The organism is Curtobacterium sp. VKM Ac-2861, from assembly GCF_013204965.1.
In the GTDB taxonomy this organism is placed as follows: Bacteria; Actinomycetota; Actinomycetes; order Actinomycetales; family Microbacteriaceae; genus Curtobacterium.
Window position 1 is genome coordinate 168209 of sequence record NZ_JABMLA010000005.1, and the last position, 115343, is coordinate 283551.

Here is a 115343-nt window from a genome sequence, read left to right on the forward strand (position 1 = left end):
TGGGGCTGCAGCACTCCCATCTCCGCCACGACCGCCGGTGCCTGCAGCTCTTCGGCCTGCGCGAGCAGTTCGAGCACGAGCAGGTCGCCGACGCCCTGCCCGCGGGAGTCCGGTCGGACGAACAGCCGGCGGATCTCGAAGACCCCGTCCCCCGCGGCGCTGAGCGACCCGGTCCCGAGCGCCAGGCCCGAGGGGTCGCGGGCGATGACGTGCACGGCGGCGGTCGCCCCGGTGAGCGGCCGTCCGGTGTCGGCGGACCGCCCGTAGATCCGGTCGACCTCGATCCGCGCCGCGGCGCGCAGCCGGACGGCGTCCTCGAGGTCGAAGGACTCGGCCGCGACCGAGATCGTCAGGTGCTGCATGTGCTGTTCGTTCCTCGCCGGCACGGCGTCGTCGCGGTGCCACGTGGGTGATCGGTGTGCGTGCCGCCGCTCGAACCCGAATCGAGCGGCGGCACGGTGGGTGCGCTTCCGCTCGAACCCGAATCGAGCGGTCTCGCATGCAGACGGCTGGCGTCTGCCCTCGGACGCCCTAGCGTCCGTGGTCTGTGGTGGGTCTGGGTCAGCCCACGAGGCCTGGGTCAGCCCACGGGGGTCCGGGTCAGCTCACCAGGTCGAGGTCCCAGACGGGCGCGACGTAGGTCCGCGACCATCCTTCGCGCAGGCGGGTCACGGCCCGGTCGAAGGACTCCAGCAGGTCCATCTCCGGCCGCACCATCGACTGCAGCTGCAGCCCCTCGTAGGTCGCGAGCAGCTGCTCGGAACCACGTGCGGGCTCCATGGTCCGCGGCTCCCGGCCGAGCAGGATGTCCCGCTCGAGGGAGTGCTGCACGAAGGCGTGGAAGCGCCGCCAGCGGGAGTGCAGCATCGGCGCCAGCGGGTGCTCCGGCGAGGCGGCGATGTTCAGGCTGGCGGTGAGGAACCGCATGAGCGACGGGTCGGCGATGTTGGCGGTGACGATCGCACGCAGGAACGGCACGGTGCCGTGCTGTTCGGCGAGCGGCATGAGCGGCGTGGTGCGCTGGTCGTTCCAGCGGTCGATCGTCGCCAGGAGCAGGCCGTCCCAGCTCGGGAACGTCTGGTCGACGACGTCGACCGACTCTCCGGCCTCGGCCGCGACGACGGCCGGGGTCACCTCGTGCAGCGGGCGGGCCCGGAGCGCGCGGATCATCCCCTCGACGACCGTCGAGCGGAGCGACGCCGGATCCGGCGTTTCGATGTGCATGCATTCACCACACCAGGCACACGCGTCCCGCCAAAGCCCCCGAACGGGTCCTGTTCGCTTATCGGACCAGCACGATCCGGTCACGGTGCTCCCGACGGAGCAACCTGCGAGCGATACTCATCCCATGGGTTGGGGACGGATCGTGCCGGTCGTGGTGGTGGCCGTGCTCGCGAGCGGCGTGCTGACGGGGTGCGGCGACGACGGCCGGATCCAGGGGATCGGGCCGGGGACCTCCGTGAGCTCCTGCATCGACTACGTCCCCCTGACGGCGGCCGAGCGCCTGGACGCCGCCGACCTGGTCGTCGACGCCCGGGTCACCACGACCGACCGCACGGTCGAGATCGGCGGCGTCTACGACGTCCACGACGCCGAGGTCACGAAGGTCGCCAAGGGCGACGACCCCGGCACCACCATCGAGGTCGTCAGCACGTCGGACAAGTGCACGACGAGCGGCGAACCCGTCGAGTACCTCGACGGCGACGTCCTCGCGGACGAGGGCCGCTTCCGCCTCTACCTGACGAAGGACGACCCCGACGACGACGACAGCGTCTGGCGACTCGTCGTCCCCGGCGCCGCCGACCCGCTCACCACCGGCTGACGCCGCCGGTACACCCCGGGCGTCATGCCCACGAGCGGCGTGAACTGGTCGATGAACTGACTCGTCGTCGCCCATCCGCACGCCGCCGCGACGTCGGTCACCGAGGCCCCGCCGGCCAGCAGGACGAGCGCTCGGTGCACCCGCAGCTGTAACCGCCACTGCCGGTACCCCATCCCGGTCTCCTGCCGGAACAGGCGGCTGAGCGTCCGCTCGCCCACGCCGACCTCGCGCGCCAGCTCGCCGAGTCCGCGCGGCCGGGTCAGGTCCCGTTCGACCTCGCGCACCACCTGCCGCAGCCGCGGATCCCGCGGCTGCGGCAGGTGCAGCGGCTGCTCCGGCGCGGACGCGAGCTCGTCCACGACGACCGCCCGCAGGTGCTCGATCGCCGTCTCGGAACGGCGAGCGTCCGTCGTCAACGCGAGCAGTGCCTCCCGGGCCAGCGCCGAGACGGCGAGCACCGCCGGACCGGACGGGAGGCCCGTGGCTGCGTCCGCCGACAGGAACACGACCCGCATGTCGGTCGCCCCGTGGGCCCGGTGCCGGTGCTCGGCACCGGCCGGCACCCACGCGACGCGGTTGGGCGGCGCGATCCACGCGCCGTCGTCGGTGATGAGCGACAGCACGCCGGAGGCGGCGTGCACCAGGTGGCCGAGCGGGTGCGTGTGCGTCGGGACGGTCTCGGCGTGCGCGAAGGCGAAGGCGGCCTCGGTGCGCAGGTCGACGGTCCGCGCGTCGACCGGCACCTGGCTGGAATCCGACATCGTGCGGCAGTCTACGTGTTCCGGGCCGGTGGCGAGCAGTGGTGGGATCGACCCATGACCACCGCCTCGATCCCCGTCACGACCACCAGCCCGCGGCTCCTCGCCGGCTGGTACGTCGGCGCGGGCCTGCTGCTCATCGCGATCAACCTGCGGATGGGTGTGGCCTCGGTCGGGCCGGTGCTCGGGGCGATCGAGCGGTCGTTGGGGCTGTCCCCGTCGGCGGCGAGCCTGCTCACGACGATCCCGGTGTTCGCGTTCGGGGCGTTCGCGTTCCTGACCCCGGTGCTCAGTCGGCGCATCGGCCTGCACCGGCTGCTCGGCCTGACGATGGCGGTGTTGGCGATCGGCATCGCACTCCGGCTCGAGCCGCACGGCTGGGCCCTCTACGGCGGCACGGTGCTGGCCGGAGCGGCGATCGCGGTGGCGAACGTCTGCATGCCGGCCGCGATCAAGAGCGACTTCGCGCACCGGGTCGGGTTGATGATGGGCCTGTACTCGACGGCGCTGTTCCTCAGTGCGGCGATCGCCTCGGCGGCCGTCGTCCCGCTGATGGCCGCCTTCGCCGGGTCGTGGCGCCCTGCACTGGCCTTCTGGGCGATCCCGGCGGCGATCGCGTTCGTGGTGTGGCTGCCGCGAGCGCTGCAGCGCCCGGACACCCCGACCCGTGCCACCGGCGCGGGTGCCGCCGACGAACCGACCTTCGCGCGGCTGCTCCGCGACCCCGTGGCGATCGCGGTGACCGGCTTCATGGGGCTGCAGAGCCTGTCGTACTACGCGTTCCTGACGTGGGTGCCGACCGTGCTGCAGGACGCCGGCGTCTCGGCACACACTGCCGGCCTGATGCTGGCCTACTCGAGCCTGCCGGGGATCCTGACCGGCATCACCGGGCCGGCGATCGCCCGACGCCTGCGCCCGACCTGGCTGCCGGTGCTCGTCGTCGTGGTGCTCTGCGCCGCGGGGTTCGCCGGACTCCTCGTCGCGCCGGCCGCGGGCGCCTGGGCGTGGATGACGCTGCTCGGCCTCGGGCAGGGCGGCGCGATCAGCCTGTCGCTGAGCTACATCGTGTGGCGCTCCCCCGATGCCCGGCACACCGCCCACGTGTCGACGATGGCGCAGGGCATCGGGTACCTGCTGGCGGGGCTCGGGCCGCTCGGACTCGGCCTGCTGCACACCGCGACCGGCGGCTGGACCGTGCCGATCGTGGTGCTGCTCGTCCTGCTCGTGCTGCAGTTCGTGGCCGGTGCCGCTGCGAGCCGCGACCGCCACGTGCTCCGCCGGTAGCGCAGCGCCCTACGGTTCGGGGACCGCCACGATCCGGTTCTGGTACGCCCACACCACGGCCTGCAACCGCGACCGCACACCGAGCTTCGGCAGCATCCGCGCCAGGTGCGACTTCACGGTCGAGACCTCGAGCACGAGTGCGACCGCGATCTCCTCGTTCGACATCCCCTGCGCGAGCAGCAGCAGGACCTCGCGTTCGCGGGCGGTGAGCACCCCGTCGGCCCGGTCCCCCGACACCGGCTGCAGGCTCCGCCGCGACACGAACTCGCGCAGCACCCGCCGGGTCAGGGCCTGGTCGAGCGTCCCGTTCCCCGCGGCGACCTGCCGCACGGCGTCGACGATGGTGTCCGGCTCGGCGTCCTTCAGCAGGAACCCGGAGGCACCGGCCTCGAGCGCACCGAACACGTAGTCGTCCAGGTCGAACGTCGTGAGCATCAGCACCGGGATCGCCGGGTCGGCGTCGGGAGCGCAGAACAGCCGCGCGAGCTCGATGCCGTTCATCACGGGCATCCGGATGTCCAGGCAAGCCACGTCGGGTCGCAACGAGCGTGCCAGCGCGAGCGCCTCGCCGCCGTCGGCGGCCACGCCGACCACCTCGATGTCGGCCTCCGCGCCGAGGAGCGCGGACACCCCCGCACGGACCAGCGGCTGGTCGTCCGCCACCAGCACGCGGATCACGCGACCACCCCGTCACCGTCGGCGGTCTGCGCGGGTGCGGCAGGTGCCTCCCGTCCGAGCGCCAGCTCCACCAGCCATCCGCCGGTGGCGGTGGGACCGGTCTGGAGGCTCGCCCCCACCAGGTCCGCCCGCTCGCGCATCCCCCGCAGGCCGTTGCCGCCCGACGGTGAGGTCAGCGCTGCCGGAGCGGCGGCCCGTGCGTTCTCCACCCGGATCACCACCCGGGTCGGGTCGCGGTCGTCGACGGTGACCGTGCACGGGGCGGACGGGGCGTGCAGGGCGGCGTTGGCCAACGCCTCCTGCACCGTCCGGTAGGCGGCGAGCTGCGCGAGCGGGCCGACGCCGTCGGCCAGCGCCTGCGCTCCGCGCTGGTGGTCGCCAGCGAGCACCTCGAGGCGCACGTCGCTGCGGAACCGGGCACGCTCGACCAGGTCGACGATGCCGGCGACCGTCTCGACCGCGCGTTCGGCGGGGACGTCCTCGCGCAGCAGCCCGACCAGGCGGCGCAGGTCGTCGAGGACGGCGGTGCTCTGCTCCCGCACCTGACGGGCACCCTCGTGCGCGCGCTCCGGGTCGCTGTCGATCTGCCGGTCGATCACGGCGGCCATCAGGGCGATGCCGGACAGGTGGTGGGCGGCGATGTCGTGGAGTTCGCGGGCCATGGCGGCCCGTTCACGGGAGACCGCGGCGTCGACCAGGGCGTCCTGTTCACGGAAGACCGCGCTCGCCTCGGCGGTGCGGGCGGCGCGGACCTCGCGGCGGGACCGCACCAGCAGGGTGACCAGGAGCGGGAGCCCGACGGCGCCGACGGCCTGGAGGACGCCCTGGCCGAGTGCGCCGGACAGGACCGCGCTGCCGGCTGCCACCAGCGCGCCGGCGACCAGCAGGGTCGGCCACAGGCGTGCGAGCGGGACACGGAGGGCGGCGAGGACCACGGCGACGACCACCGGCAGGACGGTGAGACCGAACAGGTCGAGCGACTGCGGAGCGAGCGCGGCGACCAGCACCGGCAGCGCGGACACCGCGACGAGCACGGTCCGTGGTGCACGACGGGCGGCGAGCAGGGCGGCGGACTGGGCCAGCAGGCCGAGCGCCAGGACGGTCCACGCGGCGGTGAACGGAGCCGGCACCCGCAGGGCCAGGGCGGGGCCGTCCGGCTCGAGGGCGTCGAGCGGCGGCAGGCCGAACAGCAGGCCGAGGGCCACGACGGCCGTGCCGAGCGCGACGAGCACGTCGACGCGGCGGTCGCGGGCGCGCGGGTCGCCGTCGCGCGGCGGACGGGTGCGCGGGTCGCCGTCGCGCGGCGTGCGCGTGCGCGGGTCAGCGGAGGCCATCGTGCGATCCTACGAGGCGGGTGCGGGCGGGGACCGGGGCGTCGATCGGCAGCGCACGGCGGACGGGGTCGTAGCCCAGGCGGCCGCGGGTCACGACGAGGAGCACCGCGGCGGCGACGGTCGAGGTGATGGTCAGGCCGATCATCAGCGTGCCGGCGGTCATGCTCGGGTACATCTCCGGGAAGAGCGTCGAGATCGTGTTGTTCACGCCGACGTGCAGCAGCAGGGCCAGGGGCAGGCTCTCGCCGGTCTTGTTGAACACCTGGATCATCACGACGTTGAACGTGATCGTGAACAGGGCGAAGACCACGGGCTCGCTCCAGTGTGCGTTCGGCCACCCGCCCCAGTCGCTCAGGTAGAGCGGCATGTGCCAGAGCGCCCAGATCGGACCGAGGATCGCAGCGGCTCCGAGCCCGCCGAAGCGGTGCTGCAGCCGGGGCAGGGCGAAGTCGCGCCAGCCGGGCTCCTCGCTCAGGCCGGTCGAGAACAGCTGGATGAGCAGGCCGGGCACCAGGGCCGCGAACGCCAGCGCCGAGGGGGCCCGCACGTCACCGCCGGCGAAGGGCAGCGCGGACGCGACGATCACGGCCGGCACGACGACGAGCGCCAGGGCGTACCAGTACCAGGCGACCCGCCAGCGGAACAGCCGCCCGACCCATCGACGCAGGCCAGGACGGCCGTCGGCGACCGCGGTGACGATGAACGCGCCGCCCAACGGGCCGAGCAGCGCTCCGGGCAGCACGCCGGTGAACTGCGCCGTGCCGAGGACCTCGGGGAAGTGCAGGTCCCACACGCCCAGGCCGTGCGGCGACAGGATGTAGGGCACCCACGCGAGCCAGCTCAGGCCGAGTGCCAGGGTGAAGAAGGACACGAGCGGGTGCCGGGCGATGACGCCGCTGGCTCCCCCACGCTCCTGCGGAGTGGTGCCGGCGGAGGGCCGGACTTCGGTGGTGTTCGTCATGCACACGACGCTAGGAACTGCGCCGTCGCGGGACGACCGGCGCAGGGATGCACCTGCCGGACTTGCATCGAAGGATGCAGGCGGTGGCGGCTGCGGCGGTGGCGCGGCTGCGGCGCACGGTGCGGTGTCCGCCGGCCCGTGCGAGGTTGACCGCTCCGTGCGCCGCTACAACCCCGCACCGAGCCACCAACCTCGCACCGGACGACAGAGCTCGCACCGTGCGAGTTCGGTCCGGCGGCGTCAGCGCAGCGCGGCCCGGAGGGCGTCGGCGATCAGCGCGAGCGCGGCGTCGATCTCGTCGGCGACCCGAGCGTGGGTCGCCTCGGACCGGCGGTAGGGGTCGTCGACGTCGTCGTCCGCGGGGTCGATCGGCGGCGGGACGGTGCCGCGCAGGCGTGCGACCCGTTCGACCAGGGCCTCGGGCGAGTGCACGTCGGCCAGGTCACCGGGCTCGAGCCCCGCGAGCACCCGCGCGAACTGCTTGATCGTGAACGCCCGCTTGGTGGCCCGGGGTGCGAGCGACACCACGGCCGCGCGGTGCGACCGTTCGGCCGTCAGCACCAGGTCGGCCTCCTCGACGATCGCGGCCGTCAGGTACCGCGAGCCGTGCCCCGACGGGTAACCGCCGAGCCGGACGGACTGTGCCGCGGCGGCGCCGTCCATCGCGGCACCGTCGTCGGCGATGGTGCCGGCGGACTCGACCACGAACGCCGCAGCGTCCGGGCCGAGTCGCGCCGTCAGGACCTGCGCGCCGAGCGGCGAACGACAGATGTTGCCGCTGCAGACGAACAGGACCCGCATCGTCAGGCGCCGGCGCCGAGCAGGTCGTGCCGGACGACGATGGCGTCGCGGCCCGGACCGACACCGATCGCGGAGATCCGCGCGCCGGACATCGCCTCGACCGCGAGCACGTAGTCCTGCGCGTTCTTCGGCAGGTCGTCGAACGAGCGGGCACCGGTGATGTCCTCGGTCCAGCCGGGGAACTCCTCGTAGACGGGCTTCGCGTGGTGGAAGTCCGACTGGTTCACGGGGACCTCGTCCACGCGGACGCCGTCCACCTCGTACGCGACGCAGACGGGGATCGTCTCGAGCCCGGTCAGCACGTCGAGCTTGGTGAGCACGAAGTCGGTCACGCCGTTGATGCGCGCGGTGTACCGGGCGATCGGGGCGTCGTACCAACCACAGCGGCGCGGACGGCCCGTCGTGGTGCCGAACTCGAAGCCGTTGGCGCGCAGGAACTCGCCGGACTCGTCGAACAGCTCGGTCGGGAACGGACCGGCACCGACGCGGGTCGTGTACGCCTTGACGATGCCGATGATGCGCTCGAGCTTGCCCGGGCCGATGCCGGAACCGGTCGCTGCGCCACCGGCGGTCGCCGACGACGACGTCACGAACGGGTAGGTGCCGTGGTCGACGTCGAGCATGGTCGCCTGACCGGCCTCGAACAGGACGGTGTCGCCGCGCTCCAGTGCCCGGTGGATCTCGAGGGCGGTGTCCGCGACCATCGGGCGCAGTCGCTCGGCGTAGGACAGCAGCGACTCGACCACTTCTTCGGCGTCGATCGCGCGGCGGTTGAAGACCTTGACGAGCAGGTGGTTCTTCTGGTCGAGGGCCGCTTCGACCTTCTGGCGCAGGATGTTCTCGTCGAAGATGTCCTGGACGCGGATGCCGACGCGGTTGATCTTGTCGGCGTAGGACGGACCGATGCCGCGACCGGTGGTGCCGATCTGGCGCTTGCCGAGGAACCGCTCCGTCACCTTGTCGATGGTGCGGTGGTAGTGCGTGATGAGGTGGGCGTTCGCCGACACGAGCAGCTTCGAGGTGTCGACGCCGCGGGCCTTCAGCGCGTCGAGCTCCTGGAACAGCACCTCGAGGTCGACGACGACGCCGTTGCCGATGATCGGCGTGACGCCGGGCGTGAGGATGCCGGAGGGCAGCAGGTGCAGCGCGTACTTCTCGCCGCCGACGACGACGGTGTGGCCGGCGTTGTTGCCGCCGTTGAACTTCACGACGTAGTCGATGCGGGAGCCGAGGAGGTCGGTGGCCTTCCCCTTGCCCTCGTCGCCCCACTGGGCTCCGATGATGACTGCTGCGGGCATCTGGTTCTCCTCACGTTGGCGGAGGACCTCACGCGACCAGGCGGGCCGGTGGTCCACCCGAGTCTATCGGCTGGTCACTCGCGCGCCACCCATCGGACACGGTCGCCCGCACCGTCGCCGCGTCGGTGAATTGTCCTCATTACGCGTCGGTGCGCACCGAACGTCCCCACAAGGGGGGACAAATAGTTCCAGGCCGGAACATCTCGGGAAGCGCGACGTATCGTGCACCGCGACGTCGGTTTCCCTGTCGGCGTCACGTCGGAGTCCAACCCACTCCGTTCAGCCAGCGCGAGATTCGCGTGAGCACCACCGGACGCTGCAGCGCGCCCGGATGCATCAGAACAGTCGTGCCCTCATGCAGCACGGAAAGAAGAGTTCAACGATGAACAAGGCTCTCTGGAGCAAGAAGGCGCTCGCTCTCCCGGCGTGCGCCGCGATCGTCGTCGGTGGCGTCACCTTCGCCGCCTCCCCTGCGATGGCCGACCCCGCCGACCTGTCCATCACCAGCCAGTCGGTCTCCGGCCGCGTGCTGACGGTGACCGGCACCGGCACCCCTGGTGAGAACATCCAGCTCGACGAGGACTTCCGCAACACCCGCCAGGAGATCCCGGCGAGCGGCACCTGGACGATCTCGTACACGATCCCCGGTACGGACACGACGACGCAGACCTACACGTTCGAGCAGCTCAAGGGCCTGAACCAGGACGGTTCGGTGACGGTCACCGCCGCCCCCGAGGCCACGGACAAGCCCTTCGCCGTCACGTCGCAGTCGGTCTCCGGCCGAACGCTGACCGTCTCGGGCACCGGCGCCGTCGGCAACACCGTCAACTTCGACGTGGGCTTCCCGGTGCAGCGCACCGCCATCAAGGACGACGGCACCTGGACGATCTCGTACGAGATCCCGGGCACCGACACCGACGAGCACACCTACACGATCAACGAGCAGCGCGCGAACCTGTCGACGGTCGACTCCGTCACCGTCACGGCTCGCGCCGAAGTAGCCGTCCTGCCCTTCGCCGTCACGTCGCAGTCGGTCTCCGGCCGCACGCTGACGGTCTCCGGTACCGGCGCCGTCGGCAACACGGTGAACTTCGACGTGGGCTACCCCGTCCGCCGCACCCCGATCGCCGACGACGGCACCTGGACGATCTCGTACGAGATCCCGGGCACCGACACCGACGAGCACACCTACACGATCAACGAGCAGCGCGCGAACCTGTCGACGGTCGACTCCGTCACCGTCACGGCTCGCGCCGAAGCCGCGGTTGCGGACTTCAACTTCTCGCTGACCAGCCCGACCGACGGCGACACCGTCGACTCGCGCACCGTGACCTTCACCGGGACCGGCGCCGTGGGCGACACCGTGAACGTGCTGGACGCCGATGGCAACCGCGCTGCTCCGCAGACGATCGTGGACGCCGACGGCAACTGGTCCACCACGGGCACCTTCTCGGACTCGGCTGCTGTCGAGCAGGACCTGAGCGTCAACCAGGTCGGTGGCGGCCAGGGCCAGGGCAACATCGAGTTCTCGATCACGCTGCCCGCCGTGGCAGCGGCCCCCGGTGACGGTGGCGACGAGGGCACAACCCCCGGCGACGGCGGCGACGAGGGCACCACCCCCGTCGACGGCGGCGACCAGGGCGCGACCCCCGGCACCGGCACCGGCACGGGTACCGAGACCGGCGCTGGCGCCGCTCCGACCGCCGGCCGCACCCCGGCCGTGGGTGCACTCCCGGTCGTCAGCGGCTGACACCGGAACCATCCACCGAGCGGGGGCGCGACGGATCGTCGCGTCCCCGTTCGCCGTCCCGACCCGGAATCCGCACATGCACGCAACTCGCTCAGCTCGCCTCGTCCTCGCCGTCGCCGCCGGAGTGCTGCTCTCGCTCGGCCTGGCGTCCTGCCACGCTGATCCCGCCCCGACCGCTGCGAGCAGCACGGGTACCGCCACGGCGGCCCCGACGGCGTCCGCCGAGCCCTACCGCGCACCGTCGACGAAGACGGTCGCAGCACTCCCCGAGGCCCAGTACGACGCGGTCATCGGCGGGCTCCTGCCCTCGTACGACCCTGACGTCCCGGAGGCCGCAGGACACGCGTACACGATCCAGCGCGACGCGCCGCTCTACGGCGACGACCGCACCGAGCCGGTCGCGAGACTCACAGCCGAGAACTTCCTCGGCGACCCCACCGTCGTCGTCCCGCTGCGGTTCCAGGGCGACTGGGCCCTCGTCATGACCCCGAGCCGACAGGCACTGCCGTCAGCTGCACCGGGCGGCGCTCCAGCCCAGACCGCCGGCTGGATGCGCCGCGGCCTGCTGCACCAGGGCGGCGCGCTCGACGACCACGTCGTCATCTCCGTCGGCGACCAGACCGTGTCGATCGTCGCTGCGAGCGGCAAGGTCGTGCACGAGTTCCCGGCCGGCGTCGGTGCCGGGGACACTCCGACCCCGACCGGTGTCGTCGGCTACATCCAGGCGAGGTACCTGGATCCCGCCCAGGACCAGACGGTGCACCAGATCAACCTGACGACGCTGCACTCCGCAGCGGCGGACGAGCCGTTCGGCGGTGACGACGGCGGGCTCATCGGCGTGCACTACGAATCCGTCGCCCGCGGAGCGGTGTCCCACGGGTGCGTCCGCCTCGACGGTGATGCCGTCGATGCGATCAACGCACTCCCGCTCGGCACCGTCGTGCAGATGGTCGCGTAGTCACCGGTACCGCGACCTCTCGTCCGGACCACACAGGCTGCGTGGACGCTCGGTGAGTCCGGAGCACCGTCGGACCCGTCAGATCCACCATCGGAAGGAGCACGACATGAGTGACCTCGGTGACAAGGCCAAGGACTTCGCGAACAGCGACAAGGGCGAGCAGGCGTCCGACGCCGACCTCGACAAGGCAGGCGACGCGGCCGACAAGGCGACCGGCGGCGGCCACGGCGACCAGATCGACAAGGCCCAGCAGGCGGCTGACGACAAGGTCGGCGAGTAACGCCCGGTACGCACCCTGGTGACGGACGGAAGGCCCGGTGCCAGCTGGCACCGGGCCTCCCGTCCGCATGTGACGTGCGTTCCGCGATCAGGCGCGGAAGAAGTCCTGGTACGACGGGTCGCCGACGGGCTGCGAGTAGCCGGGCTCGGCGAGACGCTGCTCGATCATCGCCTGGACGACGTCGGGCGGGGTGAGGCCCCGGCGGCGCCACTCGGTCGGGTTGGCCCGGAGCTGGCTCAGCGTGTTCTGCATGCTGCAACCCTGGCACCCAATAACTAGTTTGTCTAACTACCTGTCCCGATTCCGCGTTCACGGGGTCCCCGCCCCCGGCCCCGATCCGCTTCGTGAGCAGAAGATGTCGGGTCCGAACGCGGGACCCGACATCTTCTGCTCACCATGTGCGTCGCGCGGACGCGCTCGCGGCGACTACTTGCGCGACACCTTCGCGGTCGACTTGGACGTCGCGGTGCCGTCCTTGTAGCCCGAGGCGTGCGCGGTCACCTTGACGGAGAACTTGTGTCCCGCGTCCGAGGTGCCGAGCTTGTACGTCGCAGCGGTGGCCTTCTTCACGACCTTGCCGTCGCGGAGCCACTGGTACTTGTACGTCGCCTTCGTCGTGCTCCACTTGCCGTGGTTCGCCGACAGCTTCGAGCCGACCTTCGCCGTCCCGCTGACCGTCACCTTGCTGCCCGCGGCGAGCGCGAGCTTGGGCGCGGTCACCGAGATGGTCGACGTGCCGGCCTGCTTGCCCGACGCGTTGCCGAGGTGCAGGAGCAGCACGGTGGCCTTCGTGACACCCGAGGCCCGGGTGACCCGGAGGGCGCCGGAGTCGGCGAACAGGACGCCGGTGCTGCGGCCCTGCGCGAAGGACAGTGCCGGCTTCGACGGGTCGAACGAGGCGCTCTTCGTCTCGTCCACCACGGAGGAACCCGTGGTCGCGGCACCCGGGGCGTACGCCGACTCGGTCAGGACCGAGTAGGTGAACTTGCCCTTCGCGCCGATCAGCGCACCCGTGGTCGTGAGCACCTTCACCGAGCTGTCGAAGGTGTTGACGTCCTGGCCGGGTGCCCCGCCGTTCAGCGGCTGGACGTCGACGACCGGGTCGACGTCCGGGTCGTCCGACGCGGCCTTGGCCAGGTCGATCGTCGTCGCGAACGTCGCGTCCACCGCGGCGGACTTGGCGTTGTAGACCAGGTAGTCGGGCTCGCCGTCACGGTTCGTGTCGATGAGCACCTCGACGTTGGTCACGGCGCCGGGGTTGGCGTCGGGACCGGCCGTCTGGATGCCGAACGCGATCGTGTCCGAGGCCTTGTCGTAGCTCGCGCCGTAGGAGCGGATGTCCGCTGCCTGCAGCGAGCGCTTCGCCGAGCCCGCCGGGAACGACTCGACCGGGTCGGTCCCGCCGAGTACGAACGGTGCGACGGCGGCGTGGTAGCCGGTCGTCAGGCCGCCCTGGTCGACCGTGCGCCCCTTGAGCGTCAGGTCGGCCGACTTGCCCGGGCCGGTGAAGGCGACGGTGGAGCGACCCTGCACGGAGCTGACGGGCTTCGGTGCGAGGTACGCACCGACGCGCAGCGGCACCGCGGTCGTGTCGGTCGGCGTGAACGCCACGATGCCCGAGGCGGCGGTGACGAACTCGCGCTGGTAGCCCTGCTGCACCGACTCCTGGGTGGGGTCGATGACGCGGCGGAGCTTCGTCGGGTCGGCGATCGTGAAGGTGAGCTTCACCGTCGCGGTGCGGTTCGCCGGAACGGTGACACGCTTCGTGTTGAGCGCGAACGTCACGCCGGGCTGCGACACCTGCGGCTGGTAGGCCACGTCGTAGGTGTGCGCGACGCCGTCGGTGTTCGCGATCTGGAGGGTGCGGCTCTCGGTCGTCGCGCTCGAGACCTCGACGACACCGAACGAGGCGGTGACGAGCAGGTCGTTCTCCACGCTCCGCACGGTGGTGCCGGCGGTCACGGCCTGCAGGGCGTCGACGCGGCCGGTGCCCTGCCGGAGCAGAGTCGCCGATCGGGAGCCGTCCTTGACGTCGTGCGTCGCCGTGTTCATGAGCGCCGCCTTGACCTGCGGTGCGCTCCACTCCGGGTGCGCCTGGAAGGTCAGCGCCGCGATGCCCGCGACGTCCGGCGTGGCCATCGAGGTGCCGCTCATCGACATGCGGCCGTCACCGGTGCCGTTGGCCGCCGAGATCACGTTGACCCCGGGGCCGGCGATGTCCGGCTTGACGATGTCGTTGAACGACCCGTGCACGCCCCGGCTGGTGAACGCGGCGAGCGTGTTCACGGCCTCCGGGTCGGTGGCGAGTTCGAAGCCCTTGAGCTCGTCCGCGAGGCGCACGTGCAGGGTCCCCGCCTTGGCAGCTGCCTGGAGGCTCGTGGCGGCGTCCAGCGTCAGCTCGGCTCCGGGGATGGTCGCGTTTCCGGCGATGCCCGAGTCGAAGGTGTTGATCGTGCCCGCGAGCAGGACGCCGATGCCGCCGGCGGCCTGGACGTTGTTGAAGCGCACGCCGGAGCCGCACTCGAGCGCGCCGTCCGTCCACTTCAGCCAGACGACCTTGCCCGCGATCTTCGCGGCGTCGGCGGCGCTGAACGCGGCGCAGCCGTCGATGTTGCTGGTCGGGACGACGACGTCACCCTCGACCGGCAGCGTGCCCGTGAAGTTCTGCGAGTACTGCGACCGGTAGGTCTTCGCGACGTTCGCGGGGGCCGTGGCCTGCACGCCGTCGTACAGCGACTGACCGGTGGCGCTCGCGGCGACGGTGAGCGCACCCTCGGCGTTGCCCGGCGAGCCACCGATGTCGGTGAAGTCGTCGGCGTTGCCCGAGGCGATCACGGGCAGGACGCCGCGTGCGGTCAGTGCGTCGATCTTGGCGTTGTCGGGGTCGTCCGGTGCGCCGTAGTCGGAGCCGAGCGACAGGTTCAGGACGTTGATGTCCTTGCCCTCGGTGAGCGCCTGGCCCACCCAGTCGAGCGCGGCGCCCGTGACGTCGGTCGAACCGCCGCCGTCACCGAACACCTTCAGGGCGTAGAGGCCGGCCTCGGGCGCGGTGCCCGGACCGATCCACATGTCCTGCACCTGCTGCGTGGTGAGCTTGGTGTAGTCGCCGTCGAACTGCTGCTTGTCGGCGGTCAGGCCGTAGCCCGCGATCGAGCCGGACACGTGCGTGCCGTGGTCGCCGCCCTTGCCGTCGATGGGGTTGTCGTCCGGAGCCGGCACCGGGTCGTAGGCCGGGTCGGTCGGGTCGGCGTTGTAGGTCGCGCCGGCGAAGTCGTACCCGCCGAGGAACTTCGACGCGTCGTACAGGCCGGGGTCCGGGGCGCCGGAGCTCGCGTTCGCCAGGGCCTGCTGGTAGGCCGCGGTGGTGCCGGGGCCGCCGAAGTCCGCCTGTGTGTAGTCGAGGCCGGTGTCGAGGACGGCGACGTTGACGCCCTTGCCGGTGTGCCCGGTCTGCTGCCAGGCGTTGAGCGAGCGCGTGTAGACGTCGCTCGCGGCGTTCTTCGGCGAGACGCCGTCGGCGCCCGGCTTCACGAGGCTCGGGTCCACGCCGGACGGTGCGGCGCTCGCGTCGACGTTGACCGTCGGCTCGACGATCTTCTTCGGCGTGAGCGGGATGATGCTCTCGACGTCGGAGCGCTTCGCGATGTCCTGCAGCGCGGAGACGTCGGCGACGACCGCGACACCGGGGACGGTGTACTCGGTCGAGTAGAGCTCGGTCGAGTCGGCATCGGCGCGCTTCACGGCGGCGCGGACGGCCGCGGTCGTCGACTCGATCGCCTTGACGCGGCTCTTCGCAGCCGAGGACTGGGTCCGCGACTTGGTGAGGTCACCGCCCTTCGCGGCGGCGTCCACCTCGAGGGCACCCTGGCCGGTCGTGCGCACGAAGGCGGCGACGGTCTTGGTGGGCTTGGCGTCACGCAGCGGTGCGGAGAGCTTCAGGTCGGCCACCGACACCCCGGCCGGAGCTGCGGAGGCCGCGCCCCCGACTGCGAGGCCGCCGCACGTCAGGGCCACGGCGGCGATGCCGGCGGTCAGGACGCGTGCGATGCGATGGGAGTTCGGGGTCGGGTTCGGGTCGTGGTTCGGTGTTGCACGGTTCAAAGAGGGCACTCCAGGCTCAGTCCGTGGTTCGCATGAGATTGCTGTGAAGTTATGCGCTTACATTCAGAAAGGGCAGTCCGCACTTTGGGGGACACCCCCGTTCGAGGGCCGGTCTTCCTGTTAAGTTGCACACACGTGTGCACGTTATTACGATGGGGTTCGTGACCACTGCTCCCCACCCCGCACGCGCACCCCGCCGCGACGCGACCGAGAACCGGGCAGCCCTCCTCGACGCAGCACGGACCTGCTTGCAGCGCGATCCGGACGCCTCCATCGAGACGATCGCCGCGGCCGCCGGGCTCTCGCGCCGCGCGGTGTACGGACATTTCCCGTCACGTGACGACCTCGTGCGCGAGGTCGTGACCTCCGGCGCCGCTCGCATCGCCGCGGCCATGCCGACCACCTCGGACCTGCAGGAGCTGCCGCCGGCCGCCCGGCTCGCCGCGATCGCCGTGACCCTCTGGACCGAGGTCTCGCACGTCCGGTCCATGGCCCGGGTCGCCGTGCGCAGCCCGTTCGCCGAGCCCGTCGCCGAGGTGTTCGCACCCCTGCGCGCCCAGGTCCGCCAGGCGTGCGCCCTCGGGATCGCCGAGGGCGCCATGCGCGACGACGTCGACCCCGCCACCCTCGGGCGTCTGGTCGAGGGTGCGTGCATCGCCGTCCTCGACGAGGCGACCCGGTCCGGCACCCCGGACGAGGCCGGACGGCGCATGGTGGTGCTGTCGGCGCTCGGCATGGCCGGCATCGACTGGCGCACCGCACTGCTGTCCGAACCCGCGGCCCCGGCCACCGGCTCCGCTGTCTCCCCCGTGAAGGACCCCGCATGACGCTCGAACTCGACCACGTCGGCATCGGCGAAGAGCCCGGCGCGGCACTGCCCGTCGTCTCCGCCGTCGCCGCGCCCGGACACCCCGGGGTCGTCGCCGTCGAGACCGAGCAGGCCCCCGTGCTCGCCTCGCTCGTCGCCGGCGGCCGGATGCAGCCCGACACCGGGCGGCTGCTGCTCGACGGGCACGAGGACGCCGCCGCCGTGCGCCGCGCCTTCGCCCTCGTCGACACCCCGGGCGTCGCCGAGCCCTTCCCCGTGATGACCGTCAAGCAGATCGTGCGCGAGGAGCTCGCGTTCGCCGCCCAGCGCCCCTCGCGCGACCACGTCGACACCGTGCTCGAGGAACTCGGCCTGCGCCACTACGCCGACACCCCGGTCCAGCGGGTGCCGACCGCCGTGCGCGTCCGACTGCTCGTCGAGCTCGCCCTGCTCCGCGACGGCGTCACCGGCCTCGTCGTCACCGCGCCCGAGCGGCACGGCGGCGCCGTCGAGGAGTGGTTCGCGGTCCTCCGCGACGTCGCCCGACGCGGCGTGACCGTCGTGCTCGTCACCTCGAAGGCCGCAGCCGCGACCGTCGAGGCCCTGCTCGACACCGTCGACACGACCGAAACCATCCGGGCGACCGAAACCGTCCAGACGCACGACGGCGCCGCGGCGCAGGACGCGCCCCAGACCGAGGGTCCCGACGACGCGGCCCTGTCCGACGGAACCGAGCCGGGCCTCCCGTCCGGCCCTTCCGTCACCGCAGAATCCGCAACCGTCCCGACGGAGGCAACCCCGTGACCACCACCTCGCTCGTCCGCGCCGAACTGGCGCGACTCACCGCGACCCCGCTCGCACGACTGGCGTTCATCGCCCTGATGATCGTGCCGCTGCTGTACGGCGGCGCGTACCTGTGGGCGAACCGCGACCCGTACGCCAAGCTCGACCAGATCCCCGCGGCGATCGTGAACCTCGACGCCGGGGCCACCCTCGACGGCGACCAGGTCGACTACGGCACCGACGTCACGAAGGAGGCGATCGACGGCGCCGACTTCAAGTGGACGAAGACCAGCGCCGCCGACGCGCGCTCCGGCGTGCGGAACGGCACCTACGACTTCGTCGTCACGATCCCGCACGACTTCTCCGAGCACCTGGTGTCCGCGCAGTCCGACGACCCGACGCAGGCGAAGCTCGTCATGACGACGGCCGACACGAACTCGTACCTGGCCTCGACGATCGCGGAGCAGGCCGGCAAGACCATGCGCACCGCCGTCGCCGAGCGCGTCGGCAAGCAGGCGGCGAAGACCCTGCTCGTCGGGCTCGCCGACGTCCGCGACAGCCTCGGCGACGCCGTCGACGGGGCCGATGAGCTCGCGTCCGGCACCGCGAAGGCGGACTCGGGGGCCCGCAAGCTGGCGGACGGCACCGGCAAGCTGTCGTCCGGCGCAGCAGAACTCGCCTCCGGCACGGCGTCGTTGCCGTCCCAGACCAAGCAGCTGGACAGCGGGGCGCAGCAGGTGGCGTCGGGTGTTTCCACGCTCGCCTCAGGGCTGACGAGTGCGCAGCAGCAGACGGCGGCGCTGCCGTCGCAGACGCAGCAGTTGGACAGTGGGGCGCAGCAGCTGCAGACCGGACTGCACCAGCTCCGCGACCAGACGTCGACCCTGCCTACGGACTCGGCGACGCTCGCGTCCGGTGCGTCGCAGGTCGCCAGCGGCAACGCCGAGCTGGCCGACAAGGCCGCACCGTTCATCGCGGGCGTCCAGCAGCTCTCCGCGCAGTCGCCGGAACTCGTCGCATCGCTGAAGCCCGTCGTGCAGGCGTCGACGGTGCTCACCGCGGAGCAGAAGACCCAGCTGCTCGCCGGGCTCGACGACCTGCAGACCGGCAGTGCCGATCTCGGCACCGGTGCCGGAGCGCTGTCCGGCAACCTGCAGAAGCTCAAGACCGGCAGCGCGCAGGTGTCCGCCGGAGCGTCGCAGCTCGCCGAGAAGGCTCCGTCGCTGACGAGTGGCATCCAGCAGCTCTCGGACGGCTCCGACACGCTCGCCGCCGGGACGTCGAAGCTGGCCGCAGCGGCGCCGACGTTGACCTCGGGCATCTCGTCGGCGGCGGACGGTGCGTCGACGCTCGCAACGGGTGCCTCGAAGGTCGCAGACGGCACGTCTGCGCTCGCGTCCGCCGCACCCACGCTGTCGTCGGGTGCTTCGTCGCTCGCGACTGGCGCAGCGTCCGCCGACGAGGGTGCTTCGTCGCTCGTCTCCGGCTTGGACAAGCTCAAGACCGGGTCATCGAAGCTCGCCGCGTCGCTCGACGAGGGCCGCACGAAGATCCCCGCGTCGAACGCCTCGGAGCGCGAGTCGCAGGCCTCGGTCATCTCCGACCCGGTGAAGGTCGGGGACGACAACGTCGCCGCCGCGTCGAACTACGGCGCCGGCCTCGCGCCGTTCTTCATCTCGCTCGCGGCCTGGATCGGCATGTACGCGCTGTTCCTCATCCTCAAGCCGATCTCGAAGCGGGCGATCACCGCGGTGCGGAAGCCCCTCGCGGTGGTGTTCGGCGGCTGGCTGACCCCGGCGCTGCTCGGCCTGGTGCAGATGGTCGCGCTGTTCTTCATCGTGCGCTTCGCCCTCGACCTCAACGTGGTGCACGTCGGCGGCACGATCGGGATCATGGTGCTGGCCTCGGCGACGTTCGCGGCGGTCATCATGGCGCTCAACGTGCTGCTCGGGTCGGTGGGACAGTTCCTCGGCCTGGTGCTCATGCTCGTGCAGCTCGTCACCGCCGGCGGCACGTTCCCGTGGCAGACGCTGCCCGGACCGTTGGCGGCGCTGCACTTCGCGCTGCCGATGACGTACTCGGTCGACGCGATCCGGCAGACGATGTACGGCGGGAACCTCGGCGCCGCGTGGTCCGACGCGGGCGTGCTGCTCTGCTGGCTGCTCGGGGCGCTGCTCGTGTCCTTCGTGGTCACGGCGCGGCAGACCCGCTCCCGCACGCTGCGCGACCTGCGCCCGAGCCTGATCGGGTAGCGGGGGCGCGCGGCGCGGCAGCGTCGCGCGCCCCGCGTTCGCCGAGTGAGCAGAAGACGACGAGTGGCCCGAGGCGACCCGTCGTCTTCTGCTCACTCGGTGCGACCGGAGCGAGGAGCGAGACGAGTCCGATGCGCAAGCAGCTCCCTCAGGTGGTCGACGGCGCCGGACACGTGCACGCCCAGGTCCGACTTCGTCCACCGCACGACCGCCCAGCCGAGCCGCTCCATCTCGCGGTAGCGCCGCAGATCACGACCCCACTGCTCGGCGTCGGTCCGGTGCTGGTCCCCCTCGTACTCGATGACGATGCGCTGCTCCGGGTACGCCATGTCGACGCGCCCCACGAACCGCCCTGCCTCGTCGAGCACGTCGACCTGCAGCTCCGGCTCGGGCAATCCGGCGCGCACGATCGTCAGTCGCGCCCGGGTCTCCTGCGGTGAGCCAGCACCGACCCGCACGAGTTCGAGTGCCGTCCGCAGCTTGCGGACGCCACGGCGGGTGCCGGCTGCGGCGAGCGCGACGGCGAGGTCGCCCGGAGTCGTCGCACAGCGGCGCTCGGTGACGATCGCGTCGCCGAGCACGACCAGCTCGTCGGCGTCGAGCATCGCGCCGCACTCGACCCAGACCGCGTCAGGCGCGCTCGCCGGCATGCCGCGACGAAGTCGGACCGACGCGCGCTCTGCCGCGATGCGGTGCCCGACCACCCCGCTCCGACGGGCTTGGGTCTGCGGCAGCACGCTCGTGATGTGGACCGGATCGTCGTCAGAGCACATGATCGGGAGCCCCCACAGGACTGCGGCCGACAGGTGGCTGATGAACTGGCCAGGCAACAGGACCGGTCGCAGTGCCTGGATTCGCTGGACTTGGTCCGGCTGACGGTCACGCGCCCAGCGGATGGACCGCGTCGGGCAGACGAGGTCTCGGCGCTGGAGCCGTTCACGCGGAACACCCGCACGGTCAGCGGCTCCGACGTCGAACGCTCGCCCGCGGAGCGATGGCGGAAGTGCGCGTGGTTGCATGCGCACCACGCTCGCGCCCCGCGCCCCGCCTCCGCAGGCCGAACGTTTGTTCTGTGCACAACGCACACCGCGCCTCCCGTGTGGAGGACTCGCACCGCGCACCGAGTGAGCAGAAGAAGACGGGTGAGCATCCAGCACCCGTCGTCTTCTGCTCACTCGACGCACCGAACGGAACCCCGCCGCCCGCTACGATCGACGGACGAACCAACGGAGGTCGAAGCGCATCATGGGAGACGGCAAACCCGCGACCATCTACGACGTCGCCGCGCGCGCCGGGGTCTCGAAGTCCCTCGTCTCCCTGGTGCTGCAGCGCTCCCCCCGGGTCAGTGACCAGCGCCGGGCCGCCGTGCTCACGGCGATCCAGGAGCTCGACTACCGGCCCTCCACCGCCGCGGTGTCCCTCGCCGGCACCCGCAGCCGCACCGTCGGCGTGGTCCTCGACGACTTCCGGAACCAGTGGTTCGTCGACCTGCTCACAGGGCTGCGCGAGGCCCTGCAGGACCAGGGTCACCGTCTCGTCGTCGCGGACCGGTTCCTGAACACGGGGCTCGACGCCTCGCCGGTCGAGGGCTTCCTGTCCATGCGCGTCGAGGGCATCGTCATCGCCGGCGAACCCGACACCGACCTGGCGATCCCGGCCTCGATGCCGGTCGTCATCGCCGGCGGGCGCGTGTCGATCCCCCGCGCGGACACCGTGGCGAACGACGACCGGGCCGGCGGCGGGATGGCGGCGGAGCACCTGCTCGCGCTGGGCCACACGCGGCTCGGCTTCGTGGGGGCGAGCTCGGCGGCGTCGAAGGAACGCCGCGCAGGGTTCGAGGCAACCGTCGCGGCCAGTGCGGGTGCAAGTCCCGCCGTCGTGGTCCTGCCCGGCGAACCCACCGAAGAGGCCGGCTCCCGCGCCCTCGGCGCCCTGCTCGACGAGCACCCCGACGTCACCGCGGTGTTCGCCGCCAACGACGTGATGGCCCTCGGAGCACTGTCCGAACTCGCCGAACGCGGACTCCGGGTCCCCGAGGACGTCTCCGTCATCGGCTACGACGACACCCCCGTCGCCGCCACGCGCTACGTCGGCCTGACGAGCATCGACGACCGCAGCGTCGAGATCGGCCGCGGCGCCGGCGAGCGCCTGCTCGCCCGCATCGCCGACCCGGGGCTGGCCGCCACCGAGTCCCTGGTCGAGCCCCGCCTGGTCGCTCGCCGCACGACCGCCCCGCGCTGACGCGGCTGACGGGAGGCCCGTCCCGCGTCCGTCACGCCCGCCTCGTGAGCAGAAATGGTCGGGTCCAGGGCCCGTACCCGACCATTTCTGCTCACGAAGTCGCGTCGGCAGGCGCCGCGTGCTGCACGATCCAGCTGTGCATGACGATCGCAGCCGCCGCCGAGGCATTGATGCTCCGCGTCGACCCGAACTGCGTGATCTCCAGGTGCCCGGACGCACCGGCCACCGCGGCGTCGGTGAGCCCGGGGCCCTCCTGGCCGAACAGGAACACGCACCGCTCCGGGATCGCCGCGGTCTCGATGCGATCGGCGCCGGGGGTGTTGTCGATCGCGATCACCGGGCGCTGCTCCTCGGCCATCGCGGCCAGGAACGCCTGCACGTCGGGGTGGTACCGGACGTGCTGGTACCGGTCGGTCACCATCGCGCCGCGCTTGTTCCAGCGCCGCCGCCCGATGATGTGCACGGTGCCGGCCATGAACGCGTTGGCGCTCCGCACGATCGACCCGATGTTCAGGTCGTGCTGCCAGTTCTCGATCGCCACGTCGAACGCGTGCCGGCGGGTGTCGAGCTCGGCGACGATGGCGTCCATCGACCAGTACCGGAAGTGGTCGAGCACGTTCCGCGAGTCCCCCGCCGCCAGCAGCTCCGGGTCGAGCCGTGGGTCGTCCGGCCAGGGCTCCGGGTGCGGGCCGACGCCGTTCGTCGTCAGTTCGTGCGTCGGGGCGGGCTCGTCGGTCACGCCTCCAGGGTAGAGCCGCGGCGAACCGGGCCGGTCGGCGCGAGTCCGACGAACGTGGTCCAGCCGAACGCCCGCCGCGTCACGGTGTCACTGCGTACCCGGGCGGAGGAAGTCCTCCGGCACGGCACCGGCGTTCGTCGCCGCGAAGATGCGCTTCCGATCACTCGGACGGGTCGGGTCGAACACGACGACGACGGTCGCTCCGAGCACCGGGCCGGTTCCGTCGCCGAACCCCTCGGTCCGGTCGACCCAGCGCTGTTGTCCCTGGAGGTCCGTGAACGTGAAGGTCCAGCGCAGCAGCGTGAAGGAGGCGTCGTGGGCGGTCGAGCCGCTGACCGCGGTGACGATCCCGTCGACCCGGCGCCCCGCACGCAGCAGCTGTTCGAGCCGACCGCGTCGGCCGCCCTGCCCGCGGCGTGCAACCGTCCCGCCGATCAGGGCGACCAGCGCCAGCGCGGTGACCAGTGCGGGGATCCACCACGCAGCGGCGTACCAGATCCAGCCGCCGATGCCCCAGACTTCGTCGCGGCCGAACGCCGGGTCGACGGTGGTCCCGACGCGGTCGACGGGCGCCCACTGCGTCGCGGTCGTCCACCAGAGCCCGGCTGCGGCGCCGACGAGCCAGATGCTCACCGGTCCCACCCCGACGAACTCCGACGCCCGGCCTGCGAAGCGGTGGTTCCACTTCGAGTACATGCCCAGCGTGACGACCGACCCCGTGACCGCGACGGGCATCGCCCACCACGGGTACTCCGGGTCCGGCGTGTCCGAGAACACGCTGTTGACGGTCATGTCCCGGATGGTGCCGAGGACGGACCCGAGCGCGTACCCGACGACGACGCCGACGGCGAGCAGGAGCGCCGCCCACACGATCGTCATGACCAGTGCACGGGCGCTGCCCTGCTGCGCGGCGGCCTTCGCACGGAGGGCGGCGGCCGGATCGGTGGTGCTCATGATCGACGTGCGTGGTCGGTCAGTACGAGTACGTCGGATCGGGGGCGTTCGCCGCGAGGACCGCGATCGTCACGAACAGCCCGATGTACAGCAGCGTGACCACCCCACCGACGATGACCGCGGCGAGCGCGAGGCCGCGGCCCCCCTCGGATCGTCTGCGCGCCTGCGACATCGCGACGAGACCGAGGATGAACCCGATCAGCGGTGCGACGAACGCCGCGACGAGCGAGATGATCGCGAGGGTGTTCGTGCGGTGCGGGACGGAACCGTAGGGCTGCGGAACGGAAGACTGTGGGGATTGGTACTGAGTGGACATCGTGAAAGACGGTATCTCACATCTTTTTTTGTTGGGAAGCGTACCGAAATTCAGCGGACGCGCGATTCGATCCCGGCGATGAGGACGTCGAGCCCGAGCGCGAAGCGTGCGTCGTACGAGTGCTCCCCCAGGAGCTCCCCGACGAGCGCGTGCCGCTCGGGACGCCCGGCCTCGGCATCGCCCCGCCCGATCTCCACCGAGGTGTGCCCGACCACGAAGTCGTACACGACGAAGAACGCGTACATCGCCTCGGCATCGGGCAGCCCGGCAGAACGGAGCGCCCCGACGACCTTCGCCACGACGGCGTCGGACTCGGTGGACACCAGGGCCCCGCGCCGGCTGTGCGACTCGAGCACCAGGGGGTGGGTGCGCATCAGGTCGCGGAACGTCGTGGCGAAGGTGCGCACCACGGCGTGCCACTCGTCCGGCCAGACGAAGGTGGCGGTGAACTCGTCGACGGTGCGACGGACGAGTTCACCGTGCAGGTCGTCGAGGCCGCCGATGGTCCGGTGCACGGTCATCGGCGCGACGCCGAGCCGCACCCCGAGCGCACGGAACGACAGGCGGTCGAGGCCGTCCTCGTTCGCGATCGCCGTCGCGGCGTCGATCACCTGCTCGCGGCTCAGGACGTTGGGCCGGCCCCGTCGTCGTCGCGGTGTCGCCTCGACCAGATCGGGAGCCGCTTCCAGGTCCGGCACCGCAGCGGGGCGGGGCGTGGCGGTCGGGGATCCGGGTTCGACGAGCACGGCGGGTTCTCCTTGATTCGGTACGTGTCCCGAAAAGCCTAGGGCAAAGCCGAGTGGCGTTCGGTGACTCGACCATCTCGGGTCCGGAGGCGACGCGCAAGAGCCGATCCGCGCCTCCCGGCCCCTTCGAAGGAACCCGTCTGACGGGCCGGCCCGTCGGCCGTGCGCAGTAGGGTGAAGCCATGGCGACCCGCGACGACGTCGAGTGCTGGCTGACCGACATGGACGGCGTGCTCGTCCACGAGAACCAGGCCCTCCCCGGTGCCCCCGAGCTCATCCAGCAGTGGCTCGACGAGGGCACCGAGTTCCTCGTCCTGACGAACAACTCGATCTTCACGCCGCGTGACCTCAGCGCCCGGCTCCGGAGCTCGGGCCTGCACGTCCCCGAGGAGCGCATCTGGACGAGCGCCCTCGCCACGGCCGACTTCTGCAAGTCCCAGATGCCCGGCGGCTCCGCGTTCGTCATCGGCGAGGCCGGCATGACCACCGCCCTGCACGAAGCCGGGTTCATCATGACCGAGACCGCCCCCGACTACGTCGTCGTCGGCGAGACCCGCAACTACTCGTTCGAGGCGATCACCAAGGCCGTCCGCCTGATCCGCGACGGCGCCCGCTTCATCGTCACCAACCCCGACGCCACCGGCCCGTCAGCCGAGGGCGTCCTGCCCGCCACGGGCGCGATCGCCGCGATGATCGAGAAGGCGACCGGCAAGCAGCCGTACGTGGTCGGCAAGCCGAACCCGATGATGTTCCGCTCGGCGATGAACCGCATCGGCGCGCACTCCGAGAACACCGGCATGATCGGCGACCGGATGGACACCGACGTGCAGGCCGGCATCGAGGCGGGGCTGCACACCGTCCTCGTGATGACGGGCATCAGCGACCAGGCCGAGATCGACCGCTACCCGTTCCGTCCGAGCGAGGTCATCTCCGGCGTGCACGAACTCGTGCGCACCGCCCCCTTCGAGGTCGAGCTGTAGCGATGCGCTGGGACCCGTCGCGGTACGCCGCGTTCGCGGACGACCGCGGGCGTCCGTTCCACGACCTGGTCGCGCAGGTCGCGTGGCCAGCGGACGATGGACGGGAGGCCCCGCGTCGCGTCGTCGACCTGGGCTGCGGTCCCGGGTCCCTCACCGCCACGCTGGCAGCGCGGTGGCCTTCGTCGCCGGTGGTCGGGATCGACAGCTCGGCGGAGATGCTCGCGTCGGCTGCGGCCGACCCCGCTCTGGCGGGCCTGCCGAACCTGTCGTTCGAGCTCGGTGCGATCGAGGACTGGACGCCCGGGCCGACCGACGACGTGGTCGTGACGAACGCGGCGCTGCAGTGGGTGCCGTCGCACGTGGAGCTGCTGCCGCGGTGGCTCGACGCGATGCCGTCCGGATCGTGGTTCGCGATGCAGGTGCCGGGCAACTTCGGGTCCCCGTCGCACGCCTTGATGCGGTCTATCGGGGCCTCCGGTCCCTGGGCGTCAGCGCTCGACGGTGTCCTGCGCGAGGACCCGGTGCTCGACCCCGCCGGCTACCTCGGCATCATGCTCGACGCCGGGTTCGCGGCGCGCGCGTGGGAGACGACCTACGCGCAGCTGCTGCCGGGCGAGGACCCGGTGCTCGACTGGGTCCGCGGTACCGGGCTGCGACCGGCACTGGCTGCCCTCGACGCCGCCGACCCCTCCGGTGCGCTGACGGCGGAGTACGTCGAGCAGTACCGGGCGGCGCTGCGCGAGGCGTACCCGGCGAGCACCCACGGCACCGTGTACCCGTTCCGTCGGGTCTTCGCCGTCGGTCGCAAGCCCTGACGGACGGCTCCCCACCGGGCGCGGAAGCGCGCCGGGCGCCGCGCACAACCAAAGTGCATCCGCGCCGCGTTTCCGCGCGGTTCGGACGCACTTTGGTTGTGCCGCGCGGAAGCGCGCCGGGCTCTGCGCTGCGCGCGCCGGCGCGCGCCGGGCTCTGGAGCCGGGCGGCTACCGGGCCGGGGCCGGCGCTGCCAGGTCGCCACGGGCCTCCAGGGCGAAGGCCGCCATCGGCGGCACCGAACGCCACCGCTTCGCCAGGCGACGCGGCCGGTCGTCACGCCACGCGACCATGCCGCCCGCGACGATCCCGAACGCCAGGACGGCGAACGAGAACAGCCCGATCAGGCCGAGCACCACGACGCGACCCGTGTCCGATGGGTCAGCGGTCGCGGAGTACCCGATCGACCCGAAGTCCCAGAACGCGTGCAGCAGCACCGGGACGAGCAGCGAACCGGTCACTCGGCGAGCGACGTACAGCGTGGAACCGAACGACGCCGCGAACACGACCTGGATCATCGTCGGTCCGATCCCGGCCCCGGCGAGCGCGTTGAGCAGGTGCAGCAGCCCGAACAGCACGCACGACAGCGCCCACACCCCGAACTCGGGCACCCGGCGACGGAGGCCGACCAGGAGCATGCCCCGGGCCATCAGCTCCTCGAACACCCCGACGAACAGCACTCCGACGGTGAGCAGCAGGAAGTAGTGCGCGGGCAGCGCCGTCCAGTCGATCAGGGGCAGCCGCACCAGGCAGACCACGAGCACCAGCGCCGGTGCGAGCGCGGACCAGCGCAGCGGCGTCCGGGTGCGGTCGACGGTCGCGATCCGCCACCACCCGAGCCCGGTGACGACCACGGCGAGCGCGACGGCGGCGATGCCCTCGGGGATCACCAGGGCGCGGACGACGCTGTCGACCGTCTGGCCGAGCGTCGGGTAGTCGTCGCTCGGCCGTGACCGCCACGCGCTGATCGCCGCGAAGACCACGAGGGGCGCGAGGCCGATGAGCAGCGAGGGCGGGACCGGCCAGCGGCGACGACGGGGTTGGTGCACGTCCCGGTTGTACCAGTGCAGCCGTACGATTGGCGGTATGCGCCTGCCCTCGTTGTCGACCATGGCCGAGGACTACGTCAAGCTCATCTGGAAGGCCGGGGAGCGCGGCGGCGCCGGACTGGCCACGCGGGACATCGCGGCGACGCTGAAGGTGTCGGCCTCGACGGTGTCCGGCAACCTCAAGAAGCTCGACCGCGACGGCCTCATCGAGCACACCCCGTACTACGGCGTCGTGCTCACCCCGCTCGGGCAGCAGGTCGCGGTCGCGATGGTCCGGCGGCACCGGCTGATCGAGTCGTTCCTGGTGTCCCGCCTCGGCTACACGTGGGACGAGGTCCACACCGAGGCCGAGGCGCTCGAGCACGCGGTGTCGGAGCGGTTCCTCGACCGGGTCGACGCCGACCTCGGGCACCCGACCCACGACCCGCACGGCGACCCGATCCCTGCCGCGGACGGCACCGTGCCCGCCACGCTCGGCACGCTGCTCGGTGCGATCGAGCCCGGCGCGTGCGGCACCGTCGACCGGGTGTCCGACGACGACCCCTCGCTGCTGCGGTACTTCGACGAGCTCGGGGTCGGCCTCGGCACCCACCTGCGGGTCGAGCGGGTGCGGGACTACGCCGGCGTCATCGCGGTCTCCCGACGTGGGGCGGACGGCGCCGAGGCGCTCGTCGACCTGCCCGCCGCCGCCGCGACCGCGATCTGGCTCGCTCCCGACGCCGACTGAGCGGGCCCGCCCGCGCCACCCCGCTCACGTCCGCCGAGCGGTCACCATCTGTCGCCCGGCAGCCCCGCAACCGACGGTTCACGACCACTCGGCGCCCAGGGCACGGGGCGTCGCGACCGCACCGCGGCCCGCGAACGCGCGTGGTGTCGGACGGGAGGCCCGGTGCGCGGCCGCCACGCGCCTCCCGTCCGTCGCCCCCACTGGTCACGACACCCCGCTCACGTCCGCCGAGCGGCCAGGGACCGCCGCCCGACAGCCCCGCGACCGACGGTTCACGACCACTCGGCGCCCAGGGCACGGGGTTTCGTGACCGCGCGACGCGCCCGCCCCACCACCGCAACGCCGACGGTTCTCGACCACTCGACCCGCCCAGCCGGGCGCGCCCACCGGCCCTAGCCCTTGGCGGACCGGGTGCGGCCGAGCGCCACCTCGCGCCGAGCCCGTTCGAGGGCGAGCGCGGACGCAGCGTCCGGGTCGTGCAACAGCCGCTCCGTGTCGGCGACGTGGTCCCGCACGGCGTCGGAGCCCCGGGCTGCAGCCGCTGCGAGCACCGGCGCCACCGTCTCCTCGCCCAACCCGACCAGTGCCCGCGACAGGCTGAGCCGCCGTTCGCGCGGACCGACCCCGAGCTGCACCGCCAACGTCCGGGCCAGGTCGCCCCGCTCGTCGTCGGGCACGAGCGCGACGGCGGTCCGCCAGGCGGCGCGGAGCACGTCGTCGTCGTGGTCCGCCAGCAACGGGCGCACGGACGGCCAAGCCGACGGGTCGCCGACCTTCGACAGGGTGTGCAACGCCTGACTGCGGGCCTGCGGCTCGGAACGGGTGAGCGACGGGACCACCCGCGCGACGACGTCGGCCGACGGGTGCCGGGTCAGCGCCCAGGTGAGCATGTCGCGGACGAAGAAGTCCGGCTCGACGGCGCACTGCTCGACGAGCACGTCGAGGTCGGCCGCATCCGGGGTGGTCCCGGCGGCCATCACGGCCTGCAGCCGCACCGAGGAACGGGGGTCGGCGAGGGCATCGGTGAGTGCGGTCATGGGTCCATGCAACCCGCTGCCACCGGGGCCGTGTCAAGCCTCGGGGCATAGCGTCGGCCGAGGAGCGGTTCGCATCGAGGACCGCTCGCCCGACCACGAAAGGACCCCCGTATGCCCCGCATCGGCACCAGCGACCTCCACGTGTTCCCCCTCGCCCTCGGCGGCAACGTCTTCGGGTGGACGGCGGACGAGTCGACCTCCCACCAGGTCCTCGACGCCTACACCGCGGCGGGCGGCGACTTCATCGACACCGCCGACGTGTACTCCGCGTGGGCCCCCGGCAACGAGGGCGGCGAGTCCGAGCGGGTCATCGGTTCGTGGCTCGCGGCCTCGGGCAAGCGTGACGACGTCGTCATCGCCACGAAGGGCTCGCAGCACCCGCAGTTCCAGGGCCTCGGCGCGGACACCGTCGCCGCTGCCGCCCGTGCCAGCCTGCAGCGCCTCGGCACCGACCGGATCGACCTGTACTACGCGCACTTCGACGACCAGTCGACCCCGCTCGAGGAGACCGTCCGCGCCTTCGACCAGCTCGTCACGGACGGCATCGTCCGCTACACCGCGATCTCGAACTACTCGAAGGACCGCGCCGAGGAGTGGATCCGCATCGCGACCGAGAACGGCCTCGCGCAGCCGGTCGCGATCCAGCCGCACCACAACCTCGTCACCCGCGAGCCGTACGAGTCCGACATCGCACCGCTCGCCCACGCGCACGGCCTCGGCGTCGTGCCGTACTTCGCTCTCGCCGCCGGGTTCCTGACCGGCAAGTACCGCTCGAAGGAGGACTTCGCCGGTAAGGACCGCGAGGGCCAGGTCTCGGGCTACTTCAACGACGAGGGACTCGCCGTGGTCGACGCCCTGTCCACCATCGCCGAGGCCCGCGACACGGAGCTCGCGACCGTCGCCCTGGCGTGGCTGCAGGCGCAGCCGGACGTCGTCGCGCCGATCGCCAGCGCCCGCAACACCGAGCAGCTGCCGGCGCTGTTGGCCTCGGCGGAGCTCGAGCTCAGCGCCGACGAGCTGCAGACCCTGTCCGACGTGTCGGCGAAGGTCCCCGCGGCCGCCTGACCCGCGCCCGCCTCGACCCCGAACGACATCCTCGACGTCGCACGACGTCGGGGATGTCGTTCGTTGCACACGCGGGCATCACCGGCGGGCAACGGGCGACGACATCGATGTCGTACGACGTCGACGGTGTCGTTCCACGTCGACCGCCGCAGCCGCCGCCGCCGCCGCAGCAGCCGCCCTACGCCCCCGGCGCCAACGACGCCGTGAGCTCCTGCCCCGACGACCGGGTCACGAAGCACGAGATGAACCGGTCGCCCTGGTCCCACGTCGCCTGGTCCGGCGCGTACGACCCCTGCACCTGCACGTCCCCGACGGCCGCAGCCGCCGAGGCGTTCAGGGCCGCGTCCGACTGGCACTGGTCGGCCGCCTGCGTCGCGAGGGCCTCGGCCCCCGGGTAGGCGTCCCCGTCGACGGCGATCCGTGCGGTGAGCTGCCCGATGTGCGGCGTCGCGCAGTCGACGACCGTGAAGCTCTGCGCCCAGGCGTTGGTGAACGGCGACAGGCACTCCCCGCCGGCCAGGTCGGTCCAGGCGTGCTCGCCCGGCAGCGCGGGCGTGGTGGCGAACTGGAGCGTCGCAGCCGGAGCAGCGGCCTCGTCCGAGGGAGCGGCAGACGCCGCAGTCGAAGGAGTCGCCGGAGCCGATGACGCTGCCGCCGGGGACTTCGTCGGCGCGATCTCCTGGTCGGAGATGTTGTTCCCGAGGATCCACTTCGACAGCAGGAACACCAGGACGATGAGCACGACGATCAGGGCGATCGAGCCGTAGACGAGCAGCTGCTTGCCGCGCTTGCCCTCGCTCCGCAGGCGCGCCGCACCCTGGTTGATGAAGTTGTCGCGCTCGACCGGCGGGCTGGATGACACGGGCGCAGGCGACGACGCCCCGGCACCGGCACCGGCAGCAGCCGACGGCACCGCGGCCGCCGGCATCATCCGCGTCCCGGTGTCCTCCGGGTCGTACCCCGTGCCACCGAGCTGCCCGACGGCCTCGGTGCCGAACAAGTCCTTGATCGCACTCGTGTCGCTGGTCTCGCGGCCGTCCCACTCGGACTGGTCCAGCTCGTCCGGCGCCGCGGCCGGCAACGCCGTGGGCTGCGCCCCCGTGTCGTCCCGGCGCAGGCCGAGGACGGCGTCCAGGTCCTGGCCCACCGCGGGCGGCAGGTGCGCCGGGTACGCGGGCGACGCAGCGGGCTCGACGAGGGGCGGCGCAGCGGTCGGCGGCACGGTCGCGTCGGGTTCGGACCACCAGGGCGTCCCGGCGACCGGCAGTGCGGTGGTCGCGGCGTCCGGGAGGCCCGTGGCCGCGTCCGCCCCGTCACCCTCGGCAGCGGAGCGGGTCGCGTCCGGGGCCTCGGTCGGCTCCGCGGGAGCCAGCGGCCCGTCACCGGGAACCGCCGGCGGCACAGCAGCTGGCGGCACGGCAGCAGCCGGTGGCACAGCAGCAGGTGACACCGCAGCCGCCGCAGCAGCATTCGGCACGGCCGGGGGCACCGGGAACGTCCGAAGCGCCTGCGGCACCCCGTCGACCGGGGTGTCGACCTCGCCGGAGACGACCTCGGCATCGGCATCGGTCTCGTCCGCCAACGACCACGAACCGCCGCCACCGAACGCCGTCGTGTCGAACGAGTCGCCGGTCAGGGCCGTCGGGACCTCGCCGGTCTCGTCGTCGCGGATGGCCCAGTCGAACGGCCGGTCCGGTCCGGCGCCCTGCGTGGGCACGGACCCCGTGCCGGCGATCCGGAGCAGGTCGGTGAAGCTCGGCGGCTCCTCGGACGGGGGCAGCACGTTCTCGACGCCGAGCGGCTGGTGCACGACGGGCCCGGTGGGCGGGACGGGTGCGCCGGAACCAGTCGCACGGCCGAGCCAGTCGACGTCGGCACGGCCCTCGCCGAACGGGTCGACGCGGCGACGTTCGTCCTCGATGGCCTGCGACGCCGCGGCGCGCTCGTCGCGGTGGGTCTGCGCGGTCGGCAGCACGATCGACGAGGGGTGCGGCGCGGTGGGGTTCGGCGGCACGACGGCGGCCGGCGGGATGCGGTCGTGCAGGGTGGAGCGCTCGTGCTCGGCGGCGGCGTCCGGGCTCTCGGACGGCGCCGACAGCTGCTCGGGCATCGAGATGGCCTGCGTCGCGCCGTCGTCCAGCACCGGAGCAGCAGGTGCGGTGGGTGCCTCGGGGGCCGAGGCCTCAGGGGTCGCAGCCTCGAACGGCTCCGGCAACGGTGCGCCCGTCTCGCGCGCGGTGCGCTCGGCCTCGCGGCGCTCCCGTCGCGAGGGCCAGTCCTCCTCGCCCCGCGGGGCGCCGAAGATGTCCGCGGCGCTGCGGAGACCGTGGAACGGAGCGTCCGGGTCGGACGCGCGCCGGGCCTCCTGGCCGTCCACCCCGTCGGCACCGTCGGCCGCCGCTGCGGGGCCGGCCGTGTCCTCGGGGTCGCGCGCGTCGTCCGGACGCTCCCCGCTCACGCGGTCAGCCCCAGATCAGCCAACCCGATGGCTGCGAAGTAGGGGTACCCGGCTGCCTCGATGGTCTCCTTGGCGCCGGTGTCGCGGTCGACGACGACCGCGACGGCGGCGATGATCGCGCCCTCACGCTCGAGCGCTTCGGCCGCCTTGAGCGGCGAGCCGCCCGTGGTGGAGGTGTCCTCGAGCACGACGACGCGCTTGCCCTTCAGGTCCGGGCCCTCGACCTGCTTGCCGCGGCCGTGGTCCTTGGGCTCCTTGCGGACGACGAAGGCGTCGTAGGTCAGGCCCTGTGCGGCAGCCTGGTGCAGCACGGCGCTGGCGATGGGGTCGGCGCCCATGGTGAGTCCGCCGACGGCCGAGACGTCCGGCACCTGCTGCACGAGCTCGGTCATGACCTGACCGATCAGCGGCGCGACCCGGTGGTCCAGGCTGACCTTCCGCAGGTCGATGTAGTACGTCGCCTTCTTCCCGCTGGTCAGGGTGAAGTCGCCGTGGAACACCGCTTCGGAGGAGATGTACTGGATCAACTGTTCGCGCGCGTCGGTCACAGCGCACAAGGGTAGCCGGTCGGGCTCGCAGCGCGCTCCCCCGTCCTGTGGGGTCGTCCCGAGCAGCCCTCGGTACGCTCCGGGACATGCCCCGAGCACCGCGTCGCACCGCCGTGGCGCCGGCTCCGTCCGGCGGCCGTCGGTCCGGCGGCGTGGCCGGGGCGATCGGACGGGAGGCCCTGGGCGCCCTGGTCGCGCTGGCCCTGTCCGTCATCGCCCTCCGCCACGTCGTCGCCACGGAACGGGTCGCCCTGCTCTGGTACGACGGCGACTCGGTGCTGCTGCCCCTGGTGCACCGGTCGATGCAGCTCGGGCAACCGTTCGAGTGGGCGATGTCCCCGGCGCTGTTCTTCTTCCCCGAGTTGCCGGTCTACCTGCTCTGCGCCCTCGTCACGGGCACCCCGCAGCAGGCGCTGGCGCTGAACGGGGTGCTCGTCCTGCTGGCCGTGTACGCGCTGGTGCGGGCTGCCGCGAACGAGCTCATGCCGTCGGCCGGACGAGCGGCCCGCATCACGGTGTCGGCGGCGAGCGTGGCGTTCGTGACCCTGCTGGTGCTGACGGAGTCGTCGGGCACCGCGACGTCGCTCGAGCTGGCGTCCCTGCTGCTGACGACGACGTACTACTACGGCGTGGTGCTGGCGATGCTCGGCACCGCGGTGCTCGTGCTCCGCGCCGTGCGGGTCGGGCGGGCGTCGGTCGTCGTGCTCGTGGTGCTCGGGCTGGTGGCGTTGTGCACGACGGCGTCGAACCCGCTGTACGTGCCGTGGTCGGCTGCACCCGTGGTGGTCACGCTCGTGCTGCTGGCGGCGGTGCGCCGGGTGCCGTGGCGTCCCGCGCTGCTGCTGTCCGGCACCGTGACGGTCGGGTCGCTGCTCGGGTACCTGGTGCGGATCCCGCTGCAGCCCTTCGTGTCACTCGACCCGTCCACCTACGTCCGGCCGTCGCGCGCGGTGGAGACCCTGCAGTTCTTCGCGGCGCTGACCGACGTGCGAGCCGGCACGGCGGCGGGCGACGCCGGGCTGTTCCTGATGTTCGTCGGGGTGCTCGTCACCGTCGGCGGCACGGTGTGGGCCTGGCGGGTCCGGACCGCGCGCACCGTGCTCGTCGCGACCGCGTTGCCCCTGGTGACCGTCGTCGCGGCGTCGATCGGGGTCGTCCTCGTCGGGTCGGAGACGCCGCGGTACCTCGAGCCCGTCGTCACCGCACCGCTGCTGGCCCTCGTCGCGGTGGCCGAGCTCACGCGCACCGCGGTCCGCCGCACCCGCGTGCACCGGCCGTTCCGCGGGGTCCGCGCCACCGTCGCGATCGCCGCCGTCGCCGTCCTCGCCGCCGGGGTCGCCACCGCCCCGAGCACCGCGCACGCCGTCGCCACCGCCCGGTACACGCCGTCGTCCTGCCTGGACCGCTGGGCCGACGGACGATCGGTCACCGGGGTCGGCCAGTTCTGGACGGTGCGGCCGCTCGCCACGTACTCCGCGACGAACGTGCAGCTGCTGCAGGTCCGCGACACCTTCGCCACGTACCCGTGGCTCGTCGACCTCGGGGCCTACCGGGACGCCGACCCGACCTTCGTGGTGGTCGGGTCGCACGACCTGTGGACCACCGCGGTCGAGGACTCCCTCGGTGCCCCGGCGACGATCACGCACTGCACGGGGTTCGACGTCTACGACTACGCGGGGACCTCCGGCGCGGACGTCCTCCGACGCGACGTGGTCGGCAGTGCGGACGAGATCCGTCAGGAGCGCGGGTTCTAGGAGTTGTCCACAGCGGCGCGTCGGCGTCCGATCTTCTCTGTACGGATGTATAGGCTCGTGGTCGATGTCTCGCCCCACCAGCCACCGCACCCCTCGTGCCTCCGTGCGCCTCCGCCTCGCCGTCACCGGACTGGCACTCGCGGGCCTCGTCGGCACGGTCGTCGTCGATGCACCCACTGCCCAGGCGGTGACCTACCCCACGTGGGACGAGGTCAAGAACGCCCGCGGCAAGGAATCCGCGAAGCAGGGGCAGATCACCGAGATCAAGGGCATCATCAGCGACCTCGACGCCAAGGTCGAGGCCGCCCAGGCGAAGGCGAAGGAACTCGGCGACGTCTTCTACGAGGCCCAGAACGTCTCGCAGAAAAAGGCGGAAGAAGAGCAGAAGCTTCGCGCGAAGGCGGACGAACACGCGAAGGTCGCCGAGCAGAGCGCCGCGCAGGCCGGCCAGTTCGCCGCGCAGATGGCCCGCTCGGGCGGTGCCGACGTCACGACCTCGGTGCTCACCAAGGGTGACGACGCACGCGACCTGCTCTACGACCTCGGCGCGCTGAGCAAGCTGTCCGAACAGGCCGAACGTGTGCAGGCCGCCGCGGCCGTCGACGCCGGTGTCACCCGGTCGCTCGAGGCCCAAGCCGACCGCGCTGCAGGGGAGCTCGAGCGGCTCGCCGCGAAGGCCGAGGCCCGCATGCAAGAGGCACAGGCCGCCTCCGACGCCGTGCAGACCGCGTACGACGAACAGCAGTCGAACAAGGCCCGGCTCGACGCCCAGCTCGCAACCCTGGTCTCCGGCCGTGTCCGGACCGAGGCCGAGTTCGCCAAGGGTGAGCGCGTCCGCAAGGCAGCTGAGGCGAAGGCCGCGCGCGAGGCCGAAGCCCGTGCCGCCCGAGAACTGGCCGCGGCGGCAGCGGCAGCAGCGAACGCCGGCGGCGGATCGTCCGGCGGCGGTGGCGGCTCCGGCAGCAGCGGCTCGGGCAGTGGCGGCTCCGCCGGCTCGGGTGGCGGTCAGGGCTGGGTCCGCCCGGCCAGCGGCTACGTCATCAGCCCGTACGGCTACCGCGTGCACCCGATCTACGGCACCGTCATCAAGCACGACGGCACCGACCTGGCCAGCGGCTGCTCGACGCCCATCGTCGCCGCGTCGGCCGGCACCGTCGACTACGTCGGCTGGTACGGCGGCTACGGCAACTACGTCCGCATCAACCACGGCAACGGGGTCCAGACGGCCTACGGCCACATCGTCAACGGCGGCTTCCGGGTCGGCATCGGCCAGCAGGTCTCCGCGGGGCAGCTCATCGCGCTCGTCGGCTCGACCGGCCAGTCCACCGGGTGCCACAGCCACATCGAGGTACACATCAACGGCGCCACGACCGACCCGGTGCCGTTCATGTCCGCGCGGGGCGTCGCCTTCTAGCTCACTCGATCGCACACCGACCGCCGTCCGCTTCACGCGGGCGGCGGTTCGTCGTTCCCCACAGTCGCGTCGCTACAATTTCACACTGCACCGCTGAAATGCTACGTTTCCCCCATCGGCCAGTTCGAATGTGGGGGGACGATGGGGATCGAGTTCGACGACGCAGCGGCGTCGCGGTTGGTCGGCTGCGCGGTCGAGGTGGCACTGACGCTGCGGGCCAGCGCCGGACCGCGTCGGAGCACCGCAGAGGCCGCGCTGCTCGACTTCGACGGGGCGTACTCGCGACTGTTCGAGGCGGCCCGTGTGACGGAGTCCACCGACCGCGTCCGGCTGGCGAAGGAGCTCGAGGACTTGGCCGATCAGCTCCGCATCGTGCAACGGCAGGCGGACGAGGAACGGCAGCGATCGGCGGACCTGGCCGCGTGGCAGCGACGCGAAGCCGACCGTGAGCTCGTGCGCATCGCCGGTGGCGTGCCGATGCAACCTGTGCTCGACTGGGGCAGCGCGGTCTTCGACCCGAAGCCGTCCAGCACACCGAAGCGCCCGTCACCGGTGTCCGCCACCTTCAGCGCCCAGTCCCGCCAGCGCACCGGCAGTGGTCGCTCCGGCGGACGCAGCAGTGCTGATCCGACCAGGCTGCGGCAGTTCAGCGCGACCGTCCGAGCACAGGATTCCTCGACGGAACAGGACCTGGTCCGGGTGCGCAACGCCTGGACCGCGTTCACGAGCCGCTGCAGCTGGGTCCCCATCGACGGTGCCACGCTGCCGAGCGGGTTCGGCGACTACCTCGCCGAGAACGCTGAGGACGCGTCCTGGGTCGACCGGATCGCGGACGCCTTCAGTGCTGCCGGCGGGGGCTCCCTGGCGAACACCGCGCTCGACGCTGCCGCGGCCTCGACGCTCCCACCCGGGCTGCAGCGGCTGCTCGATCCCTCCCTGACACCGGCGGAGGTCGCAGCGATCTGGGCTGCACTCGGATTCACCGACGCCGACGTCCGCGCGCTGCCGCTCACCACGCAGCTGCAGTTCGCGGGGCTCGACGGGGTCCCGGCCGCGCAGCGCGACATCGCGTCCCGTGCGGTCCTCTCCGCAGCCGTGCGGGATCCGGAGCGGCTGTACCGGCTGATGGGGTTGGCGTACACGTACGGGGCGGTCAGCCTCGATGAGTTCACGGAGCAGGTCATCGCGCTCCGCGACGGACTCAACCGTGCTGATCAGCTCGCGGGTCGCCTGAAGGCACACTCGGCAGCGGTCGCACAGCTGGTCGGGTTCGGCGTCTCGAACGGGGCCCTCGTCGCTGCAGTCGTCCTCGGCGATCTGGACACGGCGTCCAACGTGACCGTGAACGTGCCGGGTGCGATGACCACGCTCGACAGCATGGGTGAGAAGGTCCGCGCCGCCAACGAGCTCCTCTTCGCGGCTGGGCAGAGAGGATCCGCGGAAGACTCCTTCGCGGTCGTGTCCTGGCTCGGGTACCGCGCCCCGGGTGTCATCGAGGTCCCGCGGCAGGACCGCGCGCACGCGGGCGGGGCGAACCTCGCGTCCTTCCTCGACGGCATCCACGACAGCCGCGGCACAGCACCGCGGTCCGTCACGGTCCTCGGGCACTCGTACGGCTCCACCACCGCGGCCGAGGCGCTCGCGCAGACCCGGCACCGCGTGGACTCGTTCGTCACGTACGGCTCAGTCGGGTTCACCGACACCACGCTGCCCGAGCACCTCAACGTGGGCCGTGTCTACGCCACCGAAGGCGCCAACGACCACACCGCGATCCTCGGCCGGATCGGGCGCAGCGATCCCCGCGATCTGCCCGACGTGGACACGTTCAGTGCGGAATCCGCCCGGGACACGAAAGCGGTCACCGGCCACGACATGTACCCGGAAGCCGGCGGTGTCGGCTACTTGTCCCCCGATGCGACTTCACAGCGGACGATCGCGAAGATCATCGCCACCGGGAAGCCATGATGAACACCATGCAATCGATGCTCCGCACCATCGCGACGGCAGCCCTGACCCTCGGGCTGTTGTCAGGGTGCGCAGCAGGAGGAGACCAGATGCCCACCGACGCAGCCGACCTGACACAGGACGACGTCGCGGAGATGTCGCTCCACCAAGAGTTCGACGCCTTCGGGGACCACTACGAACACATGCAACGGCTCCTCAAGGATGCCCAGCTCCAGGTCCACGACGGCGAGTGGGAGTGGGGCGGCGGCGACGACCTGCCGCTGATCGGAGGGGACGGCGTCGCCCCGCTGCCGGGCGCGGACACGAAGAACAGCTACTACATGCGCAGCGGACGGCTCTGGTCACCCCCCGGCGCCGCAGGCGAGCAACGCGACCTGAAACCAATGCTCGACTACTTCACCGATCAGGGGTGGACCATCGAGCAACGCGACATCACGGGCGACCACGAGCTCCGGGGGTACACCGGCGATGGCTGGCAACTCATCTACACCGCTCAAGAGAACGGCCGCTACACCCTCGAGGTCTACAGCGAACTGTTCTGGACCAACGACGGCAACGCGCTTTCGGATGCCATCTACGGACGCTCGACCGTCACGTTTCCCGACCGGTCCCGCCCGGGTGTGTACCCAGATTTCCCGGAGTGGGACGACCCCATCGTCAACAAGCCCAAGATCTGAGATGCTCCGCACCATCGCGACGGCAGTCCTGGCCCTGGGACTGCTGACCGAGTGCGCGGCAGGAGGAGACCAGAAGCCCACCGACGCAGCCGGACTGACCCAGGACGACGTCGCGGAGATGTCGCTCCACCAAGAGTTCGACGCCTTGCGCGACCACTACGACCACATGCAACGGCTCCTCAAGGATGCGCAGCTCCAGGTCCACGACGGCGAATGGGAGTGGGGCGGCGGCGACGATCTGCCCGGGATAGGGGGTGATGGTGTCGCGCCCTTGCCGGGCTCGGACACCAGGAACAGCTACGACATGAGCAGCACCCGGCTCTGGTCCCCACCCGGCGCGATCGACCAGGAACGCGACCTGCAACCGATGATCGACTCCTTCACCGAACAGGGCTGGACCATCGAACGCCGCACCATCACCGGCGACGAAGAAGTCTGGGCCACCACCACCGGCGACGGCTGGCAGATCCAGTACACCGCCCAGGAGAACGGCGACAACCCCATCACCGTCTACAGCGAGCCGTTCTGGACCAACGACGGCAACGCCCTTTCGGATGCCATCTACGGACGCTCGACCGTCACGTTCCCCGACCGGTCCCGCCCCGGCGTTTTCCCGGACTTCCCCGACTGGGGCGACCCCATCGTCAACAAGCCCAAGATCTGACCCCGCCGACACAGCACGCCCCTGGGCACTCAGACGTCATCAACATCGACGTTCCACAACGCCCGGTACCACGCCGTCCGCTCCGGATCGTCGGGAAGCCCGTACGCCTCGTGGAACAGCGGCTCCCACCCGGGCCCGTAGTTCCACCCGAGCGCCATCGTCGCCACCGCCAGGTCCGCCCAGCGGTCCGCGACACCCGTGGCGTCCAGGTCGACGTGCCCGCTCCACCGACCGTCGGCACCGATGAGCGTGTTCGGCGTGCACGGGTCTCCGTGACACACCACGACGCGGTCACCGGGCGGCTCCGGGCCCAGGCGATCCGTGTCGGCACCCGCCGCACGAGCACGGTCGAGCCGCGCCGCCGTCGACCACGCGAAGGGGCAGTCGTCCACCGGCAGGGTGTCGTGGAACGCGCGGAGCCCCTCGCCGACCGCGACCACCGCGGTCCGGGGTTCGTCGTGCCACCGCGGGTCGACGGCACTCCACCCGGGGACGGCACGGGTGTGCAGCCACACGCCGTCGTCGTCCGCACCGTGGTCGAGCACCTCGGGCACCCGCACGTACCGTGACGCCCACTCCAGTCGCGCGGCCTCGTTGCCGATCCACCGGCCGTAGGCGTGCGGCAGGACCTTGACGAACTCGTCGGCGTGCTCGTCCGGTCCGATCCGGAAGGTCGTGCCGCCGATCTCGTTGTGCCAGACCAGGGCGACCTCGCGGCCCCGGGCGGCCTCCACGACCACCCGCGGCACGGGGACGACGGAGTCCGACCCCGGCAGCCCGCCGATCGACCGCACCACGACGGCCCTAGTGCACGCGGTCCGGGCGCGAGGACCCGGCCCCACCGCGTGCGATCTCGAGCAGGACGGGCAGCCGTTCGCCGAGCAGGGCGTCCAGGTCGGCCACGACGGCCTCCACTCGTTCGGTGACCTCGCGCGGTGACGCGCCTCGGCGTGGACGCACCCGGACCCGGATCGCCCGGCCGCCGCGGACGCGGTAGACGTCGACCGCGAGCGAGGCCACCTGTGGCAGCTCCCCGATCGCCGAGGACAGCGCGTGCTGCACGGCCGTGGACTCGACGCGCACCGAACCGGCGACGCCGTCAGCTGATCCGTCGCTCTCGACGACGGTGCCCGCACGGCCACCGCCGAGCGTGGTCAGCACCACGATCGCCAGGATGCCGACGACGACCCCGCCGCCGAGCACCCACGTCCACGACAGCAGGGAGTCATCGCGCGACGTGTCCGTGCCGAGGCCCGCGAGTGCGTCGCCGGCCGTGCGCCACCAGGACGCCACGAGCGGCAGGCCCTGGGCCGTCTGCACCAGGATCGCACCGACCCCGGCGACGAACAGGACGAGCCCGACGACGACGAGAGCCGTCCGGCCGAGCCCACGGTTGGTCGCGTTCATCCGTCCACCCGTCCGGTCGGCTGGACGCGCACCCGCGCAGCGAGGGCGGGCAGCGCGTCGATCCCCGCGAACTCGTGCTCGACGGCCTCGGTCGCGGCCACGGCGGGCACGTCGACGCCGGCGGCAGGACGCAGCACCACCTCGACGGTCCGGCGGCCCACGGTGCCGACGGCGGCGTCCGGCCCGAGCCGCGTGACGGAACGGGCGGCGCGTGCCGCGGCGGAGGCGAGCACCTCGTCGTCGACCACGACGGCGAGCCGGTCGGATGCCATCGCGTGGCGCGGACGCCGCTGCGGCAGGAGCCCCTGCAGCAGGAACACCAGGCCGACGAGGGCGACGATCGCGGCGATCCCGACGACGAGCGTGGTGTCGAGGCCGTCCGGCGCGGCGAGGGCGGCGTCCACCACGGCGCGCGGGTCGACGCCGAGGACGTTCTGGTCGAGCAGCACGAGGGCACCGGCGAAGACGGCAGCGGCTGCGAGCACGACGGTGATGAGCATCGCGATGACGACGGCACCCGACCGGGACACGTGGGTCTCGCGGCGGAGCAGACGGCGGTACGTGGCGGCGTGCTCGGTGGACGGTGCAGGGCCGGCGTCGGGAACCGGTACAGTCCGGCCGTCCACGGCGGTCACCGGACCCTCCGCGGGACGTCGACGACCGACGACGCGAACGTCACGGTCACCCGGGACACCTGTCGGCCGGTGATGGTCCGGAGCCGCTCGGCGATCGTGCCGCGGGCCCGGTGCGCGCTCGTGACGACGGGTTCGTCGGGGACCGCGTGGCTCCCCAGCACGGGCAGGGTGAGCGGGGCGGTGATCTCGACCGCCAGCGCGCCGCGGCCGTCGTCGGAGACCCGGGCACGGACCTCCCGGAAGGCCACGCGCAGCGCTTCGGCGGCGACCGCCTGGGCGGTGTGCACGAGCGCCGACGTGCCGATGCGGTCGGAGCCGCGGAGCCGGACGCCGCTGTCGCCGACCGTGGCGACGGCGGCGTCGGTCACGACGAGCTCCGGCGTCCGCGCAGCACGTCGACCAGGCGACGCACGTCGACGTCACCGGCGACGATGCGGGCGACCAGCCCGCCGACGGCCATGCAGACGGCGACGACCACGAACGCCCAGAACCCGAGGGTCACCGCGACGATCGCGAGGAGGGCGCCGACGCCCATCCCGACGACGGTGGCGTTCACCGGACCCGGCCCTCGCGGACGTCGCCGTCGAGGTCGTCGGCGGTGCCGTTCAGTGCCGGGATGTTCACGTCGTTGATCGCGATGTTAACCTCGGTGACCTCGAGCCCGACGAGCTCGGTGACGGCGCTCGTGACGGCGGCGCGCACCGCGGTGGCGACGTCCATCATGGGCGTCGGGTAGTCCACGACGATCGTCAGGTCGACGGCGACCTGGGTCTCGCCGACCTCGACACGGACGCCCTGGCCGAGCGCGCTCGAGCCGATCGCGTCGCGGATGGCGCCGAAGGCCCGCGAGGCGTTCCCGCCGAGGGCGTAGACGCCGGGGACGTCGCGCGCGGCGATGCCCGCGACCTTGGCGACGACGGTGTCGTCGATGATCGTCTTGCCCTTGGCCGTGACCTGCGTGGTGGTGGTACCGGTCGTGGTGCCGGTCGTCACGGTCCCGTCGACGCGGTTCGTCGTCGATGCCATCAGTGCCTCCTGCGCTCGCTTGCTGGACTTCCAGCGAACACCATCGTGCCGCGCTGCGCCCGAGAGCGGCAGGCGGCGCGCTGCACGGCGGGGTCGGTCGTCCCCGGTAGGTTCGATGCCATGCGCGTGGCGACCTGGAACGTGAACTCCGTCCGCACCCGAGTGGGGCGGGTCGTCGACTGGCTGGTGCGCGAGGACGTCGACGTCCTCGGCATGCAGGAGATCAAGTGCAAGCCGGAGCAGTTCCCGGTGCAGGCGTTCGAGGACGCCGGCTACCACGTCGAGGCGCACGGCCTGAACCAGTGGAACGGCGTCGCGTTCGCCAGCCGGCTGCCGATGGAGGACGTGACCCGCGACTTCCCCGGCCAGCCGGGCTTCCTCAAGGGGCACGAGGGGCCGGACCTGCCCGTCGAGGCCCGGGCCATCGGCGTCACTGTCGACGGCGTGCGGCTCTGGAGCCTCTACGTGCCGAACGGGCGCGAGGTCGGCGACCCGCACTACACGTACAAGCTCGACTGGCTCGCGCAGCTGGCCGACCGCACCGCCGAGTGGATCGCCGCGTCGCCGGAGACCCCGCTCGCGCTGATGGGCGACTGGAACGTCGCACCGCTCGACACGGACGTGTGGGACGTCCGCGTGTTCGAGGGCCACACCCACGTCAGCGAACCCGAGCGCGCCGCGTTCCGGGCGTTCGAGGCGGCGGGGCTGCAGGACGTCGTCCGGCCGATCGTCCCCGACGGCTACACCTACTGGGACTACAAGCAGCTGCGGTTCCCGCGCAACGAGGGCATGCGCATCGACTTCGTGATGGGCTCGCAGGCCTTCGCCGACGTCGTCACCGATGCCTCCATCCACCGCAACGAGCGGAAGGGCGACGCCCCGAGCGACCACGTCCCCGTGGTGGTCGACCTCGACCTGGACACGTCGCTCGACGACGACCGCCCGATGATCTTCTGAGCGGTCACGCGGTCGTGACCCGTTCTGTTACGCCCGGCGTCCGCCCTCGTTGAGCAGGTGACGGCGCCGACGTAGATTTCCTGCACCGAACCCCTTCGAGAGCAGGTGAAGCCATGTCCCGCACGACGATCCTTCCCATCCAGCGCGTCATGGCGAACGCGGCCCCCGGCGCCTGGCGCGACGGCATCGTCGTCGAGACCCGTCCCGCCGACGCCGTCGTGGTGTTCCTGGACGGCGGCGTGACCCAGCTCCGGGTGGCGGACGCCGACGGCTTCCTGTCGGTCGGCGATCCGGTCGCCCACCACCCGGTGGCGGAGATCCTCAGCGCCGGCGGTCGTCAGACCACGGCACGCATCGCGTAGCGCAGACGGTCGGCCTGGTTCAGGCTGACATCGAGGCGAGCATGGCCTCGCACTTCGCGACCATCTCGTCGCAGGCCATGGCGCAGTAGCGGCACGACTCGTCCATGTCCATGTGCTTCCGGCACTCGGCGGCGCACATCGTGCCCATCGTCATCACGGCCATGAGCATCGCCTGCATGCTCGGCAGGTCCATGCCGGCCGGACGCATCATCATCCGCATGCCGGTGTCGGCCATCATCGCCGTGTTGGAGCACATCGCGGCGCACGTGGCCATCTCGCCGCCCATGCGCATGTCGCTCGCGGAGCACATCGTGGCGGCCATCGACGCGGCGTTCATCGCCATCATCGTGTCCTGCATCACGTCCATGTCCATCGCTGCGGGCATGTCCGTCATCGACATGTTCTTCATCATCGCCATCGTGTCCATCGGAGGTCTCCGTCCGTCGTGGTCCCGAGGCGGGTCCGCCCCGTGGGTGTCAGCGTACGCGCGCCCCCGATGCGCTTCGTGAGCAGCAATGGTCGGGTCCGTGACCGCGACCCGACCATTCCTGCTCACCATCCGCGGTGCACGCGACCCCACGGCGGACGGGAGGCACGGCGCGGCCCCGCCATGGGCCTCCCGTCCGCCTCGCGGTGCGCCCAGGGCGCGCTACGGGTGCAGCAGGGCCGCGATCGCGACCAGGACGGGGACCGAGCCGATCGTCGAGATGAGCACCACGTCGCGGGCGACCGGGACCGCCGCATCGTAGCGCTGCGCGTAGTTGAACACGTTCTGTGCCGCCGGCAACGCCGCCAGGGTGGTGAGCACGAACACGTCCTGGTCGCCGAGCCCGAACACGAACCGTGCGAACACGTACGCGACCGCCGGCATCACCACGAGCTTGATCGACGACGCTACGATCACGTCCGTCCGGATCGCCGGGTCCCGCAGCGGCGCTGCACCGTGCAGGCTCATCCCGAACGACAGCAGGACGACGGGCACGGCTGCCGCGCCGACCAGCGAGAACGGCTCGAGCACCGGGTCGGGCAGCGTGATGCCGGTCGCCGAGAACACCAGGCCGACCAGCGAGGCGATGATGATCGGGTTCCGGAACGGCCCGGAGATCCGGCGTCCCCAGCCGCCGGCGCCCGAGGTCGCGGCGTCGAGGATCGTCAACGCGACCGGCGCGATGACGATGAGCTGCAGCAGGATCACCGGCACGACCGCGGTCGCCTGCCCGAGCACGTACACGGCGACCGGCAGGCCGATGTTGTTCGCGTTGACGTAGCTCGCGGCCAGAGCCCCGACCGTCGTGGTGGTGACCGGACGCCGCAGCACGAACCGGAAGACGGCCGCCGCTCCGAGTGCGACCACGGCCGCGCTCAGCAGCGAGACCCAGAGCATCGGGGACAACAGCGACTCGATGTCGGCCGAGGCGATGGTGTGGAAGAGCAGGCAGGGCATGAGCACGAAGAACGCGAGGCGACTCATCACGAACTGTGCGTGCGGGCCGAGCAGTCCGATGCGCCCGACGACGTACCCACCGGCGATGATCGCGCCGATGATCGCGAAGCCGGTCAACACGCCACCCATCGCGTCCATCCTTGCACCATGTGACGTCGCTCAGGTCGGAAATGCGTTCGCATCGAATACCGTTGCAGGCACCATGACCTCGACGAACGCCGACACCCTCACCCGGTCCACCGACTCCAGCCAGCCCCTCGTACCCCTGCTCGAAGAGCGCTGGAGCCCCCGTTCCTACGACGAGACCGCGACGATCTCGGACGAGCAGTTCGACGCCGTCCTCGAGGCCGCCCGCTGGGCCGCGTCGGCCATGAACTTCCAGCCCCGCCGCTTCATCGCGGGCCGTCGTGGCACCGAGACGTTCCGGAAGATCAACGAGAACCTGCTCGGCTTCAACGCCGCCTGGGCGTTCCGCGCCAGCGGCCTCGTCGTCGGCGTGCTCGAGACCGTGACCGAGGACGGCGACGAGCGTCCCTTCGCGCAGTACGACCTCGGCCAGTCGCTTGCCGCACTCACCGTCCAGGCGCACGCCGAGGGCCTGCACGTGCACCAGATGGCGGGCATCGACGCCGCGGGCCTGCGCGCCGCGTTCGACCTGCCGGAGCGCTTCCTGCCCTTCACCGTGACCGCCATCGGCACCGTCGCGCACCCGTCGCAGCTCGACGAGAAGGCGGCCGAACGCGAGGTCGCACCGCGCACCCGCCTGCCCCTCGACGAGGTCGTGCTCGTCAAGGAGTAGTCATCGGTACCAGCACGCGGCCGCGTCCCCGCCGGGGCGCGGCCGCTGCTGTACCCGCCGCCGCGTAGTATGTCGTGACATGCAGCCCGAGATGAACTTCTACACCCGCAAGTGGGTCCGCCCCGAGGACCTCAACGCCAACGGCACCCTGTTCGGCGGCAGCCTGCTCCGCTGGATCGACGAAGAGGCCGCGGTCTACGCGATCATCCAGCTCGGCAACGGCAAGGTCGTCACCAAGTACATGTCGGAGATCGAGTTCGTGTCCTCGGCGAAGGAGGGCGACATCGTCGAGATCGGCCTCGTCGCCACCCGCTTCGGCCGCAGCTCGCTCACGATGCGGGCCGAGGCACGCAACCTCTTCACGCACCGCAGCATCCTCACCATCGACGAGGTCGTGTTCGTGAACCTCGACGACGACGGCAACCCGGCGCCGCACGGCTACACGGACATCACGTACGACCGCGACCGGGTCCCCGCGACGCACCGCGCCTGACCCGTGTGACCGCGCGTGACCCCGCAGACATCGCGCACGTGCCGGGCGCTGTGAGCACGGCACCCGGCACGTGATCGGTGGCCTCTGGCAGGATCGGGGCATGACCACGCCCCGCCTCGTCGCCTTCGACCTGGACGACACCCTCGCCCCGTCGAAGTCCTCCCTCGACCCCCGCATGCTCGAGACCTTCGCGTCCCTGCTCGAGGTCGTGCCGGTCGCGGTCATCTCCGGCGGCAACTTCACGCAGTTCGAGCAGCAGCTCGTCACCCCGCTCCGCCACCGCGACGGCCTGACCCTCGACGACCTGCACCTCCTGCCGACGTGCGGCACGCGGTACTACCGCTGGGCCGACGACGACTGGGCCCTGCAGTACGCCGAGGACCTCACCGACGACCAGAAGGCACGCGCCCTCGCAGCGGTCGAGTCCGTCGCGAAGGACGCCGGCTACTGGGAGTCCGAGACCTGGGGTGACATCCTCGAGGACCGCGGGTCGCAGATCACGTTCTCCGCGCTCGGCCAGGCCGCTCCGGTCGACGTCAAGAAGCAGTGGGACCCGACCGGCGCGAAGAAGGACGACCTCCGTCGACGCGTGCAGGCGGAGCTCCCCGACCTCGAGGTGCGATCCGGCGGCTCGACCAGCGTCGACATCACCCGCAAGGGCATCGACAAGGCGTACGGCATGCAGCGTCTCGCCGAGATCACCGGCATCGCGCTCGACGACATGCTCTTCGTCGGCGACCGGCTCGACCCCGAGGGCAACGACTACCCGGTGAAGGCCCTCGGTGTGCCGTGCCACGCGGTCGAGGGCTGGGAGGACACCGACGCCTTCCTGACCGAGCTCATCCCGACCCTGCGCTGACCGCGCGTCAGCCCAGGCTGCGGACGGCCTCGACGAAGGCGCGGATCTTGGCCGGGTCCTTCACGCCGCGCTCCGACTCGACGCCGCTCGACACGTCGACGCCATCGGGGTCGAGCGCCTCGACCGCGGCGACGACGTTCGCGGGGGTCAGGCCGCCCGCGAGGATCCAGGCCTCGTCGATCCCGCCCTCGATCACGGCGGGGTCGATCAGCCGACCGCTGCCCGGCACGGCGGCGTCGAGCAGCAGCAGGTCGTGGTCGTACGAGGCGCGCTGCTCGGCGGTCTCGCGCAGGTAGTCCTCGGCCGCGAGGGCCCGGATGGTGAAGAAGCCGGCGTCGCGGGCTCGGGCGAAGTCGGTCGCGGACTCACCACCGTGCAGCTGCAGGGTGGTGAGCCCGACCTCGGACGCGATGCCGACGATCTCGTCGATCTTCTGGTCGCGGAAGACCCCCACGGCGTCGATGCCGTCCGGCAGCCGTTCGACGAGTTCCTTCGCCAGGTCGGCCGTCACGGTGCGGGGGCTGTTCGCGGCGAAGACGAACCCGACCGCGTCGGCGCCCGCGTCGACGGCGGCGTCCACGGTGTCGGGCGTCGACAGGCCGCAGATCTTGATCCAGCGCTGGTCGGTCATGCTGTCCATCCTGCCAGGGACCACGGACGAACGGGACGAGCTCGCGACGTCAGTGCAGCATGCCGGCGACGTAGGCGGAGCCGCACGCGACCAGCACGCCGAACGCCGCGAACGAGCCGACGAGCACGTTCCGCCGACGCCAGCGGCGGACGGCCGAGAAGGTCCCGCGCTTCGCGTGCCGGTGGGCCGCCCGGTGCATCCGGTGATCGCGCTGGTGCTTGACCCGCTCGGGTCCGAGCGGCACCGGGCCGGTGACCTGCGTGGAGCCGCCCCGCAGGGCGTTCGCGATCGCGACCGCGGTCGGACGACGCTCCGGGTCGCGGGCGGTCATCCGGCTGAGCAGTTCGCGCCACTCCGAGGCGACGTCGTCGGGGATCTCGGGGTCGTGCCGCAGGCGGGCCAGTGCCGCCTCGATCAGGGTGCCGGAGTACTCCTGCTTGCCGGTCAAGGACTCGAGTAGCACCAGTCCGAGCGAGTACACGTCGGTGGCGAAGCTGATCGGCTCACCGGCGACCTGCTCGGGGCTCAGGTACGCCGCCGTGCCGATGATCGTGCCGTCGTTCGTCAGGCGCGAGCCGTCGACGAAGTGCGCGACGCCGAAGTCGGTGAGCTTCACGGTCCGGGCGAAGCCGGACGAGCCCTCGTCGCTGATCAGGATGTTGGCGGGCTTGACGTCCCGGTGCACGATGCCGCGCGAGTGCACGTAGGCCAGGGCGTCGGCGAGCTGGGCGCCGAGGTCGGCCACCTCGTAGTTGTGCAGGGCCCCCTCGGACAGTCGGCGGAGCAGCGTCGTGTCGGCGATGAGCTCCATCACGATGAACCGGTGCGGGCCGTCGGGGAAGTCGTGCGTGCCGGCGTCGTAGAGCGGGATGAGCCCGGGGTGGGACAGCATGCTGAGGAGCCGGATCTCGCGCTCCTGCCGGACGCGGTCGGCCGTCGTCATCTTGTCCGGCGTCGCGAAGAGCTTCACGGCGACGGCGCGGTAGGTGTGCTCGTCGCGGGCTTCGTAGACGGTCCCCATGCCACCCGTGCCGATGAGCTTCACCAGTCGGTACCGGCCCGACAGGACCGTCTCCGTCCGCAAGCCGTCGAGCAGGGTCATGGTGTCCGTCGTTCCGTCGGGAGCCGCAGGTTCCGCGGCTGCTGCCGGCGTGTTGGCTCACGAGAAACGGTACGCGTCCGACTCCCGTTTTGGGCGGGTGTTATGACATCGTGATCGGCGTACTTCCCTGTGTTCATGCGGATGCATCAGGGTACCGTTCGACCTCCGACCAGGGTGAGCGATCACGCAAGGAGGACAGCGATGGCACTGACGAAGGGTGACGAGGTGCACTGGAACACCTCGCAAGGGAAGACGACCGGGAAACTCGTGCGGAAGCGCACGAGCGACTTCGAGTTCGACGGTCAGACGTTCAAGCCGACCGACGACGATCCGTACTGGATCGTCGAGTCGGAGAAGAGCGGCAAGCAGGCCGCGCACAAGGAGTCGGCGCTGACCAAGGCCTGACGACCGGCGGCTCAGTCGCGGGCGGGCTCGGCGCGACGACGACCTCGTGCGCCCCCGCTCGCGGCACCGTCACCGTTGCCGCCTCCGTCCGCACGACGGTCTGCCCGCCACCGTCGCACCCGCCGGACCACGAACGTCACCACGACGACCGCGATCGCGACGTAGAGCACCCGGTCGACCCACTCGGTGTACTGCTCGACGCGGTCGTACTGCGAGCCGAACGCGGCACCGAGCAGCACGAGGGCGCTGTTCCAGATGCCGCTCGCGATGATCGTGAACACCGAGAACGTGCCGAGGTGCATGCGGTCAGCGCCCGCGGGCAGGGAGATGAGGCTGCGCACGATCGGGACGAAACGGCCGAAGAACACGGCGCTCTTGCCGTGCCGGTGGAACCACGCGGCGGCCTTGCGGAAGTCGTCCTCGTCGACCAGGGGGAGCTTGCCGAACCACCGCGTGGTGCGCTCGAACCCGATCTTCGCGCCGAGCCAGTAGAGCACCAGCGCACCGAGGTAGGACCCGAGCGTCGCCAGCACGAGGACGAGCACGAGGTTCATCTGCCCGGCGCCCGCCAGGAACCCGGCCAGCGGCAGGATGAGCTCGGACGGGATCGGCGGGAACACCGTCTCGATGAAGAGCATGAGCGCGACGCCCCACTCCCCCAGGGCGTCGATGATCTGGAGCACGAGGCCGGAGAGTCCGCCGAGGTCCGAGGGAGCGGTGGAGTCGCCGGTGGCGACGGTCATGGCACGGGCGGTCACGGCAGTCGTCATGCCCCCAGCATCCCTGAGCGCCCTGTCAGGACCCGGCGCGGTACCTGAACGTCAGCCGAGTCCCATGTGCGAGGTCCGCACGTGCGTCAACGACCGCGCGAGGGCACCGCGGGCGACGGCGTCACGACCGACCGTCGACGGGACGATCTCGACGGGGTGCCGGAGCTGGGGTGTGACGACCGCGGCGAGCGCCTCGGCGAACACCGGTGCCGCCGGCAGGACCTCGCCCCCGACGACCACGACCTCGGGGTCGATCGTCGTGACGAGCTGCACGACGCCCGGTGCCACGTCGTCCGCGAAGGCGCGGACGACGTGGACCGCCGCCGGATCCGGAACGCCATCGCCGACGTGACCCGGCACTGCGCCCCCGCGCCCGGCCGCGGCGAAGACCGACTCGAGGTCCGTGTCGGACGCGATCCGGGCCTCCAGGCGGGCCGGCGCACCGGGCCACCCGGTCGAGGCCAGGCCGCCCATCTCGCCAGCCGCACCGCGCGCCCCGCGCGCCAACGCCCCGTCGATGACGTAGGCCGCACCGATCTGCCGACCCATCACCAGGTACAGGCCGTCCTGGACGCCTCGGAAGCGCCCCCACATCGCCTCGGCGGTGGCGGCGAGCTTGGCGTCGTTGTCGAAGAACGTCGCGATGCCGGGGAAGAGGTCCTGGATCCGGCCGGGCACGCGGCGCTCGACCCACTCGGGCACCGCGACCGTGTAGTCGATCTCGCCGGCGCGGTCGACGACGGCGGGGACGCCGAACGTGGCGGCGAGGACCGGGGACGCCTCCGAGTCGGCCGTCAGGCGGCGGACGACGTCCTGCACGCTCGTCCAGGCCTGCTCCGCGTCGGCGAGGTCGGCGTAGCGCTCCTCGACCCGGGTGAGGGTGTTCCCGCGCAGGTCGGCGCGGATGCCGACGATGCCGTGCAGTCCGAGGTCGACGCCGAGCACGGAACCGGCGGTGGCGTCCGCGGCGAAGCGCTTGGCCCGGCGGCCGGCCTTGTTCGGGGTGGCGATCGCCTCGGCCTCGGTCACCCAGCCCTCGTCGACCAGGTCCGCCAGCGCCGCCTCGACCGTGGGGCGGGAGAGCCCGACGGTGCGGCTGAGCTCGGTCACGGTGCGCGACGCGTCGTCGCGCAGGAGCTCGTCGAGGATGGCCCGGGAGTTCATGAGTCGGAGCACACCCGGCGTCGTCCCCACGACACTCGGGATCGTTGACACGGTCTCGTCCACGGCCATAGCCTCCACATTACGAAAGATCATTGAGGAATGGTGGACTCCGACATGCTCATCCCACGACCGCGCCGCGCCGTCCCCGGTACCGGCGCCTTCGAGATCACCCCGTCGACCCGCATCGCAGCGGACGCAGCGAGCGGATCGGTCCGACTGTACCTGCAGCAGACCCTCCGGGCGTCGACCGGCCAGCCGGTCCGCGACGCAGCGGAGGACGCGGCGGTCGACGGGGCGGCCTCCGCCGACGGGTCGGTCCGGACGGGCGTCATCTCGCTGCGCGTCACCGACGATCCCTCCCTGCCCACCGGGCCGCCGTCGCCCGAGGGCGAGCGCGCCGAGTCCTTCCGCCTGACCGTCACACCCGACGGTGTGGACGTCGCGGGCGGCTCGGCCGCCGGCGTGTTCTACGGCGTCCAGGCGCTCCTCCAGCTGCTGCCCGCCGACGTGTACCGCAGCGGCCGCGTCGGCACCGGGCCGTGGTCCGTCCCGTCGACCATCGTCGAGGACGCGCCCGCCTTCGCCTGGCGCGGCGTCATGCTCGACGTCGCCCGGCACTTCCGCACCAAGCACGAGGTCATGCGCGTCGTCGACCAGCTCGCGGCGCACCGGATCAACCGGCTGCACTTCCACCTGACGGAGGACCAGGGCTGGCGCATCGAGATCCGGAAGCACCCACGCCTGACCGAGATCGGGTCCTGGCGTCGCGAGTCCCAGGTGGGCGCGCACGTCCCCGACGCCGACGGCGTGCTGCACCCCGCAGCGTTCGACGGCCGCCCGCACGGCGGCTACTACACGCAGGACGACATCCGCGAGATCGTCGCTTACGCGGCGGACCGGTTCGTCACCGTCGTCCCCGAGATCGAGACGCCCGGACACGTCCGTGCCGCCTTGGCCGCCTACCCGTCGCTCGGCGTGCACCCCGAGACGCCGGTGGAGGTCTGGACCGAGTGGGGCATCGCCGACGACGTCCTGAACGCCGACGACAGCACCGTCGACTTCTTCAAGGACGTCCTCGACGAGGTCATCGCGCTCTTCCCCTCGCGCTACATCGGCATCGGCGGCGACGAGTGCCCGAAGGTGCAGTGGGTCGAGGACCCCCGCACGCAGGAGCGCATGCGTTCACTCGGGCTCGAGGATGAAGAGCAGCTGCAGGCCTGGATCATCGGGCAGCTCGCGGCGCACGTCGCCTCGCACGGGCGGCAGGCGTTCGGCTGGGACGAGATCCTCGAGGGCGGCACGCTCGACCCCTCGGCGACCATCGTGTCGTGGCGTGGTCTGACCGGCGCCCGGACGGCGGCGAAGCGCGGGCACGACGTCATCTCGTCGCCCGACGACCAGGCCTACCTCGACTACCGCCAGAGCGACCTGGCGACCGAGCCGATCCCGGTGTCCATCGTGCTGACGGTCGACGACGTCTTCGGCTTCGACCCGGTGCCGTCCGGCCTGACCGAGTCCGAGCGCGCCCACGTCATCGGCGGCCAGGGCAACATGTGGACGGAGCACGTCGACACCGCCCGGAAGCTCGACTACCAGCTGTTCCCGCGGGTGGCCGCCCTGGCCGAGGCGCTCTGGTCGGCGGACGTCACCGGTCCGCGCGACGTCGCCGAGTTCCGCGGGCGGCTGGCCGAGCACACCGCGCGGCTCGAGGCGATGGGGATCGAGTACCGGCACGAGGCCGGGCCGTTCCCGTGGGAGCAGCGTCCGGGTGTCCCGGGGCGGCCGCACTCGCGCGAGGACCGCGCCGCCTACATCGACGCGATCACCGCGAACATCGCGGAATGACGTATTGACATTTCACATGCTCAGGGTTCACACTGTGGGGAGAATTCCCGGAGGAGACCCCCATGCCAACGCGCCACATCCCCGGCCTCGAAGGCCTCGACATCGCCGAACTCATCGGGGGTCGCCAGCCGGCGGCTGAACTCGAGGTCGCCGTCGACTTCATCCGCGGGCGGTCCGTGTTGATCACGGGCGCCGGCGGTTCGATCGGCAGTGAGCTCTGCCGGCAGCTCGTCCGGTTCGAGCCGGTGGAGATCATCATGCTCGACCGCGACGAGACCGCGTTGCAGCAGGTGCAGGTCTCGGTGGACGGGCACGGTCTGCTCGACACGAAGAACGTCGTCCTCGCCGACATCCGCGACGCCGACGCCATCCGGGACATCATGATGGACCGCCGTCCCGACGTCGTCTTCCACGCAGCGGCGCTGAAGCACCTGCCGATGCTCGAGCAGTACCCGGACGAAGGCTGGAAGACGAACGTCCTCGGCACGCTGAACGTCCTGCGCGCCGCCGCGGCAGCCGGGGTGCAAACGCTCGTGAACATCTCGACGGACAAGGCTGCGAACCCGACGAGCGTGCTCGGCTCCACCAAGCGGATCGCCGAGCGGTTGACCGCCTGGACCGCTGCCGACACCGGCCGCGACTACGTGTCCGTCCGGTTCGGCAACGTCCTCGGCAGCCGTGGTTCGATGCTCCCGCTCTTCGCGGAGTTGATCCGCGCCGGACGGCCCCTGACCGTCACCCACCCGGACGCCACCCGGTACTTCATGTCCATCCCGGAAGCGTGCCACCTCGTGATCCAGTCCGCGGCGATCGCCCATCCCGGCGAGGTCCTGGTCCTCGACATGGGTGCCCCGGTACGGATCCTCGACATCGCACGCCGCATGCTCGCCGCGACGGGGAGTCCGTCCGACATCGTGTTCACGGGCCTGCGATCGGGCGAGAAGCTGCACGAGGACCTCATCGGACGGGGTGAGACCGAACGTCGCCCGGTGCACCCGAAGATCACCCACACCTCGGTTGCGCCGATCGCGCCGTGCGACGTCGACGACCGTGTCGCCGGCACCGTCGACCCGTCGGCGCTCGCGATGGCCGCCTGACGCTGCTGCCTGCCTGCCTTGCTGGCTGGCTGGCTGGCTGCCTGCTGTCTGTCTGCCTGGCGCGCCGAGGTTCCACGACTCGCCGCTCACTTCCGCCGAGGTTCCACGCACGGCCCCGCACGCCCCCGAGGTTCCGAGATCTCGGAACCCCGCGGGGTGGGCGCGACCACGGACGGACGGGAGGCCCGGTGCCAGCTGGCACCCCTCCCTCGCAAGCTCGGTCGGCGCGCCCCGCGCAACGCTTCGCGTTGCCGCTGAGCGGGGCGCGCCCGTCCGTCACGCGGTGACGTCGACTACACGGCGACGGCCACGCGGTCGTCTGCCGTCTCGGACACGGCGGCGTCCGCCGCCGGGGCCCGACGCACGAACTTCTTCAGCCCGACGAGCACCAGCGCGGACACCACGGTGCCGGCCAGGATCGCGAGCACCCAGACCACGAACGAGTCGATCGCGAAGAACACGAACACCCCGCCGTGCGGCGCCCGCGAGGTCACACCGGCCGCCATCGAGATCGCACCCGTGACCGCAGCACCGACCATCGACGCCGGGATGACGCGCAGCGGGTCGGCTGCGGCGAACGGGATCGCGCCCTCGGAGATGAAGGACGCCCCGAGCAGCCAGGCGGCCTTGCCGTTCTCGCGCTCGGGCTTCGTGAAGCCCTTGCGGTACAGGACGGTGGAGGCGAGCGCGAGGGCGAGCGGGGGCACCATGCCGGCGCCCATGACCGCGGCCATGATCTCGAACGGCACGACGTTCGTGGCGGTGCCGGCGCCGAGGCCCGCGACGGCGAACGCGTACGCCACCTTGTTCACCGGGCCGCCGAGGTCGAACGCCATCATCAGGCCGAGGATGATGCCGAGCAGGATCACCGAGGTGCCGTTGAGCGAGTTGAGCCAGTTCGTGAGCTGCGTCATCAGCCAGGCGATCGGGCCGCCGAGCACGAGCAACATGAGGCCGGAGGCGATGATCGAGGCGAGCAGCGGGATGATCACGACCGGCATCAGGCCGCGCAGCCAGCGCCAGGTCGGGATGCGACCGATCCAGTACGCCGCGGCACCGGCGATGAGGCCACCGATCAGGCCGCCGAGGAACCCGGCGTTCATGAAGACGGCGATGGAACCGGCGACGAAGCCGGGCGCAATGCCGGGTCGGTCGGCCATGGCGTAGGCGATGTACCCGGCGAGCGCTGCGACGAGGAAGCCGAGCGACACGGAGCCGATCTGGAACGCGGCGGCACCGAGGTAGTAGCGCAGCCCCTCCGGCGGCAGGTCGACCAGGTTGTAGTGCTGGAGCGCGAATACCGCGTTGTTCACGCCGTCGTCACCGTGGGTGAGCGCGATGCCGTACCCGGCGAGCAGGAAGCCGAGCGCGATGAGCAGCCCGCCGCCCGCGACGAACGGGATCATGTAGCTGACGCCGGTGAGCAGCCAGCGCTTGAGCGCCTGGCCGAAGTGCTCGTTCTTGGCGGTGGACGCACCGTCGACGGCTGCACCGCCCTGGACGCGTGCGGCGTTCGGGTCGTCCGAGGCACGGATGGCCTCGGCGATCATCTTGTCGGGCTCGTCGACGCCGCGCTTGACGGGTCCGGAGACGAGCGGCTTGCCGGCGAAGCGACCGCGGTCGCGGACGTCGACGTCGACCGCGAACACGACGGCGTCGGCACGGGCGATGAGGGCGGGGTCGAGGGGCTCGACCTGCGAGGACCCCTGGGTCTCGACGTGCATCTCGGCACCGGCGCGCTGCGCCGCGGCGACGAGGGCGTCGGCCGCCATGTAGGTGTGCGCGATGCCGGTCGGGCAGGCGGTGACGCCGACGAAGACCTTGCGGCCCGGCGCGGGTGCGGCGGTCGGACTGGAGGCGCTGCTCGCCTTCCCGACGCCGGCTTCGGACACCTCGCCGCTCACCTCGCGGTCGACGAGCTGGACGATCTCGTCCGGGGTGGCTGCGGCGCGCAGGGCGGCGGTGAAGTCGTCACGGATGAGCGCGCGGGCCAGGGTCGAGAGGACCGTCAGGTGGTCCTTGTCGGCCCCTTCGGGCACGGCGATCATGAACACGATGTCGGCGTCGCCGTCCGGGGCGCCGAACGACACCTTCCGGGCGAGACGCGCGAACGCCAGGGTCGGCTCGGACACCGACGCCGAACGGGCGTGCGGGATCGCGATGCCGCCGGGCACGCCGGTGCCGACGCTGGCCTCGCGCTTGATGGCGTCCTCGGCCAGGACCCGGCCGTCGGCGGCGCGGCCGGTCGCGGCGACGCGGTCGGCGAGGACGCGGATGACGTCGGCCGAGGTGGCACCGAGGTCCTCGTCGAGGCCGACGAGCTGGGCGCTGATGAGGCGCGGACTCGAGTCTGCGGACATGTGCTTGCTCCTTCGCAATGGCGCTGATCGCGCGGGTCGTGCAGGTGTTCGGGGAGTGGGGTGTTCGTGGAGTGGGGGTGTTCGGGGGGGGTCAGGCGGGCTCGGGTGCCGGGTGCGTCGTGAGCACCCGGACCGAGATCGCCGTCGGGTCGGTGTGGTCGAGAGCGGGCACGTCGCTGCCGGGCAGGGCTGCTGCGGCGGCTCCGGTCGCGACGGCCTGGGCGAGGCGCTGCTCGGGCGACGCTCCGGCCACCTCGGCGAGCAGGTAGCCCGCGAGCGAGGAGTCCCCCGCGCCGACGGTGGAGCGGGCGACGATCCGCGGTGCTGCGGCGGCGAAGGCGCCCTCGTCCGACACCAGTACGGCGCCGGCGCTGCCGAGGGTCAGCAGGACCGAGCCGACGTTCCGGTCGCGTAACCGCTCGGCAGCGGCCACGGCGGCGTCGAGGTCCTGCTCGTAGGTGTCGGGGTCGCCGCCGACGACCTCGGCGAGCTCCTCGGCGTTCGGCTTGACCAGGTCGATCCGCTCACCGGACTGCAGCAGTGCGGTGAACGGGACGCCGGACGAGTCGACCGCGATCCGGACGTCCTCACCATGGCGTGCACGGACGGCGCGGACGAGCACGGCGAGCGCGTCGTCGGGGAGTCCGGGCGGGAGCGATCCGGCGAAGACCACCCAGCGGGCGACGGGTCCGGTGGCGGTCGCCGCGGCCGTGTCGGCGACCAGGTCGGCCAGGTCGTCCAGCCGGCCGGCGAGCGAGGGACCGGGCTCGTTGAGCTTCGTGGTGGTGCCGGTCGGCTCGGTCACGGTGACGTTCGAGCGGAGCGGCGCACCGATCGGCAGGGCGGCGGTCGGGATGCCGCGCGTGGCGAGCCCGAGCAGCACAGGGTCGAGCTCGTCGCCGGGCAGCACGGCGATGGTGTCCCCACCGCTCGCGACGACGACGCGGGACACGTTGACGCCCTTGCCGCCGGGCTCCGCGGTGGAGCGGATGGCGCGCTGGACGGCGCCGCGCTGCAGTTCGCCGGAGAGCTCGATGGTGCGGTCGAGGCTCGGGTTCGGCGTGACGGTGACGATGCGGCGGCTCATGCGACGACGACCTCGACGTCGGCGTCGGTCAGGGCGCCGGCGAGGTCGGCCGGCGGCTCCTGGTCGGTGACCACGGTGTCGATCTCGTCGAGCCGGGCGAAGCGCATCAGGGCCTCGACCCCGTGCTTCGCGGCGTCGGCGAGCACGACGGCTCGGCGGGCGGCGAGGACGTAGGCGCCCTTGACCGCGGCCTCGTACTCGTCCGGGGTACTCAGCCCGAAGCCGGCGGACAGGCCGTTCGTGCCGACGAAGGCGATGTCGGGCCGCAGGGCGCTGATCTGCTCGACGGTGGCGGTCCCGACGGCGGCGCTCGTGACCCCGCGCACCCGGCCACCGAGCAGGTGCAGCTCGACGTGCTCGCTGTGTTGCAGGGTCGCGGCGATCGGGACGGAGTTCGTGATGACGGTGAGGGTCGCGCCAGCGGTGGCGGGTTCCCACCGTGCGAGTTCGGCGGCGACGGCGGCGCAGGTGGTGCCGGCGTCGATCGCGATCGAGCCCGTGAACGTCGAGGGCACCAGGCGCATCGCGGCGCGGGCGATGTCGGACTTCGCGGAACCGTGCTGCCCTTCGCGCTCGGCGACGGAGAGTTCGACGACGCTCGAGCGACCGATCGGCACCGCTCCCCCGTGCACGCGGCGTAGGACCCCGGCGGACTCGAGGGTGTCGAGGTCACGGCGCACGGTCTCGGTGGTGACGTCGAAGTGCTCGGCCAGATCGGCGACGGAGACCCGGCCGGCGTCCTGCAGCGCTGCTGCGATCGCGTCGTGCCGCTCGGTTGCGTACATGCCCGAACTCCTTCGTTCCCGTGGGTTTCAGGAACCATAAGCCACAAACCCACACAAACACAACCACCCGCACTCGTCCCGCTCCCCGCTCCGTCCCCGCCCCCTCCCCCGAGGTTCCGAAATCTCGGCATCTCGCGCGAACCACAGCCTTTCCGTGGAACCTCGGCGTCCAGCACGCGGCATGTCGTGGAACCTCGACGGACGGCACACGCACGAACACCCCACACGCACGAACACCCCGCCGCGTGTGCGACGGGGTGTTCGGTCGAGCGCGTCAGCCCTTGACGGCTCCCGCGGTCATACCGCTGACCAGCCGACGCTGCACGATGAGGAAGAAGACCACGACGGGGATCGAGAACAGCACACTCGCCGCCATCAGCCCGCCGAAGTCCGTGCCCTTGTTCGTCGAGAAGCCCGCGAGCCAGACCGGCAGCGTGTACATCCCCTGGTCCTTGAGCATCACGTACGCGATCAGGTAGTCGTTCCACGCCGCGATGAACGCGAACACGCTCGTGGCGATGACTCCCGGCATCACGAGCGGGAACAGCACGCTCCACAGGATCCGGAAGGTGCCAGCCCCGTCGACCTTCGCGGCCTCCTCGATCTCGACGGGTACAGCTACGAAGAACCCGCGCATCACCCAGATCGAGAACGGCAGCACGCTCGCGACGTACGCCAGGATCAGCCCGACGTAGCTGTTGAGCAGACCGAGCGTCTGGAACGACAGGAACAGCGGGATGAGCAGCGCGCCCGACGGGATCATCTGCACGAACAGGATGCCGACCAGGATCGCCCGCCGCCCGCGGAACCGGAACCGCGACAGCGCCGCCGACGCCAGGAACCCGACCACGATCGACAGCAGCACGGCGGCCACCACGACGATGGTCGAGTTCCGCAGGTAGGCCAGGAAGCCCTCTTGCGTGAGCGCGCGGGTGAAGTTGTCGAGCGTGGGGTGCAGTGGTGCCCAGATCGGGGTCATGGTGGTGACCTCGTCCGCTGGCTTGAAGGCGGTGTTCACCATCCAGTAGATCGGGAACACCCACACCAGGCAGAACACCACCGCGATGGTGTTCGCCACCACGCGCGGCTTCCGCTTCCGCTTCCGCACGGGCGCGGAAGCGGGCGCGGGCGCCGGCGCAGGCGCGGAACCAGCAACTGGTGCGACACCCGCGCCAGGTGCTGCGTTCGAGACGGTCACAGGTCCTCCTCCCCGCTGCGGACGAGCCGGCGGATGTAGTAGCTGGTGAGCGCGCCGAGGATCACGGTCGAGATGACGGCGATCGCGGCGCCCTGGCCGTACGCGTTGGAGACGAACGACTTCACGAACGTCCAGATGCCGAGCGTCAGGGTGGCCTCTTCCGGACCACCCCTCGTGAGCAACCAGATCTGGTTGAAGACGTTGAAGTCCCAGATCACCGACAAGATCGACACGAGCAGCAGCGTCGGGGCGAGTGCCGGCAGCGTGATCGCGCGGTACATCGTCCACGTCGAGGCACCGTCGAGCGCCCCGGCCTCGTAGTACTCCGGCGCGATCTGGGACTGTGCGGCGTAGAGCGTCAGGGCGACGAACGGCACGGCCTGCCAGATCACGAGCGTGAGCACGATCGTGTACGCCTGCCCGGGGTGCGACGCCCAGTTGTCCTGCGTGTGGTCGCCGAACACCCGCAGCTGCGTGATGAGCCAGTTGAGGACCCCGTAGAAGGGCTGGAACAGCCACTGCCACACCAGGCTCGAGGCGACGTTCGGCATCGCCCAGGCCAGCACGAGCACGACGCTGACCACGGTGCGCATCGCGACGCCCAACCGGGTGAGCAGCTGCGCGACGCCCATCCCGATGACGATCGTGCCGAGCACCATCGCCCCGGTGACCAGGACGGTGCGCAGGATGACCGGCCAGAACGACGCGTCGGTCAGGACGTTCGTGTAGTTCGAGACCCCCGCGAACCCGGCTTCCCCGGTGAAGATCGCCCGGAGCCCGTAGTCCTGGAACGAGATGACGACGAGCCGGACGAGCGGGTAGACGACGAGCGCGAGCAGCAGGATCGCCGCGGGCGCCAGCAGGACGAGCGGTGCGCGCGACGCGACCGCCGACCGACGACGCGCGCCGCGGCCGGGACGAACCGGCCGCCCCGACCCGGCACCGCCGCTGCCCCCGGTGCCCGCGCCCCCGGTCCCCCCGCCGCCGGCGACCGGCTCGGACTGCTCCGAACCGGTCGCCTGCTCTGCAGTGGAGGTCATCGACTACTGCTGCGCGTTCAGCGCGGTCGTGAGGTGCTTCGAGAAGCCCTCGGCGGCCTGCTCCGGCGACTTCCGCCCGGTGGCGATGTCCGCGAACATCGACTGGAACGACGCGTCGCCCTCGATGGTCGCCCAGCCCGGCGTCGCCGGGGTCGGACGACTCGTGCCCGCTGCCGCGAAGTACGGCTTGTGCAGGGTGTCGACGTCGTCGGCCACGGCGTCGAGCAGCTCGGTCGAGTTCGGCTCCCAGCCGTCCACACCGAACACCTGGTCCTGCTGGAACTCCTTCGAGGTCAGGATCTTCACGTAGTACAGCGCGAGGTCCTGGTTGGCGGCCTTCGCCGGGATCCCGAGGTCGGAGCCGCCGAGGAACACCGGCTGCGTCTTGCCGTCCGTCTGCGAGGGCATCGGGAACGTGCCGATCTGGTCGGCGAGCGCCGGCTTCGCGGTGGTGATCGAACCGATCTCCCACGCCGAGCCGAGGAACGCCGAGGTGTTGCCCTGCGCGAAGACGTCGCTCTGCGAGGGCTTGTCGGTGTTGATGTCCTGCGTCGACTTCGCGGAGTAGTCGTTCTGGAACTCCTTCCACGCCGTCAGGCCCTTGACCGCATCGGCCGAGTCGAGCTTCCCGGTCCACTTGCCGTCCTTGTCGGAGGCGATCTCGCCGCCGGCGTCCCAGACCCACTGCAGCCCGCCGTACCAGTACTGGCCGGGCATGTGGAAGGCGGAGAAGTCGCTCGCCGTGTTGGCGGCCTTGACCTTGTCCAGGTCGGCGGTGAGCTCGTCGTAGGTGGTCGGCACGTCGGTGACGCCGGCGTCCTTCCAGACCTTCTTGTTGTAGACGACGGCACGGTTGCCGGCGAACAACGGAGCACCGTAGAGCTTGTCGTCCACCGTGGCCGGCCCCTCGAGCCCGGTGAGCCACGTCTGGCCGTCCTTGAGTTCGTCGCGGTACGGCGTGAGGTCGATGAGACCGCCGGCCGCTGCGTAGACCGGCACCTGGGTGTTGCCGAGGTCGACCACGTCCGGGGCGTCGTCCTGGGCGAGCGCCGTGGTGAGCTTCGTGGTGATCCCGTCCCACTGCTGGGTCTGGATCTTCACCTTCGCCCCGGTGTCCTTCGTGAACTGCTCCTGGGCTGCGTCGAGGACCTTGTCGCTCAGGTCGCCGTTCATCATCCAGACGGTGATGGTCTTGCCCTTGCCATCGGGTGTGCCGATGGCCTTCGTGCCACCGTCGGAAGCTCCGTTGCTTCCGGCGGAGCACCCGGTGAGGGCGAGCGCGGCCGCCAGGCCGAGCGCACCGAGTGCGGCGAAACGCGTGCGTGTCACGTTGACTCCCTTGGTCCGGCCTTTATGAAAGGTCGTTGCGTATTCGCAATAGAAGACCTTCCGAGAGCCCTTGTCAACCGTTGGATCGGTCCCTGTGAGCGGGTTCGATCCGCGTGTTTCCGGGGGATCACGGATGGCGAACAGATCGTCGCCAATGCTTGACACGACTGGTCATGACCAGCCATGATCTGCGCCTCGCGTCGACGGGGTGGACGGAACGACCGGGAGGCCCGGTGCCGGTCCCGCAGACCGGCACCGGGCCTCCCGGATCACCACCACGGCCTCAGACGGCCGCCAGGGCGGACGTCGGTGGGATGCGCGCTGCGCGCGCTGCCGGGTACCACCCGGACACACCGCCGATGACGACGGTCGCGCCGAGTCCGCCGCCGACGGCCCACAGCGGGATCGCCACCGGCCACCCCTGCGCCAGGGCGAAGGCGACCGTCACCCCGACCCCGATCACCACACCGGCCACCCCGCCCAGGAACGACAGCAGCAGCGACTCGACGAGAACTGGTCGCGGATGTTCCGCCGCCGCGCTCCGAGGGCTCGCCGCACCCCGACCTCGGCACGACGTTCCAGCACGGTGATCACCATCGTGTTCGCGACGCCGATGCCGCCGACGAGCAGGGCCACGCCGCCGATGCCGACGAGCAACCCGGTGAACGAGTCGTCGGTGGCGTCCTTCGCGGCGAGCGCGTCGGACGGTCGGGTCACGCCGACGTCCTGCGGCGCTCCGGGGCGGATCGCGTTCGCCAGGACGTCGCGAGCCGGTGCCACGCGCGTCGGGTCGACCCGGGTGTAGACGGCGGTCGGCGCCCCGTCGGAGCCGAGCTGCCGGCCGAGCTCCTCGGGGACGAAGACCTGGCTGTCCAGGTCGTCGGCGAGCGCGATCGGCTCCAGGATCCCGACCACCTGCACCCACTGCCCGCCGATCCAGACGCGGCTGTCGGCACGGACCCGGTCGATGCCGAGTGCCGCTGCGGCGTCCGCTCCCAGCACCATCTGGGGTGGTGCGTCCGCGGCGGGGTCCAGCCAGCGGCCGTCGGCGAGTCCGGCACCGAGCACCTCCGGCACGTCGCCCCACGCGGTCATCACCCCGATGCCCTTGCTCTCCGCGGCCGGGATGTACGGGCTGCGGTACACGGCGGCCTCGGGGACCGCGCCCACGGCAGCCGCCGCCTCGACGTCGTCCTGACGACGCGCGGAGTCGAGCGCCGTCGACGGGAGCGGCGGCACGTCGCCGATGCCGTCGGCCTGCGTGATCGTCAGGACGTTGGTGCCGAGCGCGTCGAGCACCCGGTCGAGCTCCGCCTTGCTCGACGACGAGATCCCGACGACGGCGATCATCGCGGCGATGCCGATCGCGATGCCGAGCGCCGACAGGACCACGCGCGTCGGCCGGGTCCGGAGCCCGAAGAGCCCGAGCCGCAGCAGCTCGCCCGTGGTGACCGCGGACCGGAGGCGCCGCCGGGCGTTCACGCAGCGCCCCGCATCGCGGAGGCGAGCGCGGCGGCGGGGACGGTGCCGCCGTCCGTCCCGGAGTCGTGCTGCACCTGGCCGTCGCGCATCCGCACCCGGCGGGGCAGCGACGCGGCGAGCTCGAGGTCGTGGGTGATGACGACCACCGTCGTCCCGCCGGCGTTGAGTTCACGCAGCAGCGCGAGGATCGCCGCCCCGGACGCCGTGTCGAGGGCACCGGTCGGCTCGTCCGCGAGCAGGATCGTCGGCTCCCCGACCAGTGCCCGGGCGATCGCCACCCGTTGCTTCTCGCCGCCCGACAGCTGGTTCGGCCGGTGGTCCAGACGATGGCCCAGCCCGACACGACGGAGGGCGTCGACCGCGCGTCGGTGCCGCTCCCGTCGGCTCGTCCCCGCGTAGAGCAGGCCGTCCGCGACGTTCTCGGTGGCGGTCGCCCCGTCCTGCAGGTGGAAGTGCTGGAACACGAACCCGATGTGGTCGGCCCGGAGCAGGGACAGTTCGTCGTCGGTCATGGTGTCCACGTCGTTGCCGGCGATCGTCACGGTGCCGGACGTGGGGCGGTCCAGGGTGCCGATGACGTTGAGCATCGTCGACTTGCCGGAACCCGACGGCCCGACGACCGCGACGAGTTCGCCCGCTCCGATGTCGAGCGAGACCCCGCGGAGGGCGCCGACGTCGCCGTAGGCCTTCACGACGTCCCGGAGGGCGAGCACCCGGCCGTCGGTGGGCTGCGCGCTCATCCCGGCACCACCACACGGTCGCCCTCGGTCACGTTGCCCGTGACGGCGACCCGGCCGGCCGCGGTGAAGCCGGGCGTGACGGGTACGCGCTTCGTCGTGCCGTCCTTCCGGACCACCTCGACGGCGTACTTCCCACCGGCCCCGGCGACCAGGGCAGCCACCGGCACCGACAGCACACCCCGTTCGGTCGCTCCCTTCGCGTCGACCTGTGCCGAGGCGGCGGCGGGGAGCTTCCGGTCGCCCGACTCGAACGCGACGGACACGTCGACCTTCGTGCTGCCCTCGTCGCTCGTGTCCGGTGCGACGTCGGTGACCTCACCCGCCATCGGGGCGCCGGCGCCGTTCACCCGCACCGCGACCTCCGTCCCGACCGCGAGCCGTTCGGCGTCGGCCTGCGACACCGTGGCGACCACGATGCGCTTCGTGCTCGTCACGTGCAGGACGTCGCCGCCCTCCCCGGCCGCCGGCTGCCCGAGCTGGCCGTCGACGGACGCCACCCGGACGTCACCGTCGACGAACACGACGTCGTCGGCCGTCAGCACCCCGGTCACCCGGTGGCCCCGGTCGCGCTGCCACTGTTCGACCCCACGCTGGGTCCTCGGTCCGAAGGTGTCGTCCTGGGCGACGTCGTACCCGAGCGCCGCCAGGTTGTCGTTGAGCTGCTGCACGTCGGTGCCGCGCAGCCCGCGTGCGAGCGACCGCCAGAGTGGCACCGTGCCGTGCATCGAGCGGACCCCGCGCTCGTCGACCGCGTACACGAAGTCGTCTCGGCGCAGGACCTGCCCGGGCTTCGGCAGCCAGGTCAGCGTCCCCTCCGCCGCCCCGGGCACGCCGGTGGCCGACCCGTAGCCGAGGGTGCCCGCGAACACCTTCGAGTCGGTCAGGTCGCCGCGTTCGACGGTGACGGTCGTCCGGGCCTTCGTCGGAGCGTCGGCGGCGGATGCACTGGTCGCACCGGACGTCACGTCCACGATCGCCCAGGTGCCGATGCCCGCGGCGAGGACGGCCACGAGGACGACGCCGACGATCACCGCCCGCCGTGGTCGGGACCGGGTCACTTGCCGGCCTCGGCGCCCAGCCCGTCGAACGCCGTGCGCTCGCACTCCTGCGCCACCTCGGCGAACGCGTCGGGATCCGACGGCTCGTACGCCGACTGGTCGTCGTCGGGGTAGTCCGCGAACCCGTGCTCGCGGATGCACTTCGCCGCCTTCCGCGCGGCTTCGGCGCCGCCGGGGATCGACTCGGCCGACCCGACAGCGTCGCCCGCCGTGCCGGAACCCTTCGCGCAGGCCGCCAGGTCGCTCTGCCACTGGTCGGGGTCCACGCCCTCGGGGACGCCGACCGAGCTCGTCGTGTCGGCTCCGGCGGGATCGGGCATGTCGTAGCCCTTCTCGCGCATGCACGCGGCCAGCGAGACCGCCTTGTCCTTGCCGCCGGCCGCCGTCGTGGCGTCGTCCTTCGGCGTCCCCGAGCACGCGGTGAGCAGTGCGGGCAGCAGCAGGGCCGCTGCGGCGACGGCGATGAACGCGCGCGGGCGGCGGACCGAGGTGGTGGTGGTCGTCATGGTGGTCTCCTTCGTGGCGTGGACGGAGCGAGACCGGTGGTCCGCTCCGTGTTCGTGCCACCAGGACACCAAGCGCGGTGTTTCGCGCCGGGTACGCCGACGGTTACGTCGGCGAAACGTCGACCCGCACCCGCAGCCCACCGCCGTCGCGCGCCGCGATCGAGAGCCGCCATCCGTGCGCCTGCGCGACGGCTGCGACGATCGACAGCCCGAGGCCGCTGTGCCGGTACGCGGCGGCGCTGTCCGGGCACCGTCGGAACGGCTCGACCAGACCCGGCGCGACGCTGTCGGGGACCACCGGCCCGGAGTTCTCGACGGTGAACCCGCCCACGTCGGTGGTCACGCGCACGAACCCACCGGGCACGTTGTACTCGACGGCGTTCCCGACCAGGTTGACGAGGAGCTGGCGGACGAGCGTCGGCTCGCCGCGCACCCCGACGGGAGGCCCGTGGCGGCGTGCACGGGTGAGGGTCACGCCCGCCTCGTGGACGGCGTCCGCCACCCCGCTCACCACGTCGTCGACCGTGCCGTCCAGGTCGACGGGCTCGGTCGCGCCCGCCAGGCCACGGTCGGCCTCGGCGAGCAGGAGCAACGACCCCACCAATCGCTCGGTCCGGCGGTTCTGCTCGAGCAGCTCGTCGCGGGTACGGCGGACGTCGTCGGGGCCGGCGTCGTCGGGCAGCCCGATCTGCATCGCGGCACGTTGGACGGCCAGCGGGGTCCGGAGTTCGTGCGAGGCGTGGGCCACGAAGCGTCGCTGGCTCTCGAACGCGGTCTCCAGGCGGCCGAGCAGGTCGTCGACGGTCCGGGACAGGCGTCGGAGTTCGTCGTCGGGGCCGCCCAACCCGATGCGTTCGTGCAGGTTCGACGCCGAGATCCGCTGCGTCGTCGCGGTGATCCGGTCGATCGGCCGGAGCATGCGCCGGCTGACGAACCACCCGACACCGCCGGCGAGCACACCGGCGCCCGCGATGCCGACCGCCGACCACTGCCACTGCTGCGTCGCCACGACGGCGACGAGCATCGTGCTCTGCGCCTGCGCGGTGGACGACGGATCCGGCTCGCTCGGGCTGTGCGGGGACACCGGTGCCGGCAGCGCCTGTCCGGTCGAAGTGTCCGACCCCGGCATCCGTGTCGAGATGGAGCTGATCGACGTCACGTTGACGAACACGAGCACCGCAGCGGTCAGTGCCATCGACGCGAGCGCGAACACCAGGGCGGTGCGCGCCCGGATGCTCCAGGTCCGCCGGAGCCGTCTCACAGCGCGTAGCCCTCGCCCGGGACCGTCCGGATCGGGTCGGGGCGGCCGAGCTTCTTGCGGAGCTTCGACATCGTCACCCGTACGGCAGCGGTGAACGGGTCGATGTTCATGTCCCAGACCTTCTCGAGCAGTTCCTCGGCGGAGACGATGCGACCATCGGCTCGCAGGAGCGCCTCGAGCACCCCGAGTTCCTTCGAGGTCAGGTCGAGCGGTCGGCCGTCACGGGTGGCCATCCGGCGGTTCGTGTCGAGGACGATCCCGGCGCGTTCGAGCACGGGCGCGACCGGGGCGACGCTGCGGCGGCCGAGCGCCCGGACGCGGGCGACGAGCTCGGGGTACTCGAACGGCTTGGCCAGGTAGTCGTCGGCGCCGAGCTCGAGGCCGTGCACGCGGTCCGTCAGGGTCGTCGCCGCGGTGAGCATGAGGATGCGGGTCAGGCTGCCGCGCGACGCCAGCCGACGTGCGACCTCGTCGCCGTGCACCCCCGGGACGTCACGGTCGAGCACCACGACGTCGTAGTCGTTCACCGCCAGCAGTTCGTCGGCGTGGTCGCCGCGGTAGGCGACGTCGACGGCCATGTCCTGCCGCGACAGGCCCTTCGCGACGAGGTCGGCGAGGGCTGCTTCGTCATCCACCACGAGTACACGCATCCGGACATTACATGCGATATACCTCGGCATCCGCTGGGTCGAGGTGGACGACCCCGGTCTGCTCGTCGATGCGGACCCGGAACCCGCCCGTCGGGGCGCCGGGAACGGCGGTGAGCGGCAGGCTGTCGGTGGTGAGGTGCTCCATGCCCCCAGCCTGTGACGTCGTCTGTTTCGTCGCCGTAACGCGCGTGCCAGCCGTGACCGTCAGTGCGACGCGTCGAACGGCACCTCGCCGTGGTCGCTCACACCGGCGCGCTGCCGGTAGGCCAGGTGTCCGCCGAGGTACCCGCCCACCCCCACGACACCGAGCGCGGCGAACCCGAGCAGCTTGCCGGCGCCGTGGTTGCCGTTCTTGCGCTGCCACCACGACAAGCCGTACAGCGAGATGCCGACCCAGTTGACGGCTTGGTGCACCCACCCCGTGCGCAGCTGTTCGCGGTCGAGTTCGGACCAGTCCACGTACCCGGCGAGGCTCGCACTGCCAGACGACACCAGGCCGACGCCGACGAGGGTCTTCGCGGCCCTCGCGTTGCCCTTCCCGCCGAACACGTCGAGCACGGCGGCCGAGATCCAGGCCCCGAGCGGCACCTGCACCATGAGTGGGTGCAGCGGGTGCCCGAACGGCACACCGTGCAGCAACTGCCGCAGGGCCTTCGGCCGGGCGAGGGCGTTCACGACCGAACGGTCGATGTCGACGGCCTTGTCGAGCACGCTCGCGTGCTCGACGGTGTCGGTGAGGCGACGGATCGCGCGGATCTCAGGCATGCCCTGCAGCCAACCCGGGAGGCCCGTGCCGGGTCCCAGGAACCGGCCCGGGCCTCCCGTCGGTCACCCCACCCACCCCGGAACCAGGTTCCGGACACAGCACCACGCCGTTCCGCGGTGTCGTGTCCGGAACCTGGTTCCGCGCGGCTGTCGCCTACTCCTCGACGACCTCCGCCAACTGGAACGGCTCGACGGTCAGGCCGTCGCCGTCCTCGGCGACGTCCACCCGGACGGTGTCGCCGTCGCGGACGTCACCGGACAGGATCGCCCGCGCCAGCTTGTCGTCGATCTGCCGCTGCATGAGGCGGCGGAGCGGCCGCGCACCGTAGAGCGGGTCGTACCCGCGTTCGGCGAGCCAGCCGCGCGCCTCGGGCGTGACCGCGAGCTCGAGTCGGCGGTCGGTCAGGCGACGGGCGAGCCGGTCGACGTAGAGCGACACGATCTGGCCGAGGTCGTCGGCCGTCAGGGCCTGGAACACCACGATGTCGTCGAGCCGGTTGATGAACTCCGGCCGGAACGCCTGCTGCACGAGCTCGCGCACGGCGTCCTCGCGCTGCTCGTCCGTCAGCGTCAGGTCGGTCATGAACTGCGAGCCGAGGTTCGACGTCAGTACGAGGATCGTGTTCCGGAAGTCGACCGTGCGACCCTGCCCGTCCGTCAGCCGGCCGTCGTCGAGCACCTGGAGCAGCACGTCGAACACCTCGGGGTGCGCCTTCTCGATCTCGTCGAGCAGGATGACGGAGTACGGGCGACGCCGGACGGCCTCGGTGAGCTGCCCGCCGGACTCGTAGCCGACGTACCCGGGCGGGGCGCCGATCAGCCGCGAGACCGAGTGCTTCTCGCCGTACTCGCTCATGTCGATGCGGACGAGGGCCTTCTCGTCGTCGAACAGGAACTCCGCGAGCGCCTTGGCCAGCTCGGTCTTGCCGACGCCGGTCGGTCCGAGGAACAGGAACGATCCGGTCGGACGGTCCGGGTCGGAGATGCCGGCGCGGGTGCGGCGGACGGCCTCGGACACGGTGTTCACGGCGGTGCGCTGTCCGATGATCCGGCGGCCGAGCTCGTTCTCCAGGTGCAGGAGCTTCTCGGTCTCGCCCTGCAGCAACCGGCCGAGCGGGATGCCCGTCCACTGCGCGATGACGGCGGCGATGTCCTCGTCGGTGACGCTGTCGTTCACCATGCGGTCGGCGGACTCGGCCTGCTCAGCAGCGGCGAGCTCCGCTTCGATCCGGGGCTTCTCGGCGTACTCCAGGCGCGACACCGTCGCGTAGTCGGCTTCGCGCTGGGCACGCTGGCTGCGCATGTTCAGGTCGTCGAGCTGCTGCTTCAGCTCACCGATCCGGTTCAGGCTCGCCCGCTCGGCCTGCCAGCGCTGCTCGAGCTCGCCCAGTCGTTCCTCGCGCGTGCGCAGCTCGTTCCGCAGGGTCTCGAGCCGCGCCTTCGAGGCGTCGTCCTTCTCCTGCTTGAGCGCGAACTCCTCGACACGCAGCCGGTCGACGTTCCGCTTCAGTTCGTCGATCTCGACCGGGCTGGAGTCGATCTCCATGCGGAGCCGACTGGCGGCCTCGTCGATCAGGTCGATCGCCTTGTCGGGCAGCTGCCGACCGGAGATGTACCGGTTCGACAGGCTGGCCGCTGCGACGAGTGCGGAGTCGTTGATCGTGACCTTGTGGTGTGCCTCGTAGCGCTCCTTGAGCCCGCGGAGGATCGCCACGGCGTCCTCGACGCTGGGCTCCCCCACGTAGACCTGCTGGAAGCGTCGCTCGAGGGCGGCGTCCTTCTCGATGTACTCGCGGTACTCGTCGAGCGTCGTCGCCCCGATGAGCCGCAGTTCGCCGCGCGCGAGCATCGGCTTGAGCATGTTCGAGGCCGCGACGGACCCTTCGCCGCCACCGGCGCCCATCAGGGTGTGCAACTCGTCGATGAACGTGATGACCTGGCCGTCGGAGTCGTTGATCTCCTTGAGCACGGCCTTGAGGCGCTCCTCGAACTCGCCGCGGTACTTCGCACCGGCGATGAGCGAGGAGATGTCGAGCGAGACGAGCCGCTTGTCCTTCAGTGAGTCGGCGACGTCACCGGCGACGATGCGCTGCGCGAGCCCCTCGACGACGGCGGTCTTGCCGACGCCGGGCTCGCCGATGAGCACGGGGTTGTTCTTGGTGCGGCGGGTGAGCACCTGGCTGACGCGTCGGATCTCGGAGTCGCGTCCGATGACCGGGTCGAGCTTGCCGCTGCGAGCGATCGCCGTCAGGTCGACGCCGTACTGCTCGAGGGCGGTCTTCTGTCGCTCTTGCGAGTCAGGAGCACCCTGGAGGTTCGCCATGCGTTCCGTCCTTTCGTTGCGGTGGTGTTGTACTTGAGTCTACTGCACTCAACTTACGTCGGCGCGGGAAGATTCCGGATGCCGACGGCGCTGACGACCGCGCCGGCCAGCAGGAGGACCGCCATGACGACGACCGCCCGGTGCAGGCCGGCGACGCTCATCTCGCCGCCGAGGACCACGCCCGCGAGCGCCACCATCACCAGGCCGGCGATCCGCGCGATCGCGTTGTTCACGGCCGACCCGACGCCCGCCTCGGACTGCGGAACGGATCCGAGCACGGCGCTGGTCAGCGGTGTCACCATGAGCGCGATCCCGAGCCCGATGAGCACGAGCCCGGGGAACACCGCGATCCAGTACCCGTTCGGCTGCGCACCGACCAGCAGCATCAGGAGCGCACCGACCGCCGCCACCGCCGGGCCCGCGGCCATGAACCAGCGCGGCCCGAACCGTCCCGCCAGCCCGCCCACGGCCGAGGACACCAACAGCAGGACCACCGTCGGGGGCAGCGTGGCCAGACCGGCGAGCCAGGCGGGGAACCCCCAGACCTCCTGCAGGAACAGGGTGACCACGAAGAAGACCATGCTCAGGGCGCCGTAGATCGACAGGGTGGCGAGGTTGCCCACCGCGAAGTTGCGTGCACGGAACAACGCGAGCGGCACGAGCGGCGAACCGGTCGTCCGGGTCACGTGGAGTTCCCACGGCACGAACGCCCCGAGTGCCAGGGCACCGAGCACGAGCGCGGTGACCACCACCGGGGCACCCCACCCGAGCCGCTCCTGCTCGATGAGCCCGAGCACCGCCCCACCGACCCCGACGACCGCCAACACGGCGCCGACCACGTCGATGCGCGGTCGGACCGCTGGGTGCACGTCACCGGTGATCCGCAGCACGAGCGGGATCGTCACCGCGATCGGGACAGCGGTCAGCACGAAGATCCACCGCCAGCCGATGCTGTCGACCACCAGCCCGCCGACCACGGGTCCGAGGATCGTCGACGCGCTCGACCAGGCCGTCCACGTGCCGATCGCCTTCGACTGCGCGGCCCCACGGAACGCCGCCACGATGAGGGCGAGCGCGCTCGGGGTCACCAGGGCGCCGCCGACACCCTGGAACGCCCGCGAGACGATCAGGAACTCCCCCGTCGGGGCGATCGCACACGCGACCGAGGCGATCCCGAACACGACGAGCCCCCACGTGATGATCCGCACCCGGCCGAACACGTCCGACAGCGATCCGGCGACGAGGATGAGCGAGCCGAGCGTCACCAGGTACGCGTCCACGGTCCACTGTTGCACGACGAGTCCGCCGCCGAGCTCCTGCCGGATCGCGGGGAGCGCCACGTTCACCACGCTCGAGTCCAGCCCGACGACGAACGACGACAGGATCGCCACCACGAGCACGGTGCGCCGGTCGTCCCGGAGCGGCGCGGTCGCGCGGGGTGCAGCAGTGGTCATGTGCTCATCCTGCGCCCCCTCGGACCGCTGCGCGCCCCGCACGACGAAGCCCCCGCGACCGGAGTGGTCGCGGGGGCTGCCGACAGGACGGGGCTGGGTGTCCTGAGCTGGTGTTCTAGCGCCGGGAGTCGGTGTTCGGCTGCGCGCTCGGGCCGGGGTTCAGGATCGGACCGGCAGCGGGCTCGGCGGGAGCGTTCGGCACGGTGCTGGTCGGAGCCGCGGTGTTCTGCACCGTGGTGTCGCCTGCCTGAGCCTTCTTCTCGTCGTCGGTCATCTCCTTCTTGAAGATGTTGATCGACTGCCCGAGGCCCTTGGCGAGCGCCGGGAGCTTCGTCGCGCCGAACAGCAGGATGACGATCCCGAGGATGATCAGCAGGTGTACGCCGCCGAGGTTTCCGAGCATCATGACTCCTTGATCTGGAACTGGTCGCCGTCCGCAGGTCTTCTTCGACCCACGCGGCGGAAGTCCGTGTTCCCCCCATCGTAACTCTCCCGATCCCCGATGCCCAGGCCGGGGACCGGAACGGACACCGTTCGCACAGGGAAGCGCACCCGCTCGAGCGGGCTGATCGCCGCTAGTCGGTCGCCAGCGCCCGGTCCAGGCTCCACAGGACGGGTTCGGCACGGAGCGCCGGGATGTCGGCCTCGGTCACCCCGGTGAGCCGGAAGGTCACCCGCTCCCCGGGCAGCAGGGTCATGAACCCGCGGTCCACCACACCGGCCGCGGTCACCCGGTCGGGCTGCACGAGCAGGTCGCGGACGAGCGTCTCGGCCTCGACGGTCAGGTCGAGCCCACCGTCGACGGGCGTGAACGAGGTGCGGTACCGCGCGGGTTCCCACCGCACGTCGACGTCGGGGCCCGGTGTCCAGACCGCCCGACGCCAGTCCATGTCCGCCACGATGAGCTCCCGCGCGGGGTCGTCGACCACGCCGACGGACTCGGGCAGGGCGACGACGGCGACCCCGGCGGACGACAACCGGACGGGCAACGACGCCTCGGCCAGGATCGTGCCGGCCGTGGTGACCCGTCGCACGCGCACCACGCTGTCGTGGCCGCCCCTCGTGGACCGGACGGCGACCTCGACGGGCGAGGACCCGAACGCGCCGGGCGAGACGCCGAGCGAGAGCGTGTCCGCGACGTCGCCCAGATCAGCCGTCTCGCCGGCGGAGGCCGAGTGACCGGGGTGGTCCGGGCCTCCCGTCCGATCCGCACCGGACGCGACGGGCGAGGCGGGCGCGACCGCTCCGGAGACCGGTGAGACGGGCGACGACGCCGGCGACGCAGCCGGCCCGGAGACGGCGGACGGCGCGACCGCCACCCGCGACACCGGGCGGATCGTCAGCAGGACGTCGTCGTACAACCGACGCAGCTCGTGCGCGAGCGGCTTCAGCCGCCCCGCCGAGTCGATCGCCGACCACGACGACACCGGCCACAGGTCGTTGAGCTGCCACATCACCACGCCCGTGTTGCGCGGCCAGTGGGTGCGCCAGTGCTCGACGCCCGTCGCGATCGCCCGCGCCTGCTGCAGCTGCGTCAGGTAGTGCCACGCATCGAACGAGAAGGGGCCCGTGCCGAACCGGGGCTCGATGCCGCGGGCCAGCTTGCCCATCCCGTCGGCAGCCTTCTGGTGGTGCACGACCCCGGGTGCGTCCTGCGACAGCACCTCGTCGGCGACCCCGTCCCGCAGCGTCCGCCACGCGGGCGGCGCCTGCCAGCCGAACTCGGACACGAACCGTGGCACGGATCCGCGGTAGGCGGTGTCGGGCAGGCGGTTCCAGGCGTCCCACGAGTGGTGGGTCTCGTGGTCGACGTCGTTCGCGGGCAGCGACTCGGCGCCCGACCACGGCGACGCCACGGTGTAGAAGCGCGACGGGTCGACCGCGTCGACGATCGTCGGCAGCAGGTCGAGGTAGTAGTCGAGGCCCCAGCCGCGGTCGCCGAGCGAGTCCGCCCAGCCGTCCACGTCGTGCAGCCAGATGTTCTCGTTGTTGCCGTTCCACAGCACCAGCGAGGGGTGCCGGGCGAGGCGGGCGACGTTGTCGCGGGCCTCGGCGATGACCTCGCTGCGGATCGGTTCGACCTCGGGGTACGCCGAGCACGCGAACGGGAAGTCCTGCCAGACGAGCAGGCCGAGTTCGTCGCAGACCTCGTAGAAGTCGCGCGACTCGTACACACCGCCGCCCCACACGCGCACGAGGTTCGTACCGAGCGAGGCCGCCGCGGTCAGACGGGACTGCAGGCGCGCGCGGTCGACGCGCGAGATGATCACGTCGTCGGGGATCCAGTTCACCCCGCGCACGTCGATCAGCGTCCCGTTGACGTGGATGCCGAAGGGGCGCCCCATGTCGTCGACCTGCGTGTCGATCCGCGTCGACCGGAAGCCCGTGCGGAACGTGTCGCGGTCGAGCACCTCGCCGTCGACCGTCTGCAGCTCCACGACCACGTCGTACTGCGCCTGCGCACCGTAGCCGCGGGGCCACCAGCGCAGCGCCTCGGGCACGCGCACCGTGACGACGGTCTCGTCGTCCTTCGGCGTCAGCTGCGCCCGCGACCGCTGCCGCGTCGGCGTGCCGTCCTCCTTGAGACCACTCACGGTCACGACGAGCACCAGGTCGTCGTCCTCGCCGTCCTGGTCCAGGTCGTTGAGGCCGGAGCGCTCGACGGTGATGTGGGCGTCGAGCACGCCCTCGCCGGCCTCGACGTCGACGAGCGGGCGGACCTCGCGCAGCCGCGCGGTCGACCACCGCTCGATCGCGACCGGTCGCCAGGGACCGCTCGTGACGGCGGTGAGCCCCCAGTCCCAGCCGAAGTTCGAGGCGTTCTTGCGGATGTACGGGAAGGGCTCGTCGTACGGGCCCGGCATGCTGCCGGCCTTCGCGGCGACACGGCCGGCCTCGCGGTACGGCGACTCGAACAGGATCTCGAGGTCCTTCGTCGTCGCGCCGGACCCGGTCTGCACGCGCGCGTCGAAGCGGTAGCGGCGGTGCATGTTCCGGGTCGTGCCCACGACGACGCCGTCCAGGCTCAGTTCGGACACCGTGTCCAGGCCGTCGCAGACCAGGTCGACACGCTCGTGGCCGCGCGGGTCGACGTCGACCGCGGTGCGGTAGGCCCAGTCGGCCCGGCCGACCCACTTCGCCGCCTGCTCGTTCAGGTGGAAGGTCGGGTCCGGCAGCAGGCCCTCCCGCTCCAGGTCGGTGTGCACCTGCCCCGGCACCGTCGCCGGGATGCTGCGTCCCGCGACGCCGTCCGGCGCGCCGGTTCCTCCGGCCATGGTCACGGTCCAGCCGTCGCGGAGTTCCTCGCGTTCGAGGGTCATGCGGGTCCTTCTCTTCGGCGGACGGGGTGTCCGTCGCCTCGGTCGGGACGCCGGCCGGCGGCCCGCCCCGTGGCCGGTTGGTCGGCCTGGAGGCGCGGCACCGGTTGCCCGGGCGTCGTCACGTCGCGCGCGCGATCGGGTGGCGCTCGCGCGTGGGGGTGCTCGGCGATGCTAGTACGGGATGCTTTCGGCAACCTACGTGGTGACAGCGCGACTTCGTGGTGACAGCGCGGTCTCGCGCGTGCAGGGTGGGGAGGTGATCACCGTTGCACTCGCCAGGACCCTCCGCGACGCCGGCCTGCGCTGGCACCCCGAGACGGGCGACCGGTTCGTCATCGACAAGCCCGAGGTGGACGAGGACGTCTACACCGTGTCCGAGATGACCGTCGAACGACACGACTCCCCCACCGGCACGATCCTCGGCTTCAACGGGACGACCGAGTGGGCGCTCGACTCCGTGACCGCGTCGGAGTCGCTGTGGCTGCCGCGTGAGGACCAGTTGCGTGAGCTCCTCGGGCCGTCGTTCATCGGGTTGACCCGGGTGTCGGTGAACGGCCGGATCGTCTACACGGTCACCGCGACGATCGGCGGTGCTGACCGCAGCTTCGCGTCCGAGGTCCCCGCGATCGCCTACGGCCAGGCCCTGGAGGCGTACATCGCCGCTGCGCTGTCCTGAGGGGCACGCCCGGGGTCGCTGATCCTGGGCGTTGCCGGAATGGCTGCTGGGGGTCGTTTGGTTGCATGACACCATGACCGTTCCGAACATCACCCTGAACGACGGCAAGACCATCCCGCAGCTCGGCTTCGGCGTCTTCCAGATCGACCCCTCGTCGACCAAGGAAGCGACGCTCACGGCGCTCGAGGTCGGCTACCGCCACATCGACACCGCCGAGATGTACGGCAACGAGAAGGAGGTCGGCGAGGCCATCGCGTCGTCCGGCATCCCGCGTGACGAGATCTTCGTCACCTCGAAGCTCAACAACGGCTTCCACGACCCTTCGGCAGCTGCCGAGAACGGCAAGAAGTCGGCCGACCTGCTCGGCGGCTACACCGACTTGTTCCTCATCCACTGGCCGCTGCCCACCGTCTCGGACTTCGTGCCGACGTGGAAGGCGCTCGAGGAGCTCTACGCCGCCGGCACCTCCCGCTCGATCGGCGTCAGCAACTTCCAGGCGCACCACCTGCGCCGCCTGCGTGCCGAGACGGACGTCCCGCCGGCCGTGAACCAGATCGAGGTGCACCCGTACCTGGCCCAGGACGAGCTCCGCGCCGTGAACAGCGAGCTCGGCATCGCGACCGAGGCGTGGTCCCCGATCGCCCAGGGCCTCGTGCTCGACGACGAGACCATCACCCGCATCGCCGGCGCCACGGGCAAGAGCCCGGCGCAGGTCGTGCTCCGCTGGCACATCCAGCGCGGCGACATCGTGTTCCCGAAGTCGGTCACGCGTGCCCGTGTCGAGGAGAACTTCGCGATCTTCGACTTCGAGCTCTCCGACGAGGACATGACGGACATCACGACCCTCGACAAGGGCCACCGAACGGGTCCGGACCCCGACACGTTCGACTACGTCCCGGAGTAGTCAGCAGTTCCCACGAAGGGCGGTCGCGCGGTGCGCGGCCGCCCTTCGTCCGTCGGTGGCGCGGCGTGTGCGCGGCGTGTGCGCGGCGGCGCTCAGCCTGCGTGTGGCGTGTGCGCGGCGGCGCTCAGCCTGCGTGCCGCGTCACTCGGCGTTGCCGGTCGCGAGGATGCCGAGCGCCGAGTCGCCGGGCCGGGCGTCTGCCGGTGTGCTGATCACCGGCGACCACCGCAACAGAGCACCCGGCTCCTGCCGGAACCCGGAACCCGTCGCCAGTCCGTACGTCATCGTCGTGCCGTCGGCACTCCGCACGCCGCCACGCAGCACCAGGTTCGCGCTGGACGTCCACGTGCCGCCGGGAGCCCGGTAGGAGCCGGGGAGTGTCGTCTGGCCAGCGGCGAACGTCGTCCCCTCGGGCGCCGTCACGGTCACGGTTCCCGAGATGCGGGTGATCCGGGCGTGGACCGAGAGCGTCGTCGGCACCGCAGTGTCCGCACCTCGGTTCAGATCCGTCGCCGGCGACTCGGCCGGCCGGATGGGCTGCCAACCCGGGACGTCCTCGCGGTCGATCGGCTCGAGTCGGCCGTCCACGAGCCGGAAGGCCTGCGGGACGCCGCCGTCCTGGACTGATGCGCTGTCACGGTACGCCGCGAGCAACGCCGGTTCCTGGTGCGCGACGAGCAGGAACTGCCCGTCTCGGTAGGGGCGGTCCCCGAAGACGTCGTTGAGCACCGCACCGGTCTGATCGCCTCGGACCGAAGCAGCGGCGATCTCGGAGCCGTCCGTGTCCAGGTGCGCGATCGTCAGGTAGTCCCGCTCCGCCCACGACGTGTGCGACTTGTACGAGGTGACCGCCCGCCAGCGCAACCGCTCCTCCGCACCGTCGACGGCCAGGGACCCGACCACCCGGTTCCCCTGCCCCCGTGCAAGGACCGCGTTCCCGCCGACGGAGTCCGCCCGGACGACGATCGCGTCCTCGCTGCCGCTCGAGCTCCGGAGCACCACGGCCAGCTGCGCGGCTCCGGCTCCGACCGTGTCCGCGATGCCGATGGCCCCCGCAGCGGTCGCCGTGCCCCGCCCGCTGACGGTCCCGAGCCCGCCGACCGCGGGTGCCGGCAGGTTCCAGCGACCGAGCGGCACGTCCGGTACGGAGTCGCTCACCACCCCGACGGGTGGGTCGTAGGCCGGGATCTCGTGCTCGATGACCCGTTCCCGGGAGTCGACGTTGTCCCAGATGCGCTGGTCGAGATCGGGGTACACCGCGATGGTCGACCGGGTGGCGTCCGACATGGGGAACCCGAGGGCGTCGTAGAACGGCTCCAGGTTCCGGTCCGCGACGCGCGATGCCGTCCGGACGAAGAGCGCGTGCTTGTCCTCGGTGGTGAGGACGTTGAGGTTCGTCAACGCCGCCTCGACCCGCAGCGCCTGGAAGAAACGAGGCATGTAGCCGTCGCCGAACGCTCGTCGGAGCTGCTCCCATGCGAGCAGTCGGATCCGATCGTGCGCGGTGAGCCAGTCGCGATCGTCCGACGCGAAGTACGCCTCGAAGTCCCGGACGCTCTCGTCCCACCGGCTCCCGAAGCCCAGACCGTCCTGGACGGCGAGGGAGGACAGGTTGGTGACGGTCTCCGACGTCCCCGGGAACAGGTTGATCGGCGCTTCATAGGTGTGGCCGATCTCGTGCCACAGGGCCCACTGCGCGGCAGGTGCCTCGGCGAACAGCTCCCTGGCGGCACCGGTGTCGACCTGGAACATGATGCGGGTGCTCGTCGCGTTGGCGAAGCCTGCGCCCGTGTCGGGCGAGACGATGTGGATCCGGTGCGGGTGCTTCCGGGACGTGCCGACCGCTCCGTCGACCAATCCGTACGTGGCGTTCGTCAGCTCCACGACCCGATCCCAGTTCGCCGTGCGCGCCTCGAGGTCATCGGCTGCGATCGCGGCCCCGGTCTTCGGCTTCTGGAAGTCGCCGAACATCCGCTCCGCGACGACCTCGACGAACGGCGCGTCGCCGAACCGACGCATCTGCTCCGCGAACGACGCGTTCGTGGATTCGCCGCGGACGAAGACGGGGACGGCGGTGCCGCCGGTGAGCGTGGCCGTCACGTGCCCAGCAGCAGCGGTGCTGACCAGCGAGACCATGCCGTCGTGGGGTGCGGTGACGACGTTCGTCCCCGCCGAGAGCGCCGTGCGGTGGTACCCGACCTCGCGACCGTCGTTGTGCGCGGCGTACGGACCCATCAGCCCGATGGCGACCTCCATCGCCGGGGCACCCGCGGGCACGTCGACGCTGATGTCCTGGCCGCGCGCGACGAACCGCGCGGCCGGCTGCAGGTCGCTGTGGGTGTACTTCCTGCCCTCGAGCTCGGCGGCTGCGGCCGCCGTGCCGATCCCGTGCACCAGGACGCGCGTCGAGGAGCCGTCGTCCGAGTGCTGGATCGAGGTCTCGTGCGGATCGCCCACGGCGGATGCAGTGGGTGCGTTCACGGCGTACGTGATGCCGAGCAGGGAGACGGCGGTGACCGCGAGTGCGATCTTGAGTCGGGACATATTCGGTATTTTACATGTCTCCGACCGACGAATCCCGAACGGCGACTACCAGTCCTGGGCCGGGCGCTCCACGCGGGGCGGCAAGGTCGAGGTCGTCGGCATCACCGTCACGCTCGATCGCTCCGACGCGACGCGGTGACCGTGAACCGGTCGGTGCGCGTGATCTGCCGGGTCGGCCCGACGACACGTTCCAGCACCGACCGGTACCGCAGGTGCGAGTTCCAGACACACCACAGTTCACCGCCGGACTGGAGGATCGTGGCCGCGTTCCGGAACATCGCTTCGGCCGCGTCGGTGGTCACCGTGGTGTCCGCGTGGAACGGCGGGTTGCAGAGCACCAGCTGGGCGGACCCGGCTGCGAGCTCGTCGCCGGCGTCGGTGCGCAGTGCCGTCACCCGGTCCGCGACGCCGTTCGCCTCAGCCGTGGCCCGCGTCGAGGCCACCGCGATCCGGGACACGTCGGTCGCGACGACCTGGACGTTCGGTCGACGCAGCGCGATCGCCGCTGCGATGACGCCGTTGCCGGAGCCGAGGTCGACGACGGTCCGCGCGGTCGGCACGGCGCCGTCCATCGCTTCGAGCAGTACCCGGGTGCCCTGGTCGAGCGAAGCACCGGCGAACACCCCACCGTGTGCGACGAGGGTCATCCCGAGGTCGTCGACGTGCACCGACCGGGGCCACGGGTTGGTCGCGGCCGCACGGTTGGCCTGGGCGCGCAGCGGGTCCTGCGCGATGAGCAGCCGCGATTTCCCCCGCCCCCGCGACGCCGTGACCTCGCCGAACGAGCGGCGCAGCACGTCGTTCTGCGACACGTGCATGTACTTCACGTTGCCGCCGCACAGCAGCACGACGTCGGGAGCGGCGAACCGAGCAACTGCTCGGGCGATCTCGTCGAGCCGGTCGTGCGACTTCGACAGCCGCAGCACCACGAGCCGGACGTCGCGGAAGGCATCTTCGAGCGAGTCGGGGTGGTGGAAGCCGCGCAGCCCGAACGTGCCGGCGTTCGCTTCGAGGGCCCGCTCCCCCACGAGCGAGTCCTGCACGACCCGGATGTCCGAAGCGCCGTACTGGGTGATGAGTCCGAGCGCCAGGACCCCGAGCCGATCGTCGACGACGGCGACCTCACCGGGCTGTCGCAGTGCGTCGCCGTGCACGTTCGGCGCCTCGTCGATGAGGAACCGGTCGGTGCCGTCGATCGCGATGAGATCCGGGGCGGAGTTGTCGCGGCGGCGGAAGAGGTCGGCGAAGTCTGGCACCGCGTCAGCGTACCGACCCGACATCCGTTTTCCTGTCGCTCGACATACCTGCAGGTTGATATACAACATATGGATATCCTGACAACTCCCCACCATCAGGAGTCCTCATGGCACCCTCCCCCTTCCGCGCGACTGCGCTCACCTGCACGGTCCTCGTCGCCACCCTCGGCGCCGGTCTCGCCGTTCCCCTCGCCGCGACCGCCGCTCCGACCACGCCGCCCTCGACTTCGTCCGCGGTCACCGCCTCGCCCGTCGACGACATCCCGGTCGACGCCGCACTCGCTGCACCACGCGTCCTCTCGATCACGAACACGACGGTCGGGTCGTCGTCGGTGATGGGCACCGCGGGCGGCGACGACGTCTACCTGCTCGTCGGCGGCGAGGTCGTCGACCGATCGATCGGCGACGGCGGCCTGTTCCAACTGTTCGCGCAGGACCGCCACAAGGACGCACAGCTCGACCTGGTGCGCGTCCACCGCGCTCCCGACGGCCGATCGTCCAGGACCGAGCGCATCGCGATGCCGCGCACGCTGCAGGTCGACGGTCTCCGCGAATCGAACCGGTTCACACCGGGAACCAACCGTTTCACCGGCTCGGCGACGGCCGGCGCGACGATCACCGCGACCGACGCCTCGGGTGCCGTGCTGTTCACCACCTCGGCCGGTCCGGCACGCGGAGCGCTCGGTTCGTGGACGGCGAGCACTGCTCTCGCGCCGGACACCACCTACGACATCACCTTCCGCCAGACGACGACGGACGGTCGCACGACGTCGATCGACCACGTCGCCTTCGAGTCGTCCGCTGCGCCCGCCCCGGTCCTGCGCGCCCTCGACCGTCGGCTGAGCGGTGAGTACCTGCTCCGCGGCTCCGTCCACACACGCGCGACGGCAGTCGAGGTGCAGACCGAGGACGGCACTCCGATCGCGTCGACCACACCGGCCAACGGGAGCTTCAGCATCCTGGTCCCCGCGAACCGCGTCGGCGAGACCGTGCTGCTCGTCGCGAAGTCCGGCAACGTCCCGTCGGCGACGACCGCGGTCGACCTCGGCCCGCTCGGTGAAGACCGCACCACCCCGCCGCCGGTCGTCCGCGACGTGCACGTGCACCCGGACGGCCGGGTCCAGGTGATCGGCGAGCGTCAGAAGACGAACGGCATCTGGGTGCTCGACGGCGACCGCGTCGTCGCGAGCTACCCGGGCGACAACGGCGGGTGGTCCTTCACCATCGGCAAGGAGTCCACCGGCAAGCAGCTCGACCTGGTCACGCTCGCGTTCAACGGCCAGCAGTACAGCGGCGTCTCCGAGCGCGTGGCCCTCCCGCGCCTGCTCGAGGTCGACGGCGTTCAGGACACGAACACCTACGTGCCCGGTCAGCGTGCGTTCTCGGGCACGGCCGAGGCGGGCGCGACCATCACAGCGGCCGACCAGGACGGCAAGCCGCTGTTCACCACCACGGCGAAGGCTGCCCGATCGGGCATCGCCACCTGGCGGGCCACTGCCGACCTCTCCGCCCACGACGGCTACACCCTCGCCTTCACGCAGACGACCGCCGACGGCCGCACCTCCGCCATGCGGGACATCGCGTTCACCGCCGAGGTGCAGGAGACCGTTCCGGTCACGGTGACGACGAAGACCGTCGTCCCCGGCATCTCGAACCACATCACGGGCACCGCGACCCCCGGCGCCACGTTCCGCGTCCTGAACCCCAGCGGCACGCAGATCGTCCCGGGTACGCACCCGGTCGCCGACGACGGCACCTGGTCCTTCGACCGCGTCGTGTCCAAGGGCGCCACCAAGCTCGACATCGTGATCGAACAGACCGTCAACGGCACCGCGACGAAGTCCGGCACCTTCTCCCTCGCCGCCGCCACCGATCGCGAGGTCACGGTGACGACGAAGACCGTGACCCCCGGCATCTCGAACCACATCACGGGCACCGCGACCCCCGGCGCCACGTTCCGCGTCCTGAACCCCAGCGGCACGCAGATCGTCCCGGGTACGCACCCGGTCGCCGACGACGGCACCTGGTCCTTCGACCGCGTCGTGTCCAAGGGCGCCACCAAGCTCGACATCGTGATCGAACAGACCGTCAACGGCACCGCGAAGAAGTCCGGCACCTTCTCCCTCGCCGCGAGCTGAGCACACCACGCACCACGCACCACGCACCACGCACCACGCACCACGACGACAGCACCACGACGACAGCACCCCCGAGGCCCAGCAGCCTCGGGGGTGCTGCGGCGTCCGGGCCCCGTACGTCGGCGCCCTGACCCCGCACCTCGGCGTCAGCCCGTCGTCACCCTCGCCCCGCCACTCGCGATCCGGACCCGTGCCGTCCCCCAGGTGTTGCCCCGGACGGCGAAGTGGTTGTCAGCGCTCCCGAAGCGGACCGCGACGACGAGCGCACGCCGCGCGGAGTCGAAGTGGTTCCCCGTGATCGCCCCGTCGTTCGCGCCGGCAGGCACGTTCACCCCGACCCCGGCCCCACCGACACCGACCACCCGGTTCCCACGGATCGTGACGGCCGCGTTCGAGTGGGCGAGACAGACGCCGTTGTCGACGCTCGCCTCGATCCGGTTCCCGTCGATGGTCATGCCTCGGGTCAGCTTCAGGAGGATGCCACCCTCGCCCGGAGCACCACCGCCACCCGTCAGGACGTTGTCCGACACGGTCCCCGTCGCGCGCGGCCGGGTGGAGCCGACCGTCGTCCCCGCCCCGCTCACGACGATCGCGGAACCCGGTGCGAGGTCGGACGACCTGGTCACGGTGTTGCCCGCGATCACGATGCCGATCGGAGCGACGCTCGTCTGTTCGCGGTCGTGCGGGTCCTTCGACGGCACGGCGGCGATGCCGACCCGGCACCCCGACACGACGTTGCCACGGATCTGGATGTCCTCACCCGCGTGGGTGTCGATGCCCTCCCACTCGGGGACGTCGGTGATGCGGTTGCCCGTCACGCGGACCCGCGCCGATCGCCGAGCGTGCGCGGGGTCCCACCGCGCGTCACGCGTGAGGGTGATGCCGTAGGAGTTCACCCGGTCGCCGGGTTGTCGGACGTCCCGAACTGCGTTGCCGTCGATCAGGCCGTCGACGACTCCGACACCGACGATGCCGGCGTACCCCAACCGTTCCATGGTCGTGCCGGTGACCCGGAACCGGTCGCAGTACTCGAGGTGCACGCCGTCGTGCGGGATGTCGTGGAAGCGGCCGCGACGCACCGTGATGCCGCGCAAGGGCGCCCCTCGACTCCCCACGACCGGCGATGCCGTGTCCGGCGCCGCCGGGGTCGGCACCGGTCCCCGTGACCACGGCGTCGACGATCTCGACGTCGGACGCCTCGATCACGATCGCGGTCGCGTCCGTCACCATCGTGATCGCTCCGGTACCGGTGAACCGCATCCGGAGCGGCCGCCGGAGCACGAGGCTCCGCGAGCGTCTCCAGGCGCGGTCCACGACGAAGTCCCCTCCGGAGGGCACGGCATCGACCGAAGCCTGCAGGGCATCGGTGCCGACGTCGTCAGCTGCCTCGGTCGCAGCAGGACGCCGCAGTGCGACCACCGCGGTCAGTCCGACGCCACCGGCCGCCGCCGCGAACAGTGTCCGGCGACGGAGCCGTCCGGCCGGGCCCCTCTGGTCATCCACCACGTTCACTCCCTCGGCGGGGCGGTCACTCACCCCTGCAGGCGCGACCCTACGGCGCTCCCCGCACACTGTCCACTCGTTGGTATTCCAGCATACGAGGCACATTCTGTATCTCGCGTTGCCGGATAGGCGATGGGTTTTCACGCCTGATATGTTGCGTGCCATCCGGACCCTCCGGACACCGACGGGCCTGCCCGTCCGCCCTCAGAGACGAGAGAGACACATCGATGAAGAGACACCCCCGCAGGAGCGTGGCACTCACCGCCACCGGCCTGACCGCCCTGACGATCGCTGCGACCGCCGGGCTCTCCCCGGCGAACGCGGCGGCAGCGGACGAGTCGGGCCGAACCCTGGTCGGCCCCCTCGTGACCGAGACCTCGGCCTTCGCCGGTGACGCGTCGATCCCGACGTTCAGTGCACCGTCGGCGGCGCCGGCCGGCGCGGAGATCCCGGCGAACCGGGCGAACACCCTCGCCGCGGCGCGGGCTGCCGCCGTCCGGTGGAGCATCCCCGCCCCCGGGGCGGTCACCACCGTCCGGCCGCTCTCCGATCCGGACCTGTGCCTCACGGCGGCGACGGCCTCGATCACGAGCTACTCGCCGGTCACGCTCGAGACCTGCGTCGACGGTGAGGCGAAGCAGCGGTTCCGCACCGCGGCGAACACCGGCTCGAACAACCCGATCGGCACCGGTCTGCAGTCGACCTACAACCGTGGCTTCCTCGGCCTGTTCAACACCGACCGCGTCATGCGCCTGCAGTCCCAGAACGTCGCCGACCGGCTGCCGAACACCGAGGACTTCACGCCGAACTTCAGCGCCCGCGTCGACTCGACCGACGTCTCGACGCGGAGCGCCCAGATCTCCGGCACGGGGACGCCGGACGCGACGGTCCTCATCGACGGCCGGAACCCGCAGCCGGTCGACGAGCTCGGGCGTTGGACGGCACGCGTCACGAACCTCCCGCTCGGGACGAGCACCATCGCACTCGAGCAGTACGAGGGCACGGAGCGGACCGGGTCGACCGAACTCCAGGTCACGCTGACCACGGCGCCGCTGACGTTCGAGGCGGCGTTCACCCCCGGCGACCTGACGGCACCGGTGACGGCGAGCGGCACGGCGCAGGCCGGTGCTGAGGTCCGGCTGTACGACGCCGCGGGGAAGCAGCTGGGCGAGTCGGTCACGGCCAGCCGCAGCGGCGACTGGGAGACCACCATCCCGGCACCTGACGCCGGCGGTGTGATCGCAGTCACGGCTGCGCAGTTCATCGACGGGGCCCGCGACACCGAGCACGAGGTGACGCGCGAGGTCGACTACGGCACCGCGGTCAGCCTCACCGCCCCAGGGGACGGCGACGCACACAGCGGCGGCTCGGTCGCGATGTCCGGCAGTGGCGAAGCAGGGTCGGCCATCCACGTGGTCGAGGTGACCGCGGACGGCGAGCGCGTCGTCGGTCGCAGCGCCGAGGGCGTCCTGCCCACCGGCCGCTGGTTCGTCGACACGGAGGACCTCGACCGCGCTGAGCACGTCCTGCGGGTCGTCCAGGGTTCGAAGGGCGCCAACACCACCACGGCAGAGGTCACGATCAACCCCGGCGAGACCGGCCGTCTGACCGCGGTGCGGCTCTCGGGTCCGCAGACCGTCACCCCCGGGGTGTCAAACCACATCTCCGGCACCGGTGAACCCGGCGCGACCTTCCGCGTCCTGAACGCCTCGGGCACGCAGATCGTCCCCGGCGAGCACCAGGTCGACGACGCGGGCAACTGGTCGTTCGACCGGGTCGTGACCAACGGTGCGACGAGCTTCGAGTTCATCATCGAGCAGACCAAGGGCGACCAGGGGCCGGAGCCGTCCGAGCTGTTCAGCATCGCCGCCAACCAGGGCTTCGCGCCCATCGAGACCAGCACCCGGGCCGTCGACCCGGGCGAGGTGAACACCTTCGAGGGCACCGGTCCCGCCGGGGCGACGCTCCTCGTGCTCAACGCCTCGGGCAACCAGATCGTGGCGGACCCGGTGACGGTCAGCGACGACGGCACCTGGAGCTTCGAACGGGCCGTCTCGCGCGGTGCCAAGAAGTTCGACTTCAAGTTCGCGGTGTCGGTCTCCGGATCGGAGTTCACGACGTCGCTGTTCACCGTCCACGCGAACACCCGGTGACGTCCCGCTGACACGACGATGCCCCGGACCGATCGGTCCGGGGCATCGTCGCACGCCGAGGGTCAGCGCGGCCCGCGGTACAGCACGATCTGCGTGTTCCGCTGCGGCCGCGCACCGGCCCGCAGCGACACCGCGGCCCCGGTGGTCGTCGCCGCGAACACCCGCGCGCCGGGCCGGTTGATGAGCTGGTCCGCCAACGCGGTCTCGAGCTCGCGCACTCGGTCGCGTAGGTCCTTGTTCTCGTTCTCCAGGTCGAGCACTCGCCGGATTCCCTCCAGCGACACCCCCTCGGAGCCGAGGCGCGCGATCTCGCGCAACTGCGCGACATCGCGCATCGAGTAGCGGCGGGAACCGCCGCGGGTCCGCCCGGGCACGACCAGACCGAGCCGGTCGTACTGCCGCAGCGTCTGCGGGTGCATCTCGGACAGCTCCGCGGCGACCGCGATCGCGAAGACGGGCGAGTTCTCGTCCATGTCGGTCATGGCGTGTTCCTTCCGTCGTTCGCGTGGGGTGAAAACCAGCCTGGAGGCTCGGTGCGGCTTCCTGACGGAGCCGCGCCGTTCCTCCAGGCCGGTCTACTGCTGTGGTTGCGTGACGCTAGTCGCGCGCCTTGGCGAGGATGTCCTCGCGCGGGTTCTCGTCGGGCAGGGTCGCCGCGAGTGCCTCGACGGCCTCGCGCTGCTTGTCCGACAGGTGCGACGGCACCGCGACCTGGACGGTCGCGAGCAGGTCGCCCGTGCCGTTCTTCGTCGCGACGCCACGGCCCTTGACGCGCAGGACGCGACCCGACGGCGTGCCGGGAGCGACCTTCAGCTTGACGGGCGAACCGCCGAGCGTCGGGACCTCGATCGTCGCGCCGAGGGCTGCCTCGACGAACGTCACGGGGACGTCCACCCGCAGGTTCAGACCATCGCGCTCGAAGACCGGGTGCTTGCGGACCGAGACGGCGACCACCAGGTCACCAGCCTCGCCGCCGTCGGGCGAGGGTTCGCCCCGACCGCGGAGCCGGATCTTCTGGCCGTCCGCGACCCCCGCGGGGATGCGGACGTTCACCGGTCGACCGTTGCCCTGCGACAGCTTGACGGTGTCGCCGGCGATCGCCGTGGTGAAGTCGAGCGTCGTCGACGCCGTGACGTCGCGACCCTTCGTCGGTCCACCGAAGCCGCGGTAGCCGCCGGAGGTCTGCCCGAAGCCACCACCGCCGCCGAACATCCCGCCGAGGATGTCCTCGAAGCCGCCCGCACCGCCCGGGCCGCCCTGGCCGAAGCGGACGCGCTGTCCGCCCCCGCCCTGCTGCTGCCCGAACATCCCGCCGAAGACGTCCTCGAAGCCGCCGCCCTGGCCCCCGCCGCCCGCTGTGAAGCGGGCGCCGGAGCCCATGGCGCGGACCTGGTCGTACTCCTGGCGCTGCTCCTTGTCGGAGAGCACCGAGTAGGCCTCGCTGATCTCCTTGAAGCGGTTCTCCGCCGCGGCGTCACCCGGGTTGGAGTCCGGGTGGAACTGCCGCGCGAGCTTCCGGTAGGTCTTCTTCAGCTCGGCCTCCGACGCGTCCTTCGACACTCCGAGGACCTTGTAGAAGTCCTTGTCGAACCAGTCCTGACTGGCCACTGGTACCTACCTTCCGTTCCGGCTCAGGCCGGGACCGCCACCGCGACCTTGGCCGCACGCAGGACGCGCTCGCCGAGCTTGTAGCCCGGCTCGACGACGTCCGCCACGGTCTGGCCGGTGGCACCCGGGGTCGGGAGCTGGACGATCGCCTCGTGGATGTTCGGGTCGAAGGCTTCACCCTTCTCGCCGATCTGCACGAGCTTGAACTTGTCGAAGCCCCCGCGGATCTTCTGGCCGATGACCTGCATCGGACCCTCGGCGAGGTCACCGTGGGCCTCGGCCCGGGTGAGGTCGTCGAGCGCCGGCAGCAGGGCCCGCACCACCTCGGCGATGGCGACCTCGCGGTTCGCCTCACGGTCACGCTCGACACGCTTCCGGAAGTTCACCAGCTCGGCCTGTGCACGGAGCATGTCCGCACGCATCTCGGCGACGAGGTCGCGGTCCGTGTCGGACAGCTTGTCCTCCTGGATACCGCGGGCTGCGTCATCGAGCAGGGCCTGGTCCTCCGGGGAGAGGTCGTTCGCCGCGTCCGTTGCCGGGCCGCCGGCGGCGGGGCCGTCGGTCGGTACTTCGACGTCGGGCCCCTCGGCCTCGATGAGGTCCTCGGGCTCGGCCGCGTTCGTGGCGTCGCCCTCGACCTGAGGGTCTTCCTCGTTCGGCACGTTGTCCTTGGGATCCGTCATCGTTACTTCTTGTCCTTGTCGTCCTCGTCGTCCACGACCTCGGCGTCGACGATGTCCTCGTCGTCGGCCGGCTGCTCACCCGCGGGCTGCTCGCCACCGGCTGCACCGGCTGCTGCGTCCTGCTGGCTGTAGATGGCCTGTCCGAGCTTGCCCTGCGACTCGTTGAGCTTGTCGAAGGCCGTCTTCACGGCGTCCTCGTCCTCGCCCGCGAGCGCCGACTTGAGCGCGTCGACGTCGGCCTGCACCTCGGACTTGACGTCCTCGGGGAGCTTGTCGTCGTTCTCCTTGATGAGCTTCTCGATCGAGTAGACGAGCTGCTCGGCCTGGTTGCGACGCTCGTTGGCCTCACGACGGGCCTTGTCCTCGGCCGCGTGCTCCTCGGCTTCGCGGACCATGCGCTCGATGTCCTCCTTCGGCAGCGACGAGCCACCGGAGATGACCATCGACTGCTCCTTGCCGGTGCCCTTGTCCTTCGCGGACACGTGCACGATGCCGTTGGCGTCGATGTCGAAGGTGACCTCGACCTGCGGGACGCCACGGGGAGCCGGCGCGATGCCGGTGAGCTCGAACGTGCCGAGCGGCTTGTTGTCGCGGGTGAACTCGCGCTCGCCCTGGAAGACCTGGATCGCGACCGACGGCTGGTTGTCGTCAGCGGTCGTGAAGGTCTCGCTCCGCTTGGTCGGGATCGCGGTGTTGCGGTCGATGAGCTTCGTCATCAGGCCGCCCTTGGTCTCGATGCCGAGCGACAGCGGCGTGACGTCGATGAGCAGGACGTCCTTGCGCTCGCCCTTCAGCACACCGGCCTGCAGTGCGGCGCCGACGGCGACGACCTCGTCCGGGTTGACGCCCTGGTTCGGGGACTTGCCACCGGTGAGCTGCTTGACGACCTCGGCCACGGCGGGCATGCGGGTCGAGCCACCGACGAGCACCACGTGCGCGATGTCGTTGACCGAGACACCGGCTTCCTTGATCACGTCGTTGAACGGCTTCTTGGTGCGGTCGAGCAGGTCGGAGGTCATCTGCTCGAACTGTGCGCGCGAGATGGTCTCGTCGAGGTTGAGCGGGCCCTCGGCCGTGAGCGTCAGGTACGGCAGCTGGATGTTCGCCGACATCTGCGACGACAGCTCCTTCTTGGCCTGCTCAGCGGCTTCCTTCAGGCGCTGCTTGGCGATCTTGTCCGTGGACAGGTCGACGCCGTGCTCGTCCTTGAACTTCTTGATCAGGTAGTCGACGATGCGCTGGTCCCAGTCGTCGCCACCGAGGCGGTTGTCACCGGAGGTCGCGCGGACCTGGATCGTCGAGAAGTCGTCGTCCTTGCCCACCTCGAGCAGGGAGACGTCGAACGTACCGCCACCGAGGTCGAAGACCAGGATGAGCTCGTCTTCCTTGCCCTTGTCGAGGCCGTAGGCCAGAGCGGCCGCGGTCGGCTCGTTGATGATGCGGAGGACGTTGAGGCCGGCGATCTCACCGGCGTCCTTCGTGGCCTGGCGTTCGGCGTCGTTGAAGTACGCCGGCACGGTGATGACCGCGTCGGTGACGTCTTCACCGAGGTACTGCTCGGCGTCGCGCTTGAGCTTGCCGAGGGTGCGGGCCGAGATCTCCTGCGGCGTGTACTTCTTGCCGTCGATCTCGGTGGTCCAGTCGGTGCCGACGTGACGCTTGACCGACGCGATGGTGCGGTCGACGTTCGTCACGGCCTGGCGCTTGGCGGTCTCGCCGACCAGGACCTCGCCGTCCTTGGTGAAGGCGACGATCGACGGCGTGGTGCGGAGGCCCTCGGCGTTCGCGATGACGGTGGGCTCGCCACCCTCGAGAACGCTGACGACCGAGTTGGTGGTTCCGAGGTCGATGCCTACTGCACGTCCCATGTGTGGTGCTCCTTCTTGCTCGAGGTAAGTCGTTGGACTTGCGTCCGATGGACTCAACTCTACTCAGGACTCGGTTGACGTCAACTCCGGGAGGCCGAAGTTGCGTCGATCCCACTCAACTCCCAGGTCGCGCTTACCAGCAGGCTGGGTCGTTTTGTGAATATTTCACATGCTAGTATTGGCACATCATGTGCGGCACGAGCCGCTGCATGGACATCCTCCCGAGCGCCGCGTGAGCGGCCCGTCCTGAAAGATGCACATGTCAAGCAAGAAGAGGGCGGCCACCGCCCTGAAGTCCTTCGGCGCAGCGGGTCTCGCTGTCGCCACCATCGTGAGCGGGTTGTCCTTCGGTCCCGCCGCCGCTTCCGCGGCCGCCACCGAAACGAGTCCAACGGTCCGCGGCAAACTGGTCATGTATTCAACGCAATACAGCGTATGGGCGTCATACGGAAACCCGAACAGTACCGAGAGGATCCCGGTAAACAGGGGTACGAAAGCCTCGGTCACGACCAACTCAGGCGAATGGATCCTGCCCGCATTCGGTACCACCGGACCAATCAGGCCTGCCGCGGATCCAGACCGCTGCGTATGGGCCACTGGCCCTGGCTCTCGCCTCCGGCTCGGGAGCTGTGGCGGATCGCCCAGCGAGCAGTTTCGTTGGGCAAATGGAAACAAGGCCCTTCAATGGCAAGGCTCAAGCGCTGCCAATCAGTTCGCGGGCTGGGCCAGCGATGGGAACGCACATCTGACGAGCGCACCTGAGATCGACACATCACTGTTGACCGCCACACAGGATCTCGTTGCGCGTGTCGCGAGCACCGACAACATCGCGAAGAGCGCGGTCGTGTCCGGCACCGCAACCCCCGGCGCGAAGGTGACCATCGGGAGCCAGGAAACCACCGCGGACAGCTCCGACGGCTCCTGGTCCATCACCGTCACGGGCCTGAAGAACGGCGCGAACGAGCTCACCGCCATCCAGAAGGTCAACGGCACCGAGATCGACCGCAAGACCGTCACCGCGACCATCGTCGAAGGCGGCACCCTCGTCCCCGGCACCACCGACCCCGTCAACCTCCAGCGCGGAGCGACCACGGACGTCCCCTTCACGGTCAAGAACAACGAGACCCGCTCCGACATGGTCGGCCCCGTCGAGCTCACCGCCCCCACCGGCACCACGTTCGACGCCACCCAGACCACCGTCGCCGCGAAGTACCGCACCGGCGACACCGGCTCGTGGAACTCCTACGCCAAGCTCGACCTGAAGAACGCCGTCTTCAGCGACAACAACACCAGGGCCCGCTTCACCGTCGACACCGACGGCGGCAACATGGTCTCCGGCGAGCAGTACCGCTACACCCTCAAGGTCATCACCCCCGCCAACGCACAGTCCGGCGACTCGACCCTGAACTACACCTACGCCGGCACCAGCAACAAGGGCGCCTACCGCGCCCAGGGCTCCACCTCCACCAAGGTCAACACCGCAGCACTCACCGCGAAGGTCGACTCCGTCGACAACATCGCCAAGACCGCCACCGTGTCCGGTAAGGCAACCCCCGGCGCGAAGGTCTCGATCGGAAGCCAGGAAACCACCGCGAGCAGCTCCGACGGCTCCTGGTCCATCACGGTCACCGGTCTGAAGAACGGCGCGAACTCCCTCACCGCCATCCAGAAGGTCGGCAGCACCGAGATCGACCGCCAAACCGTCACCGCAACGATCACCCTCACTGCGATCACCGGCGCGGTGCCCAGCACCTACGCCGGCGGTACCACCGGCTGGGGCCGCATGGACGTCCAGCACGCGGGTATCGCCGGTCCCCTCACGATCAAGGCACCGATCGGGATGACGTTCGCGGACGTCGACGCCCGACACGTGCGCGACGACGGCAGCCAGACGAACTACCGCATCTCGTACAACGCCGACCGGACCTCCGCGACCGTGGACGGCCCGACCAGCTCCCAGGCGTACTGGGGAACCTCCAACCAGTACGTCGCGTTCCGACTCGCAGTCGCAGCTGGGACGAACAACGGCACGCACCGTGGAACTGTGACCGTCGCAGGTCCTGATGGCGCCGCCGTGGCCGAGGGCGCCTACACGGTCGCCGTCGCCCCGAGCTCGATCTCCCCGATGCCGCAGTCGACCGTCGACCTGAAGCGCGGCAGCGACACCGATGTCTCGTACTTCGTCCAGAGCAACAACACGCAGACGAACCTCGAAGGCACCGTCGAGGTCGTCGCTCCCACCGGCACCACCTTCGCCCCGAACCAGACCAGAGTGGCCGGCCAGTGGCGGACGAACTGGAACGGCGACTGGGCTCCCTCGGCCAGCCTCGACCTGAAGAACGGCCGCGTCAGCGACAACGGCAAGAAGATGACGTTCGACCTGGGGCCGACGACCGGTAGCCAGAGCGCCGGCCAGCAGTTCCGCTGGAACTTCGCAATCAGCACGCCGCAGAACGCTGAGGTCAGTACGAGCGGGCTCACCTACAAGATGTCTGGCACCAGCAGCTTCGGCGGCTGGGAGGCGACCGGTAGTGCCCCGACCCGCATCGCAACGGCAGCGCTCACGGCGAAGGTCGACTCCGTCGACAACATCGCCAAGACCGCCACCGTGTCCGGCAAGGCGACCCCCGGCGCGAAGGTCTCCATCGGAAGCCAGGAAACCACCGCGAACGCTTCGACCGGCGCATGGACCCTCACGGTCACCGGCCTGAAGAACGGCGCGAACTCCCTCACCGCCATCCAGAAGGTCGGCAACACCGAGATCGACCGCACGACCGTCACCGCAACGATCGTCGAAGGCGGCACCCTCGTCCCGATCGCGCAGGGTCCGATCGACCTCACCCGGGACGGAACCACGAAGGTCCCCTTCGTCGTGCAGAACAACGAGACGCGCACGGGCACCAAGGGCACGGTCGTCCTCACCGCCCCTGCAGGCACCACCTTCCCGGCGCAGGCCACCGCGGGCGGCGAATGGCGAGTGGTCGGGGCCAGCGGCTGGTCGTCCTCACGGGCGATTCCGCTGACGAACGGTCGACTCTCCAACGACAACAAGACGCTGACGTTCGACGTCGACTGGCCCGCCAGCCACGCTGAACGCGAGCAGTACCGGTTCATGATCGACGTCACCACCCCCGCGAACGCTGCCGGTGGCGACAGCTCCATGGGCTTCGTCTTCGCCGGCACCAGTAACAAGGGCGCTCACCGTGCCGAGGGTTCCACGTCGACCAAGCTGAGCACCGCGCTCACGGCGAAGGTCGACTCCGTCGACAACATCGCCAAGACCGCCACCGTCTCCGGCAAGGCGACCCCCGGCGCGAAGGTCTCCATCGGAAGCCAGGAAACCACCGCGAACGCTTCGACCGGCGCATGGACCCTCACGGTCACCGGCCTGAAGAACGGCGCGAACTCCCTCACCGCCATCCAGAAGGTCGGCAACACCGAGATCGACCGCACGACCGTCACCGCAACCATCGTCGAGAACGGCGGGCTGAGCGCCGGGACGTCCCCGTCGACGACGCTCAAGCGCGGAGCGACGACCGGTGTCCCGTTCCAGATGCACACCGACGCAGCGATCGGCACCTACAACGGCGGCAAGATCGTCTTCACCGCACCCGAGGGCACCACCTTCCCGGCGCAGACCACGGCGCCGGCGCAGTACCGCATGGGTGCCAGCGACGGGTGGAAGGGCGACAGCCGCTTCGCACTCACGAACGGCGTCGTCAGCAACGACGGCAAGACCCTCACGTTCGACTGGCCCGCCGGCACCGGCGAGCCCGTCGGCCTCGACCGCAAGTGGACCGTGCAGGTCGCAGCACCCGCCGACATCGCGATCGGCTCCGCCGCCCTCGGCGCACACATGACCGGCAGCACGAACCTCGGTTCCATCGACCTCACCGGCTCCTCGCCGACCATGGTGTACGCCGTTGCCCTCACCGCAACGGCCGGACCGGTCGACCACGGGGCGAAGAGCGTCGTGGTGTCCGGCACGGCAACCCCTGGCGCGTCGGTCTCGATCGGCGACCAGTCCGTGACCGCCGACCGGACCTCGGGCACCTGGTCGCTCACCGTCGGTGGCCTCGAGGTCGGCGACAACGAACTCGTCGTGATCCAGAAGATCAACGACCGCGAGATCGGCCGGGTGACCGTCACCGCGACGGTCGAGGGCAGTGCTGAACTGGCACCGATCACCCTCTCCGGTCCGGCCTCGGTGACCCCGGGCCGCTCGAACACCTTCACCGGCAAGGCCGAGCCGGGCGCGACCTACCGGGTGCTCAACGTCTCCGGTAACCAGATCGTCCCCGGAATCCGCGACGTCGACGACCAGGGCAACTGGACGTTCGACCGCGTCGTCTCCAACGGCGCATCGAACTTCCGCTTCGTGATCGAGCAGACGAAGAACGGCCAGGTCGCCACGTCCGAGCTGTTCACGATCAACGCCACGGCACTCGCCCCGGTGACGGTCCTCACGCCGGAACGGGTCACCCCGGGCCGCTCGAACACCTTCACGGGCAAGGCGGAGCCGGGCGCTACCTACCGCGTCCTGAACTACTCGGGCAACCAGATCGTCCCCGGCATCCACGACGTCGACAACGACGGCAACTGGACGTTCAACCGCGTCGTCTCCAACGGCGCACCGAACTTCCGGTTCGTGATCGAGCAGACCAAGAACGGTCAGGTCGAGAAGTCCGAGCTGTTCACCATCGACGCGGCTGCGCTCACCCCGGTGACGGTCCTCACGCCGGAACGGGTCACCCCGGGCCGCTCGAACACCTTCACGGGCACCGGTGAGCCCGGCGCCACGTACCGCGTGCTCAACATCTCCGGCACGCAGATCGTCCCCGGCACCCACGAGGTCGGCGACGACGGCAACTGGACGTTCAACCGCGTCGTCTCCAACGGCGCACCGAACTTCCGGTTCGTGATCGAGCAGACCAAGAACGGTCAGATCGAGAAGTCCGAGCTGTTCACCATCGACGCGGCGGACTTCGCTCCGGTGACCGTCCGCAACCGTGCGGTCACGCCCGGCGTGGTGAACACCTTCACCGGCACCGGTGAACCCGGCGCCACCTACCGCGTGCTGAACATCACCGGTACGCAGATCGTCCCCGGCACCTTCGAGGTCGACTCAGAGGGCGAGTGGCGCTTCGACCGCGCCGTCTCGCGCGGTGCGACCGAGTTCCGGTTCGCCCTGGAGCAGACCAAGAACGGCAAGACGGAGCTCAGCGAGCTCTTCACCCTGCCGGCCGACACCAAGTAGCACCCTCCGGCGGCCCCTCCTCTCGCAGTGCGCGAGAGGAGGGGCCGCCCCCACGCTCACCAGAGAGGAAACCCGATGAACACCACGATCTCCCGCGGTCTCGCGGCCGCATCCATCGCCCTCGTCGCCGCACTCGGCATGACGGCGTGCAGCCCCTCCGATGCCAAGGACCCCGCGCCGACGGCTTCCAGCACCGCGAAGGCCGCCCAGACCACCTACAACGAGTGCATCGACGGCGCCGTGCAGCTCTGGGACGACAACGCCGACTCGAAGAAGACGATCACGACGGACGACTGCGCCGCAGCGAACCTCATCAGCTCGGACCGCACGTACGAACTCGGCACGATCGGCACCATCACCGTCGAGGCGAGCAACGCCACGATCTCGGTCGCCTCGACGAAGAAGGTCTTCTTCAGCGGGTCGAACAACACCATCACCTACACGGGCGAAGCACCGAAGGTCGACGACCAGGGCAAGAAGAACACCATCAAGGCAGCCGACTGACACCAGCCCACCCTGCAGGGCCCCATCACCACCGTGACCTCCGAGAGGCCGAGGGCCGATCGGCCTCGGCCTCTCGGACTCGCGACGCAGCGAGACCTTGGGATCGGTGGAACCAGCACCTCCCGCGAAAGAGAGTCACATCTCCATGCCCAGAACCAAGTGCACCTTCACCACAGTGGGTGCAACGACGCTCACAGCGGCGGTCGTCCTCGCCGGCCTCGGCTTCGGCCCGGCCACAGCCGTCGCCGCACCGTCCGAGGAGGCCCAGTCGTCGGCTTCCTCCGCGTCCGAGGTGCCGACGACCGATGCCACCACGATCCCGGGGTCCGCCGGCGCCGAGGTCGTCACGTCCGACCTCCCTGCTCCGGTCGTCACGAACCCGCTCCGCCACGCCGATGGCGGCGGCGTCCGGTTCCAGTACACGGTCGCCGGCACGCCCGGCGCCGAGGTCTGGATCGAGGACCGCACCCCCGGTTTCGCCAAGGTCGGGACCATCGGCGCGAGCGGCACCGTGGTGATCGACACCCAACGCGGCCACGAAGGGGCAACCCTCCAGCTGCGCATCGGCTCGCGGGTCTCCGGGAACACTCGCGTCGAGACCGCGGACATCCCAGCGACACTTCCAGCCCCCAAGGTGAGCAGCGCGTACCGGTACACCGACGCGTTCCGTGACACGAAGTTCGTGTACACGATCTCCGGGACCGCCGGCGCGGAGGTCTGGCTCAACGACCGGGACCCCGACGACGCCCACGTGGGCACGATCGGCGAGGACGGAACCGCCGTCATCACGACCGATCGTGGGCACGGAGGCGCAACCGTGCTGCTCCGGCTCGCGGCACAGCAGTCCGAACGCGTGTCGATCGCGGTCGAGGACATCAAGAACCAGCTCCCCGCTCCGACCGTCACCGGGGCGACCCGGTACATCGACTCGAACGGCGACACGAAGTACGCATACACGATCACCGGCATCACGGGCGCGACGGCGCAGTACCGCACCCAGGCCGGCGACTTCACCAGGCTCGGCACCATCGTCGCCAACGGCGCCACCACCTTCACCGGTGCCGACGGCAAGACCGACGGCGAGATCGAGTTCCGCCAGCAGCTCAGCAGCAACGGGGACTCCCCGATCGTGGCGTTCCGAGCCAGCGACATCGTGGGCACGCTGGCGCCGGTGACGGTGACGACGAAGACGTACAACGCCGGCACCACGAACACGTTCGAGGGCACCGCGCATCCCGGCGCGCAGCTGCAGATCGTCAACAACTCCGGAACGGTCCTGGTCGACGGCATCTCCGTCGGCGCCGACCGCAAGTGGTCCTTCAGCCGTGCCATGTCGGCGAGCGCCACCGGCTTCGAGTTCAAGGTCGTCCAGGCGATGGACGGGAAGACCGCGACCTCGGAGCTCTTCCGCGTCGAGGCCGTGAAGGACTGGAAGCCCGGCACGGTCGACAACCAGTACGTGTCCTCGGGCGTGGTGAACACCTTCACCGGTACCGCGACGTCCGGTGCGACGATCCGCGTCCTGAACGTGTCGAACACCCAGATCGTGAACAACACCATCCGCGCGGACCAGAACGGCCGGTGGGCGTTCACCCGGGGCATCAGCAACGACGCCGCGAACTTCCGCATGAAGATCGAGCAGCGGCTCGGTGACGACGTCCGCACGAGTGCAGTGTTCACGATCGATGCTGCCCCGATCACGCAGGCGCGGATCACCGGTCCGTCGCGCCTGGTTCCGGGGGTCGCAAACACGTTCACCGGCACCGTCGACCCGGATGCCACGATCCGGATCCTGAACGGCTCCGGAACCCGGATCGTCGCACCGGACGACATCACCGTCGACGCGAACGGCACCATGACCTTCGACCGCGTGGTCTCCCGCACCGCGACCGAGTTCCGCTTCAAGGTCGAGCAGACCAAGGACGGGTACATCCGCACGTCGAACGTCTTCACGGTCCGGCCGTAGCTCCGCCACTGGCGGGTGATGAAGGGGACGGGGGCTGACCCCGTCCCCTTCTGCGCGCCGTATTGTTCTTTCACATGTGATGTTTTAGACTGGCGCTGCAACCCGACCGGAGGCCCTCCTTGAACTACCTTGCCGTCATCCGCGCCCTGCTCTCGGGCTGGTGGATCATCGCCGGCGCCACGCTCATCGGGGCCGGCGCTTCCCTCGTCGTCACCACCATCACGCCGCCGACGTACCAGTCGTCGACCTCGTACTACGTGTCCGTCGCCGGGGTCACCTCGGCGACAGCCGGTGAGATCGCGCAGGGGTCGACGGCCGCGCAGCAGAAGATCAAGTCCTACATGCAGCTCGCAGCCTCCCCCCGCGTCCTGCAGGGCGTGATCGACGAGCTCGACCTGGACACCACGCCAGCGGCCCTCGCGTCCCAGGTCACCACGTCGGTCGACACCGGCAGCGTCATCATCAAGATCGCCGTCCAGGACGACTCCGCGAAGGCGTCGGCCACCATCGCCGAACGGATCGGGAAGAGCCTCGCCACCGTGGTGCAGCAGATCGAGCCGACCGGCGCCGACCGGAAGCCGTCCGTCACGCTCGAAGAGGTCACACCGGCCTCCGTGCCGACGAGCCCCATCGCGCCGCGGAAGGCCGCGGACATCGCACTCGGCCTGTTCGGCGGCCTCGCTGTCGGTGCGGCACTCGCCCTGCTCCGCGCCGCCGTCGACACGCGGATCCGCTCCGGCGAGGACCTCGACGTCGACGTGCCCGTGGTCGGCGACATCGCGTTCGACACCGACGCTGCCCGTCAGCCACTGATCATCCGCGACGAGGTCAACTCCGCACGGTCCGAGGCCTTCCGCAGCCTCCGCACCAACATCCAGTTCCTGCGGACGAGCGGCGCCCCGACCATCGCCCTGACGAGCGCTCGCCCGTCCGAAGGCAAGACGACCACCACCGCCAACCTCGGGATCGCGTTGAGCAAGAGCGGCATCCGGACGGTCGTCATCGACGCCGACCTCCGTCGACCGAACGTGGCCGCCCTGATGAACATCGAGGGTGCCGCCGGACTGACCGACCTGCTCGTCGGTCGTGTCGAGCTCGAGGACGTCCTGCAGGACTGGGGCGTCGACGGTCTCGCTGTCCTGCCCGCCGGCACGGTCCCGCCGAACCCCAGCGAGCTCATCGGGTCCGAGGCGATGGCCCGGGTCCTCGCCGAGCTGGCGTCGCGCTTCGACGTCGTGCTGGTCGACACGCCCCCGGTGCTCGCCGTCACCGACTCGGCGCTCGTCAGCACCCTCGTGTCGACGACCCTGCTGGTCACCGCCGCGAACCAGACGAAGACGTCCGACGTGCGTCTGGCGATCGAGGCGCTGTCGCGCGTCGGTCAGCAGGTCGCCGGCGTCGTCCTCACCAAGACGAAGCACAAGGCGTCCCGCAGCGCCTACTACCGCTCGGAGTACACGAGCGCCCGTACCGCCTGACCGATGACAAGGACCCGATCGATGCTCCGCCCACGACCCCTCCGCCCACGCACCCTCCGTCCACGCACCCTCCGCACGAAGCGCCTCCTCGACGTCGTCGGCGCCGCCGTCGCACTCGTCGCACTCGCTCCGGTGCTCGCCGCTGTCGCCGCCCTGGTCGCCGCGAAGCTCGGCCGCCCGGTGCTGTTCCGCCAGCGCCGCCCCGGACTCCACAGTGAGCCGTTCACGATCCTGAAGTTCCGCACGATGCTCGAACCCGATCCGGGACGCGGCCGCGTCTCGGACGCCGACCGGCTCACCCCGTTCGGCGAGTTCCTGCGGTCCACGAGCCTCGACGAGCTGCCCAGTCTCTGGAACATCCTGCGCGGCGACATGAGCTTCGTCGGTCCCCGCCCGACCCTCTGCCGGTACCTCGACCTCTACACCGCCGAGGAGGCCCGCCGACACGACGTCCTGCCCGGCCTGACCGGTCTGGCCCAGGTCCGCGGGCGCAACGCGCTGCCGTGGCCCGAGCGGCTCCGGTCGGACGTCGAGTACGTCGACACCCTGACCCTCGGCCTCGACCTGCGCATCCTGCTCCGCACGGTGGGCATCGTGCTCCGTCGAGAGGGCATCGCAGCGCCGGGCCACGTCAGTTCCGACGTCTTCGAGGGCACGGCCGCGATGACGGGTGGCTCCCGGTGAAGACCGCCTGGATCGTCAACCACTACGCGCACCACCACGAGCGCGACGGGCGCGCGACCCGGCACCAGCACCTGGCCGACGGCCTCCGCGAGCACGGGTGGCACACGGTGGTCATCGCCGCCGGCACGGACCACCCGTCCGGCCGCTCGCACCTCCGCGGCACGACGCTGCGCGAGCGCTGGTCCGGCGACGGCTACGAGTTCTGCTGGCTCCGCGGAGTCGACCACCGCGGGTCCGGCGTACGCCGCGCGATCCGCCGCGTCGCCGACATCGGCCTGTTCACCGCGCTGCTCCTGGCTCCGCGCACGCTCCGGGGCCTCCCCCGCCCGGACGTCGTGATCGGTGGGTCGTTCCACCCACTGGCGGCGTGGGCGGCTTCGATACTCGCTCGACGGCTGGACGTGCCGTTCGTCTTCGAGCCGCGCGACCTCTGGCCGGAGTCGGCACTCGGGCTCGCGGGGATGACCGAGCGGCACCCGGTGATCCGCGTCCTCCGACGACTGGAGCGGGCCGTCGTCCGTCGGGCAGCGCACATCGTCTCCCCACTCGAGGGCGTCGGGCGGTACTACGCCGACCGCGGTCAGCCCACCCCCTTCACGTGGATCCCGAACGGCGTGGCGATCGACGAGCAGACGGACCAGCCAGACACCACGGCCGCCGAAACGACGAGCACCGCCACCGACACCGACACCGACACCGACCGCTTCACGGTCACCTACATCGGTTCGATGGGCCCGGCCAACGCCCTCGAGGCCGTGCTCGACGGCTTCGCGCTCGCCAGCCGTCGGTCCGCCGCTCGCGGCGGACCGCACCTGGTGCTCCGCATGGTCGGGGACGGATCGGACGTCACCGCGCTCCGGGAACGCGCGTCGCGCCTCCCGGCCGGTACCGCCGTGATCTGGGACGGACGCGTGCCGCAGGACCACGCGCGTCGCATCGGCCGACAGGCCGACTGCCTGGTCGTCAACATGCACGACCTGCCGCTGTACCGACACGGCGTCTCGATGAACAAGCAGTACGAGTACATGCTGCTCGGCCGCCCGTTGCTCGTCGGCGCACCCGTCACGCTCGAACCGGTGGCCGCGTCCGGCTCGGGCATCCACGTCCGACCCGACGACCCCGAGGCGATCGCCGAGGGCATCGAGACCCTCGCGGCGATGCCGGCTGACGAACGCGCCGCGATGGGCGCCCGAGGCCGCGACCACGTCATCCGCGAGCACGACTACCGCCGGCTCGCCGGCGTCCTGGCGGGCGTCCTCGACGACACCGTCGCCTCCCGCTGACCTCCCCACGACCACCGCGCACCACCCGAGGAAACCCGAGCATGAACCCCGACATCGTCCACGTCTCCAGCGCCCACCCCTGGGTCGACAACCGCGTCCACCTGCGCGAGGCCGCCGCAGCGGCCGCCGCCGGCTACCGCGTCCGGCTCATCGCCGTCGCGTCCGACCTCAGCGCGCCAACGACGGCCGTCGAGGTGGTGCGGATCCCGCGGCGAGCGCGCGTCCGACGCATGGTCGTGTCGACGACACAGGCACTCGTCCTCGCGCTGCGCTCGCGCGCACAGGTGGTGCACCTGCACGATCCCGAGCTGATCTGGACGGTCCCGGTGCTCCGGCTCGCCGGTCGCACCGTCGTCTACGACGCCCACGAGGACCTGCCCGACCAGGTCTGGGGCAAGGACTACCTGACGCACCGGCAGCGCGCCGTGTTCGCGTGGCTGTCGCACGGCCTGCTGCGGGTCGCCGGGACGGCGCACCGCGTCGTCACGGCGACCGAGTGGACGGGGCGCCGGTTCCCGGCATCGCGCCGCATCGCGATCCACAACTTCCCCTTCGCGCGTCCGGAGGACGACGCCCAGCTCGGACTGGAGGCCCGCCCCGCCCTGGTCGCGCACGTCGGGGTCCTGAGTCGCGACCGTGGGATCGACGTGCTCGCGTCCGTGGTCGAGGAACCGTCGTTCCCGGCGGACTGGCGGATCGAGATGGTCGGTTCGATTGACCGGGCGACGTCGACGGATCGGCTGCGAGCCGCCGAGGCGACCGGCTCGGCCGTGCACGGCGGTGTCGTCGGTCCGATGGAGGCACGCGACCTGCTCCTCCGCGCCCGCATCGGGGTCGTCCCGTTCCGACGGACCCCCGTCACCGACCAGATCTTCCCGACGAAGCTGTTCGAGTACCTGGCAGCCGGGCTCGCCGTCATCGCCACCGACATCCCGTTGTGGCGACACCTGCTGCGCGGCGTCGAGTGCGTGACGTTCGTCCCCGCCGACGACCCGGCGGCCATCGCCGAGGCGATCCGCCGGTACGCCGACGACCCTGCCCTGCTCCGTCGGCACGGTGCCGAGGCCCGGCGCGCCGCAGCACGCTTCACGTGGGCCCCGGAGGCCGAGCGGCTCGTCGCGATGTACGACGAGCTCCTGCCCGGCGTCCGCACTGCGCGCCTGAGCGCGACGGCCACCCGGTGACGCAGGCGACGATCGACCGGGCCGCCCTCGCCCGGCCGGTGGGGCGTGCGGCCGGGGTGTTCGCCGCGGTCGGGCTCCTCGGCCTGACGATGAACTGGATCTCGGCGAACCTCGTCGCGCCGCTGTTCTCGTACCTCGGGTACGGCTTCGTGCCCGCCTCGTGGCAGGCGGTGCTCGTCGTGATCACGCTCACGGCCACCGTGGCGCTGACGCTGCCGCGGGTGCTCGTCCGGCCGTCGCACGTCGTGCTCTGGACCATCTTCGTCGTCTGCGTCAGCCCGACGATGATCATGAGCGTCTCGACCGGGTACGTGTCCACCGCCACCGCGATCGGGTTGAGTGCAGCCGTCGGCACGGCGTTCTCGCTGGTCAGTCTGGCCACCCCGCGCAGCGCGACGGCGCCGGCGGCGCAGCTCGACCCAGCGGACGACGTGCTCGTCGTCGGTCCGCGCAGGATCGACCGCGGCATGCTCACGTGGACGGTGTGCTGGGTGTACTCGCTCGTCACGTACGGGCTGATGGCGGCCACGGTCGGCATCCACATCCGGTTCCTGGCGCTCGACGACATCTACGAGGTGCGCGCCGACTACTCGTCGGACGTCGGCAGTGGCGGTGCCCTCGGCTACCTGCTGACCGGTCAGGCGTACGTGATCAACCCGCTCCTCCTCGCACGGGGCATCTTCCGTCGGCGTCCGTCGCTGGTGGTCCTCGCCCTGGTCGGGCAGTTCCTGCTGTACTCGAGCACCGGCTTCAAGGCAGTCCTGTTCTCGTTCGTCGCCGTCCTCGGCATGGCGGTGCTGTTCCGGGGGACGAAGCCGGCGCGGTCGCTCGCCTTCCTCGGTGCCCCGCTCGCGATCATGGTGGTCTCCGCCTTCGCTGACGAGGTGCAGGGGGGCATCACGTGGACGTCGGTGTTCACGCGCCGCTTCATGCTGACGCCGGGGCTGCTGTCCTCGGTGTACGTCGACTACTTCTCCGACAACCCCGTCGCGAAGTACGGCTACTCGTTCCTCAGTACCTGGGTCGACTACCCCTACGACCTGCCGCCACCCAAACGGATCTCCGACTACCTGGTGCCCGGCTCGGTGGGCTACGCGAACGCCAACCTGTTCGCCGACGGGTTCGCGAACCTCGGGTGGATCGGGATCTTCGTCGCTGCGGCTGCGCTGTTCGTCTGGCTGCGGTTCCTCGACGGTGCGAGCCGGGGGCTCCCGATGCGCGTCGCGGCGATGGCGGTGGTGATGCCGAGCATCATGCTGTCGAACACGTCGATCTTCACGGCGATGCTCTCGCACGGGCTGCTGATGGGGACGCTGATCCTGCTGATCGCACCCCGCAGTGGCTGGGAGCGGGCGCCGCGGAACGGTTCCGACCGCCGCGCAGCTCAGCCTTCGCGGACGCGGACCACCGCTCCGGCAACGGCCACGACCGCAGTCGTCGTCGCGCCCCAGTCGTTGTCCACGAGCACCAGGTCGTTCGCCGTCTGCCGACACAGCACCCCGTAGACGGCGCCCTGCTCGACACTGCCGTCGTAGCGGTTGCCCATCAGGTGCCCGCGGTTCTCCGTGGCGCGGACGTCGAGCGCGACCGACGTCGCGCTTCCCTGCTTCCGCAGCCCGGCGATGCGGTTGCCGACGAGGGCGATCGCGTCGTTCGAGTGGTACAGCGAGAGGCCGCGCCGGACCCCGCTCGGCAGGTGGTTGTGTGCGACCAGCAGGTCCCTGGTGAGGTACACGAGGACCGCGCCGTCACGGTCGCCGTCCCCGTACCCCGTCACGGTGTTGCCCCGGACGATGCCGTTCGCCCGTTCGGCATCGTCGCCGACGGTCTCCCCGGCACCCCGGACGACGATGCCGGAACCCGGTCCTGGGGTCGTCCGCCGGACGACGTTGTCGATGACGGAACAGTCGAGCGGCGCGTACTTCGTAGCACTCGCGTCCGACTCGTCCTTCGAGGGGACGACGGCGATGCCCACCCGGCAGTCCTCGACCAGGTTGCGCAAGATCGCGATGGACTGCCCGCCGTGCGTGTCGATGCCCTCCCAGGCGGGGACGTCGGACACGTGGTTGTCGGCGATGACGACACGAGCGGACCGCGGCGCCTCGACGAGCCCGGTGGTCGTGGCCCGCACGGCCTCGATCCCGTAGGAGTTCGGGTAGGGCGCCGGCTGGGTGATCCGAGCGATCCGGTTGCGCAGCACGGAGCCGTCCGTGCACGAGAACATGAGGACCCCGGCGTACCCGATGTCCGCGATCACGCTGTCGGCGACGCTGAAGACCCCGCAGTGCTCGAGCAACACCCCGTCGTGCGGGAAGTCACGGATGTCCGCGCCCTGGACGTGCACGTCCCGCAGCGGTCGCGCCGACGTCCCGGCGATGTGCACCCCGCGGCCGAGGCCGGCGTGGTCCGACCCCGATCCGCGGAGGACGGCGTCGACGATGGTCACACCCGAGGCCGTGACGACCACCAGATCGATGTCGCGCGAGGTGGAGAGCGACCCGCCCACGAAGCGGATCGTCAGTGGCCGGTCGACCACCACGGGCGCTGAGAGCACCCAGTGCCGGGTCACGACGAGGACGCCGTCCGGGTCTGCGGCGGCAACGGCGTCCTGCAGCCGTGCGACGCCGATGTCGGACCGCGGCTGCGGCTGCGACTGCGGCTGCGGCTGCGACGCCTGCGCGCGCCCGGCGGGGGCGAGCAGCGCGACCGGGATCGCGCTGGCCGCACCGAGCAGTGCGTCACGACGACTGATGTGCGGACGCGACGACGTGCCGCGGGTCACCGTCCGGTCGCTTCCGGCATCGGTGCCACACCGGACAACGACCGGTACAGGTCGAGGAGCACCTGTTCCTCGCGGTCCCAGCGGAAGCGCTCGCGTACCAGGGCTCGCCCGGAAGTCGCGTGACGCAGGAGGAGCTCGGGGTCCTCGTCGTACCGGCGGATCGCGGCGACCACGGCCTCTGGGTCGCCCGGCGGGACCCACGTCGCGCAGTCGGCGCCGGCGAGGAGTTCCCGCCAGAGGGGGACGTCCGTCGCGACGACCGCGAGGCCTGCTTCCAAGTACTCGAACAGCTTGGTCGGGATCGAGGCTGCGTACGCCGGAGTGGGGAAGAGCGGGAGGAGCCCGATGCGCGCGGACACCAGCAGGTCGCGGGCGGCGTTCGGGAGCAGGACGCCACGGTGGTCGATCCGGCGCGCGCGGACGAGGTCGTCGAAGGCTCGGCGGTCGACCGCTCCGTCGATGGGTCCGGCCGTCCGCACACGCCAGCCGTCGGGGAGCTTCCGGGACGACGCGACACCGGTCAGCACGTCGAGGCCCCGGTCGCGGCTCATCGACCCGATGTAGACGACGGTCTTGTCGCGGTCGATCACCGACTGCACCGCCGTGTCCTCGGCTCGCAGCTGCGGGACGTTCCGGACCAGCACCGTGCGGTCGACGGGGAACCGGCGCGCGATGGTCGGGGTCGCCGCCACCACCGTCCGTGCTCGCCGCGCGACGACGAGCACCGCGTGCGCTGCGACCGTGCTGACACGGCGGGCGACCGGGCCCAGGTACTCCTTGCCCCGCACCTGTGCCGGCAGGTCTTCGTGCGCGTCGTAGACGACCGTCCGGTGGAAGCCGCGGAGCACGGGGACGGCCCACACGAGCTCGGGGTCGTGCAGGTGCACGATCGGGGCCCGCGAAGACAGTGCCGCGCGGACGGCCTGGACGGACGACACCAGGACGCGTCGCCCGCGGCGTCGTGCCGGGAGCCTGCGGACGTACACCCCGGTCTCGGGGTCGGGCTGGTCCCAATCGCGATCGGCACCGACGCCCGCGGCTGCGACGGCGATCAGGGCGGTGCGGTACCCGGCCTTCGCCGCGCTCCCTGCAGCGCGGAGGTGCACGCGGTTGTCGGTCCACGGGTGTGCACTCGAGACGTGCACGATGTCGAACGGGCGGGGACGAAGGGGCATGCCCCGAAGCTAGGGGTCTCCTCGCCCACGAAGCGAGTTATCTACATGTCGCATTTCACGGATCGGTTGTCCAGAGCGGCGTGTGCGGTTCGGTCGTGGATCCGGGCGGCCCGGAGGACGAGGAGGAGCACCGCCGCGTACGAGATCGCCATCGCGGAGGCGAGCGACACGAGCGCGACGGGCATCGGCGCACCGAGTAGCGACGGCACGAGCACTGCCGAGGCGGACAGCGCGAGCCGTGCTCCGTCCCAGACCAGTTGCGCTCCCTGCCGCTGCAGCATCGAGAGCAACTGCGTGACCGGCGACACCGCGACCTGGATCGCGAAGGCCGGGACGAGCACCTGCGCGTACGTCCCCGAGACGGCCCACTCCGGGCCGAACACCGTCGAGAACACCGCCGGGCCGAGGAGCACGACCACCAACGCGGCCACCGCCCCGGCGAGCGCCAACCGCACGACGAGGCGGACCAGCAGCCCGCGGACCGGATCGGCCGAGCGGATGCGGAGGCCGAACGCCCCGGCGGCGTACTGCGCGGTGGCGTCGGCGACCATGCCGACCGGAGCGCCGAGCACCCGCATCGTGAGGGCGACGAAGCCCGCGGCGACGCTGCCGTGCAGGGCGGCGATGAGCAGCGACGGTGCCTGCTGCCCGACGACGTTGAGCATGGAGGACCACGGCGTGATGAGGAGGAACCGCCGGTGGTCCCGAGCGGCGGCCGAGAGCGTCCGCGGGGTGGTCCGCGCGGCGTCGCCCCGCCGGAACCGGACCATCCCGAGCAGGGCTGCGATCCGTCCCACGGCGAGGCCGCCCACCAGACCGATCGGACCGGCGACGGCCATCGTCAGGTTCCAGACGGACTGACCGACGCCCTGACAGGCGTTGCGCACGGCGATCGAACGATGTCGTTGCTGACGCGCGAGCACGGCCGAGGCGATCCGTTGCGCTCCCACGGCGACGACGGTCACCGGGACGACCCACCACAGTTCTGCGAGGGCCGGGGCGGCGAACCACCGCGCCGCATCGTGCCGGAGGACCCAGGACGCCCAGGTCGTCCCGGCGCCGACGGTCAGTGTCGAGAGGAGCCCCAGGACGACCAGCGCCCGTGCCGTCGCCGTGTCGTGCGCGACGACCAGGGCGCGGTCGGTGCCGAGTGTCGCGCCGGCACCGAGGATGCTCGCGACCGCCGTGACCACTGCGAGGGTGCCGAAGTCGGCTGGCGTGTACAGCCGGGTGAGGAGCGGCGAGATCGCCACGACGAGCCCCTGCCCGAGGACGGTGCCGAGGAGGATCGTGGCGATCGCCGGGAGACGCTGTCGGGGCGTGGAGCGCACTGCGTCAGGCCGACGGGGCGACGGCAGGAGCGCCGATCGCCGTCACGGTGGTCGATGCCCACCGAGCGACGTCCAGCACGCGCCGGCCGTCGACGACGGTCCGGACACCGGGCAGACGGGACTCGTCCCACGTCGCGTACTCGGCGTGGTCGGCCTGCACGACCGCGGCGTCGACGGGCTCGCCGTCGGTGTGGGGCTCGAAGCCGAGACGGCGGAGTTCGTCGGCGGAGTACAGCGGGTCGGAGACCGTCACGAGCGCGCCGTGTGCCCGGAGTGCGTCGACCGTGCCGAACACTCCGGAGAAGGCGGTCTCCTTCACCCCGCCGCGGTACGCCGCGCCGAGGACGACGACGCGCTGGTCACGCAGGTCGCCGTGCAGGCGCTCGAGGAGGTCGACCGCGTGCGACGGCATCGCGGCGTTCCGGGCACGCGCAGCACGGACCACCGTCGCCTCCGGGTCGTTCCAGAGGTACAGCCGGGGGTAGACCGGGATGCAGTGCCCGCCGACGGCGATCCCGGGCCGGTGGATGTGGCTGTACGGCTGGGAGTTGCACGCCTCGATGACGGCGGCGATGTCGATGGCCTGTCGTTCGGCGAACCGTGCGAACTCGTTCGCCAGGGCGATGTTGACGTCGCGGTAGGTGGTCTCGGCGAGCTTCGCGAGCTCGGCGGACTCGGCGGTGCGGAGGTCCCAGACGCCGTTCGGGCGGTCGAGGTCGTCGCGCTCGTCGAACTGCAGGACGGCTTCGTAGAAGGCGCGTCCGCGTGCGGAACCCTGGTCGGACAGCCCGCCGACGAGCTTCGGGTAGCGGCGGAGATCCGCGAACACCCGCCCCGTCAGCACGCGCTCGGGCGAGAACACGACGTGGAAGTCCCGCCCCTCGACGAGTCCGGACCGCTGCTCGAGCCGAGGCGCCCAGCGGCCACGGGTGGTCCCGACCGGGAGCGTGGTCTCGTAGGCGACCAGGGTGCCGGGTCGCAGGTGGTGCCCGATCGTGTCGGTGGCGGCGTCCATCCAGCCGAAGTCCGGGATGCCGTCCGAGTCGACGAACAACGGGACGACGACCACGACGACGTCGGCCTCGGGGATCGCGGTGGCGGCGTCCGTGGTCGCCCGGAGCCGACCTGCGGACACGACCTCGCGCATCCCCTCGGCGAGCCCGTGCTCGCCGGGGAAGGGTTCGATGGCCGCGTTCACCGCATCGACCACCCCGCTCGCCACGTCGAGGCCCGTGACGCGGGCACCGGACCGGGCGTACTGCACGGCGAGCGGGAGTCCGATCTTGCCGAGACCGACGACGACGATGTTCATGCTGCTGCTCCTTCGGGCTCCGTGCCGAGCTGCACGGTCTGCTGGATCCGCGAGGACTCGAGGACTGCCTCGGCGACCAGCACCGTGCGCAGCCCGTCGCGGAGGGTGACGATGTCGGACGGGCGCCCGAGCACGGCGTCGCGGAACGCCTCGTGCTCGACGAGCAGGGGCTCGCGCTTGGTGATGGCGAACCGGGTGCTCGCCCCCTCGGACACACCCCGGAAGGCAGCCACCTGGTCCCACTCGGTCCGGACGGTGCCGTTCTCGTGGAAGGTCAGGTCGGCGGTGAGCGTGTCCGCGACGAAGGTGCCGCGTTCGCCGGTGACGATCATCAGTCGTTCCTTGAACGGCGTCAGCCAGTTCACGAGGTGGGACGTCAGTGTGCCGTCGGCCAGGCGACCGGTGACGGTCACCAGGTCTTCGTGCGGCCGCCCGCTCTTCGTCCCCGCGAGCGCCCCGACGTGGACGAACGGCGACCGGGTGATCCACGAGGTCGAGTCGATGTCGTGGGTGGCGAGGTCCTTCACCACGCCGACGTCGGCGATCCGGGCGGGGAAGGGCCCCTGGCGACGCGTGACGATCTGGTAGACGTCGCCCAGTTCTCCGGCGTCGAGTCGCTGCCGCAGCGCCTGCAGTGCGGGGTTGTACCGCTCGATGTGTCCGACCGCACCGACGAGTCCGGCGTCGTCGAAGGCCGCCACGAGCCGCGCGGCAGCAGGACCGTCGACCGCGACGGGCTTCTCGATCAGGGCGTGCACCCCCGCCTCGGCGAGCTCCACGCCGACGGCTTCGTGCAGTGCGGTGGGGACTGCGACGACCGCCGTGTCGATGCCGATGGCGAGGAGCTCGCTGACGGAACGGACGACCGGCACCCCCTGAGCGACGTCGTGCCGGTCGCCGAGCGCATCGGCGACACCGACCAGTTCGACCCCGTCGATCGAGCGCAGGACCCGGGCGTGGTGCCGCCCCATCATCCCGAGGCCGATCACGCCGGCCCGCAGCACGCGGCTCATCGGCCGGCCCCGGCGAGGGTGTTGACGGCCTCGACGACGCGGTCGAGCTGGGACAGGGTCAGGGTCGGGTACACCGGCAGCGCGAGGACCTCGGTGGCTGCGCGCTCGGTCTCGGGCAGGTCGGCCTCGTGGCCGAACGACGGCAGCCGGTGCACGGGCGTCGGGTAGTAGACCCCCGTGCCGATGCCGAACTCGGACCGCAGGGCGGCCGCGAAGCCATCGCGGTCGGACGGCACCCGGACGACGTACTGGTGGAAGACGTGCTCGGCTCGCGGGTCGGTCGTCGGGGTGACGACGCCGTCGAGTTCACGGGTGAAGTAGGCGGCGTTCGCTTGGCGTTGCGCGGTCCACCCGAGCACCTTGCGGAGCTGGACCCGTCCGATCGCCGCGTGGATGTCGGACATCCGCGCGTTGAAGCCGACGACCTCGTTCGCGTAGCGCTGCTCCATGCCCTGGTTGCGGAGGAGCCGGAGCATGCGGTCGACGTCCGGGGTCCGGGTGGAGACCATGCCCCCTTCGCCCGCCGTCATGTTCTTGGTCGGGTAGAGGCTGAACGCGGCGGCGTCGGACCCGCTGCCGACGCGCGCACCCGCCCACCGGGCACCGTGTGCCTGCGCCGCGTCCTCGATGACCAGCAGGTCGTGCTCTCGGGCGATCTCGGCGATCTCGGTCATGTCGGCCGGGTGCCCGTAGAGGTGGACCGGCATGACCGCGCGGGTGGCCGGTGTGACGGCGGCGCGCACGGCAGCGGGATCGACGCAGTACGTCAGGGGGTCGATGTCGACGAACACGGGGGCGGCGCCGACGAGTCGAACGGCGTTCGCGGTGGCGGCGAAGGTGAACGAGGGGACGATGACCTCGTCGCCCGGGCCGACGCCGAGGGCGACCAGTGCGAGGTGCAGCGCCGCCGTGCCGCTGTTCACCGCGGTGACCGCTGCGCCCTCGACGAGGACCGCACCGAACTCGCGCTCGAAGGCAGCGACTTCCGGACCCTGCGCGAGGCCGCCGCCTTCGAGGACGGCGTCGACGGCGCGGCGTTCCTCGATGCCGATGAGCGGCTTCGCCGCCGGGATGAGTTCGAGTGTGGTGGTCATCGGATGGCCTCGATCGTGTCGGTGGTCTCGGAAAGGCGGAAGCGGTCACCGGTCTCGGTGCAGACCAGGGTTCGGTCGTCGACCTGCGCGAGGCGTCGGCCGGTGCGGCTCACCCAGCCGATGCGGCGGGCGGGAACCCCGGCGACGAGGGCGTGGTCCGGGACGTCGTGGACGACGACGGCACCGGCAGCGACCAGCGCCCACCGGCCTATGCGCACCGGCGCCACGCAGAGGGCTCCGGCGCCGAGGGAGGCGCCGTGCTCGACCACGACGGCGGTCGGTCGCCAGTCGTCGGCGTCCTGCAGGGTGCCGTCCGGGTTGATCGCCCGGGGCGTGTTGTCGTTGGTCAGGACGACGCCGGGGCCGACGAAGACGCCGTCGCCGATGACGGCCGGCCCGTAGACGAGTGCCCCGTTCTGGATCTTGCAGCGGGCGCCGACCTGGACGCCGGCCCCGACGGTGACACCGCGGCCGAGCAGTGTCTCGCTGCCGACGGACGCTCCGGCTTCGACGTGGGAGTCGTCCCAGACGCGGACGCCGCGCGCGATCACCGCCGAGGGCGACACGACGGCGGTCGGGGCGACGAACGCGTTCGGGAGGATGGTGCTCGGGCTCATGGGTGCGCTTCCTGATCAGGCGCGGCGGTCCCTCCGCTGCATGCCCAGCGTACGATATACCGGTACGACATATCAAGTGTCATCATTGCAGCCGTGATGCATTCGTGCGACGACCGCCGCGGACCGGTTCCCGGAGGCCGCCGGGTAGTGTCGACCCGTGCGATGGAGTCGAGTGAACTGGCCGTCCGTGGGCTACGTCTCCCTCGAGGACTTCGACGGGCAGCGGGAGCACGTCGCCCGCGTGCTCGAGGACGCTCCCCCGGCCGTCGCCGCACTCCTGACCGTCAAGTGGACGGACTCCCGCATCGCACGGTGGGACGTCGAGCACCCGGATCTCGCGCACCCGGACCCCGCCCACCCGGACGACGAGGACGACGACGACACCGGGACGGCGGTCGACCTGCCGGGCCACGGCGTCCCCGACCCGGTCGTCGTGCACACCGAGGTCATCGTCCGCAACGACGAGGTGCTCGACACCCCCGACGGCCTGTGGCGCCGGTGGAACCACGCCAGGGTCACGCTCCGACTCCGCGACGCGGTGGTGGACCCACCCCACACCGACCCCGCAGCACTGCTCGCCGGGGACGCCCACGTCGTGCGCGGTGAGCTCGAGTACCTGCACGAGCTCGACCAGTGGGAGCTCCGCCTGCTCGTCTCCCCCGTCGGCGAGGTGGCGATCCGCTTCCGGGGCGTCCGGGTCGCGATCCGCAGCGTGCCCGAGTCCGTCTACACGGAGCTCGACGCACGGCCAGCGCGCGGCTGGCACGGTCCGGTGCCGGACGGCTGGGTCGAGTACGCCACCGAGGTGGTGCGTGCCGCCGCGTACGGCGACCTGGGCGGACTGCACCTGGCCGACGACGCGAGTGACGTCGACGACGTCGACCCGCGCTGGGGCGTCGCCCCGCTGCACGCCGCCGCGTGGTTCGACCGGCCCGAGATGCTCGAGGAGCTCCTGCGCCGCGGCGCGTCGCTGCAACTCACCGACACCGAGGGGCGGACGCCGCTGACGCTGGCGATCGACCGCGATGCACGTCGGGCGATCGACGTGCTCGTGGCTGCGGGCGCCGACCTGGAGGCCCGGGACACCGACGGCAACACCCCGATCGTCCGCGCCGCCTGGGGTGGCCACGGTGCGATCGTGCGGTCGCTCGCCGCCGCGGGTGCGGACACCAGGGCGCTCGGCTCACGGGGCGCGTCCCTGCTGATCGCCGCGGTCGACTCCGGTGACCTGGACACGGTGCGGTCCGTGCTCGCCCTGGACGTCGACGTGAACGCCGAGGACGACGAGGGCTCGACCGCCACCGCTCGCGCAGAACTGCTCCGCGACCGAGCGGTCGCGGAGCAGTTGGCGCACTACTACTCGGGGAGCTGATCGAGCCGGCGGGCTACTCCGCCGTCTCGATGGCGTTCGCCTGGGCGACCTTCCCGTACCAGTGCGCGGACGGCTTCGGGGTGCGCTCGAAGGTCTCCGGGTCCCACGACACCAGGCCGAAGGTCGGACGGAAGCCGGACGCCCACTCGTAGTTGTCCAGGAGCGACCAGTGCTGGTAGCCGAGGACCTCGATGCCGTCGTCGATGCAGCGGTGGATGCCCTCGAGCGCGCCCTGCGTGTAGGCCTGGCGACGGGTGTCGTCGGCGGTGGCGATGCCGTTCTCGGTGATCATCAGCGGGACACCGCCGGACAGCTCCCACGCGCTGCGCAGCCCGTCGGCCGAGGCCTCCGGGTAGAACTCCCAGCCGGTCAGGGTCGTCTCGACGTCGTCCGCCACGGGCAACGGACCGGAAGCGCCGATGAACGTCCGGGTGTACGCCTGCACGCCGAGGAAGTCGTCGCCGGCGGCGTTCTCGAGGTACCAGTCGTCGCGCGGGTACCCGTACTCGCGGAGCATCGCGTCCGCGCCGGGCTCACCGTTGGACTTGAACGCCTGCGTCGCGACGGTCCAGCCGCTCTGGATGCCATC

The 115343-nt window shown here is 71.2% G+C and carries 101 protein-coding genes and 2 pseudogenes (2 of these 103 running past the window's edge); 39 read left to right on the plus strand and 64 right to left on the minus strand.

Annotation, left to right across the window (positions count from 1 at the left end; translation table 11 throughout):
• Window positions 1–362, minus strand: the 5' portion of a protein-coding gene (locus HQQ88_RS13930; protein WP_173169772.1) for a GNAT family N-acetyltransferase. 100 nt of this gene lie to the left of the window's left edge; only the first 362 of its 462 coding nucleotides appear in the window; the start codon lies at window positions 360–362; its stop codon lies off the left edge, out of view.
• Window positions 363–600: 238 nt separating this feature from the next.
• A complete protein-coding gene (locus HQQ88_RS13935; RefSeq protein ID WP_123340091.1) occupies window positions 601–1224 on the minus strand; it encodes a TetR/AcrR family transcriptional regulator in 624 nt (207 codons plus the stop codon).
• Between the two features lie 124 nt (window positions 1225–1348).
• Between HQQ88_RS13935 and HQQ88_RS13940 the strand changes: the two genes are divergently transcribed.
• Window positions 1349–1822 (plus strand): hypothetical protein, encoded by a 474-nt coding sequence (locus HQQ88_RS13940; RefSeq protein ID WP_173169773.1) that lies wholly within the window; start codon window positions 1349–1351, stop codon window positions 1820–1822.
• On the opposite strand, the gene HQQ88_RS13945 is transcribed toward HQQ88_RS13940, so the two are convergent.
• Window positions 1735–2583 carry a helix-turn-helix domain-containing protein gene (locus HQQ88_RS13945; protein ID WP_173169774.1) on the minus strand — a complete coding sequence of 283 codons (849 nt, stop codon included), beginning with the start codon at window positions 2581–2583 and terminating at the stop codon, window positions 1735–1737. The genes HQQ88_RS13940 and HQQ88_RS13945 overlap by 88 nt on opposite strands.
• 54 nt (window positions 2584–2637) lie before the next feature.
• Here HQQ88_RS13945 and HQQ88_RS13950 point away from each other — a divergent pair, with 54 nt between their 5' ends.
• Window positions 2638–3864 carry an MFS transporter gene (locus HQQ88_RS13950; protein ID WP_173169775.1) on the plus strand — a complete coding sequence of 409 codons (1227 nt, stop codon included), beginning with the start codon at window positions 2638–2640 and terminating at the stop codon, window positions 3862–3864.
• A gap of 9 nt (window positions 3865–3873) precedes the next feature.
• Here the strand turns inward: HQQ88_RS13950 and HQQ88_RS13955 are convergent, their stop codons facing one another.
• The 5 genes from HQQ88_RS13955 to HQQ88_RS13975 all read right to left on the minus strand — a co-directional run bounded on the left by HQQ88_RS13955 (window position 3874) and on the right by HQQ88_RS13975 (window position 8936).
• On the minus strand, window positions 3874–4542 hold the full coding sequence (locus HQQ88_RS13955; protein WP_123293595.1) for a response regulator transcription factor: 669 nt from the start codon (window positions 4540–4542) through the stop codon (window positions 3874–3876).
• Entirely contained in the window at window positions 4539–5876 is a 1338-nt protein-coding gene (locus tag HQQ88_RS13960) for a sensor histidine kinase (RefSeq protein ID WP_173169776.1), read from the minus strand. Before HQQ88_RS13960 ends, HQQ88_RS13955 begins: the two co-directional genes overlap by 4 nt.
• A complete protein-coding gene (locus HQQ88_RS13965; RefSeq protein WP_173169777.1) occupies window positions 5863–6837 on the minus strand; it encodes a CPBP family intramembrane glutamic endopeptidase in 975 nt (324 codons plus the stop codon). Before HQQ88_RS13965 ends, HQQ88_RS13960 begins: the two co-directional genes overlap by 14 nt.
• Before the next feature lie 240 nt (window positions 6838–7077).
• A complete protein-coding gene (locus tag HQQ88_RS13970; protein WP_173169778.1) occupies window positions 7078–7638 on the minus strand; it encodes a low molecular weight phosphatase family protein in 561 nt (186 codons plus the stop codon).
• Between the two features lie 2 nt (window positions 7639–7640).
• The gene (locus HQQ88_RS13975; RefSeq protein ID WP_111086193.1) at window positions 7641–8936 is read right to left on the minus strand and encodes an adenylosuccinate synthase; all 1296 of its coding nucleotides are present in this window, start codon (window positions 8934–8936) and stop codon (window positions 7641–7643) included.
• A gap of 382 nt (window positions 8937–9318) precedes the next feature.
• On the opposite strand from HQQ88_RS13975, the gene HQQ88_RS13980 reads away from it, so the two are divergent.
• From HQQ88_RS13980 to HQQ88_RS13990, 3 genes are all read left to right on the plus strand, one after another.
• Window positions 9319–10686: a hypothetical protein gene (locus HQQ88_RS13980; RefSeq protein WP_173169779.1), complete on the plus strand. Its 1368-nt coding sequence runs from the start codon at window positions 9319–9321 to the stop codon at window positions 10684–10686.
• A 76-nt stretch (window positions 10687–10762) separates the two neighbouring features.
• Complete coding sequence (locus HQQ88_RS13985) at window positions 10763–11644, plus strand: L,D-transpeptidase (RefSeq protein ID WP_173169780.1); 882 nt, start codon at window positions 10763–10765, stop codon at window positions 11642–11644.
• Window positions 11645–11750: 106 nt separating this feature from the next.
• Window positions 11751–11924 (plus strand): antitoxin, encoded by a 174-nt coding sequence (locus HQQ88_RS13990; RefSeq protein WP_173169781.1) that lies wholly within the window; start codon window positions 11751–11753, stop codon window positions 11922–11924.
• Window positions 11925–12011: 87 nt separating this feature from the next.
• Here the strand turns inward: HQQ88_RS13990 and HQQ88_RS13995 are convergent, their stop codons facing one another.
• Together HQQ88_RS13995 and HQQ88_RS14000 are read right to left on the minus strand one after the other, a co-directional pair.
• On the minus strand, window positions 12012–12176 hold the full coding sequence (locus tag HQQ88_RS13995; RefSeq protein ID WP_159573348.1) for a hypothetical protein: 165 nt from the start codon (window positions 12174–12176) through the stop codon (window positions 12012–12014).
• Between the two features lie 174 nt (window positions 12177–12350).
• The gene (locus tag HQQ88_RS14000) at window positions 12351–16025 is read right to left on the minus strand and encodes a S8 family serine peptidase (protein ID WP_173169782.1); all 3675 of its coding nucleotides are present in this window, start codon (window positions 16023–16025) and stop codon (window positions 12351–12353) included.
• Window positions 16026–16186: 161 nt separating this feature from the next.
• Here HQQ88_RS14000 and HQQ88_RS14005 point away from each other — a divergent pair, with 161 nt between their 5' ends.
• The 3 genes from HQQ88_RS14005 to HQQ88_RS14015 are packed head-to-tail and all read left to right on the plus strand — an operon-like array spanning window position 16187 to window position 19868.
• Window positions 16187–16852, plus strand: a complete 666-nt coding sequence (locus HQQ88_RS14005; protein ID WP_173169783.1) for a TetR/AcrR family transcriptional regulator — start codon at window positions 16187–16189, stop codon at window positions 16850–16852.
• A complete protein-coding gene (locus HQQ88_RS14010) occupies window positions 16849–17637 on the plus strand; it encodes a hypothetical protein (protein WP_173169784.1) in 789 nt (262 codons plus the stop codon). Before HQQ88_RS14005 ends, HQQ88_RS14010 begins: the two co-directional genes overlap by 4 nt.
• Window positions 17634–19868: a YhgE/Pip domain-containing protein gene (locus HQQ88_RS14015; RefSeq protein ID WP_173169785.1), complete on the plus strand. Its 2235-nt coding sequence runs from the start codon at window positions 17634–17636 to the stop codon at window positions 19866–19868. The genes HQQ88_RS14010 and HQQ88_RS14015 overlap by 4 nt, the downstream gene beginning before the upstream one ends.
• Window positions 19869–19960: 92 nt before the next feature.
• Here the strand turns inward: HQQ88_RS14015 and HQQ88_RS14020 are convergent, their stop codons facing one another.
• Window positions 19961–20641, minus strand: coding sequence for an endonuclease domain-containing protein (locus tag HQQ88_RS14020; protein ID WP_173169786.1), 681 nt, complete (start codon window positions 20639–20641; stop codon window positions 19961–19963).
• Between the two features lie 472 nt (window positions 20642–21113).
• Here HQQ88_RS14020 and HQQ88_RS14025 point away from each other — a divergent pair, with 472 nt between their 5' ends.
• A complete protein-coding gene (locus HQQ88_RS14025) occupies window positions 21114–22109 on the plus strand; it encodes a LacI family DNA-binding transcriptional regulator (RefSeq protein ID WP_123937463.1) in 996 nt (331 codons plus the stop codon).
• A gap of 91 nt (window positions 22110–22200) precedes the next feature.
• Here the strand turns inward: HQQ88_RS14025 and HQQ88_RS14030 are convergent, their stop codons facing one another.
• The 4 genes from HQQ88_RS14030 to HQQ88_RS19610 all read right to left on the minus strand — a co-directional run bounded on the left by HQQ88_RS14030 (window position 22201) and on the right by HQQ88_RS19610 (window position 24864).
• The gene (locus HQQ88_RS14030; RefSeq protein WP_173169787.1) at window positions 22201–22848 is read right to left on the minus strand and encodes a TrmH family RNA methyltransferase; all 648 of its coding nucleotides are present in this window, start codon (window positions 22846–22848) and stop codon (window positions 22201–22203) included.
• Between the two features lie 87 nt (window positions 22849–22935).
• Complete coding sequence (locus HQQ88_RS14035) at window positions 22936–23802, minus strand: hypothetical protein (protein ID WP_173169788.1); 867 nt, start codon at window positions 23800–23802, stop codon at window positions 22936–22938.
• 19 nt (window positions 23803–23821) lie between these two features.
• Window positions 23822–24118, minus strand: a complete 297-nt coding sequence (locus HQQ88_RS14040; protein ID WP_123937459.1) for a DUF4190 domain-containing protein — start codon at window positions 24116–24118, stop codon at window positions 23822–23824.
• A gap of 50 nt (window positions 24119–24168) precedes the next feature.
• Window positions 24169–24864, minus strand: coding sequence for a TetR/AcrR family transcriptional regulator C-terminal domain-containing protein (locus HQQ88_RS19610; protein ID WP_173169789.1), 696 nt, complete (start codon window positions 24862–24864; stop codon window positions 24169–24171).
• Window positions 24865–25046: 182 nt separating this feature from the next.
• Here HQQ88_RS19610 and HQQ88_RS14050 point away from each other — a divergent pair, with 182 nt between their 5' ends.
• Window positions 25047–25844: an HAD-IIA family hydrolase gene (locus tag HQQ88_RS14050; RefSeq protein WP_111086157.1), complete on the plus strand. Its 798-nt coding sequence runs from the start codon at window positions 25047–25049 to the stop codon at window positions 25842–25844.
• A 2-nt stretch (window positions 25845–25846) separates the two neighbouring features.
• On the plus strand, window positions 25847–26659 hold the full coding sequence (locus tag HQQ88_RS14055) for a methyltransferase domain-containing protein (RefSeq protein ID WP_173169790.1): 813 nt from the start codon (window positions 25847–25849) through the stop codon (window positions 26657–26659).
• 168 nt (window positions 26660–26827) lie between these two features.
• On the opposite strand, the gene HQQ88_RS19940 is transcribed toward HQQ88_RS14055, so the two are convergent.
• Window positions 26828–27706 carry a CPBP family intramembrane glutamic endopeptidase gene (locus tag HQQ88_RS19940; RefSeq protein ID WP_173169791.1) on the minus strand — a complete coding sequence of 293 codons (879 nt, stop codon included), beginning with the start codon at window positions 27704–27706 and terminating at the stop codon, window positions 26828–26830.
• 37 nt (window positions 27707–27743) lie between these two features.
• On the opposite strand from HQQ88_RS19940, the gene HQQ88_RS14065 reads away from it, so the two are divergent.
• Window positions 27744–28433, plus strand: coding sequence for a metal-dependent transcriptional regulator (locus tag HQQ88_RS14065; RefSeq protein ID WP_123293578.1), 690 nt, complete (start codon window positions 27744–27746; stop codon window positions 28431–28433).
• Between the two features lie 392 nt (window positions 28434–28825).
• On the opposite strand, the gene HQQ88_RS14070 is transcribed toward HQQ88_RS14065, so the two are convergent.
• A complete protein-coding gene (locus HQQ88_RS14070) occupies window positions 28826–29470 on the minus strand; it encodes a HEAT repeat domain-containing protein (protein WP_159573565.1) in 645 nt (214 codons plus the stop codon).
• A gap of 111 nt (window positions 29471–29581) precedes the next feature.
• On the opposite strand from HQQ88_RS14070, the gene HQQ88_RS14075 reads away from it, so the two are divergent.
• Complete coding sequence (locus HQQ88_RS14075; RefSeq protein ID WP_173169792.1) at window positions 29582–30535, plus strand: aldo/keto reductase; 954 nt, start codon at window positions 29582–29584, stop codon at window positions 30533–30535.
• Window positions 30536–30713: 178 nt separating this feature from the next.
• Here HQQ88_RS14075 and HQQ88_RS20210 read toward each other — a convergent pair whose 3' ends face one another.
• Window positions 30714–32993 (minus strand): septum formation family protein, encoded by a 2280-nt coding sequence (locus HQQ88_RS20210; protein ID WP_173169793.1) that lies wholly within the window; start codon window positions 32991–32993, stop codon window positions 30714–30716.
• Window positions 32990–33541 carry an orotate phosphoribosyltransferase gene (pyrE, locus tag HQQ88_RS14085; protein ID WP_071404348.1) on the minus strand — a complete coding sequence of 184 codons (552 nt, stop codon included), beginning with the start codon at window positions 33539–33541 and terminating at the stop codon, window positions 32990–32992. The genes HQQ88_RS20210 and pyrE overlap by 4 nt, the downstream gene beginning before the upstream one ends.
• Window positions 33542–33627: 86 nt before the next feature.
• On the opposite strand from pyrE, the gene HQQ88_RS14090 reads away from it, so the two are divergent.
• From HQQ88_RS14090 to HQQ88_RS14110, 5 genes are all read left to right on the plus strand, one after another.
• Window positions 33628–35295, plus strand: a complete 1668-nt coding sequence (locus HQQ88_RS14090) for a hypothetical protein (RefSeq protein WP_173169794.1) — start codon at window positions 33628–33630, stop codon at window positions 35293–35295.
• Window positions 35296–35359: 64 nt separating this feature from the next.
• The gene (locus tag HQQ88_RS14095) at window positions 35360–36709 is read left to right on the plus strand and encodes a M23 family metallopeptidase (protein WP_173169795.1); all 1350 of its coding nucleotides are present in this window, start codon (window positions 35360–35362) and stop codon (window positions 36707–36709) included.
• 141 nt (window positions 36710–36850) lie between these two features.
• Window positions 36851–38674, plus strand: a complete 1824-nt coding sequence (locus HQQ88_RS14100; protein ID WP_173169796.1) for an alpha/beta hydrolase — start codon at window positions 36851–36853, stop codon at window positions 38672–38674.
• Between the two features lie 17 nt (window positions 38675–38691).
• A complete protein-coding gene (locus HQQ88_RS14105) occupies window positions 38692–39351 on the plus strand; it encodes a hypothetical protein (RefSeq protein WP_173169797.1) in 660 nt (219 codons plus the stop codon).
• Between the two features lies 1 nt (window position 39352).
• The gene (locus tag HQQ88_RS14110) at window positions 39353–40015 is read left to right on the plus strand and encodes a hypothetical protein (protein WP_173169798.1); all 663 of its coding nucleotides are present in this window, start codon (window positions 39353–39355) and stop codon (window positions 40013–40015) included.
• A gap of 29 nt (window positions 40016–40044) precedes the next feature.
• Here the strand turns inward: HQQ88_RS14110 and HQQ88_RS14115 are convergent, their stop codons facing one another.
• The 6 genes from HQQ88_RS14115 to HQQ88_RS14140 are packed head-to-tail and all read right to left on the minus strand — an operon-like array spanning window position 40045 to window position 43083.
• Entirely contained in the window at window positions 40045–40812 is a 768-nt protein-coding gene (locus HQQ88_RS14115) for an aminoglycoside 3'-phosphotransferase (protein ID WP_173169799.1), read from the minus strand.
• Window positions 40813–40819: 7 nt separating this feature from the next.
• Window positions 40820–41422, minus strand: a complete 603-nt coding sequence (locus HQQ88_RS14120; RefSeq protein ID WP_131921329.1) for a hypothetical protein — start codon at window positions 41420–41422, stop codon at window positions 40820–40822.
• Window positions 41419–42057 (minus strand): hypothetical protein, encoded by a 639-nt coding sequence (locus tag HQQ88_RS14125; protein ID WP_173169800.1) that lies wholly within the window; start codon window positions 42055–42057, stop codon window positions 41419–41421. The genes HQQ88_RS14120 and HQQ88_RS14125 overlap by 4 nt, the downstream gene beginning before the upstream one ends.
• The gene (locus HQQ88_RS14130; RefSeq protein WP_111086172.1) at window positions 42054–42425 is read right to left on the minus strand and encodes a hypothetical protein; all 372 of its coding nucleotides are present in this window, start codon (window positions 42423–42425) and stop codon (window positions 42054–42056) included. Before HQQ88_RS14130 ends, HQQ88_RS14125 begins: the two co-directional genes overlap by 4 nt.
• Complete coding sequence (locus HQQ88_RS14135; RefSeq protein WP_111086173.1) at window positions 42422–42613, minus strand: DUF2273 domain-containing protein; 192 nt, start codon at window positions 42611–42613, stop codon at window positions 42422–42424. The genes HQQ88_RS14130 and HQQ88_RS14135 overlap by 4 nt, the downstream gene beginning before the upstream one ends.
• Window positions 42610–43083, minus strand: coding sequence for an Asp23/Gls24 family envelope stress response protein (locus HQQ88_RS14140; protein WP_132100700.1), 474 nt, complete (start codon window positions 43081–43083; stop codon window positions 42610–42612). The genes HQQ88_RS14135 and HQQ88_RS14140 overlap by 4 nt, the downstream gene beginning before the upstream one ends.
• A gap of 120 nt (window positions 43084–43203) precedes the next feature.
• Between HQQ88_RS14140 and HQQ88_RS14145 the strand changes: the two genes are divergently transcribed.
• Both HQQ88_RS14145 and HQQ88_RS14150 read left to right on the plus strand, forming a co-directional pair.
• Complete coding sequence (locus HQQ88_RS14145) at window positions 43204–44040, plus strand: exodeoxyribonuclease III (RefSeq protein WP_173169802.1); 837 nt, start codon at window positions 43204–43206, stop codon at window positions 44038–44040.
• Window positions 44041–44153: 113 nt separating this feature from the next.
• Window positions 44154–44402, plus strand: coding sequence for a nuclease (locus tag HQQ88_RS14150; RefSeq protein ID WP_173169804.1), 249 nt, complete (start codon window positions 44154–44156; stop codon window positions 44400–44402).
• A gap of 19 nt (window positions 44403–44421) precedes the next feature.
• Here HQQ88_RS14150 and HQQ88_RS14155 read toward each other — a convergent pair whose 3' ends face one another.
• Window positions 44422–44829 (minus strand): aldehyde dehydrogenase, encoded by a 408-nt coding sequence (locus HQQ88_RS14155; protein ID WP_134195391.1) that lies wholly within the window; start codon window positions 44827–44829, stop codon window positions 44422–44424.
• Window positions 44830–45051: 222 nt separating this feature from the next.
• The gene (locus tag HQQ88_RS14160; protein WP_111086178.1) at window positions 45052–45975 is read right to left on the minus strand and encodes an AEC family transporter; all 924 of its coding nucleotides are present in this window, start codon (window positions 45973–45975) and stop codon (window positions 45052–45054) included.
• A gap of 73 nt (window positions 45976–46048) precedes the next feature.
• Here HQQ88_RS14160 and HQQ88_RS14165 point away from each other — a divergent pair, with 73 nt between their 5' ends.
• From HQQ88_RS14165 to HQQ88_RS14175, 3 genes are all read left to right on the plus strand, one after another.
• Window positions 46049–46645, plus strand: coding sequence for a nitroreductase family protein (locus tag HQQ88_RS14165; RefSeq protein WP_173169806.1), 597 nt, complete (start codon window positions 46049–46051; stop codon window positions 46643–46645).
• Between the two features lie 79 nt (window positions 46646–46724).
• On the plus strand, window positions 46725–47138 hold the full coding sequence (locus HQQ88_RS14170) for an acyl-CoA thioesterase (protein WP_111086180.1): 414 nt from the start codon (window positions 46725–46727) through the stop codon (window positions 47136–47138).
• Between the two features lie 100 nt (window positions 47139–47238).
• The gene (locus tag HQQ88_RS14175) at window positions 47239–47997 is read left to right on the plus strand and encodes an HAD-IIB family hydrolase (RefSeq protein ID WP_123937441.1); all 759 of its coding nucleotides are present in this window, start codon (window positions 47239–47241) and stop codon (window positions 47995–47997) included.
• 7 nt (window positions 47998–48004) lie between these two features.
• On the opposite strand, the gene HQQ88_RS14180 is transcribed toward HQQ88_RS14175, so the two are convergent.
• Window positions 48005–48628, minus strand: a complete 624-nt coding sequence (locus HQQ88_RS14180; RefSeq protein ID WP_173169808.1) for a phosphoribosylanthranilate isomerase — start codon at window positions 48626–48628, stop codon at window positions 48005–48007.
• A 49-nt stretch (window positions 48629–48677) separates the two neighbouring features.
• Complete coding sequence (locus HQQ88_RS14185; protein ID WP_123293556.1) at window positions 48678–49730, minus strand: serine/threonine-protein kinase; 1053 nt, start codon at window positions 49728–49730, stop codon at window positions 48678–48680.
• Window positions 49731–49931: 201 nt separating this feature from the next.
• Between HQQ88_RS14185 and HQQ88_RS14190 the strand changes: the two genes are divergently transcribed.
• A complete protein-coding gene (locus tag HQQ88_RS14190) occupies window positions 49932–50135 on the plus strand; it encodes a DUF2945 domain-containing protein (RefSeq protein WP_123293555.1) in 204 nt (67 codons plus the stop codon).
• An 11-nt stretch (window positions 50136–50146) separates the two neighbouring features.
• On the opposite strand, the gene HQQ88_RS14195 is transcribed toward HQQ88_RS14190, so the two are convergent.
• Both HQQ88_RS14195 and HQQ88_RS14200 read right to left on the minus strand, forming a co-directional pair.
• The gene (locus HQQ88_RS14195; protein ID WP_173169810.1) at window positions 50147–50905 is read right to left on the minus strand and encodes a DedA family protein; all 759 of its coding nucleotides are present in this window, start codon (window positions 50903–50905) and stop codon (window positions 50147–50149) included.
• Window positions 50906–50956: 51 nt separating this feature from the next.
• Complete coding sequence (locus HQQ88_RS14200) at window positions 50957–52132, minus strand: ROK family transcriptional regulator (RefSeq protein ID WP_173169812.1); 1176 nt, start codon at window positions 52130–52132, stop codon at window positions 50957–50959.
• Between the two features lie 36 nt (window positions 52133–52168).
• Here HQQ88_RS14200 and HQQ88_RS14205 point away from each other — a divergent pair, with 36 nt between their 5' ends.
• Window positions 52169–53914: a beta-N-acetylhexosaminidase gene (locus tag HQQ88_RS14205; RefSeq protein ID WP_173169814.1), complete on the plus strand. Its 1746-nt coding sequence runs from the start codon at window positions 52169–52171 to the stop codon at window positions 53912–53914.
• Between the two features lie 158 nt (window positions 53915–54072).
• Window positions 54073–55011 (plus strand): annotated as a pseudogene (locus tag HQQ88_RS14210) (UDP-N-acetylglucosamine 4,6-dehydratase family protein); the annotation flags it as partial.
• A gap of 293 nt (window positions 55012–55304) precedes the next feature.
• Here HQQ88_RS14210 and HQQ88_RS14215 read toward each other — a convergent pair.
• The 18 genes and pseudogenes from HQQ88_RS14215 to HQQ88_RS14300 form a co-directional block, all read right to left on the minus strand.
• On the minus strand, window positions 55305–57371 hold the full coding sequence (locus tag HQQ88_RS14215) for a fructose-specific PTS transporter subunit EIIC (RefSeq protein WP_173169818.1): 2067 nt from the start codon (window positions 57369–57371) through the stop codon (window positions 55305–55307).
• A gap of 91 nt (window positions 57372–57462) precedes the next feature.
• Window positions 57463–58458, minus strand: coding sequence for a 1-phosphofructokinase family hexose kinase (locus HQQ88_RS14220; protein ID WP_123293550.1), 996 nt, complete (start codon window positions 58456–58458; stop codon window positions 57463–57465).
• Window positions 58455–59243, minus strand: a complete 789-nt coding sequence (locus HQQ88_RS14225) for a DeoR/GlpR family DNA-binding transcription regulator (RefSeq protein ID WP_123293549.1) — start codon at window positions 59241–59243, stop codon at window positions 58455–58457. The genes HQQ88_RS14220 and HQQ88_RS14225 overlap by 4 nt, the downstream gene beginning before the upstream one ends.
• A 274-nt stretch (window positions 59244–59517) precedes the next feature.
• Entirely contained in the window at window positions 59518–60321 is an 804-nt protein-coding gene (locus tag HQQ88_RS14230) for a carbohydrate ABC transporter permease (RefSeq protein ID WP_367917024.1), read from the minus strand.
• 116 nt (window positions 60322–60437) lie between these two features.
• The gene (locus HQQ88_RS14235) at window positions 60438–61481 is read right to left on the minus strand and encodes a carbohydrate ABC transporter permease (protein WP_173169820.1); all 1044 of its coding nucleotides are present in this window, start codon (window positions 61479–61481) and stop codon (window positions 60438–60440) included.
• A gap of 3 nt (window positions 61482–61484) precedes the next feature.
• Complete coding sequence (locus HQQ88_RS14240) at window positions 61485–62810, minus strand: sugar ABC transporter substrate-binding protein (RefSeq protein ID WP_173169822.1); 1326 nt, start codon at window positions 62808–62810, stop codon at window positions 61485–61487.
• Between the two features lie 283 nt (window positions 62811–63093).
• Window positions 63094–64160, minus strand: a pseudogene (locus HQQ88_RS14245) (ABC transporter permease).
• Between the two features lie 128 nt (window positions 64161–64288).
• A complete protein-coding gene (locus HQQ88_RS14250) occupies window positions 64289–65032 on the minus strand; it encodes an ABC transporter ATP-binding protein (RefSeq protein ID WP_216834814.1) in 744 nt (247 codons plus the stop codon).
• A complete protein-coding gene (locus HQQ88_RS14255; protein ID WP_173169824.1) occupies window positions 65029–66090 on the minus strand; it encodes a peptidoglycan-binding protein in 1062 nt (353 codons plus the stop codon). Before HQQ88_RS14255 ends, HQQ88_RS14250 begins: the two co-directional genes overlap by 4 nt.
• Complete coding sequence (locus HQQ88_RS14260; protein WP_173169826.1) at window positions 66087–66596, minus strand: hypothetical protein; 510 nt, start codon at window positions 66594–66596, stop codon at window positions 66087–66089. Before HQQ88_RS14260 ends, HQQ88_RS14255 begins: the two co-directional genes overlap by 4 nt.
• Window positions 66597–66699: 103 nt before the next feature.
• Entirely contained in the window at window positions 66700–67857 is a 1158-nt protein-coding gene (locus HQQ88_RS14265) for a HAMP domain-containing sensor histidine kinase (protein WP_173169828.1), read from the minus strand.
• Window positions 67854–68507 carry a response regulator transcription factor gene (locus tag HQQ88_RS14270; protein WP_123293542.1) on the minus strand — a complete coding sequence of 218 codons (654 nt, stop codon included), beginning with the start codon at window positions 68505–68507 and terminating at the stop codon, window positions 67854–67856. Before HQQ88_RS14270 ends, HQQ88_RS14265 begins: the two co-directional genes overlap by 4 nt.
• 7 nt (window positions 68508–68514) lie before the next feature.
• Complete coding sequence (locus HQQ88_RS14275; protein WP_173169830.1) at window positions 68515–68652, minus strand: hypothetical protein; 138 nt, start codon at window positions 68650–68652, stop codon at window positions 68515–68517.
• A gap of 59 nt (window positions 68653–68711) precedes the next feature.
• Window positions 68712–69272: a DUF2231 domain-containing protein gene (locus HQQ88_RS14280; RefSeq protein WP_173169832.1), complete on the minus strand. Its 561-nt coding sequence runs from the start codon at window positions 69270–69272 to the stop codon at window positions 68712–68714.
• Between the two features lie 154 nt (window positions 69273–69426).
• Window positions 69427–71595, minus strand: a complete 2169-nt coding sequence (locus HQQ88_RS14285; RefSeq protein WP_123937427.1) for an ATP-dependent Clp protease ATP-binding subunit — start codon at window positions 71593–71595, stop codon at window positions 69427–69429.
• A 53-nt stretch (window positions 71596–71648) separates the two neighbouring features.
• Entirely contained in the window at window positions 71649–73049 is a 1401-nt protein-coding gene (locus HQQ88_RS14290; RefSeq protein WP_173169833.1) for an MFS transporter, read from the minus strand.
• 115 nt (window positions 73050–73164) lie between these two features.
• On the minus strand, window positions 73165–73455 hold the full coding sequence (gene tatA, locus HQQ88_RS14295; protein ID WP_333924556.1) for a twin-arginine translocase TatA/TatE family subunit: 291 nt from the start codon (window positions 73453–73455) through the stop codon (window positions 73165–73167).
• Window positions 73456–73624: 169 nt separating this feature from the next.
• Complete coding sequence (locus HQQ88_RS14300; protein WP_173169834.1) at window positions 73625–76369, minus strand: glycoside hydrolase family 2 protein; 2745 nt, start codon at window positions 76367–76369, stop codon at window positions 73625–73627.
• Between the two features lie 256 nt (window positions 76370–76625).
• Between HQQ88_RS14300 and HQQ88_RS14305 the strand changes: the two genes are divergently transcribed.
• Window positions 76626–77045: a pilus assembly protein CpaE gene (locus HQQ88_RS14305; protein ID WP_173169835.1), complete on the plus strand. Its 420-nt coding sequence runs from the start codon at window positions 76626–76628 to the stop codon at window positions 77043–77045.
• Window positions 77046–77118: 73 nt separating this feature from the next.
• Entirely contained in the window at window positions 77119–77949 is an 831-nt protein-coding gene (locus HQQ88_RS14310) for an aldo/keto reductase (protein ID WP_123293537.1), read from the plus strand.
• Window positions 77950–78090: 141 nt separating this feature from the next.
• On the opposite strand, the gene HQQ88_RS14315 is transcribed toward HQQ88_RS14310, so the two are convergent.
• Window positions 78091–80493, minus strand: a complete 2403-nt coding sequence (locus HQQ88_RS14315) for a M60 family metallopeptidase (protein WP_173169836.1) — start codon at window positions 80491–80493, stop codon at window positions 78091–78093.
• Between HQQ88_RS14315 and HQQ88_RS14320 the strand changes: the two genes are divergently transcribed.
• Window positions 80480–80632, plus strand: coding sequence for a hypothetical protein (locus HQQ88_RS14320; RefSeq protein ID WP_173169837.1), 153 nt, complete (start codon window positions 80480–80482; stop codon window positions 80630–80632). The genes HQQ88_RS14315 and HQQ88_RS14320 overlap by 14 nt on opposite strands.
• Here HQQ88_RS14320 and HQQ88_RS20215 read toward each other — a convergent pair.
• On the minus strand, window positions 80601–81749 hold the full coding sequence (locus HQQ88_RS20215; protein WP_367917025.1) for a class I SAM-dependent methyltransferase: 1149 nt from the start codon (window positions 81747–81749) through the stop codon (window positions 80601–80603). The two genes, HQQ88_RS14320 and HQQ88_RS20215, sit on opposite strands and share 32 nt — an antisense overlap.
• Before the next feature lie 107 nt (window positions 81750–81856).
• On the opposite strand from HQQ88_RS20215, the gene HQQ88_RS14330 reads away from it, so the two are divergent.
• Window positions 81857–83887 carry a hypothetical protein gene (locus tag HQQ88_RS14330; protein ID WP_173169839.1) on the plus strand — a complete coding sequence of 677 codons (2031 nt, stop codon included), beginning with the start codon at window positions 81857–81859 and terminating at the stop codon, window positions 83885–83887.
• A gap of 146 nt (window positions 83888–84033) precedes the next feature.
• On the opposite strand, the gene HQQ88_RS14335 is transcribed toward HQQ88_RS14330, so the two are convergent.
• On the minus strand, window positions 84034–84981 hold the full coding sequence (locus HQQ88_RS14335) for a right-handed parallel beta-helix repeat-containing protein (protein WP_173169841.1): 948 nt from the start codon (window positions 84979–84981) through the stop codon (window positions 84034–84036).
• 660 nt (window positions 84982–85641) lie between these two features.
• Here HQQ88_RS14335 and HQQ88_RS14340 point away from each other — a divergent pair.
• Complete coding sequence (locus HQQ88_RS14340) at window positions 85642–87543, plus strand: hypothetical protein (RefSeq protein ID WP_173169844.1); 1902 nt, start codon at window positions 85642–85644, stop codon at window positions 87541–87543.
• A 62-nt stretch (window positions 87544–87605) separates the two neighbouring features.
• Here HQQ88_RS14340 and HQQ88_RS14345 read toward each other — a convergent pair whose 3' ends face one another.
• The 4 genes from HQQ88_RS14345 to dnaK form a co-directional block, all read right to left on the minus strand.
• Window positions 87606–88016 carry a MerR family transcriptional regulator gene (locus HQQ88_RS14345; protein ID WP_123293837.1) on the minus strand — a complete coding sequence of 137 codons (411 nt, stop codon included), beginning with the start codon at window positions 88014–88016 and terminating at the stop codon, window positions 87606–87608.
• A gap of 124 nt (window positions 88017–88140) precedes the next feature.
• Complete coding sequence (locus tag HQQ88_RS14350; RefSeq protein ID WP_123293531.1) at window positions 88141–89151, minus strand: DnaJ C-terminal domain-containing protein; 1011 nt, start codon at window positions 89149–89151, stop codon at window positions 88141–88143.
• A gap of 23 nt (window positions 89152–89174) precedes the next feature.
• Entirely contained in the window at window positions 89175–89834 is a 660-nt protein-coding gene (locus tag HQQ88_RS14355) for a nucleotide exchange factor GrpE (RefSeq protein ID WP_123672067.1), read from the minus strand.
• A 2-nt stretch (window positions 89835–89836) separates the two neighbouring features.
• Window positions 89837–91702: a molecular chaperone DnaK gene (dnaK, locus tag HQQ88_RS14360; RefSeq protein WP_123293529.1), complete on the minus strand. Its 1866-nt coding sequence runs from the start codon at window positions 91700–91702 to the stop codon at window positions 89837–89839.
• A 778-nt stretch (window positions 91703–92480) separates the two neighbouring features.
• On the opposite strand from dnaK, the gene HQQ88_RS14365 reads away from it, so the two are divergent.
• From HQQ88_RS14365 to HQQ88_RS14395, 7 genes are all read left to right on the plus strand, one after another.
• A complete protein-coding gene (locus HQQ88_RS14365) occupies window positions 92481–96959 on the plus strand; it encodes a hypothetical protein (protein WP_173169846.1) in 4479 nt (1492 codons plus the stop codon).
• Between the two features lie 75 nt (window positions 96960–97034).
• The gene (locus tag HQQ88_RS14370) at window positions 97035–97463 is read left to right on the plus strand and encodes a DUF3060 domain-containing protein (RefSeq protein WP_173169848.1); all 429 of its coding nucleotides are present in this window, start codon (window positions 97035–97037) and stop codon (window positions 97461–97463) included.
• 145 nt (window positions 97464–97608) lie between these two features.
• Window positions 97609–99429: a hypothetical protein gene (locus HQQ88_RS14375; protein WP_173169850.1), complete on the plus strand. Its 1821-nt coding sequence runs from the start codon at window positions 97609–97611 to the stop codon at window positions 99427–99429.
• A 119-nt stretch (window positions 99430–99548) separates the two neighbouring features.
• Entirely contained in the window at window positions 99549–100907 is a 1359-nt protein-coding gene (locus HQQ88_RS14380; protein ID WP_173169852.1) for a polysaccharide biosynthesis tyrosine autokinase, read from the plus strand.
• 21 nt (window positions 100908–100928) lie between these two features.
• Entirely contained in the window at window positions 100929–101591 is a 663-nt protein-coding gene (locus tag HQQ88_RS14385; RefSeq protein WP_173169854.1) for a sugar transferase, read from the plus strand.
• Window positions 101588–102874, plus strand: coding sequence for a glycosyltransferase family 4 protein (locus tag HQQ88_RS14390; RefSeq protein ID WP_173169855.1), 1287 nt, complete (start codon window positions 101588–101590; stop codon window positions 102872–102874). Before HQQ88_RS14385 ends, HQQ88_RS14390 begins: the two co-directional genes overlap by 4 nt.
• A 41-nt stretch (window positions 102875–102915) precedes the next feature.
• Window positions 102916–104058, plus strand: a complete 1143-nt coding sequence (locus HQQ88_RS14395; RefSeq protein ID WP_173169856.1) for a glycosyltransferase family 4 protein — start codon at window positions 102916–102918, stop codon at window positions 104056–104058.
• 1384 nt (window positions 104059–105442) lie between these two features.
• Here HQQ88_RS14395 and HQQ88_RS14400 read toward each other — a convergent pair.
• From HQQ88_RS14400 to HQQ88_RS14430, 7 genes are read right to left on the minus strand one after another with little or no spacing between them, the layout of a single operon-like run.
• Complete coding sequence (locus HQQ88_RS14400) at window positions 105443–106840, minus strand: right-handed parallel beta-helix repeat-containing protein (protein ID WP_173169857.1); 1398 nt, start codon at window positions 106838–106840, stop codon at window positions 105443–105445.
• Window positions 106837–108015 (minus strand): glycosyltransferase, encoded by a 1179-nt coding sequence (locus HQQ88_RS14405; protein ID WP_173169858.1) that lies wholly within the window; start codon window positions 108013–108015, stop codon window positions 106837–106839. Before HQQ88_RS14405 ends, HQQ88_RS14400 begins: the two co-directional genes overlap by 4 nt.
• 41 nt (window positions 108016–108056) lie before the next feature.
• Window positions 108057–109346 carry a lipopolysaccharide biosynthesis protein gene (locus HQQ88_RS14410; RefSeq protein WP_173169859.1) on the minus strand — a complete coding sequence of 430 codons (1290 nt, stop codon included), beginning with the start codon at window positions 109344–109346 and terminating at the stop codon, window positions 108057–108059.
• Between the two features lie 4 nt (window positions 109347–109350).
• Entirely contained in the window at window positions 109351–110658 is a 1308-nt protein-coding gene (locus tag HQQ88_RS14415; RefSeq protein WP_173169860.1) for a nucleotide sugar dehydrogenase, read from the minus strand.
• Entirely contained in the window at window positions 110655–111671 is a 1017-nt protein-coding gene (locus HQQ88_RS14420) for a Gfo/Idh/MocA family protein (RefSeq protein ID WP_173169861.1), read from the minus strand. The genes HQQ88_RS14415 and HQQ88_RS14420 overlap by 4 nt, the downstream gene beginning before the upstream one ends.
• Window positions 111668–112765, minus strand: coding sequence for a DegT/DnrJ/EryC1/StrS aminotransferase family protein (locus tag HQQ88_RS14425; RefSeq protein WP_123293516.1), 1098 nt, complete (start codon window positions 112763–112765; stop codon window positions 111668–111670). Before HQQ88_RS14425 ends, HQQ88_RS14420 begins: the two co-directional genes overlap by 4 nt.
• A complete protein-coding gene (locus HQQ88_RS14430) occupies window positions 112762–113382 on the minus strand; it encodes an acyltransferase (protein ID WP_123293515.1) in 621 nt (206 codons plus the stop codon). Before HQQ88_RS14430 ends, HQQ88_RS14425 begins: the two co-directional genes overlap by 4 nt.
• A 157-nt stretch (window positions 113383–113539) precedes the next feature.
• On the opposite strand from HQQ88_RS14430, the gene HQQ88_RS20220 reads away from it, so the two are divergent.
• Window positions 113540–114754: an ankyrin repeat domain-containing protein gene (locus HQQ88_RS20220; RefSeq protein WP_173169863.1), complete on the plus strand. Its 1215-nt coding sequence runs from the start codon at window positions 113540–113542 to the stop codon at window positions 114752–114754.
• 13 nt (window positions 114755–114767) lie between these two features.
• Here the strand turns inward: HQQ88_RS20220 and HQQ88_RS14440 are convergent, their stop codons facing one another.
• Window positions 114768–115343, minus strand: partial view of a family 1 glycosylhydrolase gene (locus HQQ88_RS14440; protein WP_173169997.1) — the 3' end only. It continues 615 nt past the right edge of the window; 576 of the gene's 1191 nt are visible here — the last part of the coding sequence; the start codon falls outside the window, past its right edge; it ends in the stop codon at window positions 114768–114770.

Bases quoted from the DNA above. Each gene is read 5' to 3' on its own strand.
- HQQ88_RS14095 (WP_173169795.1), top strand. From the start codon at position 35,360: ATGTCTCGCCCCACCAGCCACCGCACCCCTCGTGCCTCCGTGCGCCTC.
- HQQ88_RS14180 (WP_173169808.1), bottom strand. From the start codon at position 48,628: ATGACCGACCAGCGCTGGATCAAGATCTGCGGCCTGTCGACGCCCGAC.
- HQQ88_RS14035 (WP_173169788.1), bottom strand. From the start codon at position 23,802: ATGAGCACCACCGATCCGGCCGCCGCCCTCCGTGCGAAGGCCGCCGCG.
- HQQ88_RS14020 (WP_173169786.1), bottom strand. From the start codon at position 20,641: ATGTGCTCTGACGACGATCCGGTCCACATCACGAGCGTGCTGCCGCAG.
- HQQ88_RS14395 (WP_173169856.1), top strand. From the start codon at position 102,916: ATGAACCCCGACATCGTCCACGTCTCCAGCGCCCACCCCTGGGTCGAC.
- HQQ88_RS13975 (WP_111086193.1), bottom strand. From the start codon at position 8,936: ATGCCCGCAGCAGTCATCATCGGAGCCCAGTGGGGCGACGAGGGCAAG.
- HQQ88_RS13940 (WP_173169773.1), top strand. From the start codon at position 1,349: ATGGGTTGGGGACGGATCGTGCCGGTCGTGGTGGTGGCCGTGCTCGCG.
- HQQ88_RS13970 (WP_173169778.1), bottom strand. From the start codon at position 7,638: ATGCGGGTCCTGTTCGTCTGCAGCGGCAACATCTGTCGTTCGCCGCTC.
- HQQ88_RS14290 (WP_173169833.1), bottom strand. From the start codon at position 73,049: ATGACCACTGCTGCACCCCGCGCGACCGCGCCGCTCCGGGACGACCGG.
- tatA (WP_333924556.1), bottom strand. From the start codon at position 73,455: ATGATGCTCGGAAACCTCGGCGGCGTACACCTGCTGATCATCCTCGGG.
- HQQ88_RS14075 (WP_173169792.1), top strand. From the start codon at position 29,582: ATGCCCCGCATCGGCACCAGCGACCTCCACGTGTTCCCCCTCGCCCTC.
- HQQ88_RS14010 (WP_173169784.1), top strand. From the start codon at position 16,849: ATGACGCTCGAACTCGACCACGTCGGCATCGGCGAAGAGCCCGGCGCG.
- HQQ88_RS14205 (WP_173169814.1), top strand. From the start codon at position 52,169: ATGGTGGACTCCGACATGCTCATCCCACGACCGCGCCGCGCCGTCCCC.
- HQQ88_RS14160 (WP_111086178.1), bottom strand. From the start codon at position 45,975: ATGGGTGGCGTGTTGACCGGCTTCGCGATCATCGGCGCGATCATCGCC.
- HQQ88_RS14155 (WP_134195391.1), bottom strand. From the start codon at position 44,829: ATGGACACGATGGCGATGATGAAGAACATGTCGATGACGGACATGCCC.
- HQQ88_RS14140 (WP_132100700.1), bottom strand. From the start codon at position 43,083: ATGGCATCGACGACGAACCGCGTCGACGGGACCGTGACGACCGGCACC.
- HQQ88_RS14225 (WP_123293549.1), bottom strand. From the start codon at position 59,243: ATGTACGCAACCGAGCGGCACGACGCGATCGCAGCAGCGCTGCAGGAC.
- HQQ88_RS14090 (WP_173169794.1), top strand. From the start codon at position 33,628: ATGCCCCGAGCACCGCGTCGCACCGCCGTGGCGCCGGCTCCGTCCGGC.
- HQQ88_RS14420 (WP_173169861.1), bottom strand. From the start codon at position 111,671: ATGAGCCGCGTGCTGCGGGCCGGCGTGATCGGCCTCGGGATGATGGGG.
- HQQ88_RS14025 (WP_123937463.1), top strand. From the start codon at position 21,114: ATGGGAGACGGCAAACCCGCGACCATCTACGACGTCGCCGCGCGCGCC.
- HQQ88_RS14185 (WP_123293556.1), bottom strand. From the start codon at position 49,730: ATGACCCTGCTCGACGGCTTGCGGACGGAGACGGTCCTGTCGGGCCGG.
- HQQ88_RS14385 (WP_173169854.1), top strand. From the start codon at position 100,929: ATGCTCCGCCCACGACCCCTCCGCCCACGCACCCTCCGTCCACGCACC.
- HQQ88_RS14050 (WP_111086157.1), top strand. From the start codon at position 25,047: ATGGCGACCCGCGACGACGTCGAGTGCTGGCTGACCGACATGGACGGC.
- HQQ88_RS14310 (WP_123293537.1), top strand. From the start codon at position 77,119: ATGACCGTTCCGAACATCACCCTGAACGACGGCAAGACCATCCCGCAG.
- dnaK (WP_123293529.1), bottom strand. From the start codon at position 91,702: ATGGGACGTGCAGTAGGCATCGACCTCGGAACCACCAACTCGGTCGTC.
- HQQ88_RS14110 (WP_173169798.1), top strand. From the start codon at position 39,353: ATGCTCCGCACCATCGCGACGGCAGTCCTGGCCCTGGGACTGCTGACC.
- HQQ88_RS14120 (WP_131921329.1), bottom strand. From the start codon at position 41,422: ATGAACGCGACCAACCGTGGGCTCGGCCGGACGGCTCTCGTCGTCGTC.
- HQQ88_RS14375 (WP_173169850.1), top strand. From the start codon at position 97,609: ATGCCCAGAACCAAGTGCACCTTCACCACAGTGGGTGCAACGACGCTC.
- HQQ88_RS14355 (WP_123672067.1), bottom strand. From the start codon at position 89,834: ATGACGGATCCCAAGGACAACGTGCCGAACGAGGAAGACCCTCAGGTC.
- HQQ88_RS14105 (WP_173169797.1), top strand. From the start codon at position 38,692: ATGCTCCGCACCATCGCGACGGCAGCCCTGACCCTCGGGCTGTTGTCA.
- HQQ88_RS14275 (WP_173169830.1), bottom strand. From the start codon at position 68,652: ATGGAGCACCTCACCACCGACAGCCTGCCGCTCACCGCCGTTCCCGGC.
- HQQ88_RS13945 (WP_173169774.1), bottom strand. From the start codon at position 2,583: ATGTCGGATTCCAGCCAGGTGCCGGTCGACGCGCGGACCGTCGACCTG.
- HQQ88_RS13965 (WP_173169777.1), bottom strand. From the start codon at position 6,837: ATGACGAACACCACCGAAGTCCGGCCCTCCGCCGGCACCACTCCGCAG.
- HQQ88_RS14345 (WP_123293837.1), bottom strand. From the start codon at position 88,016: ATGGACGAGAACTCGCCCGTCTTCGCGATCGCGGTCGCCGCGGAGCTG.
- HQQ88_RS14315 (WP_173169836.1), bottom strand. From the start codon at position 80,493: ATGTCCCGACTCAAGATCGCACTCGCGGTCACCGCCGTCTCCCTGCTC.
- HQQ88_RS14235 (WP_173169820.1), bottom strand. From the start codon at position 61,481: ATGACCTCCACTGCAGAGCAGGCGACCGGTTCGGAGCAGTCCGAGCCG.
- HQQ88_RS14165 (WP_173169806.1), top strand. From the start codon at position 46,049: ATGACCTCGACGAACGCCGACACCCTCACCCGGTCCACCGACTCCAGC.
- HQQ88_RS14300 (WP_173169834.1), bottom strand. From the start codon at position 76,369: ATGACCCTCGAACGCGAGGAACTCCGCGACGGCTGGACCGTGACCATG.
- HQQ88_RS14055 (WP_173169790.1), top strand. From the start codon at position 25,847: ATGCGCTGGGACCCGTCGCGGTACGCCGCGTTCGCGGACGACCGCGGG.
- HQQ88_RS13935 (WP_123340091.1), bottom strand. From the start codon at position 1,224: ATGCACATCGAAACGCCGGATCCGGCGTCGCTCCGCTCGACGGTCGTC.
- HQQ88_RS14070 (WP_159573565.1), bottom strand. From the start codon at position 29,470: ATGACCGCACTCACCGATGCCCTCGCCGACCCCCGTTCCTCGGTGCGG.
- HQQ88_RS14150 (WP_173169804.1), top strand. From the start codon at position 44,154: ATGTCCCGCACGACGATCCTTCCCATCCAGCGCGTCATGGCGAACGCG.
- HQQ88_RS13985 (WP_173169780.1), top strand. From the start codon at position 10,763: ATGCACGCAACTCGCTCAGCTCGCCTCGTCCTCGCCGTCGCCGCCGGA.
- HQQ88_RS14215 (WP_173169818.1), bottom strand. From the start codon at position 57,371: ATGTCCGCAGACTCGAGTCCGCGCCTCATCAGCGCCCAGCTCGTCGGC.
- HQQ88_RS14330 (WP_173169839.1), top strand. From the start codon at position 81,857: ATGGCACCCTCCCCCTTCCGCGCGACTGCGCTCACCTGCACGGTCCTC.
- HQQ88_RS14065 (WP_123293578.1), top strand. From the start codon at position 27,744: ATGCGCCTGCCCTCGTTGTCGACCATGGCCGAGGACTACGTCAAGCTC.
- HQQ88_RS14285 (WP_123937427.1), bottom strand. From the start codon at position 71,595: ATGGCGAACCTCCAGGGTGCTCCTGACTCGCAAGAGCGACAGAAGACC.
- HQQ88_RS13950 (WP_173169775.1), top strand. From the start codon at position 2,638: ATGACCACCGCCTCGATCCCCGTCACGACCACCAGCCCGCGGCTCCTC.
- HQQ88_RS14280 (WP_173169832.1), bottom strand. From the start codon at position 69,272: ATGCCTGAGATCCGCGCGATCCGTCGCCTCACCGACACCGTCGAGCAC.
- HQQ88_RS14415 (WP_173169860.1), bottom strand. From the start codon at position 110,658: ATGAACATCGTCGTCGTCGGTCTCGGCAAGATCGGACTCCCGCTCGCC.
- HQQ88_RS14145 (WP_173169802.1), top strand. From the start codon at position 43,204: ATGCGCGTGGCGACCTGGAACGTGAACTCCGTCCGCACCCGAGTGGGG.
- HQQ88_RS13990 (WP_173169781.1), top strand. From the start codon at position 11,751: ATGAGTGACCTCGGTGACAAGGCCAAGGACTTCGCGAACAGCGACAAG.
- HQQ88_RS14370 (WP_173169848.1), top strand. From the start codon at position 97,035: ATGAACACCACGATCTCCCGCGGTCTCGCGGCCGCATCCATCGCCCTC.
- HQQ88_RS14195 (WP_173169810.1), bottom strand. From the start codon at position 50,905: ATGACGACTGCCGTGACCGCCCGTGCCATGACCGTCGCCACCGGCGAC.
- HQQ88_RS14405 (WP_173169858.1), bottom strand. From the start codon at position 108,015: ATGCCCCTTCGTCCCCGCCCGTTCGACATCGTGCACGTCTCGAGTGCA.
- HQQ88_RS14425 (WP_123293516.1), bottom strand. From the start codon at position 112,765: ATGACCACCACACTCGAACTCATCCCGGCGGCGAAGCCGCTCATCGGC.
- HQQ88_RS13995 (WP_159573348.1), bottom strand. From the start codon at position 12,176: ATGCAGAACACGCTGAGCCAGCTCCGGGCCAACCCGACCGAGTGGCGC.
- HQQ88_RS14040 (WP_123937459.1), bottom strand. From the start codon at position 24,118: ATGTCCACTCAGTACCAATCCCCACAGTCTTCCGTTCCGCAGCCCTAC.
- HQQ88_RS14270 (WP_123293542.1), bottom strand. From the start codon at position 68,507: ATGCGTGTACTCGTGGTGGATGACGAAGCAGCCCTCGCCGACCTCGTC.
- HQQ88_RS14170 (WP_111086180.1), top strand. From the start codon at position 46,725: ATGCAGCCCGAGATGAACTTCTACACCCGCAAGTGGGTCCGCCCCGAG.
- HQQ88_RS14430 (WP_123293515.1), bottom strand. From the start codon at position 113,382: ATGAGCCCGAGCACCATCCTCCCGAACGCGTTCGTCGCCCCGACCGCC.
- HQQ88_RS14220 (WP_123293550.1), bottom strand. From the start codon at position 58,458: ATGAGCCGCCGCATCGTCACCGTCACGCCGAACCCGAGCCTCGACCGC.
- HQQ88_RS14190 (WP_123293555.1), top strand. From the start codon at position 49,932: ATGGCACTGACGAAGGGTGACGAGGTGCACTGGAACACCTCGCAAGGG.
- HQQ88_RS14100 (WP_173169796.1), top strand. From the start codon at position 36,851: ATGGGGATCGAGTTCGACGACGCAGCGGCGTCGCGGTTGGTCGGCTGC.
- HQQ88_RS14175 (WP_123937441.1), top strand. From the start codon at position 47,239: ATGACCACGCCCCGCCTCGTCGCCTTCGACCTGGACGACACCCTCGCC.
- HQQ88_RS14260 (WP_173169826.1), bottom strand. From the start codon at position 66,596: ATGACGACCACCACCACCTCGGTCCGCCGCCCGCGCGCGTTCATCGCC.
- HQQ88_RS13980 (WP_173169779.1), top strand. From the start codon at position 9,319: ATGAACAAGGCTCTCTGGAGCAAGAAGGCGCTCGCTCTCCCGGCGTGC.
- HQQ88_RS13960 (WP_173169776.1), bottom strand. From the start codon at position 5,876: ATGGCCTCCGCTGACCCGCGCACGCGCACGCCGCGCGACGGCGACCCG.
- HQQ88_RS14250 (WP_216834814.1), bottom strand. From the start codon at position 65,032: ATGAGCGCGCAGCCCACCGACGGCCGGGTGCTCGCCCTCCGGGACGTC.